The sequence below is a fragment of the Porphyromonas miyakawae genome (assembly GCF_045865415.1).
Classification (GTDB): Bacteria; Bacteroidota; Bacteroidia; order Bacteroidales; family Porphyromonadaceae; genus Porphyromonas; species Porphyromonas miyakawae.
On sequence record NZ_BAAFSF010000001.1, the window covers coordinates 57,672 to 173,014 of the forward strand.

Genomic DNA, 115,343 nt, shown 5'->3' on the forward strand with positions numbered 1-115,343 from the left:
TTGTCTGCCAAGCCTAAATAGTTATTGGCGCAGAAGTTAATCACGTCTTTTCCTGGTTTAACCTTAATGGCAGCACGCTGGGGCGTAGTGATAATGCGCTCCTCCTTATACAGGCCGTCTTGCTTAATTTGATTCAATTCCTTTGCAAGGAATGTCTTCATCGATTTGAACATAATCTGTATGATCTTTTAAAAGTGAATGATACGTAAGTTACTTGTCGTTATTACCCGCTTCCTCAGCATCGGGCTTCTCTTCTTTAGACTCCTCTATACGGGCAAACTTAGTAAACCCATTATCCAAGAGCAGATTATACCAAGTGAAAAGCTTCTTTATATCGGTCGGGTACACACGACTTCTGTCGTAAACAGGAAGTATTTCTTCCATCAGAGCGTACAGCTCCTCTTTTTTCCCTTTGATAAAGCGTTCATCGCTCATCTTTTGCCCCTCTAAATGTGCGTAAACCTTATCCAAAACTTCCCCTAACGGCATCTCTCCCTCCTTCGTGTAGAGTGCTATCTCTTGAAGGCTCATGGCCTTATCGGATGCATAAATGGGCATGCGTTTCTTGTCCACTAGGGACTCCACGATAAAAGCGTTGTTACTCTGTGATAAGAGGCGGAAGAGCCCGGGTTTACCTGATACGGATAGTATCTTTCTTAGCATGATACGAAATAGTAGTCTTCTTTGTGTATTACCAAACAAATCGCAGACCTACGGTACAAAGATGTACTCTTAGCCAGCGCAACTACAAATATAGCTATTTTTACTGCCTATCGTGTAATCAATCGGTTTAATAGGGCTAAGCGCATTAAAAATAGACCCTTGAAGATAGTTTGACTTTTCCAAACTCCTCTTCAAGGGTCTATAGAAATAAGGTTATGAGGGCTATTTCAAAAGATACGGATCTTTCAAACGAAAGGTTCTGATGTCTCGTTTGAAACTTTCTGATCTTTTGATGAAAAGATATAGATGAATGGGCAACGCCCACACGATTCCCCTAAAAACGAGATAGGGGGCGGTAGATCAGTCAACCTCCGGTATGGATAGCTCCTTTCCGGGGATTAGCTTAACCGTGACGCTCTTTATGTCGTTTATACGCATGAGTGCCTCAATCGTTACATTGTGCCGTCGAGCTATCGAATAAAGCGAGTCTCCGCGCTTTACAGTGTAGCTACGATTGGGGTTCGTATTGATGGTTACTTCTTGTACGATGATCTTATCCCTTTTGATAGGATCTTGCTTGCCGGGCGCAGAGAGCATTAAATCGGATTGCTCCAATCGGGTAATAGCAGCAATAGGCAGCTTGATCGCATAAGGATGGATATCTCCGGGTATATAGCTCGCTTTGAACTGCGGATTGATCATCTTAAATAGCGATTCACTTATACTGGAGGCATTTGCCAATGAGGATATAGAGTAGCGATCACGGATATAAATCGTATCTACATCACAGGGTAGTGCCGCCTCATCTTCGTGCAAATCGTACTCGTTATGGTAATGCATGGTGTAATAAGCACCTACAAAGAGAGGTACATAGTCACGTGTTTGATGAGGTAGATAATTGTATATCCCCCAGAAGGAGCTCTTACCGCCACTCTTTCGAATGGCCTTATTCACATTCCCTATACCGCAGTTATAGGCGGCAATAACCATCAGCCAGTCACCATACACTTGATACAAATCCTTCAGGTGCTTGGCCGCTGCTTCGGTACTTTTCTGCGGATCCATACGCTCATCCACCAGCCCATTGACCTCCAACCCATAGGCCTTGGCTGTGGGTAACATAAACTGCCACAACCCCTTAGCTCCGGAGCGTGATGTAGCGCTCGGATCGAGTCCGGATTCAATGAGTGCAAGATACTTCAGCTCTGTGGGTATTTCATACTTATCAAAGATAGTTTCGATAAGTGGGAAGTAGTAGTTACCTAAGGAGAGCATGGAGGGGATCATACGTCTCTTTTTCTTGAGGAAGAGATCAATCCCCTTTTGTACAGAAGAATTGTAAGTTACGTCTATCTCAGTGGGTAGCTTACTAAGCCATGTGGATACATCCGCATCATTGAATTGAGTGCGGGGAGTGGATCCTGCTTTTTGATCATTATTGGTATTGATATTGAGAGGCTGCGCCGAGTAGCTTCTATGCCATTTCCTTAGCAGCTCTACTGCATCCGCCTCTAACTGAGAGGGAACAACTATTTCGCAACTTGAAGTAATAGGCTTGTGTGTTTGGCTTATCAGCGGAGACACAATCACAAGGGTAAGCGAAAAAAAGACTATTGCATGTCTTATAAGACGATGAAATTGCATTAAAAATTAAACTTACAAGTAAGCCCGAACGTCGTGTACGGTACCATTGGTGAGGCGACACGCCCTCCATTGGCCATAGAAAGATCAGGCGAAACATCAAAGGTAAATAGCTCTGCATCTACATAAGTATCTATAAAAGAGAATATGTACACAACAGCTGCTATTATTATGCTGAGGTCTCTACTGCGTTGAAATTGCTCAGTCCCACGCTTCAGTCTATTTTGTATATTACTATCTCCTACGTAATTAGCAGGATCTTGTCCGGGAGGAACAAAGCTCTTCCATGAATCATGATCCAAAGGATTGGGATTCATAAAATCGCGGTAGGCCGTTCGATACTCATTGAATTGGCTTGCATTCCATCCAATGAGATAGGTAAGTCCGCAAGCAGCTGACAAGACGATAGGCACTTTCCAGTACTTTCGATTATACAACTGCCCTCCACCCGGTATAATAGCACATAGAAGTGCCACAGTGGAGTTAGGAACAAAAGGCTTGCGAAGTGCCACTTTTTCAATATCTGCCGGTAGCTCTGCCGGCGGCAAGGTATCGACAGCCGCAGTGGTCGCAAGAGTGTCGGTATAAGTTACTTCAGGTACAACAGAGACATAATGCATAGGGGTGCGCTCAAATGAATATACTTCTTGAGCAAACAATACGCTCGAAGTAAAAAATAGCAGCATGCCTATTAATATTCTACTGTATATGCTGTGAAGCAACTTCATATAGATTCGTTAGAAAAGAGGCTATCAGCGGTGGCTCTCTTCTATTTGTTGTATTATATACATCAACTCCTCTTCTGAGTTGAAGCGTATGGTCAGTTTTCCTTTGCCGGTAGCTGTAGCAGATAGCGATACAGGGGCATTAAAGTGCTTACTCAGCTGCTTACTCAGTGCATCGTACTCATCGTTGCTATAAAAGCGATTCTTTGTTTTGGCTCGCTTCTTCTGATCAGTAGTACCTTCCAAGTATGCCTTGCAGCGTCTCTCCAACTCACGTACACTGAGGTGCTCATTCAGTGTCTCTGCATAAAGCGAAAGTTGCTCCTCCGGTTCGGGTAGAGAGAGTAGTGTACGGGCATGACCCATATCAATTTTCTTTTCGGTTAAGCCAAGCTGTATTTCTGCAGGAAGCCTGAGTAGGCGCAAATAGTTACTAATGGTAGCCCTATTTTTACCGATGCGTGCACTAAGTGTTTCTTGTGTCATCTCTGCCATATCCAACAGCTTGCGGTAAGCAAGTGCTATTTCAATGGCATTTAGGTCCTCACGTTGTATATTTTCGATAAGGGCCATTTCCATCATCTCATCATCGGCAGCTGTTTTTATATAGGCCGGAATGGTAGCTAATCCGGCTTCTTGCGAAGCACGCCAGCGTCTTTCGCCGGAGATGATCATGTAGTCGTTATCGGCAATCTTACGCACTGTAATGGGTTGTACAAGCCCTATTGACTTAATAGAGGCTGCCAGCTCGGAGAGAGCCTCCGGATCAAATGTGCGGCGGGGCTGCTCCGGATTAGGACGTACGAAGTCTATCGGCAGATCATTGATGGATGAACTCCCGGTTGCATCGCTCATAAGTGCACCTAAGCCGCGTCCTAATACATTATGTTCTCGTTTACTCATTTGGTTCTTTACTCAGCAAGTCCTCTCCCATACTCAGAGAGGGACTTCTATGATTGTTTATTCCGCTTAATGAGTTCCTCAGCAAGCTCTAAGTGATTTACAGCTCCCTTACTCTCTACATCATAGAGAATAACGGGAAGTCCATGTGAAGGCGCTTCACTTAGCTTTACATTGCGCTGAATAACAGTATCGAATACCAACTCACGGAAGTGACTCTTTACCTCATCATATATCTGTCGTGCAAGGCGCAATCTACTATCGTACATGGTCATTAAGAAGCCTTCAATCTCCAATTGTGGATTTAGTTTGCTCTTAATAATGCGAATCGTAGAGAGAAGTTTGCTAATACCTTCCAAGGCAAAGAACTCGCACTGCACAGGTATCAGTACAGAGTCGGCAGCAACTAATGAATTAACCGTAATAAGCCCCAAAGATGGGGAGCAGTCGATCAGTATATAGTCGTAGAGAGGTTTTAGAGGATGCAGCAAACGCTTCATGATGCTCTCGCGATTGGGTAGCTCGAGCATCTCTATCTCCGCACCTACGAGGTCAATATGGCTGGGGATTAAGTCCAACCCCTCTATCTTGGTATGACAAATAGCCTCCTTAGCATCAATCTCCTCTATGAGTGCTTCGTAGATAGTTAGCTTACCCTCTTCGGGAGAAACTCCGAGACCGCTTGTGGCATTAGCTTGAGGATCTGCATCAATTACCAGCAATTTCTTCTCTAAGGTAGCCAGAGAAGCAGCCAGATTGATCGTAGTAGTAGTCTTACCTACACCACCTTTTTGATTAGCTAAAGCGATTATTTTTCCCATACAATTGTCCTTACCAACAGCAAAATTACGCATAAAAATGATAGCGCACTTACTTGTTGATAACTCTACCGGATAAGAAACATTATCTAATAGGAGCTATAAACAAACCGGAGCACTGTACCCGACAGCCTCCAAAGATGAGTTTTGGATCGTGAAGAAAGGAGGGTTTGATTCCCCCTCCCAATTAATAAATTAAGCTATTCGCCCCGCTCGTTGCGCTTGTTAAGCACAATATGCAGTACGTATCCCAAGATTACAAGTATGATGCCGATGTAGAGCGTCACATTGCTTGTCGTGTGCATAAATGCGGGTACAGCCAGTACTAATACGCCGATCAACAGCACGATAGCACCAAGGTATGTAAGAAACTTTCTCATATCGTTTTACTCTTTTCTTGTTTTTTCCCTTTTGCAAAGAAACACATAAATATTGACTTACGTACTTTTTTGCCTCTTTGTGTTGTCCTCAAATCATAGTTCAAAGCCCGGTGGAAGCATTCCGGATACATCATATCCGTAGCTAATCAGCTCGCGTACCGAGCCACTGCTGATGTGGGATAAGTTCTGCTGTGTAAAGAGGAGTACCGTATCCACACCACTTAGTTGGTGATTGATATCTGCCAATGTACGCTCGTACTCGTAATCCACGCCACTGCGAATACCGCGAACCAAAGCAGAGGCTTTGTACTGAGCTACTAAGTCTGCCGTTAAGCCACTGAAAGTAATTACTTCTATGCGCTGGTTATCCTTGTAGTAATCGCCTATTTGGCGGTGGCGTACTTGTGCAGAAAACATGGGCTTCTTCTTCCCATTCACGCCAATGGCTATGATCACTTTGTCGAAGAGACGAAGAGCGCGCTCTACTATATCGTTATGACCGATGGTAAAGGGGTCAAAGCTTCCGGCAAAAATAGCCACTTTCTCGCTTGTCTCTGTATTACTCATCTTCTTCTACCAGGTTATCCATAATGAAGTCTTGCCGCTCAGGTGTATTCTTGCCCATATAAAAGGTAAGTAGCTTTTGCGGTTCATCTACCCGACGCATAGATACTTGTCGCAAGCGGATATTGGTTTCGGAAATTAAATCGCGAAACTCATCGGCAGATATTTCTCCAAGACCCTTGAAGCGTGTTACTTGAGCGGAAGAGCCTATTGTTTTCATCGCCTGCTGCTTTTCCTCTTCCGAATAGCAGTAGTAGGTATGCTCCTCTTCTTCTACCTCTGCACCCTTTGCTTTCTTTTTGAGGTTTTTCTTACGCTTGGCTTCTACTTCGTGTCGAGGTAACGAAACACGAAACAGCGGAGTCTCTAAGATAAAAAGGTGACCTCGTCGGATCAGCTCAGGGAAGAACTGCAAGAAGAAGGTAATCATCAGCAGACGTATATGCATACCGTCATTATCCGCATCCGTTGCGATAATTACCCGATTATAACGAAGCCCGTCTAAGCCATCCTCTATATTAAGGGCAGCTTGAAGTAGATTAAACTCTTCGTTCTCATATACGACCTTCTTCGTTTGTCCGAACGTATTAAGGGGCTTGCCTCTCAAACTGAATACGGCTTGATAACCGGGGTCACGTGCCGTTGTAATAGAGCCGCTTGCAGAATTGCCCTCAGTAATGAATATAGACGTTTTTTCGGGATCTTTCGCCTTACCATCATTGAAGTGGTGGCTACAGTCGCGAAGCTTCTTGTTGTGTAGATTGCTCTTCTTTGCCCGTTCTCGCGCCAGCTTAGTTACACCGGACATTGCCTTGCGCTCACGCTCACTGGCTTGTACCTTAGTGAGAATTGCCTCTGCGCTTTCGGCATGCATGTGCAGGTAGTCGTCCAATTCGGCTTTAAGGAAATCACCCACAAAGCGTTGTATTGTGGTCCCGTAAAGAGGTTCATTCTTGTACTGGGGTTCCTCCGGCACCATATCCTTACTGCCGAGCTTGGTCTTAGTTTGGCTCTCGAAAGTAGGTTCAATTACTTTAATACTGATAGCAGCAGCCATGCCACTTCGTATGTCGGCATAATCAAAGTTTTTACCAAAAAACTCTTTGATTACCCTTGCCACAGCTTCTCTAAAAGCACTCAAATGAGTACCACCTTGGGTCGTATTCTGCCCATTTACAAAGCTGTAGAACTCTTCTCCATACTGGTCTACATGAGTGATGGCAACCTCTATATCATTACCCTTTAGGTGTATGATGGGGTAAAGAGGCTCGCCTGTCAAGTCCTCCGAAAGAAGGTCTTGCAGCCCATTGTCGCTATGGAGCTTTTCGTCTTTGTAAAGGATGGTAAGGCCGGCATTGAGAAAGCAATAATTGCGTAGCATGGTACGCACATAATCGTCTCGATACTTATATTGCTTGAATAGTCTTTCATCAGGAGTAAAGCATACCGAGGTACCTTGCTTCTCTTTGGAGGGAACTATTTCACCCTCTTCCAGCAGTTTGGCATTGCTATAAACAACTTTCTTCTCCTGTCCTTCTCGGTGGCTGACTACAACAAAGGAGCTACTCAACGCATTGACTGCCTTTAGCCCGACTCCATTCAATCCCACAGACTTCTTGAACGCTTGCGAGTCTATCTTAGCGCCGGTATTCATTTTGCTTACCGCATCTACCAGCTTACGCAAGGGAATACCGCGCCCATAGTCGCGCACGGTCACTTGTCCCTCATCAGATATAGCAACCTCTATCGTAGAGCCTTGTCCCATGACAAACTCGTCTATAGAGTTGTCAATAACCTCTTTTAGAAGTACATAAATACCATCATCCGGCGAGGATCCATTGCCCAACTTGCCAATGTACATCCCCGGGCGACGGCGTATGTGCTCGTCCCACGAAAGAGTGGAAATATCCTCTTCTGTATAGTCTACCCGCTGTTCGTTCATCCCTGCAAAATTACGGATATTTGGATTAATAGCCAACGACAACGTTTACAATCCCTTTAACACAAGACGCAGAGGAAGATAGGGTAGAGCAAGATAGACGCTTCGCACCTCTTCGTCTATGTAAATAGGCTATTACTTAGTAGGAATATGTAGATCAGCGGCTCCCATTACTTCGGTAGATGTCTCCCCGATCCATCCGCATACTTGTTGCATGCCACATACGACCTTGATAAAGTCTATTCGGTCAAGTGATACCTTATTTCCCTCGTTGTCTACAGCCCAATCGATGTCCATACGGGCCCGTTCGCTACTATTCGGATAGTTATCCACGTAACCATACTCAAAGTTGGGAAGTAGGTAGGTACCATTGTTGTTTATCGCATTATCGGGTAGTCTTGTACCGCTTAGCGTGTAGCTTTTTTCTTTGATCCATGTAGGATAGTAGAACTGGGCGTGGTATTTGTTTTTGGGGATAAAGCCCGTATTACCCTGATTATCCTCCCAACGGATGTATTGAAGACTGTCGGCACTTGTCACAGGCTCCTTGTCCGGACGGAAATAGGTAACGGAGTAGTTGTGAATAGTTTTAGGGTTGTGATGTTCACTTCCGGCTAATTGATACCATTCCTCATGATCGGGTTTTCCATTTTTATTTAAGTCTTTTGCCACCCATACACAGCCCGGCTCTGCATCGTTGGCGCCCTCTTTTTTGTAAATCTCAACCGCATTACCAAAAACGATGAAGTCCATACCCGCTCTATTGACTACAGGGTGATCAAAAGTAAATATCACATAGCCCCCAAATGCCCCTAAGGAGATCAAAGCATTTTGCTTCAGGCTCTTTTCTGCCTCTGTGCGCATGTCTTCTTCTGTAGATGCGCTTTTGGAGGAGGGGAGTACATTAACAAATTGTCCCGGCGCAGGGCAGAATGTAAGCACATGAGCCAAATATCTACTGTAGGGCGTTTTCTCCGGTATTACCTCTATGGTAATGGGCAGCTCTGTGGTGTGCTCCTTTTCTGTAACGGACAGGGCAAGCTTATAGCTTCCGCGATCTCGGGCAAAGAACTGATAAGTGGGTAGTTCACTGCTCTCTTGTGCCACTCCGTCGGGTGTAGTAAGCTGCCATCGAATGGCTTGAAAGGCACCTTTAGGAGCAATATTGAGCTCATGGAGCCATTCAACGGTATAGACTTTCTGTATGCCGAAGGCACTATAATCAACGGAAGTAGGCTCCTCGCCCTGCTGCTCATTGTGTGGGGGTTGTGGTGTGCTGTGACTACAGGCTGCCAGAAAGTATAAAAGGAGGCACGCTGTACAAGCGGCAGCGTGTCTCGTTAGATGGTTAAGTAGTTTTTTCATAGTACGCCAAAGCAAGATTACTTCTTAGGACGGAAGGCGAAGCAGGCAGGTATAAAGCCGGTTTTCACTTCCCAAAGCAGCTTGCCGTCTTGAGAGAACGTGTAGAGCTTACCCTGCACTTCATAGTTATCCGCATCGGTAATGTATATATCGCCTGTTACAGGATGAATGGTCAATCCGTAAGGCGTCTTTATTTTAGCTACATACTCAGCAGGAATAAAGCTGTCAGAAATCTTTTCCTTGGTATTGGTATCGATTACCCCATAGCTAACCTTCGATACATTATTGATCCACTCACTTGCTATATAGTAAATGAAGTGTTTGTAGCGTACCATATTGGTGCAGGGGATATCGAGCTTGCTTACGTTATCCGAGGCATCAATTATGTAAAGGGAGGAGTGTATTTCGTTGTAATCGCCTCGTGAGGTAACCCATATATTGTTGCTTTCATCTAATAGCATACGATCCAGATTGATGGCAACGGGGATCTTCTTCATCTCGGTGAAAGAGCTTAGGTCAACAACAGATACGGTATTGTCGTAGTGTGGAGCCATATAACCTCCGGAATTGGCTACATAGAGCAAGCCGTTACGCACGACCATTTGCTCGGGCTGATACCCCACTTCAAGCTCTCCTGTGATTTGAAGGCTGGCGGTATCTATTCGGTACACTTTGCCAAGGGCCTCCTTACCAAATTCGGCTATACCATAGCTGGATACATATACATTGCCATTATATGAAGCAACGTAACGGCAGTTCGGTATATCGATCTGTTGGATACGACGTGTACCATTTATATTGATCACTTCTACTTTATTGGACGTATTAAGCACGGCAAACAGCTTAGAGCCATAGATATGCAGGTCGTTGCCTACATCGCCCAACTCCTTTACGACATTGGGGTTACGCGCTCCATAAATGTCATGAATGTAATAGCCTTTTTCGAAGCAGATGAAGTCCAATGAGGCATTGTTCTTCCCCATCCCTCCCTGATTCAAAATGTACACACCACCAAAGACATCCTTCGGACGGTGAGCCTCGGCTATTTTCTCATAATAATCCGGCATCTCTGGTTCATTCGTACAAGATGCAAAGCCGATCAATACGGCTAACAAGAGTGGAATAATAAAATAACTTCTTTTCATATTTTTGTTTTTAGGGTTATTCTAAAGTTTCTGCCCGGCATAGGATAATTAATAATCACTTCATATTGTCGGTTAAAGAGATTATTGCACTCTGCCAGTAGCTGCATATGGCATTTCCAAAGGGTAAAGTCATAGCTAAGCGACAGGTCGTGTGTATTCCAGCGCGGTACGTAGTTGACAAATATATTCTCCGATGCACTAAAGCGGGCGCCTGTGTACTGCATGTTGTAGGCAAGGAGCCACTGCTTATAGCCTAAGGCAAGGTTCACAGAACCACTATGCAGCGGTATATAGGGTATCTGGTGCTTATAATAGCTATTTTCCGGATTCGTTACGTCAATTGCCTTCTGGTAAGTGTATTGACTTCGTAACTCAAGGGAAGTACTTCGGGTAGGCCTTGTCTGAAAAGAGAGTGACGCATCTATCCCTCTAATGGACACTCGACCTAAGTTGAGCATGGTCCAGCGAAATTGCTGCCCCTTGGGATAAGCAACGATCTTGTTGTGCACTCGGTTGTAATAGGCATCACATCGCACGGCTAATGAGGTCACTTTACTAAAGTGGTGGGTATAGTCTATGCCGGCACTTACTTGTTGCGTTGTCTCCGGGAGTAGCTGTGGATTGCCAAAATCCGTGTAATAGAGATCATTGAAAGAGGGCATTCTAAAGGAATGCTTGTAGAAAGCATTGATATGTAGCAGCGGTAAATTGCGTAAGGGCTGCCAGGCTATAGTGACCGATGGGCTATACCGATTGAATCGCGGATGAGTATCCTTCTGCTTTGTCTTATCAATGATCCAAGTAGTAAGCAGTGCGCCTTGCACCTTTACTTGTGCTCCGGAGTAGGTAGTAGAAAGCGCAACAAAGTGACTCTGCCTACGCGGCCATACAAAGCCATATCGATCACCGGATAGGTGGTTCCAAAGAAAGTCATACGCCAGGGCCGCATACCACCCTTTGTGTAATTCGTAGGAGGCGGCTAATGAGGTGTACAGCTCTAATTGGCGGAAGCGGGTATCTATAGGTACCGGGGCATCGGAGCCGTTCTTGTAGCGCGTGCCGTAATGTGCCCATTTGGCAATAGCCGATAGGCGTAGCTTAGGGGTGAGGAATGTGTTGGCATAGGCTTGTGCAAAATTGTTATTGTCCCACATACGCTCACTACGGTACCATACATTGTTTACGATGGCTCCCGGTATTCCACGCTCACTGCCAAAATGATACACCTTGAATGTGTAGCGTCCTTTTGAAGTAGAGCCAAAGAGCGTCCCCTCTAAGCGTAGTGAGGTAATATCCCCATTCTCTCGTACCGCCGTTGTATCATAGGCTACTACATCCGTGCCGGGAATCATTTTGCGGTATCGGAAGCGATATCTACCATGGGCAGCCACAGGCTCCGCACTAAGCGAAAAGGCGAGGTGAGGCGAGAGCTTATACTCGTAGTAAAGAGAGGGATTGAATAGCCCGAAAGACCCGGTTCTTATTTTTGCCGTGAAGTGCTGCTTCTCATTGCCTTGAAAAGAGGGCGTGCGGGTTGTCAGATAGACCGTACCGGATGAGGCAAAGTCTTTAGCCGTCTGTAAGTAAGTGCTCTTTTGACCATGATATACCTCAACTCGTTCAATATTATCTAACGAGTATTGTCCTAAGTCAATTTGTCCGTTCTGTGCATTGCCCAACTCCACTCCATCGTAGAAGAACCCCACATGATGGCTTCCCATACTTCGTATATTGATTGTCTTCACCCCTCCGATACCTCCGTAATCACGTACTTGTACCCCACTAAAAGTGCGGAGTGCATCAGCTACGCTAAAGGAGGCTACCTGCTCCAACTGTTGGCCGCTAAGTACTTTAGGCTGTACTACTTCATAACGTGACCTTAGTGCCGTTACCATTACCCCTTGTAGGTGATAGGTAGAATCGACAGGAATAGGCTCTTGAGCACGAGAAAAGTACGAGATACCAAGCATGCAAATCGTCATTAGAGCGGATCTATGCGACATAAACTAAAAGGGGGAGTGTATCTCTATCTCCGAAACTACGCCTCATTTTCAGCGCGGCGTCGTTTCAGTTCTTTTTGGATGAGCGAACGTTGATATCGTATTTGTGTGCATCCGGATGCACACTCTTCGATGCGACGCATCAAATAGGGCGCCACCTTGCGTACCGTCCCATAGGGCGCATACTTTGTTACATTGTAGCCTGTATCAGCGAGGTTGAAGGATACATGGTCGCTCATCCCATATAGTTGGGCAAAGACAATGCGTGGGTCTCCCGGCGCAATCTCATTTTGCTCCATCAGCTGCGCAAGTAATTGGCAACTTTGTTCATTGTGTGTACCACAGACCAGAGAAAAACGATCCAAATGCGCTACAATAAATCTCAAGGCTTCGTTGTATTGCTGATCGGTATCCTCTTTCGTATCGCAAATGGGGGAGGAATAGCCCTTCTCTCTTGCTCGCTTTCGCTCTGCTTGCAGATAGGCTCCGCGCACTAACTTAATCCCTATTTTAAGATCCTCCTTCTCGGCTTTATCAAGTAAATGCTTTAGGTACTCCAGGCGATCCTTTTTGTACATCTGCAGAGTAGTGTATACGATCGTACGATGCTGGTTAAAGTGCTGCATAGCCTCTTCCGTAAAGCGATCTATAACAGCTTGATAGGCATGATATTGGGCATCTACAAGGATTGGCATGTCCAAGTCGTAAGCAAGCCGGCAAAGCTCCATAAAGCGATTGTAAAAGAGTGTAATCTCCTCTTTTTCGTCTTCCGAAAGGCTGTCGGGTTGCTCGGCATAGCGAACTAACGTATTGAGCGGCACTAATCCGCCGGGCTTGAAGATAGCATGGCTAATCAAATTACGATGGTCGGAAGCAAATCGCACACTATTAACCATTTCGCTATAGATAAGCACTCTCTCTTCCTCGTTGCGGCTTGCTTCTGCCGAATAGTACATAGTCGCTTTTACATCTTGCTCCCTCAGTTCATTTAGACGTGGGATGGAGTCGTCTAAAGTTTTACCGGGTACAAAGTGACTATATAAGGTCGGGTTTACGATCCATGCAATGGGAAGGTGTAGCTTATGGGCAAAGCGTATCAGCCGATTGCTCATAATACGAAAGCGCCATGCAGCTCGCCGAAGATCGCAATTAGTGCGTAACTCAAACGCAGTGGCTGTATCATTGAAATCAATCAATTGCATAGATCTTTATCGTGTTCCTCTTTTATAAGAGAATAGCTGAAAATTTCCTCTTTCAGCAAAGATAAATCATTATTCTCGTACAAGAGCAAAAAAAATCTCTCAACCTTGATAGAGTAGCCCCCTCAGGTTGTAAAAAAACATTGTCAAATGATAGTCCGACAATAGATATAGATCTTTTGGCTAAAAGATCTATATCTTTCAAAGGAAAGATCTGTAAGTTTTGTTTGAAAGATTAGAAACTTTTGTGAGGTGGATCTTTCCGTTGAAAAGCGTAACTTCGCATGAAAGGTGTAGAGCATGAGTAAAGAAGCGGATAAGAAAGCACAATCACTCGCCTATCGCCCTATAGAGGTGAAGGGGTGTCGGGTAAATAATTTGAAAAATATCTCCGTGGAGATACCCCGCGGCAAGTTGACCGTGGTGACAGGTGTAAGTGGTTCGGGCAAGAGTAGTTTGGCTTTTGACACCCTTTACGCAGAGGGACAACGCCGGTATGTGGAGAGTCTGTCGAGCTATGCCCGTCAGTTCTTGGATCGTATGCCGAAGCCCGATTGCGACTCCATAAAGTATATTCCCCCGGCTGTGGCTATTCGCCAGGGAGTAATTAGCCGAAATCCGCGCAGTACCGTAGCGACAGCCACAGAGCTATACGACTATCTGAAGTTGCTTTTTGCGCGTTTTGGTACGACCCTATCACCGATCAGTGGACAAGAGGTAAAAAGGCACACCGTACAAGACGTAGTAAAGCGCGCACTAGAGTATGAAGAGGGTACTCACCTCTTAGTAGTGGCCCCCCTAAAGCGAGACAGCACGCTATCGGTAGAGCGACAGCTCAGCGTATTACAAGCAGCAGGCTATAGCCGTTTGCTGGTGAATGATTCCCTTTGCCGGATGAGTGAAGTAGTCGATTGGCAGCCGGATGATGAGGTATGGCTGGTGATAGATCGACTCTCCGTAAGGCATGACAACGAGGAGTTCACAAGTCGTTTGGCGGATTCTGCCGAATTAGCCTTTTACGAAGGAAAATCTGCGTTGCAGCTCGTCGTGGAGAAAGAGAAAAAGGCTGTACGGCGTGACGACTTTAGCAATCGTTTTGAGGCGGATGGTATTACCTTTGAGGAGCCTACCACAGCCCTCTTTGACTTCAATAACCCAATGGGTGCCTGCCCTACCTGTGAGGGCTTTGGCAAGACCATCGGACTCTCGGAGGAGCTCATTGTACCCTATCCGTCCCTCTCTGTGTATGACGATGCCGTGGCCTGTTGGATAGGCCCTAAGTCTGCTGAATGGAAACGCTATTTCATCGCCTCCGTGGCCTCTTTGGGCTTCAGAGTTCACACCCCTTATCAAGAGCTTAATGAGCGAGAAAAAGAGCTTTTGTGGAATGGGAAAGAGGGCATAGGCGAGCGAAAAGAGGTTTATGGAATAAACGATTACTTCGCCATGCTCCGTAAGGAGTATTACAAGATACAGAATAGGGTTCGCTTAGCGCATTTTAGTGGTAGGTGCATTTGTCCAACGTGCAAAGGGCGTCGCCTCAAAAAAGAGGCTTACTACGTAAAAATAGGAGGAAAGGATATTGGCGAAGTGGTGGATATGACCATCGCAGAAGCAAAGCTTTTCTTTGATACGCTTACGTTGCCGGAGGGGCTTGAGCAGGCCGCAGACCGCATTTTAACCGAGATTAGAACACGCTTGAGCGTTGTCGCTGAGATAGGACTTTCCTACTTGCAACTATCGCGTGCCGCCAATACACTTTCCGGAGGAGAGAGCCAACGTATTAACCTTGCTACACGCTTAGGCAATAATCTTTATGGGGCTATGTACGTATTGGATGAGCCTACAATTGGTCTACACGATCGCGATACGGAGCAGTTGGTACACGTAATAGAGGAGCTTCGCGAGGCGGGTAATACACTTATCGTAGTAGAGCACGATGAAATGGTAATGCGTGCCGCCGACTACATCGTGGATATAGGTCCCAATGCAGGTCGCTACGGAGGAGAGGTCGTTTTTGCCGGTTCGCCCAATCAGATTACTTCGACTACCCCCGGCTATACAGCCGCATTTCTAACCGGTAAAGAGAAAATACCGGTACCCCCGATACGACGTAAATGGCGCAACGCCATTCAGATCTCCGGAGCCTGCAAACATAATCTGAAGAATGTATCCGTGAAGTTTCCTTTAGACGTGATTACCGTGGTGACAGGAGTGAGCGGATCGGGGAAGAGTACACTTGTGCGGGATGTGCTTTATCAAGAGACACTTCGCTATTTGGATAGAAAAGAAGGTGCTCCCTTAGGAAGAGAAGAGTTGCAGCAGGGAGCTAAGCAGAAGATACTTGGAGGAGATATAAGCCATATCCAGGCTGCTATATACGTAGATCAGAATAATGCAGGCAGGACTACCCGTAGCAACCCGGTTACTTATATGGGTGCTTATGATGCTATCCGTGAGCTTTATGCCGAGCAACCCCTTTCTAAGCAGATGGGTTATCAGCCCTATTTCTTTAGCTTTAACCGACCCGGTGGACGATGCGAAGAGTGCAAGGGAGAAGGTACCGTGACCATAGAAATGCAATTTATGGCAGACCTTACGCTGATATGCTCGGAGTGTGACGGCAAGCGCTTCAAGAAAGAGATATTGGACGTGACTTATGCCGGCGTTAATATATTTGAGCTATTAGAGATGAGTGTCAATCAGGCGGTAGACTTCTTTACAAAGCATTCGTCTGCACCTCAGTCAGGCTCCATTGTAGCTATCCTAAAGGTTTTGCAAAGGGTAGGCTTGGGGTATATTAAGTTAGGACAAAGCACCTCTACGCTCTCCGGTGGTGAGAATCAGCGCCTTAAGCTCGCTTATTACTTATCAAAGACGCGCAGCGAACCTACGCTTTTCTTCTTTGATGAGCCTACTACAGGGCTGCACTTTCACGATATCAGTAGACTTATGGAGTGCTTTGATGCATTGGTTGAGGCAGGACACACAGTGGTGATTATAGAGCATAATATGGAGGTAATCAAGTGTGCTGACTGGATCATTGACCTTGGCCCTGAAGGCGGTGCAGAAGGCGGCTATATAGTAGCAGAGGGAACGCCCGAAGCAGTTGCACTCTGCCCCGACTCCTATACAGCCCGCTTCCTAAAAGAAAAGCTCTCAGAAGCCAATTAATACGTATCAATACAGTGTGACAAGTATGGCAGAGAAGGATTTCAAATTGTACTATAGTGCCACTGAGGTTGCTGAGTTACTCAATGAATCTATTGCAACAATTAGCTATTGGGAGAAAACCTATAAGATCAATGCACCTCATTCACAAAAGGGGGTAAAGCGTTATCGACAGAAAGAGGTTGATAAGCTTAAGCAAATACACTACCTGATACGCAATAAGCATCTAAGCCGGCGAGGCGTAATAGCGGCTCTTCAATCCGGTCAAGAGGAGAATATCGACCGTCGGGCAGAAGTACTACGCCTGCTTGAGAACGCTTCGAAAGAGATAGAGGAGATACTTCAAATGATGGATGAGTATCGTATGGCAGAGGTTAAGGGACACCTTGGCTCAAAAAAATGAAATGCAGATAAAGCGTAGTCGTGCTTACTGACGAATAGAGACAGCATCATTAGGCGACACACTTGGAACAATAGTTGATTCATTTACCTTTATGCGTTCCTTTCTTCGGACAATATTTTTCAAAAGAGTACCTACTTATGGAAGTCCTATGGGGGTAAAACTTGTAGCACTCCGGCATTTCGTTAGGATCTAATAAGAAATAAAAGAAGGTTGGAGAGCCTATACGCTTCCCCAACCTTCTCAGTTTGTAGTGTTACAGCAGTTGATCAGCGACCTAGCAGGCGAGCTATTGCCTGACTGTTGCGAATATTGCGAAACTCTGCATCACTGCGTGCTTTGCTTCGAAGCGAGGGGTTCAGTAGAATGGCTTCAGACAAAGCGGTAGCTGCTTGAGCGGCACTGTTCTGCCGTGCATAACAAACAGCCTTGAGGTAGTGAGTAAGAGCTGTAGCCGGTACGGCATTATCCAATAGGTCAATGGCTCGTGCATAGTTATGCGTCATAATTTGTGCAATGGCTGCTGTAGTGCTGTGGCTCTCTTTGAGCGTAGAGGCAGCTTCGTTGTGCTTGCCCTGCTTGAGTTGGAGTAGACCCAGCACTTCCTGTTTAGCTGCAGAAGCTTCTGCTTTGTCTACCTCTTCTGCTGCATCCTCCAGCCGTCCTTCATGGATGAGAAGCAGTGCACGATTTAAGCGTACTTGGCTTTCTGCGCCTGTACCTTTTATACTATTGAGCAGTCGGTCAGCTTCCGATAAATTGCCCTGTTGGATAGCTATTGCAGCTAAGTTATTAGTAGCGCGAGAATCTTCCGGATAGAGCTGTGCGGCACGCTGATAGTATGCTACCCTATCCTTTTCACTACGCTCCAACGAAATAGCATAAAGTAGCTCTTCCACATTGAGGGAAGCGGGATTGCTGCGTAACAAATCAGTAAGCTCTTCATCACTCTTGCCCGTGGTCTCTATGATAGCCGTAATGCGAGAGCGACGCAGCTGTGGCAAAATCTCTTTACTTATACGATCATACACCACACTGATATTACGGATTTCCCGTTCACGCTCTTCCGGATCACTATACATGCTTAATACACGCAAAACGAGCTCTTTGTCGGGCAAATCACTTGCTTCTACATAAGCACGGAATCCATCCCAGTCCTGAGCCGTATAGGTTGCTCTAATAGGAAGGTCTGTATTCCCTTTTCCCAACTCTTTTTCAATGAGGCGGGTTGTACTCTCTTCACGATGCTTAGAGAGCTTTTCATTAAGCTTAACACCACCTTCGGGAGATGCATAGGAGGATACTTCTACCGATACACTTTGATTGGGAGCCGCTTTTGCTTCCTCTACTCGTTTCTTCCAAGCTATTAACTCAGGCTTACGCTTCTCTGAAGGGCGGATTACGCTACTTTCAAGTAGAAATTTGATATCCTCATCTATGCGCTCCGTTACTACACGTTGGAAGCGATCTTCAGCAAAAGCCGCCGGGGTGGTCTGAATGCCGGCAAGTGTAGCTGTAGTAATAATACCGGAAGAGAGCTTAACCGGCTTCAAAGGTAACTGCTTGCCATCACGTGATGCTCGGAAAGTAATGTACAGATCACTCTCTGCTGCCTTGGGATCGTAAAGAAAAGACCCGCTAATGGTGCGCATTCCCCCTGTGGAATAAGCAATTACAGGATTATTATCTCTTACAGCTTCGCCCTGAAGCATAGCCGAAGACCCCCAAATCTCTCCCGTTGAATAACGCAGGACGGGGGTGATACGCAGTGATACATCCTTATGCATCCACTTAGCAGGTATGCTTACCGCTACACTGTAGGGTACTTCTTTACCTACAACCTCAGGCGGATTGGGTGTTAGGGAGAATAGCCCGCTGCTGAGCGGCTTAAGCTTTGGGCTGCAGGCTGAGAGCATAGTCAGCGCAAAGATCGCTGCAGCATACTGCAAGATTCGTTTCATGCTGTCGTTTGATTATCTAATTGTTTTGTTCTTTTCTGAAGAAGTGGCACAGTAATAGCAGCCACAAAAAGCAATATCAGTAGTGCAAAAGCTATAAAGGCTACAAGCTCTGTGCGATGCAAAGAGGGTGGATCGAAGCGGAATGTAATAGTATGTGCTCCCGAAGGGATAACCGCTGCTCTAAGTATCCAGTCTGCTCTCAGCATATTTACCGATTGCTTCGGATCTCCATCTAAATATACTTTCCACCCTTTCGGATAATACACTTCACTAAAAAGAGCCAGCTGAGGTGTGGTGCTATTGGTTTCATAGACCGCTTCGTTGGGTTGGTAATGTTTTAGGGATATAGTAGCTGTGGAATCCTTAATGGTCGGCAATGCCTTTAGTTCATCGGAAGCAAAGCGTCGGTCTATAATTGCGGTAGCACCCAAATGCTCCGTAGACAAAGCCGCCATTTCTTCATCCGGAGTAGGTACTATTTTGTATTCTGATACAAACCAAGCCGGGCCGTATGCATCCGGATTGCGCTGCACGATCTGCTTTGTTTTGTCTTCCGAGGGAACAATGAAAAAGCGGGTATTGAGCATATTGAGCACCTCCGGGTTCATATTAGCCAATTGTCGGTCAATAAGATCCTGGTAGCGCTGTAGCTTTGCCGCATGGTATCCACCTACACTGAGGTGCCAAAGAGAGGTTGTGGCATCGTTGAAGGTATTGACTGTCAGATTGAGTACCCTATCTGCCGGCTTAGCCTCACTAAGTATCTCTTTATCGGCAGCGGTAAGAGGGTGCGCAGCAGCAGTTATATGCTCGTTGTGAAGAAACATATCGTCATTCAAGTAACGCTTTGCAATAGGCCACATATCAATGAGCAGCGCAATAGTCATAAGCCCTGTCATTATCGTGGTTGAATTTTTCCGGTTTCTGAAGGCACCCTTCGTGAAAACAATAAGCAGCAAAGCGCCGATCGCTATTACAAAGAAGCTCCGCCAAGCATCACTGACTAGCATACTCTTGCGTGCCGTTACCAAGGCATCACGTAGGGAGCCGTAAATGGGATCTTGTGCGATCAGCGGACGGAGCTGTTCGGCTTCAAATTGTGATATAAAGTTTCCGGCAACAGAGGGGAAGAGTGCCAGTACAAGTGTAATGAGTAGGGGCAATCCAAAAGAGATAGCAGTCGCTACTTTGCGCTCTTTCAGTATATTCTTATTGTGCACTATTTCCACAAAAGCGAGTGCCGCCATAATGGGTAGGGTAAACTCAGCGACCACCAAAAAGGAGGATACCGAGCGAAACTTGTCGTACAGTGGAAAGTATTGTATGAAAAAGTCCGTCAGTGGCATAAAGTTCTTCCCCCACGAGAGCATAACGGAGAGAATAGTCACTATAAGCAATCCCCATTTAATAGGTCCTCTTACCACAAAGAACCCAAATATAGCCATACAAAGCAGGAAGGCACCTACGTACACAGGGCCACTTGTAAAAGGTTGTTCGCCCCAATAAGATGGACTCTGAGCGACAGTTTGACGCAGCTCGGGTTGTATCTTTTCCAATCTCTTAGGGTTGACTCCGATAGGTTCGGAAGCACCCCCGCGAATATTAGGTACCAGCAGCGAAAGCGTCTCGCCTACTCCGTAACTCCATTGGGTGATATACTCCTTACTCAGTCCTGAGGCATTCACTCCATCTGCATTGCTTTCAGAAGATGCCGTAAGCTCACTGCCCCCACGCATAGTCTCTTTGCTGTATTGATAGGTATGGTATAGATTGCTGCTATTCACTGCTACACCGATCAATCCGGCACCTAATGCCACACAAGTAGAGATTATAAAATGCTTAAATGTTTTCTTTTGGATCGCCTCCACAAGGAATGCTATGACAAGGGCTGCCATCACAAAGAGAAAGTAATAAGTCATCTGTACATGGTTGCTTAGTACTTGCAGTGCTGTGAATAGAGCTAAAAGGAACGCCCCCCACCATCTTTTTCCGCGATAGATCAATATCATGCCGGCTATGGTAGGCGGTATGTACATAAGAGTCATAAGCTTCCAAATATGCCCTGCGGAAATAAGGATCACAAAGTAGGAAGAAAAGCACCAAGCTATACTACCGAAGAGGGCAATCCAATCGTTAACTCGGAGTACCTTCATTAGAATAAAGAAGCCGATCAATAGTCCGAAGAGTAGCCACGGATAGTCTCCCAACAAGTTTAATGGCCTCGATAGTGTATAGGCGCCTTGAATAGTACTCAATGCATTGGTAGAGGGATACTCGGGTGCTATCTGGTACATGGGCATTCCTCCAAACATACTGTTGGTCCAGTAGGAGCGTTCGCCTGTTTTCTCATAAAACTTGCGCGCATCGGTACCCATACCGACTGCACCCTCCACATCCTGTCGATAGAGGGTACGCCCTTCAAAGGTGGCAGGGGTAAAGTATAGGGTAGCAATGAGTGCAAAGCAAAGCACAATGAGGGCATAGCGTCCTATGCGAAGAAGCTTGGTTCGGTCGGAAAATATTTTCATTGGATGGAGAATGTTATTCGTAAAAGCTATCCTTAAAGGCGTTATATCCGCGCTTCTTATGTATAAGGCTTTGCCAAGCGGCTATTATTAGTCCCGATCCATATCCTGTTACTTGAATAAAGGTAGCCGGTATGGCATAGAGCGAAGCCGAATAACTCCGTGTGCGATAAAAAGAATCAATTCCTACTAATAAAGCAAAGAGTAGCAGCAAAACCCATAATAGGGGATGCCAAAAGCCTACTAATACAAAAAGAACGAACAGCACCGTGGCAAAAGAGGGTAGTAAATGGATCAACTTCAAAGAGCCTTCGTGCCGCTGAGTTAGGTCTATACGAGCTGCACCACTATTGTACACCTGCTTAAAAAACTTACGGAAGTCGGTACGACGCTTATGGTATACCCAGGCGTTGGGTATTAGAGCCACTGCTCCTCCGGCCTCATAAACACGCATGGAGAAGTCTACATCTTCCCCGAAGCGCATAGCTTCATCAAAGCCCTTTAGCTGCTCAAACATACCTCGCTCCACACCCATATTGAAAGTGCGGGGACAATAATGCTTATGTTTCTTACCGCCTCTTATCCCACCTGTAGTAAGGGGTGAGGTCATCGCATAGTTAATACCTTTTTGCAATGCGGTGAAATCGTCAGCCGCACGATCCGGCCCTCCAACCAAAACGGCATTGCTACGAGCTATTCCATCCTGTAGGGCCAACACATAGCCTTCAGGAAGTACGACATCAGAATCTAAGAATACCAACCACTGCCCCTCTGCTGCCAATGCACCTACATTACGTGCTTTGGAGGGACCCCCGTTAGGGGTCTCAATATAGTGTATATGGAGATGCTCTTTGTAGTGTGACACTACCTCTTTACTGGAGCGGGTACTCCCATCCTCAACGATAATAACCTCAAAGTTGCTTACACCCTGCTGCTGCAAGCTGGCAAGCAATTCTTCTACCTCCTCCGGACGGTTATAAACGGGGACGATAAAGGATAGCAGCATACTACTCTTTAAGTTGCCACTCAGTACCCTCTTTGGTATCCTTCAGTACAAAGCCCAAGGCAGAAAGCTTGTCGCGGATTAAATCACTCGTTGTCCAATCTTTCTTGGCTTTTGCCTCTGTACGTACTTCCAAGAGCAACTCTACGGCTCCGTGGTAGGCCTCCAATCCGGCTGCACTACTATCTCGCTCATCCTTTAGCCCTAAAATATCAAACAAATAGGTGCGGAAAAGACTCTTTAAAGCCGATAAGTCGGTCTCGGTAAGTGTTTCGTCACCACTCTTGAGACGATTAATCTGCTTAGCTATTTCAAATAACTGGGCAATAGCAATCGGGGTATTCAAGTCATCCTGCATAGCCTCCTCAAGCGCTTTTTGATAGGGCTCTATGGTAAAGCTACTACTCTCTTTTGGGGCAATTGTATCGAGTACAGCATTAGCATCCATCAAACGCTCGTATCCCTTGTGCGCTGCCTCCAAGGCTTCGTTACTAAAGTCTACCGTACCGCGATAATGAGCACCAAGGATAAAGAAGCGTATAGTCATCGGACTATAGGCAGCGGTTAGCTTCGGGTGGTCGCCTGTAAAAAACTGCTCCAGTGTAATGAAATTACCCAAGCTCTTACCCATCTTTTTTCCCTCAATCGTGATCATGTTGTTGTGCATCCAATAATGGACAATGGCATGTCCTTCGGCTGCTTTAGCTTGCGCTATCTCACACTCATGATGGGGAAACATCAAGTCCATACCCCCTCCGTGAATATCAAACTCGTTACCCAAGTATTTACGTCCCATAGCGGTACACTCCAGATGCCAACCGGGGAATCCTTCGCTCCAGGGAGAGGGCCAATGCATCAGATGCTCCGGCTTAGCTTTCTTCCAAAGTGCAAAATCCAATGGGTTGCGTTTCTCATCCTGACCATCCAGTGTACGTGTTTGGCTCAGCATTTCGTCTAACTGCCGTCCGCTTAGCTCTCCGTATTGATAAGATTTACTGTATTTGGGTAGGTCGAAATAGACAGAACCCTCGCTCACATAAGCGAAGCCGGCATCTAAGATCTCTTGAATGAGGGCTATCTGCTCAATGATATGTCCGGAAGCACGCGGCTCAATGCTAGGCGGCAGTACATTAAGGGCATTCATGGCTGCATGATACCGTAAAGTGAAGTACTGCACCACCTCCATAGGCTCCAACTGCTCTAAGCGTGCCTTCTTCGATACCTTGTCCTCCCCTTCATCAGCATCGCCTTCTAAGTGTCCTACATCGGTTATATTGCGTACATAACGCACCTTATATCCCAAGTGCTGTAAATAACGGAAGAGCACATCAAAAGTAATGGCCGGACGGGCATGACCTAAATGGGCATCGCCATAGACAGTGGGACCACATACGTAAAGGCCTACATGAGGCGGATTAATGGGTATAAACTGCTCCTTTTTGCGGGTTAGCGTATTGTAGAGATAAAGAGGATGATTCATCGCTATAACTTATTCTTAGAGAATGTACTACTCTATGCAAAGGTAGCAAAACCCCTTTACATGTAGAGAGCAGTGGAAGCCTCTTGCCAAAAGATCTGTATCTATCCATCAAAAGATATAGATATTTGAAATGAAACATCAGAAAGTTTTGCCCAAAAGATACAGATCAATTTTCAAGTAAGTACTTAGAGAATTTGCCGATGGTTGTGGAGAAGACGGAAAACGCCCTCTGATTCGTATCACAAAAGCAAACAATAAAAGAAACAACCAGCAATGAGTGTATGCTCAAGTATTTTTGTTTTTAGAGAAAAGTTGACTACCTTTGTAGTCGTTCAGGTGAAGTACTCCTCGTACGTCGGGGATTTTTTATTCTGAATGCGTGTGATTGCGAGGTGGAGCAGTGGTAGCTTGCCGGGCTCATAACCCGGAGGTCAGGGGTTCGAATCCTCTCCTCGCTACTCAGTAAAGCGGCGGTGCATCGGTGGGTGTGCTGCCTTTTTTATTTCTACTCTATAGAATCCACTTTTTATCTCCTCCTTATTGCCCTTTATTGTATATTACTTTATAGGATAATATAGATACTAATCATAATAATAATGCCGTTGAAGCTGTTGATACCGCTCGATACCCGCATCAGTAGCGCAATGTGTATGTTCATATCTCTGTTGATAAATAGTTGAAAAGTTTTGCTTCTTTTCCTTGGTTATTTCATTTCTACTTTGGATAGAAAAGAAAAGGACAAAAGCAAGTTATTTAACAAAAACTTATCTACACGTTACGAACAACTTTTCGAGTAGTTATCAACGTATTATCAACAGTTGTTTTTTATTTGTATCCACTTCTTTTTGTACCTTCGTCATAGAAATTGTTATCTGTAATTAAAGAAGTAAATGACTGAATTGCTACTACCTTCTCTGCTACTTATCATTTGCATTGTAGTAATTGGCTATGGTGCTAATTTGCTCACGCGGGGAGCTGCTGCCATAGCCTTGAAACTGAATGTATCTACACTGGTAATCGGGCTAACCGTAGTCGCTATGGGGACGTCCATGCCGGAGTTAACCGTTAGTTTGTCAGCGGCAATACAGGGAAGCGGAGATATATCCATTGGAAACATATTAGGCAGCAATATCCTTAATATATTCCTCATTTTAGGAATTACTGCCTTACTTCGTCCACTTCGAGTGGCCAAGAGCACTGCATGGTATGAATTGCCCTTCTTACTCTTTGTTTCACTTCTGCTTTGGTTTTTCTGTTCGGATAAAGAATTGGGATTCGCTGATTCATCAACTTTATCTTGGTGGGAGGGAACTATACTTTTCATTCTCTTTATCCTATTTCTTATCTATACGATTTGGTTGGGTAAAAGACGCGAAGAACGTGTAGTAGAGAAAATTAAGGAGGACCGGATTGAACCGGAAGTATTACCTATACCTTTATGGAAGTCCTCTCTCCTTGTTTTGATCGGTTTAGGGTTGCTCGTAGTAGGCGGAAAGTATTTTACTGAACAAGCTGTACAGATTGCCAAATTACTGGGTGTGAGTGAGGCATTTATAGGACTTACCATCGTAGCATTGGGTACCAGTATTCCTGAGTTGGCTACCTCTATTGCTGCAGCACTCAAAGGCGATGCCGATATGGCTGTGGGTAATATAGTGGGTAGCTGTATTTTCAATATTCTCCTGATATTGGGGCTTGTCTCTATGATCAATCCTCTACCTGTAAGCGGTATTACAAGGCTCGACTTCATAATGGTAGTGGCCGCTCCACTTTTGCTCCTTTTCTGTGCCTTCTTCTTTGGCAAACGAAAAATAATGCGCTATGAAGGGGCTATTTTGCTTCTTTGCTACGTAGCTTATACGGTTCTATTACTGAATAATACGGGAGTTTTCTAATAAAGCATCTCTAAAGCAAGACGAGACCATAAAAAAAGGCACGAGCGAAATAGTTCACTCGTGCCTTTCTGTTTTTAGTCTTGCTTTAGTCTATGACGGATGTATATGGATACACATTCCGGTAAAGGCTATTTAGCCTTCCATTTCGCTAATTGCTTTGCGAAGGTTTCCTTCTAAGCTACTTGCGCCAATACGGAAGAGTTCATTGGTGAGCCACTCTTCTCCAAGTACACTCTTGATGATACAATAGTACTTAACCGCCTCCTGAGGTGTACGGATGCCACCGGATACCTTTATCCCGCAACGTACATCAAACTTATCGTAATACTCTTTGATAACTCTTGCAATAGTATAAGCTGCCTCTAATGTGGCTCCGGGACAGTCCTTTCCGGTAGAAGTCTTTACGAAGTCTGCACCACTGAAGATAGACATAATGGCAGCACGACGGATCAGTTCCGGATCCTCTAAGAGTCCACTTTCGATGATTACTTTAAGCTTTGCGTGCGTGGCGTGTTCCTTTAGCTCCCTAATTTCTAAATCTACATTTTGCCAGTCTTCGTCTAAGAATTCCCCTATATTGAGTACAATGTCGATTTCGTTTGCTCCGTCAGTAACGGCAAAGCTTGTCTCCATCAGCTTTGTTTCCATTAGAGTCTGAGAAGCCGGGAATCCGCCACTTACCGATGCAATACGTACCGAGGGATCCTTTAATTCCGCCTTAACCTGCTTTATATGAGCGGGATAAACACAAATAGCCGCTACTGAAGGTAGGTTATTTTCTTTTGATTCGTACTTTTTATTGACCGCTTCTACAAAGTTGTGAATGCTCGTTTTATTGTCTTTTGGCGATAGTGTAGTGAGGTCTATCGTGCTATAGAGAAAGCGTAGCGTTGCTGCTGTGTAAGCTTTGTCATACTCTTTCTCAATAATATCTGCTACACTGCGTTCAATAGAAGCTTTTGTACCGGCAGGCAGGAAAGAGTTGAATGCTTCCTGGTACTTATTATTGATAGGATGCTCGTGTTTTTTCTCTTTCTTATTCATCTGTTTTATGGGTCAATTTATTATTGTTTATGTGACGCACCTTGTCACGGTTTGTTTTCTTCTCGATATTGGCTTTAAGCGCCTTATCCAAATCAATATGGTAATAGTTGCCTATGCAGGTTGCTACCCACATAAGATCACTCAATTCGTCGGCTAAAAGTTCCTTTGCCCGCTCCGTTTCGTTCTCCGGGGTAATAGCAAAGCGCTCTTTATCTCTTTCACTCCAGCTCTGATCCCCTTCGGCACGTGCCATAATACGCGCTATTTCTCCTGTCTCTTCTGTGAGGATGGCCATGTTAGTCAGTGGGGAAAAATAGCGTACTCCATATTGTTTAATCCATTGATCTACAATATGTTGATACTCGTTTATTGTCATTTGCTTTACTTGATTTGTGTGCTGTCCAAAATAATAGTTACCGGCCCGTCATTAAGTAGCTTGACTTTCATATCAGCCCCGAACTTACCTCTCTGTATACGACCGGGCATGGCTTCCTCCAATTGCTCACAAAATCGTTCATATAGTGGTTCGCTGATATTTCCGGGTGCAGCCGCTATGTAGCTGGGGCGATTTCCTTTTTTGCAATTCGCATACAGCGTAAATTGACTCACTGCTAATATAGAGCCTGACACCTCTTGTACACTTCTATTCATTACCCCTGCTTCATCATCGAAAATACGAAGTGCTACGATCTTTTTGGTGAAGCGTGCAATATCTTCTTCCGTATCGTCGTGTGTGAAGCCAACTAACAGTAAAAGTCCGTTCCCTATTGATGAGATTGTTCTTCCCTCAACCTCTACAGATGCTTCCTTTACTCTCTGTACAACTACTTTCATATGCCAAAGATAAGCATTAATCTTTGATGTTTTTTCCCTCTTTTTGCGTAAAGAATTTTTTTATTGCTTCTGCACTTTTACTGCCTACAAGCTCTTTTATTTCTTCCTCTTCTGCAGCTTTTATCCGGGATACACTGCCAAAGTGCTTGAGCAGTATTTCCTTTCGTTTCGGTCCAATACCCGGAATGCCGTCAAGAGCCGATACTTGCTGTGCCTTTGCTCTAAGTGATCGGTGAAAAGTAATTCCAAAACGGTGTGCTTCATCCCTAATATGCTTCAGTACACGAAGTGTTTCGCTATTGCGTGCTAGTATGATGGATTGGCTATCACCTGGGATATATACCTCTTCTAATCTTTCAGCTAAGCCAATTATATCAATGTTCTTCGTGTCTATTCTTAGTTCTTCTAATGCTTCTAATGCACTTTTTAGCTGACCTTTGCCACCGTCTATCACGATAAGATCAGGAAATTGTCGCCCCTCTTCCTCTAATTTTTGGTATCTTCTTGTGATTACTTCCTTCATTGTAGCGTAATCATCCGGTCCAATTACCTGTTTCACGTGGAACTTTCTATACTCGCTTTTCGATGGTTTGCCATCTCTAAATACTGTGCAAGCAGAAACAGGTTGTGCGCCTAACGTATTGGAGTTGTCGAAGCAATCAATGTGACGTGGTAGCTTATTAAGTTGTAAGTCCGCTTGCATCTGTTTCATCAAACGGAGTTTTCTTTGTTCCGGATTTAGTTTATCCTGTTGCTTCTCTTTTTCCTTTATGTAAGCATCTACATTTGCTTCAGAGAGCTTGAGGAGTTTTAGTTTATCTCCTCTTTGCGGAATCGTTATTTTGTATCGCTCTTGTAGCCAGTCAATGGAAAAAGGAAGGATGATTTCTGTTGATTCAAGGGCAAAGCGCTCCATCATATCCGTAATAATCGTGGCAAAGATTTCCTCTTTTTCCTCTTCCAATGCCTTATGCCACTCCTCAGTTACTAAAAAACGAATGGCACCATTCTGTACGGATAAGAGATTTACGTAGGCACGCTTCTCTATTTCTTTATAGCTAAAGGCAACTATTTTCCCGTAATGGTTGTGGATAACCGTCTCTTGTGCATCGTAACTCTTGAGAAATTCTATAATCTGTCGGGCCTCTTCTGCCTCCTCGTAACGCTCTTCAGCAGCGAGACTTTGCATTCGGGCAAACTCTTCTTTATATACTTTGCTTATGTCTCCCTTTATGAGCTCTTCTGCTTTGCGAATGCTTTCTGCATAATCCTCCTTGCTTATCTTTCCTACACATGGGGCTTTACAGCGTTTAATGTGGTATTGTAGGCAAACGTTGTACTTACCTTGTGCTATACGTTCTTTTGAAAGCGGAAGGCGGCAGGTTCTTATTTTGTAAAGATTTCTAACTAACCAAACTAATCTCCTGGCTTGTGCGACATTAGTATAAGGTCCGTAGTACACCCCTTTGCTCTGATCGATATTTCGTACTACAGCGACTCGCGGAAAGTCGCCTTTGCTGAGCATTATTGAGGGATAGCTCTTATCATCTTTGAGGAGAATATTGTATTTAGGTTGGTAGGTTTTAATGAGATTATTCTCAAGGAGAAGCGCATCACTCTCTGTTTTCACCACAAAGAATCTCATATCCTTGATAGTTTCTACTAATCGTTGCGTTTTTCTATCAAGATGCTCTTTATTGAAATAGCTGCTCACTCTTCGCTTTAGATTCTTCGCTTTCCCGATATATATTATATTTCCCTCTGCATCCAAGTATTGGTATACACCGGGGCTTTCGGGTAGTAGCGAGATTTTTAGCTTGAGAGCATTCCCATCTTCCTTATTTAGTTTCACGTGAAACAAATACTTATTGTTTGAGAAGTACTAAGAGTACCGAAATATCGTGCGGAGAAACGCCCGGGATGCGGGCTGCTTGTGCCAGCGACAATGGTTTAATTCGTTGCAACTTTTGTCTGGCTTCTGTAGAGAGGCTCTCTATTGAGGCGTAGTCTAATCGGTCACCTAAGCGGAGGTTTTCCATGCGTAATAATCTTTCAGCCTCCATTTGCTCACGCTCTATGTAACCTTGATACTTGATAGCTATTTCTGCTGATTCACTTACTTCGGGTGCAACGCTATTAGCTTCTTCCATTTTTTCTCGCAAGGAAGGGAGTGCACTACTCAAATTTTCAAGCGAAAGCTTTGGGCGGAGCAGCAGTTCTCTCAGTTTCACGCCTTGACGTAATTCGGAGTCCTCCACTGTGCGTAGTAAATGATTCATCTCTTCCGGTGTTACGGAGAGTGATGTGATGTATTGGATGAGGGACTTTATTTGCTCTTCTTTGCGACAAAAAGCTTCATATCGGGCACTATTTACCAAGCCTACAGAGTGTCCCGTAGGGGTAAGCCTACTATCTGCATTGTCCTGTCTTAGCAGAATTCTAAACTCTGCCCGCGAGGTAAACATTCTGTAGGGTTCATCTACTCCTTTGGTCACCAGATCATCAATGAGTACTCCTATATAGGCTTCATTTCTCTTTAGAATAAGCTCCTTGTCAGTATACAGTAGGGATAGAGCCGCATTGATTCCTGCCATTAGTCCTTGGCAAGCTGCTTCTTCGTATCCTGTAGTACCATTAACCTGTCCTGCCATGTAGAGTCCGTCTATAAGCAAAGACTCCATCGTTGGCTTTAGTTGTGTAGGATCGAAGAAGTCGTATTCAATCGCATATCCCGGTTTGAAGAAACGTACATTTTGAAAAGCCGGTATGGTGCGTAGCGCAGCTAATTGAACTTCCGGCGGTAGGGAGGAGGAAAATCCGTTTAAATAGTATTCATTGGATTCATGCCCTTCCGGTTCTAAGAAGAGTTGATGATGGTCTCTTCCTGCGAAGGTTACTATTTTTGTCTCAATGCTTGGGCAATAACGTGGTCCAATGGAGTGTATTTGACCATTATAAAGGGGCGATAGACCTTCGTCAATGGCCTGCTGTAGAATGGCATGACACGCTGCATTGGTGTGTAGTACATAGCAAGGTTGTTGTGGGAAAACACTTGCCGTATGCATAAAGGAGAATCCTCTTGCTTCTGAGTCGCCATGCTGTATTTCGGCAAGGGATAGGTCTACAGTACGTATATTAATGCGCGGTGGAGTGCCCGTTTTCATCCTATCGGTTGCTATACCACAGTCAGAGAGCTGCTCTGTCAGTGCATTGACCGGTGGTTCGCCAATCCTTCCTCCCGGGAATTGCTCGGCTCCGAAGTGCATAATCCCGCGAAGAAACGTACCTGCCGAAAGGATTATGCGCGATGCTTGTATTTCTCCCCATAGATCGGTTACAACGCCTTTTACCCTTTTATTCTGTATGATAAGGTTTCTTACGGTATCTTGTATTATTTCTAGCGAATCCGTATGCGTAAGTTCATTGCGCCAGAGGATGGAGAAATAGTCTTTGTCGAGTTGTGCTCGGGGGCTCCACATAGCAGGTCCCTTACTTCGGTTGAGCATACGGAATTGCAGTGTTGCTTTGTCGCTTAATATTCCGGTCATTCCTCCGAGAGCATCTATTTCGCGCACTATTTGCCCTTTGGCAATCCCGCCCATCGCAGGATTGCAGCTCAGGGCAGCTATGCGGCTCATATCGGAAGTAATAAGCAGCGTATGCAAACCCATTTTAGCAGAAGCAGCGGCGGCCTCACAACCGGCATGACCGCCCCCGATCACAATGATATCGTATTTCCTTATTGTAGTCATCCAATTTTATTAGCCCTCTTTTAGAGGGTATACATTGTATTACACAACACTCCATAAGGTAGGAAAGTTCAAATGAGCACTTTTTTTTCAGAGAGGCGCGATGTGTATTTAGTACGTAGAATTGCCAAGTCAATTCTGCAAAAGAAATATTCTGTAACAGATTGATATACTGAATAATACAATGTTTAATAACCTCTATGGGTGCAGATTTAGTTTTCTCAAAAGTGAGAAAATAGAGAGAAAAATATCGGGAAAGAGGTATCTTTTGCGTTTATTTCAAAATAATCTGTTACCTTTGCATTCGCTGTCAGGCAAATATTCTGTTGGCGCGACTCCGTAGCTCAGTTGGTAGAGCAACTGACTCTTAATCAGTGGGTCGAGGGTTCGAATCCCTCCGGGGTCACATACTTTACATAATACTTACTTAATAGAGGAGGAGTGGTCTTGTGATCATTCCTTTTTTCTTTCTCTCATTGGTTAATCCCTTCGTCTCTCGATTCCTGCAAAAAGGGTACGTACTCATCAGCAGAGTGCGTACCCTTTTGTGGCGCGGTTGTGTCCTTATAGCAGGATGTAGCCGCTTAGTAAGTGCTTAATTCTTTACCGCTTGATGGTTAGTTGACGAGTAGTCAGCACACCCATAGCATCACGGAAAGTAACCAAGTAGTTGCCTTCGGGCAGGCCTTCCAGTCGCAATACAGCGTGTCCGCTTTGATCAGCGGTAATGGTTAGGAGGCGTGCTCCATCCGTTCCGTACACGCTTACTTCACCTTGTGGAGCTACTCCGAATAAGTTTGCTTCGCTGTTTGCAGGATTCGGGTAGAGGGCAATATTTTCGCGTGTGACAGTTTCAGCATCATTCTTAAATGTAGCGGTAACTTTTACGTTGCTCTTCACTACAAAACGCTTAGTAGCGGTGATATCCTCATCGTTAGCCATCAGCTTATCCAGCTCATAACCGGCTTCGGGAGCCACTTCTACGGTAAGTTCTGTACCATAAGGTACTGCATTAAGGTCCTTTGTCCCTTTAACTGTTACCAATCCATTGGCATTCTTCGAAACGGTTACTACAAAGGAAAGAGCATTGTTGGTACAGTTCCCATCCCGTCCGGAATAAAGGGTTCCTTTCTCTTCGCCCATCTTAGTTACAGAATATACATTCCATCCTTTGGATTTAGCGATGTCTACAGCATGCTTAGTTATGGTGTTGCCGCTTTGTGTATCGCTATTCTTTTCAGCTTCAGTGACTGCGATAAAATCTCCCGTTAGCCCGGATTTCTTTTGGGGAAGAGCAATGGCTATCTTCTCCATTTCGGAGCATTTGATATTATTTCCATCACAAAATAGGGTACTGAGTAGTGAGCATTTCGATATATCTAAGTTGGTGAGTAAATTCCCGGAACATGCAAGGTTAATTAAGTTAGGTGAATTTGTTACATCTAATGAGGTTAGTTTGTTACCGCTACACTCCAATCCTCTTAGATTTGTGGAATTCTGGATCTTTAAAGCGTTTAGACTATTCGCATAGCACGACAAATGCTTCATTTCTTTACACGCTGTGAGGTCCAAGGAAGTTAATCGATTTGCATAACAGAATAGAGAGGTCAGCTCTGTATTTTTGGATAGGTCTAAGGAGGTAATTTTATTGTTATAGCAATCTAATTCTTTCATCTTTAGGCACTTTGTTACATCAAGAGCAGTCAATTGATTGGCATTACAATACAAGTGAATCAATTCAGGGCAGTTGGATACATCTAATTGAGTTAGGTTGTTGCCATAGCAATCAATCCAAGTTAATGAGGGACATTCAGAGACATCAAGCGTCTTTAGCTGCCCCTTGTTACATCCGAAAGATAGTATTTCACCACTTAATGTAACCGTCTGCGATGTCAGTTTATACTCTCCATAATAAGCGACCGCAATTTTTTCTGCACCACTCAGTCCGGTAACCGATACGTCTCCTTTTGCTGTGAGCATTATTTTAATGGTTTCTCCAACTTTTTTATCAGTTGTAAATGTGATTTTGGAGCTATTGTTTGTACAGGTGACATCGCGTCCGGCATATTCAGTTTTCTTATAGGCACCGGGTGTAGCAGAGGAATATACTTTCCAGTTTTTAGCCTTGGCAACACCTACTGCATGTGTTGTGAGTACGTTGCAAGTTTCTAAATCTGCGTCTTTTTCGGCATCAGTAATAGCATCAAAAGAGGCATTATCTTTAAGGTCTCTTTGAGGAAGGTTTGCTGCGATTTCTTCCATTACTGAGCAATTTAGCAAATTACTACCGCAAGAAACCTTTTTTAGAGAAAGGCAATTCTTTATCTTCAGAGACTTGAGTTTATTGCTATAGCAGAATAATTGTTTCAGAAGAGTGTGATCTGAAAGGTCCAAATCTGTTATGTTGTTGCTGTGGCATTTTAGTATCTTGAGGTTTTTGCAAAGAGAGACATCAAGAGAGGAAATTTGGTTGCTGTAGCAAGCTATTTCAGTAAGTGCCGTAGACTTGATTCCTTTAATGGATGTAAGTTCATTATTGTTACAAGATAGGTACTGAAGCTTAGTACAGTTAGAAACATCCAATGTTGAAACTTTATTACGTTGAAAATCAATATAGCTGAGTTTTGGACATTGAGAAACATCCAAAGAAGTCAATTGATTATTCCAACAAACTAGTGATTCCAGATTTGTACAGTTGATAAGATCTATATTGGTGAGTTTGCTTGAATGGCAGCCGATGTTAGTAATATCTCCCACGAATTTGATCGTCTTATCGGTGATAGGATAGGAATAATATACACTATCGGTTTTTACAGTCCCATTAATTCCTTCGGCAACTACAGGGCCATTTGCCTTTATCAGTAGGCGTATAGTCTCTCCCGGTTGGCTCGTTGTAGTCAGGGTAATGCTTGTTGTATTATTGCTTTGTGCTGATGCGGATAGAGCAAAGACAAAAGCAGCTGCCAAAAGCAGCAATTTATGTATAATATTTGTTTTCATATTGTTTTTTGTACTTACATGTATTATTACTTCGCTTGCATAGTTTATGTACTATTTAGTGTATTCTATAGGATATGCCTAAAAGAAATAGTTTCTTTTCTTCAAATGCTAAGCCGTAAATACACAGCAATAATCTTGATAAACAAAAGAAGTGGATTTTAGAACTATACCAAGTATCTCCACCAAGCATAGCGTATTTACGGCATCAACGGACTCCTCTGATATTCTTTCCTGTAAGTTTTTTCATAATCAATGAGCTTCTTTATACATCAATACTTAGCTCCTTTTCAATAAGAAATGCGCTTTCTCTTACTTTTAATCCTAATTCCTTCGCTACAAATGGGCGGTGGAATAGATAGGAATACGCATTGAAATGGTGTTTATTAAGCAAACACAATATCATAAAATATATTCACTACTATATCAATTCGTAATTATAAAATATATTTTATAGGCATTTTCTCAAGCAACATTCTCTTAAACGCGCGAAATGTAGTAATAAATATTCGTTCTGCCAAAAACCTCTTTCTTTTCAAACAGTTTATGAAGAAAACGAGTATCCGATGCCGCCAATTAACTATTCCTAAAACGCTGTGAAGCCTTATAGAGCCTCTCCCGAAAGTTCTATGTGGACCGGAAATGGAGTATGGGTGACAACTGTTGCAGCTAAGGGGTTGGATTGCTCTGTAGAGGATAAACGAAAGATACGCACCTTCCCATGGAAAGGTGCGTACCCTTTTGTGGAGCGGTTGCGTTTCCTTTGAGGGAAGCAGCCGCTTATTAAGTGCTTAATTCTTTACCGCTTGATGGTTAGTTGACGAGTCGTCAGTACATCCATGGCATCAAGGAAAGTAACCAAGTAGTTGCCTTCGGGAAGTCCCTCTACGAGCAATACAGCGTGTCCGCTTTGATCAGCAGTAACGGTTAGGAGGCGTGCCCCATCCGTTCCGTACACGCTTACTTCACTCTGAGGAGCGACTCCGAATAAGTTTGCTTCATCGCTTGCGGGATTCGGATAGAGGGCAATATTTTCGCGTGTGACAGCTTCAGCACCATTCTTAAATGTAGCGGTAACTTTTACATTGCTCTTCACTACAAAACGCTTGGTTGCGGTGATATCCTCCTCGTTAGCCATCAGCTTATCCAGTTCATAACCGGCTTCTGGAGCTACTTCCACGGTAAGCTCTGTGCCATAAGGCACTGCGTTAAGGTCCTTGGTCCCTTTGACCGTTACCAATCCATTGGCATTCTTCGAAACGGTTACTACAAAGGAAAATGCATTATCGGTACAGTTTCCGCCTCGTCCATCATAGTCAGTGGCATTATCAGAGCCGGCAGCTTCAAGATAATGCACATACCAATTCTTCTCTTTTGCTACCTGGGCTGCATGCTGTGTCAATACATTGCCGCTACCCGGAGCTATGTCTCTTTCATCTGCTGTTACGGCATCCAGTGCGCCTGTGGCTAGTGATGTCCTATCGGGTAATGCATCAGCTATAGCCTCTAAAGCGGAGCATCCTAAGAGGTTCTCTTCGCATGAGATAAAGGAAAATTTCTCACATCCGGCTAGGTTTACGGAGGTCAAGCGGTTTTTATACGCAATGAGCCATTCCAGATTGCTGCATTTAGACATATCAAGGGAGGCTATTTGGTTGTCATAGCACCATACTTGAAATAGTTTAGTACATTGGGACACATCCAAAGCCGTTAACTTATTTTCTGCGCAGGTTAGCTTTTCCAAATTGGCACAAGTAGTCAAGTCTAATTCAGTCAGTTTATTTTGATGGCATCTCAGTTCTTTTAGTTTGGGACACTGACTCAAATCCAGCTTGGTTAATGCGTTGCCATGGCAATACAGCACTCTGAGCACGCCACATGAAGAGATATCCAAAGAAGATAGTTGGTTCTTCGAGCAGTTGATGTAATCGAGCTTGCTGCATCCCGATACATTTAGCTTGGTTAACTGATTCTTATAGCACCAAAAATCGCTCAGATTAGGGCATTTAGATACATCGAGTTCCTTTAGTTCGTTGTTTTCGCAAGAGAATGTACTTAGGTTGGCGCAGTCGAGGCTCAGAGAGGATACTTGTGCGGTGTGGCAGTCGAAAAATGTTATATCGCCACTAAGCGTTACAGTTTGTGCGGTAAGGGTATAGTCGTTAGCCATATCAAAGACAATATCTTCCTTGATCCCTTGCGCTGTGACAGCTCCATTTGCTTTTATTTTCAGCTTAATCGTTGTACCCACCTCCTTAGTGGTTGTGAGTGTAATATTTGCTTTGGGTTGGTAATCGGCACAGGTGCCTTCCAGCCCTTCAAAGGCTGTGTGGGTATAAGAACCTGCTGTAGGAACGGAAAAGACATCCCAGTTTTTGCTAACGGCCACTTGAACGTTGTCTTTGGTTAGGATGTTTCTTTCTCCCTCAGTAGCATTCTTTTCCGCATCGGTAAGAGCATTGAAGGAGCCCATGAAGTAGGAGGTTCTTTGGGGAAGCTCTTGCACTACTTTTTCCATCTTCTCACAGCTCAAATGGTTGTCTTCACAAGCAAGCCATAAGAGGCCATTACAAGAAGCAAGGGATAGATCGGTTAATTTATTGCTGTAGCAGTTGAATTCGCTTAATTTACCGTGTCCGGATACATCCAACGAGGTGAGTAGGTTCGTGTAGCAGGAGAACTCGGTAAGCTCAGTGCAGGAAGATACATCCAGGGTGGTTAATTTATTTTTAAAGCAAAAGAGTTCGCCCAGCTTGGTACATCCCGAGATGTTCAATTCTGTCAAAGCATTATTGCCACAATATAGTCCCCATAGCTTGGCGCAAGCCGAAACATCTAATTTAGTTATTTCATTATCAAAGCAGTATAACGAACTTAGGTTATCGCATTTAGATAATTCAAGAGCATTTATATTGTTACCGGAACAATCAAATTCCTGAATACCCGCCCCTTCAATCTTTATAGTTTGCGAAGTGAGGGTGTAGGTTTGTGTTTCCCCATCAGCGATTATCTTTTCCGTAAGTCCCGTAGCGGTAACCGCCCCATTTGCTGTGATGGCCAGTTTTACTTTATCGCCTACGTTTTTTGTGGTGGTAAAGGTAATGCTCTGTGCCGAAGCGGGCAGAGCAAAGAGCAGTAGGAGTGCTACAGACAGAAGTCTGTTTCTCATTTTAGTTTCCATGTTGTTTGTCTTTTCCTCTCTTAACCAATATATTTTATTTGTAATATGTTTCGAAATAATGCTATTTTCTTGCGTTGAGACAAATGTAAGAAATAAATCTTGATAATGTGCTTAAAATGAAAAAATAATTCTTTTCAGAAGTAAAAATAGATCAATTGTTCACTGTCTTTTTGTCAACATATCCTGCGCTTCATACAATCTGAGGGGCAAAATGGCATTTCTACGCCTAAAAAAATATCTGGATCTTTTGCTAAAAAGATCCAGATGTTTCAAACGAAAGATACGTACCTTTCGATTGAAAGATACGTATCTTTTTGTAGAGGGAGCGTTACCGCTTAGTAATGGGGTTTACTTGTTATTGTGCACGAAAAAGTCGGATTGACATACCCTTTTTTCCATATTCTGCGTACACATCGGCCATAGTAGCACGGAAGTTCATTGCCCATCCGTAGCCGGGACCATCATCGGAATAAGACCAATAATATCCATAGGACCCAACGCTTCTTTTTTCTCCCTTCAAGGTAAAACCACAAGCCGGGAATAGGCGTACCGCAATCATTTCTGTTTTGGCTTCCTCGAAGGGGAGTTTCATAACATCCTCAATCTTTATAGAGCTATCCACGGGGCGGGCGGTTATTTTAAGTACCTGTACGCCATCCACCTTTGTGAATTCATATCTCCACGCAGAGAGCCACTCAGTGCCTTTGAAACGCAGTGCATACGCAATGCCGTTCACATTGCCTCTGTAATCATTTGTAGAGGTTACGGTCTCGCCATTGATGACTACGGTTTCAGAAACATTGTCAAATGTTACGTTCAAATCAAAATTGACATAATCCTGCCTTGCGTATTCCGGTACAATGGATAGCCACTCTTGCTTGGAGGGCAGATGGTACTTCGTACCGTCAATGGTGATACCTTCCTTAAACTGCGCAACGGCTTCATCGAAGGTAAAGAATCCACTCCCCTCCGTGGAAAGCGTGGTTACGAATGCTGTACCGTCTGTATCCAGGTTGTATTCGGTAACAAACATCAAGGGAGTTTTGACTTCAGGTTTCTTTTCTTCCTTGTCGCGTTTGATGGTAAGTTCCTGAGTCAGGTTCTCCGGCACGGTAACCTTAGCTTCCAAAGTAAAGAGTGCTTCGTCTTTTCCTGCAGTTACCTTAAACGTTTTGGCAGCATCGTCAATGGTGATTTGGGTAGCATCTCCGGCTTTGAGCGCGATGGTAAATTGCTCTTTCTTGAGCGGTTTTTCTGAAATCATCTTTCCCTCGGGAGAGAACTCTTGCAGGGTGCCCTCTACAACTCCATCACCGCCTTGTGCGCTAAACGTGGATGGGTTTGCCGTAAATATGGCTTTAAAGCTATTCTTCGGCGTTGGATTGGGTACCGGTGTCGGAGTAGGGGTTGGCGTAGGCTCGGGTACCGGCTTCGGATCTTGACAGGCCACTGCGAAGAGCAGCATAAATAGTAAAGGAATAATCTTTTTCATACTAGCAGTGATTTCTTAAATGGTTGCGTTATGTATAATGTTCTTTGTATCGTAAGGCGTAGCGACAGAAAAGCAGGCACAGAGCGTGCGACCCACGTTGCTAAAGAGGAAGAGATCCCGGGCGAGTTGTTTATAAAACTATGTGTCCCATTCTTTCGTGCAGAGATAGTCATTAGTCAACTTATGTCTTCCACTACTAGACAAAGATAGCCATTTTCCCCTTTAGACAAAACTAAAAATGAAGAAAAGATATATAAGATTGGAAATATGTGTCTATTAGTTAGTAATTATCTCGCTACAATGCCAAACACTGTCTCTTTATGCAGTCAAATTGTTCCTCTCTGCTGCGGTATGAGTGGGGAGGTCAAAACGAAAGATACGCACCTTTCGTTTGAAAGATACGTATCTTTATGTGGAGCGGTTACTTCCCTTTAAGGAAGTGCAACCGCTTAGTAAGTGCTTAATTCTTTACCGCTTGATGGTTAGTTGACGGGTAGTCAGCTCACCCATAGCATCACGGAAAGTAACCAAGTAGTTGCCTTCGGTCAGTCCTTCCAGTCGCAATACAGCGTGTCCGCTTTGATCAGCAGTAACGGTTAGGAGGCGTGCTCCATCCGTTCCGTATATGCTTACTTCACTTTGCGGAGCTACTCCGAATAAGTTTGCTTCGCTGCTGGCCGGATTCGGGTAGAGGGCAATGCCTTCGCGTGCAACAGCTTCGGCACCGGTCTTAAATGTAGCAGTAACTTTTACGTTGCTCTTTACTACAAAACGCTTGGTAGCAGTGATATCCTCCTCGTTGGCCATTAGCTTATCCAGCTCATAACCGGCTTCCGGAGCTACTTCTACGGTAAGCTCTGTACCATAAGGCACTGCTTCAAGGTTGGCAGCCCCCTTAACCGTTACCCGTCCGTTGGCATTTTCTGATACGGTTACTGCAAAGGAAAGAGCATTGTCGGTACAATTGCCGTCTCGACCTTCGTAAGGCGTTACTTCATCATCCCCGGCATTGATCACAGAGAATACAGCCCAATTCTTGGATTTGGCCATTCCTACCACATGTTTAGTGATCACATTCCCGGTATTGGGATTCTGATCTTCATTAGCGGTAACGGCAATGAATGTAGCATCATCGTCAAGCTGTCGTTGAGGAAGTGAGGTTACGATTGCTTCCATTTGTGTACAGCCGATCCGGTTATCTTCACAATAAACGAAACAGATCTGGGGACACTTAGAGAAGTCTAATGTCTTAATTTGATTCTTATAGCATTCCAGCGAAATAAGATTCGGGCATTTAGACAGATCGATGGCAGTGAGTTTGTTGTCGTAGCAGTACAACTGCTTTAGACTCGGGCACTGAGAAATATCTAATGTAGTTAGTTCATTGTTGCTACACCATAGATGAGTCAGTTTAGGGCATTGTGATGCTTTTATGGAAACCAATTTATTTGTATAGCAATACACTTGGGTTAAGCTTTCACACCCTGAAATATTCAGATCGGTCAGCATATTAGCACTACACCACAGATGAATTAATTTGGTAGAATTAGAAACATCCAATTTGGTTAGTTGGTTGCCTTCGCAAAACAAATCAGTAAGTGCTTCGCATGAGGTGATATCTAAAGTAGATAGCTTATTGTCACCACACTTAAGCTTTTGCAGATTCTTACAATTAGAAAGATCCAAGGAGGCAATTTGATTGCGTTGACACCAAACGAATTGTAGGCTGGGACATGCCGATAGATTAAGCTCGGTCAGTTGATTGGCGTGACATAAAACCTTTATAAGCTTATTACATGCAGAAAGGTCAAGAGCAGTAATCTGGTTAGTTGCGCAGGTCAAGTTTTCTAAGTTCGGACAGCCTTTGACATCCAAGGTAGTTAACTTATTGCCGGAGCAGCTTATCTCTTTAAGCATTTCGGCACCAAAGAACTCGAGGGAGGTCAACGCATTGTAGTTGCACTTAAATACTTCCACGTCTCCCTGCAACGTAACCGTCTGTGCAGTCAGTGTGTAAGTTTGATTTTTGCCATCGGCAACAATCTTTTCCTTTATACCGGTAGCAATAACTTCTCCTCCGGACTTTACTGCCAAGCTTATAGTTTCGCCGACAGCCTTCTCGGTTGTGAATGAGATCTTATTTTTGTCTGTAGTACCACCTCCACATGAACCTTCTCGTCCGGCGTAGGGGAGGTATTCGTACGTTGCCGACATATAAGTCACAAGCCAATTTTTATTTTGTGCCTTCTCTACTGCATCTTTGTAGATGATATTATTCTCATCACTATTCAATTCGCTCTCAGAGAGTACTACAAAGCTTCCTTTCTTTTCGGCAGTCATTTGTGGCAACCCTTCTACAATAGCAGCAGTAGCAGAGCAATTCAGCAGATTCTTCTGGCAAGACAAGTAGTTGAGCGTGGAGGAGGGAGAAATAGTAAGCTGTGACAACTTATTCTCCGAGCAATTCAGCTCTTGTATGCCGAAACAGTTCGATACATCTAAGTCCGTCAAACTATTGGACTGGCAATATACGTTCTTAATGCTTTCGCACTGAGATAGATCCAAAGAAGTCAGGTTGTTTCTATAACATAGAAGAGCCTGCAAGGCCATACACTTCGATACATTCAATGATGCCAGCTTATTGCTGTAGCAATACAATTGCATCAGGCTGGGACAAGAAGAAAGATCCAGTGCGGTTAGCTCATTCTCTTGGCAATATAGGAATCCTAGACTCTTGCAGGAGGATAAATCCAAAGCAGTCAGTTCATTTTTATAGCAAGTAAGGCGTATTAATGCATTGCATTGCGATAGATTTAGTGAAGTCAGGTTGTTTTTGGTGCATCTGACGTTTTCTATTTTACTGTTCTTAGACAAGTCTAAAGTGGTTAAGTCATTGTTGTCACAGTCCAGTACTTGAAGGTTGGTACAATTTGATAGATCCAATGCACTCAAGTTATTTGACGTACAACTAAACTCTGTTATGTCGCCTTTAAGGGTTACCGTCTGTGCTGTAAGCTTATATGATTTCTTTCCTCCGGGTGTAATAGCTCCTTCCAAGCCTGTGGCTGTTACGGGGCCGTTCGCTACGATGAGTAAATCTACTTCTCCGCCTATTGCAGTGGTAGTAGTAAATGTCAGCTGAGGCTCTACCTTATCGGCACTCCCTTCGTAGACCTTATAGTTAGAGTCATATACCTGCCAGCCCTTTGCTCTTGCCTTGGCTACATTGGTTTTAGTACAAACATTCTCTTCCTTAGGATCCTTAAGGTTAATCACAAAGATATTGCCACCTTGTACGGTAGGAAGAGCGGCAATCAGAGAGGTCATACCCTCTGCCTTTATACAGTTGACACTACACCCAAGCTCCTGCAATACATTATTGTCAGCCAAGCCAATTGTTGTGAGTCGGTTCCCCATGCAATTGAGGGTTTTCAGAGCGGGGCAAGACGACACGTCTAAAGAAGTTAACTGATTGTCGATACAGGATATAGTATTCAGCTTAGTATTCTTTGATAGATCTAAGGCGGTTAGTTTATTCCGATCACATACTACCCTATTGAGCAAAAGGTTGTTGGAGATATTCAGCGTAGAAAGTAAATTGTCGGAACAGGTAAGCACCTTCAGTTGCTTATTGGCAGTTACATCTAATTGCTCCAATTTATTACCGTGACTGAAAAGTCTTTCAAGATTACTGCATTGGGATATATCCAAAGAGCTTATTTCATTGTTTAAGCAGTATATGGTTTGCAGAGAGTTGCCACTGGCCGATAGACCGGTGATCTTGTTGTTTGTGCAGTCGAAGTGAGTGATATCCCCACTTATCTTTACGGTGCTGCTGGTTAACTTGTAGTCGTGGGAATCCCCATCAGTATAGAATTTCCCATCAATACCTTCTACCGTAACAGTTCCATTGGCCCGTACTTCTAACGTGACCATGTCCCCGGGTTTTTTTGCTGTGGTGAAGGTTATGCTCTGTGCCGATGCGGACAGGGCAAAGAGCAGTAGGCCCCCCACCAGTAGCAGTTTGTTTGTAAAATGACTTCTCATTTATTTTTATTTTGTTCCTAATACGTTGTTCTTATAGGTATATGCTGATGACCTCTATTTGAAGTTCAATTTTGTATAGCGCCTTATTGTACGTTTGGGGTTTCAAACAACCGAATGGTAAATCCATAGTTGCTGTCATTCCTACGTACTCTGGCGGCTGACAGGTTGAAGTTTACGAACCATCCTCGTATTGAATCATATACTGTTGAGGACCAGAAGCGGCCCAAAGCATCTCTGTCTGACAACGAGCCATATGACATGAAGCCGGAAGCCGGGAATATGCGCACTACATCCTTTTCTGCGTCTGACTCCCAGAAGTCGGGTTTCATAATATCCTCAACCGTTACAGAGCTGCCAACAGGACGGGTTGTTATTTTAAGTACTTGGAATCCATCCACTTTTGTGTACTCATACTTCCAAGCAGAGAGCCACTCAGTGCATTTGAAACGAAGTGCATACGCAGTGCCTTTGGCATTTCCTCTATAATCATTAGTTGAGGTTACGCTTTCGCCATTGACCATAGTAGTCTCAGAGATATCGTTAAATGTTACGTAAACACCAAAATTCACATAATCAGTTTCTGCGTACATCGGGAAGAGGGCTAGCCATTCATCCTTGGAAGGCAGATGGTACTTCTTCCCGTTAATGGTGATATCCTTAAACTTTGTACAGGCCTCTTCAAAGGTAAAGTATCCACTCACATCCGTAGCATGCGTTGTAACGAATGCCGTTCCCTCCGGGTTCATATTGTACTCGGCCACATATTCCAAAGGGGTTTTGCCGTTGGGTTTCGCTTCTTTCTCTTTGTCGCGTTTGATAGTAAGTTCCTGAGTTAGGTTCTCCGGTACGGTAACCTTAGCTTCCAAAGTAAAGAGCGCTTCGGCCTTACCTGCAGCTACTTTAAACGTTTTGGCGGCATCGTCAATGATGATTTGGGTAGCATCTCCGGCTTTGAGTGCGATGGTAAATTGCTCTTTCTTGAGTTGTTTTTCTGAAATCATCTTTCCCTCGGGGGAGAACTCTTGCAGGGTACCCTCTACAACCCCATCACCGCCTTGTGCGCTAAACGTGGATGGGTTTGCCGTAAATATGGCTTTAAAGCTATTCTTCGGCGTTGGATTGGGTACCGGTGTCGGAGTAGGGGTTGGCGTAGGCTCTGGGGTTGGCTCCGGCTTTGGATCTTGACAGGCCACTGCGAAGAGCAGCATAAATAGTAAAGGAATAATCTTTTTCATACTACAAGTGATTTCTTAAAATGATTGCGTTATGTATAATGTTCTTTGTATCGTAAGGCGTAGCGAGAGATAAGCAGGCACAGAGCGTGCGACTCGCTTTCCCGAGAGCATATGTTGCCAAAGAGAAAGCGGACCATGTTACGTTGTTTGTAAAACAATTTGTCCAATTCTTTTGTGCAGAGATAGTCATTAGTCAACTTATATTCTCTACTACCGGACAAAAGTAGTTATTGTTTTCTTATAGACCAAACTAAAAATAAAGATATGTGTCTATTAGTTGGTATTGTGCTAAGGTACAATGTCAACACTATCTCTTTATGCAGTCATGTTGTTCCTCTCTGTTGCGGTATGTGTGGAGGGGTTAAACGAAAGATACGTACCTTTCGATTGAAAGGTACGTATCTTTTTGTGAGGCGGTTGCGTCTCCTTGAGGGAAGCAGCCGTTTAGTAAGTGCTTAATTCTTTACCGCTTGATGGTTAGTTGACGGGTAGTCAGAACTCCCATAGCATCGCGGAAAGTAACCAAGTAGTTGCCTTCGGGAAGTCCTTCCAGGCGCAATACAGCGTGTCCGCTTTGATCAGCGGTAATGGCTAGGAGACGAGCCCCATCCGTTCCGTACACGCTTACTTCACCTTGTGGAGCTACTCCGAATAAGTTTGCTTCGCTGCTGGCGGGATTCGGGTAGAGGGCAATGCCTTCGCGTGCAACAGCTTCGGCACCGGTCTTAAACGTAGCGGTAACTTGTACATTGCTCTTTACTACAAAACGCTTAGTAGCAATGATATCCTCCTCGTTGGCCATCAGCTTATCCAGCTCATAACCGGCTTCCGGAGCCACTTCCACGGTAAGCTCTGTACCATAAGGCACAGCTTCAAGGTTGGCAGCACCTTTAACCGTTACACGTCCGTTGGCATTTTCTGATACGGTTACTGCAAAGGAAAGAGCATTGTCGGTACAATTGCCCTCCCGTCCTTCGTACATTGTCTTGATTTCTGTCGCCGGATCAATAGAGTATGTGTTCCAACTTTTCTCTTTAGCCAGGTTAACGGCATGGGCCGTCACAACATTACCTGCACCGGGTTCTGCCTCTATTTCCGCTTCGGTAAGGGCAATGAAGGTGCCGGTTATTCCCATTGTCTTTTGAGGAAGTTTTTCTGCGATTGATTCAATAGCAGAACAACCCAAAAGATTGTTTTGAATCTTCAAATCCACCAGATTATCACAATGAGATATATCCAAGGCCGTCATTTGATTGGAGAAGCACCAGAGCCACTCCAATTTGGAGCATGGAGAAACATCCAACGTAGAAAGCTTATTATCAAAGCAAAGTATTTGCATGAGGTTCGCATTATTCAACAGGCCCAAAGCAGTCAGTTGGTTGCTGAATACACTGATAACCAGCAATTCCGTATTCTTTGAAATATCTATTGAGGAGAGCTGATTTTTGTAGCAATGCAGCTCTTTCAGATTAATGCAAGCTGATACGTCAAGTGTACTAAGATTGTTTTCTCCGCAGTCTAATTCTTCCAACTTAGAAGCTGAAGAGAGGTCTAAAGAGGTCAATGAATTACGTTGACAAAACAGTTTGGATATATTAGGACACCCGGTTATATCGAGCAATGATAAACTATTGATACCGCAAGCGAGGAATTCCAGTTTAGCGCATTCTGCCAAGTTTATTAGACTCAACTTATTGTTGTAGCATTGAAGCCCCATAAGCTCCTTGTTCTTGGAAAAATCCAAAAATGCTAATTCGTTGGTATTACAATCAAGGGCGCTGAGTGCGGTACAATTGGCAAGGTCTATCTCTGTTAACTTATTCTGCTGACAATCCAAATAAGACACGGATGAATTTTTAGGAATGGTCAGAGTGGCTATTTTATTTCTCTGACAATCCACATAAGATAGTGCAGGGCACCAAGATAAGTCTAATGCAGTTAATTCATTACCACCGCATTTCAGCGAGGTGAGGTGGGCACAGTTATTAAGAGCAATTTCGCTCATCTTATTGGACTTACAAGTCAATTCAAGTATATCGCCGGTAAGCTCTATCTTTTGTGCGGTAAGTGTGTAAGTAGTAGTTTTACCCAACTTTATAGCTTCTTTCAGTCCGGTTGCGGTTACCTCTCCATTGGCCTTTATGGTCATCCTTATCTTTTCGCCGACAGCCTTCTCGGTTGTAAGTATAATATTTGCTTTAGGTTTGTAATCTGCACAGGTGCCGTCTCTACCTGCATATTCCTCACGTGGAGGCCAGCTATAAGAAGCTACACAATATACGCTCCATTTTTTTGATTTCGCAATATCCACTGAGCTTTTCAGTATTACATTGCCACTCCCGTTCATTGCCATTTTTTCAGTCTCCAGGATGCATTCAAAAGCTGCATAGTCTGATTGACCTCGTTGTGGTAATGCAATAGCTAAGTTCTCCATCTGGGTACAATTGAGTAGATTACCCTGACAAGAAACCCTCACAAGGTTAGGACATTCAGCTACATTCAGTGAAGTTAATTTATTCTCTTGGCACCATAAATGAGTGAGATTATCGTGCTTTGATACATCCAAAGTGGTTATTTTATTGCTTTCGCAAGAGAGTTTTTTCAAACCCAAACACTTCGATACGTCTAATGAAGTTATGTTATTTCCGGAGCATAATAGGTCTTTTAGATTTAAGCAATCTGAGACATCTAATGCCGAAAGCTTATTGTTGAAGCACCATAGAACCTCTAACTTGGGACAATTGGCAAAAGTGAATGAGGTTAAGTTATTATCCTGACACTCCAAACGGATCATGTCGGCACCTTTAGCTATGTCCAAATTAGTTAACTTATTATGGTCGCATTTAAATACCTCGATTGGACCATCAAGTGTAATAGTTTGTGAAGTGAGGGTATAGGTCTGTTCGCTCGCATCGGCAACTATCTTTTCAGTAAGTCCTGTCGCAGTGACCGGCCCATTGGTGGCCTTTATGGTTAGCGTTACTTTTTCGCCCACCTTTTTTGCTGTGGTGAAGGTAATGCTCTGTGCCGAAGCGGGCAGAGCAAAGAGCAGTAGGAATGCTACAGACAGAAGTCTGTTTCTCAGTTTAGTTTCCATGTTGTTTGTCTTTTCTTCTCTTAACCAATATATTTTATTTGTATTATGTTTCGAAATAACAGTATTTTCTTGCATTGAGACAAATATAAGAAATAACTCTTGAGAATGTGCTCAAAATAAAAAAATAATTCTTTTCAGAAGTAAAATTGGAACGGTTGTTATCTGTCTTTCTGTCAGCATATCCTGCGCTTCATACAAGCTAAAGGACTAAATGGCATTCCTACCCCTCGAGAATAGGCCTATCTATTCCTAAAAAACATCTGTATCTTTTGCTAAAAAGATACAGATGTTTCAAACGAAAGATACGTACCTTTCGATTGAAAGATACGTATCTTTTTGTGGAGCGGTTGTGTCTCCTTGAGGGACGCAGCCGCTTAGTAGGTGCTTAATTCTTTACCGCTTGATGGTTAGTTGACGAGTAGTCAGTACACCCATAGCATCACGGAAAGTAACCAAGTAGTTGCCTTCGGGAAGTCCCTCTACGAGCAATACAGCGTGTCCGCTTTGATCAGCGGTAATGGTTAGGAGACGTGCTCCATCCGTTCCGTACACGTTTACTTCACCTTGTGGAGCTACTCCGAATAAGTTTGCTTCGCTGCTGGCGGGATTCGGGTAGAGGGCAATGCCTTCGCGTGCAACTGCTTCGGTACCGACCTTGAATGTAGCGGTAACTTTTACATTACTCTTCACTATAAAGCGCTTGGTTGCGGTGATATCCTCCTCGTTAGCCATCAGCTTATCCAGTTCATAACCGGCTTCGGGAGCTACTTCTACAGTAAGCTCTGTACCATAAGGCACAGCATTAAGGTCATTGGCACCTTTGACTGTTACCAATCCGTTAACATCCTTCGAAACTGTTACTGCAAAGGAAATAGCATTGTCGGTACAGAACCCATCTAGTCCTGCGTACTCTATCTCATCTTCCGTTTCAGTTTCTATGTAGTAGGAAATCCAATTTTTCGCCTTCGCTATTTCAACCGCATGCTTTGTCATTACGTTTCCATTCCCCGGAGCTGCATTCATTTCCTCTTCAGTAACAGCGAATAGAGCCGCATCATCATCGATAGTTCTCATAGGTAACTGTATGGCAATTGCTTCCATTGCGCTACAACCCATACGGTTATCTTCACACGAGAGTGACAATAACTTGGGGCAATTAGAGATATCTAAGGCGCTTATCTCATTGTTACTGCACTCCAATCTCTTCAAATTCGGACACTGGGTCACATCTAATGCAGTTAATTGGTTGTTGTAGCAGTATAATTGCTCCATTTTCTTACATGCGGATATATCTAAGGAGGAAATAGGATTGTCGCTACACCACAAATGCTTAAGTGCTTTGTTTTTGGTCACATCCAATCCGGCTAATTGATTTTCTTCACAATAGAGATTCCACAAATTGGGACACTTGGATACATCCAGTGAAGATAGCTTGTTGCCACCGCATTGCAAGCCTAACAGAAGGGGACAGTGCGTAACATCAAGCGATGAAATCTGGTTTACTTGGCACCACAAGTAGGTCAGCTTCGTATTTTTTGTTACATCTAATGAAGTCAGTTTATTTTGCTGACAATACAATTTCTGAAGTTCGGTACAATTACTTAAGTCCAAGTTTGTAAACTGATTCAGCCACGCTCTCAATAACTGTAGTTGCCCTGACTTTGAAAGATCAAGCTCGGTTAGTTTATTGTTGAAGCACTCAAGCATCTTCAGGTTAGGACAATGAGAAATATCCAAAGCCGTCAGCTTATTCTGATTACAATACAATAGGACTATATCTCCATTAAGGGTGATGGATGGATCGGTAATCGTATAGGTATTAAATGATCCATCTGCTTTAATGGCCTCTTTGAGTCCGGTAGCCGTAACCTCTCCGTTAGCCATTACGGCAATCTTTACAGTTTCGCCAATTGCTTTCTCGGTCGTAAATGTAAGGAAGTTTGATACCGGTACAGCGGCAGGTACATAGTCTACATATTGCGCTTTGGTGGGGTCCCAGGCTTTTACGCTCCAACCCTTTAGTTTTGCCTTGTCTACATGCTCTTTTGTGCAGATATTCTTTTCCAAAGTTTGGTCAAGATGCATGGCATAAAGAAGTCCGTCATTTGAAGCACTTCTGTCGGGCAGAGACTCGATTAGCTTTGTCATTGATAGGGCAGAGATGCTATTTTGCAGGCAGTAAAGCTCTTTTAATTGGGGAGCTTGTGATAGATCCAAAGCCGTAAGGCTCCCTCCTTGTACTTGTAGGGAGCTTAAGTCGCTACAATGGTAGAGTTCAATTTCCGACAAATTAGCTTTGGAAAAATCGAGCTTCGTAGCCTTGCTCTCCAAGCAGTATGATTGTTGATCCTGCACAGTAACCTCTTTGAGTGTGGTAGTAGCACTCTCCGCCTTAACTGTTTTTTGTTCATTACCCCAGAATTGAATGTCACTCCCTGTGGGGGCTGTAACAGAGATCTCTATATCAGCGTCTTTAGACTGCTGCGTAGTGAACGACAGATAGGGATAGCTTTCATTAGGCTGAACATCGAGTACCCAACCCTTGTCCTGTGCAGGCTTTAGGTTTACTTTATCCGTAGAAGGATTGTAGCGAATAGAGAGATGCTTTAGATAATCAGCTTGATAGGAAGGAACTGTTACACCCGAGATATTTGGAAGCGTCTTTATAATGCTCTCTATTGATTCGGGGGTAAGTTTATTCCCTGCTAATTGAAGGCAAAGTAGTCTCTCATTGTTGGGCGCAAGTTTCACCTCTGAGAGTGCGTTTTGCGTGAGCCATACCTCGATCAATTCCAAGCATGGGGAGAGATCGATAGCGGTAAGCTTCCCATTCATGGCCTCAATATTTTTCAATTTAACGGTATGCGAAAGGTCAAGCTCCTTAAGCGAGGTGTGGTGAATAGAAAGGGATGTAAGCTCTTTACAGGGAGAAAGATCGATTTTTTTGATTGGGTTGTACGAGAGGGTTAGTCCGCGAAGCTCCGTACATTGTGTCAGATCGATATGGGTAATTTGGTTTTTCCCCAAATTGAGGGAGACCAGCTCTTGCAGTTTGCCCTGTAGGCTAACAGAGGTGAGCTTATTCTTGAAAAGATCAAGCATACGCAGATGAGGCACTCCCGAGATGGAAAAGCTACTCAACCGGTTGTTGCGAATAGAGAGATCAGTCATCTGACTTTCGGGAGCAAGCTGTACTTCCGTAAGGTTGTTATCCGACAAGTCGGCACTGGTAATAGCTGCACCTAATGAGATAGTACCCGATAGTTGATTTTGAGAGATATCAATATTTTGAAGACTACTGCACCCACTCAAATCTATGGTTGATAGTTGATTTCCCTGAGCCCATAAATAGGTAAGTTTACTCTTCTTGCCGAGAGTCAGCTCCTTTAGCTTACAGGAGGACACATTAAGCGAATTTAGAAGGGCTGCTTCCGAAAGATCGATTTGGGCAAGAGAACTATTGCTCAGGTCGATATTCAGTAGTTTTAGCGACAGTCCGACTGTGGCTTTTGTCCATCCACCTGAAGGCGCAAGGATGTGCGAAATAGATTCTCCATAAATCTTGATGTTGCTACCCGATACTTTATCATAGATCGGATTTTCTTCGCCGTAGCTCCCTTTGGTATAGCGTTTGGGAACACCGCTCCCCCAGTCTATCCAGAAGTAATCGGTTGATGAAATCTGAATGGCTAAGTACTCTCCTTGCTGTTTTTCGGTAGTGGCATCCAAGAGTGGCGTCGTCGGACGTACTTGTGCCCTCATTACCGGTGGAAAGAGAAGCAAAACCAAAGATGCAAATAGTAATGCTCTTTTCATAATAAGCTTGTTCTGTATATCTGTGAATTTATAATTGCTTGTTAGCGATTTTTATTAGTGAGTATACGAACTCCGGTAGTAAAGGTACTGAATCTTTCTCAAAGTGGGGAAATAGGATTGGGAAGGGATGAAGCGCAGCAACGATATGGCTAAGTACGCTCTCCTATCCGTAGAAAATAAGCGTGCAATACCCCTCAAAAAAAGATCTGTATCTTTCAAATGAAAGGTACAGATGTTTCAAATAAAAGATATAGATGTTCCAAGCAAAACATCTATATCTTTTTGTTAATCTTGTTTTATCAGAATTGAAAGTAGATAAAAGGCTGTACGTCGGCACTCTTTACTTGCGATACGAGTATTACCAGTGCGACAAAGAGGAGCAACTGAACCGCAAAAGGCGCACGTGTAACAGCCCGCTCGGATATACGGTGTACTTTGCGGGGAAGGAAGTGTAGTACAAAGCCTAAAATAATGAGTGTGGCGACCGGTAAATACCCCTCAAAGAAAGGTATGATCAGCTCCGGATGGAAATTGGTGAATATCTGATTTACCATGAGCCATACGGCATTCACATCCTTGGCTCTGAAGAAGAGAAACGCAAATGTAACGAAGTGGAAGGTGAGAAGTACACTGAGTATGCGCCACCATGGCTTCATCTCGGCGGCAGTAGCCTTTGAGCGGGGAAATAGCTTAAAGCGCGATTTGTCGAAAGCCAACACTACGCCATGCATAGTGCCCCATAAGATAAAGCGCGAAGCGGCACCATGCCAAAGTCCCCCAAGGAACATAGTGATCAGGAGATTCAGGTAGGTGCGGAAGCGTCCCTTTCGGTTCCCGCCGAGCGGTATATATAGATAGTCCTTAAGCCACGTAGAAAGGGATATGTGCCAGCGTCGCCAAAACTCCGTTATAGAGCCTGAATTAAAGGGCAGATCAAAGTTTTTGCGAAAGCGGAAGCCCAAGAATAGAGCGATACCAATAGCCATGTCGGAGTAGCCTGAGAAGTCGCAATAGATTTGTAGCGTATAGCCATAGGCAGCAATGAGATTTTCTACTCCGGAGTATAGTGTGGGCGCATCGAAGACCCTATCCACGAAGTTGATGCTTATATAGTCGGAGATAACGGCTTTCTTGAAGAGTCCGATGAGTACTAAGTATAGTCCTTTGCCCAATTCCCCTTTTGTGAGCTGTGGGGTACGGTGTATTTGGGGAATAAAGTCGCGGGCACGCACAATAGGTCCCGCAACGAGCTGAGGAAAGAAGGAAACGTAGAAAAGATAATCAATCCACCGCTTAAGAGGGGTTAGCTTGCCGCGCCCTATGTCAATGATATAGCTCATTGTTTGGAAAGTGAAGAAGGATATTCCCACAGGTAAGAAGATGGGTAGCTCCTGCCATTCAATACCGCTGAGAGCCGCTACGCCCAATTGGTTCCCCAAGAGAGAGAGCAAGTTGCTGCCCAAGGCTCCGAGAAAATTAAAGTACTTAAAGAACCCTAGTATCGTTAAATTGATTGTGATGCTGAGGGCCACGAGTAGCTTCCTATGGTGTGGGCGGTCAGTGCGATAGATGGCTTTCCCAATGAAGAAGTCACTGGTGACCATAGCGATGAGGAGTAATACGTACCACCCACTGCTCATATAGTAGAAGTAGAGAGAGAAAAGCACTACATAGACAATACGTAGCGTCTTGGTGTTCCTTAGGAAGCAGTAGAGGGTAAAGAAAACAAGGAAGAGCAGCAAGAAAAGAGCCGAGGAGAAGATCAGAGGCCTCTCCGGCTGATAGGTGAGGATCTCCGGTAAACGAGAGAAATCCAACGAATAAAACCAGTCTGTAAGTGCCGAAATCATTGATTGAGTAAAGCAGCTATGGCATGTCCTACATAAGCACCCATCACTTGATACCCGTGAATGGAAAAGTGTATTCTGTCGAAAGCAAAGAAATTTCCCGCCTTATATCTTTCTGTGGCCTTTTGGTCTTGCTCCATGGCTTGGTACAAGTCAAAGTAATCTATTCGGAGCTCTCTTGCCTCTTCAGCGAGAGCCTCTCGCACAAGACGTGTATTAGGGTTTACTTGTCCGTTTTTTAGAAGTGTGGGGGGCGGGCTAACCAATAGAATGCGACTTTGTGGTGATAGTTTGGACTTAATAGAGCGAATAAAATGATCTACTTCACTCTTAAAGGTATCCTTTCGGAAGCGTTTGGCCAAAATCTCGTTTGTGCCTAATGAGATCACTACTAAGTCGGGATTTAACCGGCTAAAGGCATTGATGAAGTCAGGTTGATCATAGGTGGCATACATGGCTCCATTAAGAGCAATGGGACTGTAAAGAAAGCCCTTTAGAATAAGGTTGTTGGTGAGTAGAAAGTTACCATACAACGCTTTCTGAGAAGTGGGTTTATTGGGGTGCAGGCTAATGGAGGATACCAGACGGGGCAGAAGAATCGTATCAGACACAAAGCCCGACACAACCTCTTCGCCGAGGCGAAGAGTGGCACCTTTCGTGGTGAGGGGTGGGGTCTCATTCCCTCTGAAAACGACTATTTGATCAAAAGGTGTTGACTTGCTACGTATATGAAACGTGTATTTTCCTCCCTGACAGGCGATGCAGATACCCCCCGGTGGCGTATTGTCGCAGCATTTATTGTAGGAAATCTTACAAGCTCTCCAGCGTACATTGGAAGTGATTTGGTAATACTCGGGAGCATTTGTACCGGCCAATCGGTAAGGGGTGATCAGACCTAACCCGGCAAGGGGTCGCTCCTTAGCAAGCTCTTTGCGAATAGCCGCTGACATGTAGCCGGATTGGAGGTGGCTGTCGCCGATATGTACAATATGTATGATCTCTTGTCCGTGTGCCATATTTACATAGAAGGGAAGTAACAGACATAATTCCCAAAGAAGTCGCTTTTTCATATACCTAATTGCCTGTAGTACTCCTCTTCGAAGAGGAAGCTTTTCACAAACTGCTCCGCCAGGAATCTGCCTCCTCGAAAGCTAATATGCGTATAGTCCTTAGCTGCCCAGCCTTTAGCTGCCCAGTTGAGTATGCTGTTTGTGCCACCCATAGCGGTAAAAGTGTCCCAAAAGAGTACACCACACCGCTGAGCTGCATTGCGCTGTGCTTTCCTAAGAGCGATCAACTCGGGCATAGTTTCCATTCCTCCTTCCCCTTTTTGGGCTCGATCTGAAACGCCCATAATAAGTATATCCGCATGGGGGTAATCCTTTTGTAGTTTTTGTATTACCCGAACTAGTTTTTCTTCGTATGAAGTGTACTTGTAGACCCCTTTGGATACTACGTTCATCCCATATTGGAGGACAATAAGTCCATATGGACGCAGTCGGTTAAGAGCTTCTGCCGATTGGTCGTTTATACCCAATAGGTTAGTACCCGAGGAGCTTCTCAGTGAAAAGTTATCTACCATTATACCCTGCTCGGCACCATCTATGCACACCCCATAGAAGGTTGCTGCATCGGCATCAGTGAATTGCAACTTAACCCTCCGTCCCGTGTAGTGAATGGTATGACACTGTGGGAGCGCAGAAGGCGTGAGTGTCTCATATAGTACACTGTCGCCCACTTGTGCTGTAAAAGGTATCTCTGCTTCGCTCTTATAGTATATGGAAATCTTATGGAAGGGTGCCGACTCAGCCGGGAGGCAATACTCAACCCAGGGGTTAGTTCCTTGATAGATGTGCTGATTGAGCAGGTAATCGCTTCTATGATGAGTCAGTGGACTAAGCTCTTTCCATCCACCAAATCGGTGTGAAATACCGCGTCGATAACCGGCTACTCCACTGCTTAAAGGCATCCATCCCACACCGGTACCGCTAAAATGGTGTTGAAGAAGCCGCCGTACATCCAAAGTAAATATATCCGCTTCAATAAAGGAGTCGCCAAGAAAGGCCATGTAGAGCGGTCCGGAGTGGTGGATCAGCTTACTAAAGCTATGTGCAAGACCTTTTCTGTCGGGATTAAAGTCCTCAAAATAGACCTCTTTGGTCTCTGTGAGGGAGTCTGTGGCAGCTGCATTTATTTGGCTTAAGGCGTGTCGTATGGAGTCGGCTTCTTCTCTTTTTTGCTGGATAGAGTCTATGGGAGAGACTTCCTTCGCTACAGGTATAGGCTCCTCCTCCGATATAATAAGCGTGGAATCAGTCTGCTGTATACGTAAGGCACTGAGGAGATCGATTTGCCTCATACTGAAGCCTCCCCACTCCATTGGTACAAAGTATAAGGCTAGGATGAGTACGACAGCGGAGAGGATGAGCAGAAAGAGCCGCCCAAACTTATTCTTTCGACGCATTCGTTGTGTAGGGTGCGATTATACGTTCTTGGCTTTCTGCTCTTCCAGTATGTCGTGGTGATTCTTGAAATAGTGATTCAGGAAAAGATAGCCGAATATGCCCGAGAAAATACTTCCTACAAAGATACCGAGTTTAGCCTCATTGAGCATTAATTGGCTCTCGGGTCCCACATAAGAAAGAGAAGCGATAAAGAGTGAAACTGTAAATCCGAATCCTCCAAGCAAGCCCAATCCCAAGAGAGATTTATTGTGCATCCCCACAGGCATTGGTGTACGGGTGATCCATAGGTATAGCTTGGAGAAAAGGAATATCCCGAGCGGTTTGCCTATTATTAAGCCTAAAGCCACAGCCGAAGTAATACCCCCCAGATCTTCCCAGCTTACATTGCCCAGCTTGACGCCTGCATTTACGAATGCAAAGAGCGGTAAAATGAGCCAGTTCACTATGGGCGTGAGCTGCGTTTCTAATCGTTGCATGGGGCTTAGAGAGTGATAAGAGTAATGCGAGATGCTGTTAAGTACGTTGATTTGCTCTTCAGGCAGCAAAATAGTCCCTTTGCTAATGGTCTGATCATCCCGATGTAAGAGCGACATAAGGGTGCGTACGTGCGCTGTACTGGTAGTGGTGTCGTAGCGCGGTTTGGAAGGTACTGTAAGCGCTACCAATACTCCGGCAATAGTAGTATGTACTCCGCTGGAGAGGAAGAATATCCAAACAAAAAGCAGCCCTAAGTAGTACACCCATAGCTGTCGTACGTTAGCGTAGCGTCCCAGTAAATAAAGCAAAATGATCACGCCGATACCATAGAGGAGCATCGTCAGGTTGATGTTAGAGGTATAGAAGACAGCAATTACGATAATACCGCCCAAGTCATCGGCAACGGCAAGAGCCGTTAGAAATGTCTTCAGTGAAGTAGGTACTCCCTTCACCAGCAAAAGTACCGCCAGAGAGAAGGCTATGTCAGTTGCCATAGGGATGGCGGCTCCGTTTGACTCAGGATGTGTATGGCAGAAGGCGAAGAAAACCAAAATAGGAAAGATCATCCCACCTACGGCAGCCGTAACCGGGAATAAAGCCTTTCGTACGGTGGAGAGCTCGCCCACAAGTCCCTCCCGCTTAATCTCCAAGCCAACGTTGAGGAAGAAGAGTACCATCAGTACATCGTTGGCGAAAGTAAGCAGATTCATTGTCTCTCCATGGTAGGAGAATACATTGAAGGCTCCGATTTGTAATGTAATGGGTAAGTTGAGAAATTTCTCATAATCGTCAACGAGAGGGGTATTGGCAATGATTGCAGCCAGTACGGCCATGACGAAAAGTAGCACCGTCGCATTTGTTTTGCGTGATACGAAGTGCTGAATTGGTACAATGAAGCTGCGCGGTCTCATGCTCTTTGGCTTGACACTTATTTGTTCTTATTCCGTTGCCAAAGTTACTCTTTTCATTTAATAACTATCTCGGTAGCTTCACAGAATTGTGTATTTTCTCCGGACTGCTGTCGGAGAGAAATAGAGCAGCTCCCGTAGAGCGAAAAAAGATCAGGATGTTTCAATCGAAAGATATAGATCTTTTGGCGAAAAGGTATAGATGTTTTATATGAAAGTTACTGATGTTTTTTTAGAGACCATCTTTGCGGATGTTTTTCTCATCTTGAAGCGTGTTTCCCTTCGGTTCAAATTATTCTCGTTTACACGCTTTCATTTGGCCAGAAGAGCAAAGAAACTTGTTCGTTTTCCGAAACTTATATCCGTAATATAATGCTAATAGTAAGGAAATAAGTAACTTTGTATGAACAGGATTACGCAAGCGGCGTACCTATTTTATGTTGGATTTATCCGTAGGCATTTAGGTGCTTACGCCCTTTATTTTTTATGAGAGATAGAACCATTATCAACAGAATTATTAGTGCCATAGAGCACATGAGCGACAAACAGGGATGGGTATCGACTGAGAATGAGGACTTCGTAAAGGAAGTGTATGCGGGTATATTTGATGAAAATAACATCAAGGAATTAAAGCGATTCATAGCGGCCTCCAAGCAAATATTTGACACGCACGAAGAGGATGGGGTACAATGGGTCGCACTCAAGGGAAAGCATAAGGCTTTTAATAATAAACCTTCATTTTGGCAGCGCGTAAAGAATTTCTTCACTCAGGAGGAGGAAGAGGCGCAAGAGAAGGCACCTGCAGCAACGCCACGGCACGAAGAGCAAAAAAATACTCCGGTACCGCCTGCCCACAGAGCTCAACCCAAGGAAAAAACAGCGCAAAAGCCACTACGCAAGCAGACGGAAAGAAAGCCCTCACAGGAGCGCAATAAAGAGCGACCTCGCCAAGTGCAGAATGCGCGCAAAGAGCAAGGCGCACAGGCAGCATCGGACGTGACCATTAGTCAGCAAGCTATTGAGCGGGGAACGCTGAGGATTGACATGAAAGCCAAGCAGAGTGCCGAGTTGCTCAAGCTCTGCAATGAAGAGTGCTTTACTTCCGGTGAAAGACGTCACGGAGCGTATGTGAATATAAAGCGCTTCATCAATGAGATGCTGATCATTCAGCTGCGACAAAAGAATGGAGTTGTTCACGGCGAGGAAGAGCTCTTTGACAGCTCGCTTCGTACAGAAGCCGGAGAACCTATTTATATAGTTGTAGGCATTAAGGATGTGCGTAAGTTGAATGTATTGCGCTTTGTGGTAGGTGCTGAGCAGGTAACGGCCCAAGGATTTCCCCGGGTGCCTGTGTATCGCGCTATATTTAGTCCCAAGCAACTGGCTCCCGAGCAACTATTGCCGCCGCAGGATTTGAATACCATTAGGCTGAATAGCCGAGAACTAATAAAGCGTCATTCGGGACTATTCCCCGATAGCCTGAGGGCACAGATACCTGTATTGGATGAGATAGGGCAGATATCAGAGGATCTTTCGTTCCGTGAGCGACGGGATAAAGAGCATGCCCTTCGGAGTAAGCTACTAAGCGACAAAGAGGCCATGGTACTGATGGAAGAGTCTTTGAATAAGGCCTTGCTGATCTCTTTTGCCGCATGGAAAGACAGTCCGTACTCCGTTTGCTACGGATACAATAGCAAGTGGCAAAAGGTGGTTGCATTAATTCCCTTCTATTTTGAAGAAACGGAGGCTCCTACCGCTGTCTTGGTGCTCTCCATAGAGGATAATTTTGCGCAGCTCTATACATTGAGTGAAGCACAGTTGATGATTCGCTTACTAGGGCATTCGAAGAATACTTCCCGTCTTTGATATTCGGTGGTAAGATTAGAAAAGAAATTGAGAAATGAACATGAATGATGAAACAATACGCTCTCAAAAGAGCGAACACGATGATAATCGCCTCGACGAGTATGTAGATTTTGTAAGAAGTACAATTAAGCGTTTGGCCCCAACGGGTCAGAAGCGTTGGACAACGCCCGAGGCTGTTGAAGAGGCTCTTAGGGAGAGCTATTTTGCTACTACCTATAAGGATCTGGGGTACGACACGTTTGATCACTTCCTACGTGATGTGCGGTTTGAAGATTTTTGGGTAGTGGAGAAGGACGCAGAGGGTAAGGATGCCGTGCGCATACGCCTTCGTCGGGAGATTGCACAATACCTGAAGGGAGTGACCGATACCATTACGACTCTGTACAGGGGAAATCATAACGAGCCTATTACCATTGATTGCTTAAATGAGGCTTTGCGCGGTACTAATTATGCCGTAACATACACCGATTTGGGATACTCCTCTTTTGAGGTTTTCCTGACAGATTCTAAGCGTTTTAGCAAGTTTTGGAATAGCGAGAAGACATCGGATTATAGTATTCTCTTAGCTCCTGCAGGCGTAAACATTCCCTACGAAGCAAAGGGAAAGCCTATTGAGCAACCGCAAGCAGCACCTTCCCACAAAAAAAATGAAGAAGTTACAGCCTCAACCAATCAAACAGCTTTAAGTGAGGATGCCGTGCGTATAGCCCAGCGAGTTGAGGGTGCGGGACGTCTTCTCTTTGACGCAGAAGGATGGGTAGAGATCTCCAAATTAGAAACACGTGTGCCTGCTGCACAGCTACAGCGTGTAGGCTTTGATACCGTACAAGCCTTCGTAGAAGCCTATGCGGATCGCTTGGGATGGGAAGTGCAGCTGAGAGGAGAAGAAAAGATACCTTCCCTTCGAATTAAAGAGGAAAATCTTAAAGCTACTCCCTTGGGGTTGATAGCGCATAAAGAGACTCCGCGCACAAAGCGAACTAAAGCATGTAACGAAGAGCAACCTGAAATGCACCGAACTCAGAGAGAGTCTGTGCGACAGAGTGAGCCGGTACAAACCGAGTCTGCCTCTGAACCCAAGCAAATGATGGGATGCGGAGAAACTAAGTGTGGGGCTATTCCTGATCATGATGCTCTATTGATTAAGTCGGAGACCCTACAGAGCTTAATGGATATCTTAGCTCCTCAATATGCAGCTCAGTTTGCCGATGATACATTAGAACTATACCTGCGGTACCACTTGACACTCTATTTCTATCGTTTATACAGAGCCGATGCGTTGGTAATAGACAATAATAACCTGCTCTTTAATACGGGGTTGTTGGACAATACCAAACGCGAGATTGTGGCTATTTTGAGAGATGTACGCCATTTAGAGGGAAGTGAACCCTATGAGTTGGTTAGTTTTAGAGGACGGAAGGATGCGCTCCACCACGATGAGGGAGAGGATGTAGTGCCTGAAGGGGGAAAGCGTTTCTTTATGTTGGTGGATCAATCGCTAATACGTGAGCAAATGCTCTTGAGTGGTCTTCAGCCAATGGAAAAGAGTGCCTTTAAAGATATACTGCCTTCGCAGATAGAAGCCTTGGCAACCTCAAAGCGGGTGGATGAGCTATGCACTTGTGTGCCACCTCGTGACCGACAGAACAATGAGGCACTTTGTGAAGCCGTAGCAGCTGCATATGAAGCAAAGCGCATGTTGATGATAGGTGAGGCACCGAGACTCTATCCTCTGATGTACGATGTGAAGGCAAGGGAATTCTATTCCTTACTGTCGGTTGAACTAAATGGGGCAAATTATTGTTTAGCTATTGCCTACAAAGACGGACAGTACCGCCCGGTTACTTTGTGCACCTTTGAGGAGGCCTTAATGCGCACAGCTCCTCTTTCGTGGCCACGCAGCAAATAATTAAAGGATGGCTCCTAAGGAAATACTTTGGATAGACGATGAGATAGAGATGCTTAAACCCCATCTCATGCTCTTGGAGCGTCGTGGCTATCATGTGGATCAAGCTCTAAGCGGTAGTGATGGATTGGCTATGCTTGAGGAAAAGCGCTATGACGTTGTATTCCTTGATGAAAATATGCCCGGCCTCTCCGGTGTAGAAACTTTGCATCGAATACGGCAGGCTTGGCCGATGCAACACGTGGTAATGGTTACAAAGAGTGATGAGGAAGACTTGATGAACCAAGCCATTGCGGGACAAATAGCTGATTATCTCATTAAGCCGGTCAATCCGAATCAGATTCTCTTAGTGCTAAAGAAGCTTTTCGATAGTGATCAAATCATAGGCGAAGCTACGCTAACCGGCTATAGAGAGGCATATCCCTCCATAGCGCAACGCTTGAATGGACGCCTTAGTTATGAGGAGTGGGTAGCATTGTACAAAGAGTTGGTCCACTGGAGCCTTAAAATAGAGTCCTATAGCCCTGATCTAAAGGAGCTTTTAGAGCTACAGCAGCGCGAAGCAGAGCAACTCTTTTCGCGCTTTGTAATGGAGCATTATGCGCATTGGATGAGGAATGCCGACGAGCGACCCACGATGAGTCCTGACCTACTAAAGCGCTTTCTTTTCCCTTTACTCGATAAGGGTGAGAAGGTATTTCTATTGATCATTGACAACTTTCGTTATGATCAGTGGTTGTCAGTAAAGGATTTAGTCGCAGATCGCTTTACGGTGGACGAGACGCTCTATATGTCCATATTGCCTACGGCGACCCAATATGCGCGTAATGCCTTATTCTCCGGTATGATGCCCTCAGAAATTGCAAAGCACTATCCTGCTTTGTGGGTCAATGAGGATAGAGAAGAGGGAAAGAACGATCATGAGGAGGAGCTATTGCGTGAGTTGCTTGCCCGCCATAAAAAGGGATGTCCCCTCTCATACAACAAGGTACTTGAGGCGGATTTCGGAGAGAAGCTTGTTCAGCAATTGGATCAGTTGAAAAAAAATCGCCTGAATGTGGTAGTGATTAACTTCGTAGATATGCTCTCCCATGCCCGTACAGAGAGCAAAATGATACGTGAGTTGGCACCCGATGAAGCAGCTTATCGCTCGCTTACACGCAGTTGGTTTAGTCATTCTACTATGATGCCTATGCTGCATAAGATAGCGGATATGGGCTACAAGATACTGCTCTCTACAGACCATGGTACAGTGCGCGTTACAAAACCGGTGAAGGTGGTCGGAGATAAGCACCTATCTACTAACCTGCGTTACAAGTGGGGCAAAAATATGAGCTATAACGAAAAAGAGGTTTTTGAGATCTCTAAGCCGGAAGCCTTTGGATTGCCTCGCCGAGCCGTTACGGATCGCTATATTTTTTGTAGAGAGAGTGATTTCTTTGCTTACCCCAATAATTTCAATTACTACGTTAGCTACTACCGAAATACATTTCAACATGGAGGTATCTCATTTGAAGAAATGCTTGTCCCGATAGTGCAATTAACCCCTAAAGCATGATAAGTAAAGCACAAAACTTTGACCCGATTATAATACCCTCTGAGCAGACTATCGATGAGGCGGCTCGTCTATTTCTTCGCCGGACGAGTCCTTTCAGGGTATTTGCTTTTTATGCCCCGATGGGTGCCGGTAAGACAACCTTTATAAAGGCACTCTGTCGCTGCCTGCATATCAGTGATGTAGTAAATAGTCCCACCTTTGCCATTATCAATCGCTACGGGCTTGAAGAGGCGAAGGGTCAAATGGTGACGCACATAGATTGCTATCGCCTCAAGACGCTTGAGGAAGCTCTTTCTATAGGGATGCAGGACTATCTCAGCGGTGAGGAGTATTGCTTCATTGAGTGGCCCGAGTTAATTGAGCCCATCTTAGATGATGAGCTAACGCTTAGGATAGCTATTGAGGAGCAACCTGACGGTAGCCGAATTGTAAAACCTTATTTAGGAGCAGCATGCAAGAAAGAAGATTAAGTAAGATAGCTCGGCTAATTCAGAAAGAACTGGCTGAGATGTTTCGTTTAGAGACTCAGCAGATGCGCGGCGTTATTGTATCGGTAACCAATGTGCGACCTACGAGCGACATGTCGCTTTGCCGTGTGTATCTTAGCATTTTCCCCACAGATCGCACGGAAGCTATTATGGAGCATCTCAATACTCATGCAGCTACTGTACGTTATGGCTTAGGACAGCGGTTAAAGAATCAGTTGCGTACAATACCCGAACTCCAGTTCTACGTAGATGATAGCTTAGATTATATTGAGCATATCGATAAGCTCTTAGGCAAATAAGCCGTATGTATGCCTCATTCATTGCTCGGCGATATGCTTTCTCAAGGAGGCATTTTGATGCGGTACATATAGTAGCGCTCATATCGTCTTTGGTAATGGGCGTGGTAATGGCGGCTGCGATCATCATTTTATCTGTTTTTAATGGTTACGAGCGTCTCATTTTAGAGAGCACGTCTCCTTTTGATGCGCCTCTTCTGCTCAATCGGCGTGATGGTAAAGTCTTTGACGCTACCACTCCGGAGCTGGCCGATTTGTTGGCTTCTCTTGAAGTGGCTGCCCATAGTCTTACGATGCGTAGCGAGGGAATGCTCTTTGCCGGCAGAGAGAGTACACCGGTACTGCTCATGGGTTTGGATACAGGCTTTGAAAAGGTGTGTGACGTAACCTCTACAATTGCGATAGGAGCCTATCCACATAGTAAAGGCGATTTTTTGTTGGGTGCAGACAGCTACACGTCTTTAGGGATGCCTCTTCCGGAGGATTCGGTAAAAATGTCGCTTTTCGTGCCGCGAAGGAAAGGAAGTATCAATCCGCTTATCCCACAGTCCGCCTTTATGCAGAGTGAAGGCTATATAACCGGAGTGGTAAATGCGGGGCAGGCAGAATATAATAACACTCTATTTCTCCCTATCTCTCAGTTGGCTGATCTGTTGGATTACTCGGGAGATATGTGTGAAGCAATTGCTTTGAAGCCATCCCAAATGCAATCGGATGTAACGTTTCGTAAAGCACTGTCGCACAACCTGCCTGCTGAGTATCAGTTACTGACGCGACGCGAGCAGCAGCCTATGCTAATGCGTTTAGTTGCTATGGAGAAGTGGCTCTCCTTTAGCATCATCCTCTTTGTTGTTATCCTCTCTTCCTTTAATATAGTCTGTTCTTCTGCTATGCTCATCGTAGAGAAAAAGAGGGACATCCGTATTTTTAAGGCTATAGGTATGCCTCGGCACACCATTCCAAAGATTTTCTTTTTACGAAGCCTTATTACCACGCTAATCGGTATTTTGGGTGGCTTACTGGTGGGGAGCATACTTCTTATTTTGCAGCAAAGGATAGGTTTTGTTACTTATGTGGAAGGGTATATACCGGTACCCTATCCGGTGGACTTTAAGTGGGGGGACTTTGTAATAGCGCCTTTGGCACTGCTTGTCATTGGGGTTATATCGGCTTGGCTGCCACCGCGTATTTTAATTAGAGCATAATATTATCGGTTCGCTTATGAATACGGAATCTTATTTAGCCCGATTAGAACATGAGTATCCGGCGGAGTACCTCGTATTGCTACTTGTGGCGGAGGAGGCTCTTGAGCTCAATCCACAAGCTGTGTCAGATGATCTCTTCGGTGTGCTCTTTGAGCGTATTCGTTCTGACTATAAACAGCATAAGCCGGCTAGCTCTTCGCCTCGCTCCCATGTGGCAAGGGAGCTTTTGGCGCATTTGGAGGAGCAACATAAACACTTCAGTGATGAAGAAAAGGGCAATCCCTACTACCGGGGCATTTACTTGCAGTGTTTGCCTGCTATTGTGGAGCTGAGGGCAAAGAATACATCCCTACAAGATATGGAGTCAAAAGGGGAAATAGCTACGGCAATTAGTGCTGTCGTGGGAGTGGCTTTGCTTAAAAGTAGCGGACAGCATGTAGAGAAAGCTACGGAGGAGGCGGTGCGCTTATTCACACTTCTATTTAAGGTATTGGGCGAGTTGATGATGAAGTCAGAGCCCACTGCTGAGGAGGAGCGGTAAGCTTCTTTTTACAGTCTCTTTTTATCCTTTTTTCAAGGCTGAAAAAAGATCTATATCTTTCAAACAGAACATCTATACCTTTCAAATGAAACATCAAAACATTTCGTTTGAAAGATCTATACCTTTTATTTGGACGAGCTCTCGCCTGTTACTGATTCGTGCGTGACTTGTATTTCTGCCGAGAGGCTCATCCTCTTTGCATCACTTAAAGAGTTTTGGTGTCGCTTAAAGCTGCTTAATAGCTATATTTGCAACACTTTAGCACTTTATGATGGCTTCTGTAGAGCGGGGAGCAAGTAGCCATGTACAAAAACAATAACCCCCCACTGTGAAAATATGATCAAAAAGTTATTTACGCTTTCAGCGGTTAAGGCCGCTATACTGTTGCTCTTGGGTTTTTCCTACCAACAAGTGAGCAGTGCGCAAACTATTTCAATAGGGACTGTCCGTATTGATGCAACCAAAGACAATGCAGATGTATTGGGTAATGGTACCGTGAGCTATGAGGCTGCCAACTTACTTCTCAAGCTCAAAGGCGCCTCTATAGAGGGGAGCATTGTGATAAACGGGGTAAAAGGTCTTACGCTGCAGGTAGAGGGAGATAATAGTGTGGTGTCGACCAAGGCTGCTTTAGAAGTTACCAATAATAGTCAAGTCACGGTTACCGGAGACCGTCTCTCTCTTACGAGTAGTAAGAATAGCGCTGCAATGGTAGATATGCAGTGCAAACTCACCCTTAAAGAGGTCAGCGTGGTGGCTACGGGTTCGTTTGCTGCACTCGCCGGTTCTACCGGCTTTATGGGCGAGGTGCTGGAAATAGACAATACTAACCTCACGGCGCAAGGTACTGCTTATGCGATCGGTGACCTTCAAATCTTCTCTGCTACCAATGTAAAAGTAATCGAGCCTGCCGATGGAGCTTGGAATCCGGCTAACAGTCGCTATTGCGATGGTAATCAAAAGGTCGCTACAAAGGTTGTATTCAAGGCTGATAAGCAGAACGTGCAACCTCAACCCTTAATCCGGATTGGGGAGGAGGAGCTAAACTTAAAAATTAGCAACGATGATATATTGGGCGATGGTAAGCTTACCTATAGCTCAAAGACAAAGGAGATTACTTTTAATGAATATTCGGGCAATTTGCCGATTAAGGTAGAGCGAGCACAAGGGTATAGCTTCGTATTTAAAGGTAATAACTATATCGAGACACCGGCAGAGACGTTTGCCATTGACCAGAGTAGCGATATTACGCTTAAGGGAGAGGGCGAATTGACGTTGGTAAGCAAGGAAGCAACAGCTGTTTCTATTGGCGAATTGAGCAAACTCCTCATCTCAGACCTAAAACTGTCGGTAAAGGGGAAAAAAGGAATCAGCGGAGTAGACAGTAAGAAAGGTGAGGCGCTTGTAGTAGATAGTGCTGCGGTGACTATTATGGCAGAAGATTATGCCCTCGCTAACGTATCCTCATTCTCTCTTTTACATGCTCGTATTGTCAAGCCGGTAGAGGCTTATTGGAATTACGATACGCATCAGTTGGTGGACGTTGAAGGGCATCCCGTAACGCACCTTGTGATAGAGACGAAAAGCGACAATGAGGGCAAGAATCTCGGTATGCTTGCTATTGGCAGTACCTACTTGGATTTGAATAAGACTTATCGGGATATACTTGGGGATGGAAAGGTAAGCTACGATGCGGAAAGGCATACCCTTACGCTGGACAATGCAACCATTTCGTTCGAACAAAATGCGTTGTACATGCAAGAGGCAAACGACCTTATCATTAAGGTGGTAGGCGACTGTCAAATTACGAGTAGCAAGAAAGCCGCTATTATGATGTTTTATGATAGCAAACTTACGATTACCGGACCGGGTAAATTGACCATCAATAGCCCTGAGAACTGTGGAATCTACCTCTTGTATCGTAATGACCTGCTTATAAAGGAAGCGGATGTAACAATTAATGGCCGCTGGGCAATTGCCGGCCTGAATGGAAGCAGTGGCGAAAAGGTTGAGCTGGACAATACGCGCCTTTCTGCAAAAGGATGGGAGAGTGGCATTAGCTCTTTGGAGGAAATCAAGCTGACGCAGACGAAGCTCTCTTCTCCGGAAAATGCAGCATGGGATAAGCAGGAGCGATGCTATATGGTTGGCAAGGAGCGCGTGAAGGAGCTTCTGTTCCTACCCGAGAAGCCGGCAAATAGTAATGAGTCTATAGGTGGCGAATTACTTCCTAAGGTATTGCTTGATGGAGACAAAATGATCATTCAGGGCGAGCCGAATGTGTCCGTAGCACTCTACAACATGGAAGGGCGAATGATGCTTTGCCATACAATGACAAATAGGGGTGTGTGCGAGATACAAACAGAGGGTCTTCAGGCAGGGGTATATCTGATTCAAATAGGAAGCAGAAATGTTAAAATACTACTGAAGTAGCCGCGCAAGCAATTTATCTTTTACCCTATAACGGAGTCTGGCAGCAAGAGGCGTCAGGCTCCGTATTCTTTAATAAATGCTGTGAAATAACGGCTTAATAAAGGTGCTTTAAGGAGTGGTTAACTATATGAAAAGCACGAAGTATGCTTCTTCTTTTGACATAGTGACGCATTTCTTGTGGATTGATTTGTTATACTCTCTATTCAATTAGTACCGTAATAGAATAAATGACTATATTTGTCTCGGTTCTTACCGCTTGGTAATGAATACCGCTTGATAAAAAGCAAAAAAAGAAAATAAATAATATTTAGAGTCTTAGGTATGAGGAAATTATTACTATTCATTAGTGCACTCATTGCGAGTGTAACTATGTTACTTTCCGAATCACTGACGCCTGTCTACGATATAGGGGGAGTAGTGAGGGAGAGTAAGAGTATGCTCTCCGTTGGAGAGACGACACGCCCTGCCACGGCTATGGATTTTGGAGCAGCGATAGAAGCTACTGCCCTAACTCTAGCCAAGCCTATGATGGCACCTGAAGGGGCTACGATGCACAAGATTACGGTTATACAGCCGGAAAATGGTGTGATCACTATCTATGGAGCGGATAAGAAGACGGTACTCCAGCCCGATGCCGGTGGGGTGTATTCAATAGCAGACGATGCAGACTTCTATGTAAAAGTAGTACCCAATGCAGGATGTCGGATAGAGAGCGTCAAAGTGGGTGATGATACCTACAGTAGAGCTAATGGTAACTTAGAACCAAAAGAAGATGGCTCTTATTGGGGTTATAATTATGCACAGAAAGATATTACTATTTCGGCAGTGATTATAGAGTTCCTTGAGAGTGCTGTCACATTTGAGACCTCTTATGAAGAAGGTAAGGTCCTTTTTGCAGTAGCTGTATGGAATGAAGCCTATAGCGACTACGCCGGAATCTATTCAGGCGATAAAGTTCAAAAGGGAACGAAATTGAAGCTTGCTGCTTATTCGTCTGATAAAGCAACCTATCAAATCAAGGCAATTGTAGTAACTCCCGAAGGGGAAGAGCCTATTCGCTTAGCCGTTACGGATGCTGATTTAGATCAGGATGGTAATTATGTGAAGTATTATACCATGCCCGGTAAGGCTATTACGGTAAGTCCGGAATATACGGGCGGTACTGTCGTGGTTAACCCGAAGCTTACTTTCCAAGAGTCTTATGAAGGTGGCAAGATATTGGTATTGGCTGAGTATGACAGCAAGAACAATAATACTATTGCTATTCATAGTGGCGAAGAAGTGCCCGCAGGCACTCTGGTAACCATGACCGTAAGGGTTACCCAGCCGAGGGTCTACAAGCCAAAGAGCATCACCTTTGAAGTTGAGGGAAAAATTCCTTTCACAAGAAAGCTTTCTGATGATGGAGATGGAGATTACTCTTGCATGTATACCATCAAAGAGGATGCTAAGGCTACACTTAATTATGTGATTAATGCTCCGCAGAAGGTAACGATCACTCTGACGGCACCGGCTCCTGCAGAAGGTACGCTTGCCGTATCGGTTGGTGGTACAGATATAGCACCTGTAAATGGAGTGGTATCGGTTGAAAAGGGCAAGACAGTTCGTATTACAGCTACGCCTACTGCTCAGTATCAAGTTGAGGCTATTACGATTGATGGTGTCGCTTATTCAATAGCTAATGGTAAGGCTGTAGCAGATGCTGATGCTATCTACGCTGAAGTAGTAGCAAGTGCCAATATTGCATCTTGTACGGCTACCTTCAAAAGTAAGAAAACGATGCGCCACCTTACGGTTATCCAACCTGAGAATGGCGTAATCACTATCTATGGAGAGGATAAGAAGACGGCGCTTCAGCCTGATGGCTCCGGTGTGTATTCGGTTGAAGATAATGGAGACTTCTATGTGAAGATTGTGCCCAATACCGGATGTCAAATTGAGAGTGTTACCATAGGTGGCAATACTTATAGTAAGGCGAACGGCCAGCTATACCTGATGAGCGATGGCTCTTACTGGGGGTATAATTATGCACAGAGTGATATTACCATTTCAGCTGTGATCGTAGAGTCCCTCGAGAGTGCTGTTACGTTTGAGTCTTCTTATGAAGATGGTAAGGTCCTTTTGGCAGTAGCCGCATGGAATGATACCTATAGCGACTATGTGAATATCTATTCCGGCTATAACGTTCAGAAGGGAAGAAAACTGAAGCTTGGTGCCTATTCGTCTGATAAAGCAACCTATCAAATCAAGGCAATTGTAGTAACTCCCGAAGGGGAAGATCCTATTCGCTTAGAGGTTGCGGACGCTGATTTAGCTCAGGATGGTAGTTATGTGAAGTATTATACCATGCCCGGGAAGGCCATTACGGTAAGTCTTGAGTACACAGGTGCAACGGTTGTAGTAAATCCGAAGCTTACCTTCCAAGAGTCTTACGAAGGTGGCAAAATATTGGTAACGGCCGAGTATGACGATAAGGATAACAATCCCGTTGCGATTCATAGTGGCGATGAAGTACCTGTAGGTGCTATGGTTACTATGTCAGCCAAGGCTACAGAGCAGGGTGTCTATAAGCTGAAGAGCTTCACCTTTGAAGTTGAAGGAAAAGATCCTTATACAAAGAAGCTTTCCAATGATGGGGATGATATATATTACTGCTTCTACTTCATTGAAGAGGATGCCAAGGCAACGCTTAATTATGAAAATGCTCCGGAGAAGGTAAAGATCACGCTTACAGCTCCGGCTGCTGAAGAAGGTACGCTTACTGTATCCGTTGGAAGTAAGAAGCTAACCCCTGTAGATGGAGTGGTATCGGTTGAAAAGGGTAAGACAGTTCGCATTACGGCTACACCTACTGCTAAATATGAAGCTGAGTCTATTACCATTGATGGAGTTGCTTATACGGTAGCTAATGGTAAGGCAGTTGCGGATGCTGCTACGGGAGCTATCTACGCTGAAGTAGTAGCCAATGCCGACATAGCCTCTTGTACGGCTACTTTCAAGCTAAAGAAGGTGATTGTACATATTACCGTCACACAACCGGAAAATGGTACCATTACGCTCTTGGGCGCAGATAAGACAACCGTCTTGCAGCCCGCAGCAAATGGCACTTATGACCTTGATGAGAATGCAGCATACTATGTAAAAGTAGAGCCTAAGGCTGAATATCTAATCAAGAGCATTACGGTAGGTGATGAGGTCTTTAGTAAGGATAAAGGCAACCTCACCCTTAACGAAGATGGCTCTTATCTGGGCAACTTTACAGCTACTAAGGATATAAGCATTAGTGCATTGATGGAAAAAGTGCCGGTGGTTGAAAAGCATGCTGTGAATTACTCACCCACTCAGGCCAATGGTGATATCTTCTTAGTGGTAAGAATGAAGGGTGACGATGGCCAGTATAAGTACTTGCGCTCCGGAGCAGAGGTACCTGTCGGTACTAATCTTCTGCTTGTGGCTGCCCCGATGAAGGGCAAGAGTATAGTCAAGGCCTTCGTGGTTACTCCTGAGGGAGAAGATCCTATTAAACTGCCTGTAACAGATGCCGATAAGGACAATCTCGGAGCCTATACGAAGGAGTATGTGATGCCCGCTAAGGCAATTACGGTTACTCTGGATATAGAGCAGCCCGCACCCGATCCTGTGGTTAAGTTCAAGGAGTCCTATGAGAATGGAGATATTATGATATCTGCCTCCTATGTCAACAAGAATAATAAGACGGTAAAGGTATATAATGGTGATGCCGTGCCGATGAATGCCAAGTTGAAGATAGGGGCTATGTTCTCCGAAACGGCTAAAAAGAAATACCAGTTATTTAGCATTACATTAAATACGAAGGGCGGATCCATTACGCTACCTTTGAAGAGTGATGGTAAGGGATACTATTACTGTGAGTATGTAGTTAAGTCCGACGTAGAGGCTGAACTGGATTATAAGGAAGCCGTTGCTTACTACAAGATAATGATCATCCAGCCTACAGAAGGTACTATCTCTGCTAAGGTGGGGAACGAAACGTATTCGAGCAACACACCGGTTAAGGAGGGTTCTGTAATTGACTTTACCTTTACCCCGAGCAATGAAAAGTACAATGTAAAGAGCTGGTTGTTAGATGGCAATGCAGTAGAGAATACGAAGGATAAGAACACCTATCGTCTGACGGTAACGAAGGATGCCAGTGTGGGAGTAGCTGTGTATTCACCTATTGAAAATGTAGCTGCACAAAAGTTAGTTGTGCGTCTCGCCGGTAACGAACTATTAGTTTCCGGTTGTGCAGACAATGCCGTAGTACGCATTTACGATATTACAGGTCGTAACTTGATCGAAACTGTTGAAAAGCGAATAGATATGAGTGGCTATGCAGCAGGTATCTATTTCGTAAAAGTAGATGGTGCCGTTGTCAAGGTTGTACGCTAAGATCAGGTCGTAATTACTGAATATATAGCTTGGCCACCCTTCCCGATTAGTCGGGAGGGGTGGTCTTTTTTTTACTAATTGGTGGACCTTTAGATGGGTAGCATTGGGTACGGAGGTGCCCGCTCTAAGTAGACTTACGCAAAAGGTATAGATATTTCAAACGAAAGGTTCTGATGTTTCATTTGAAAGGTATGGATGTTTTGTTTGAAAGATACAGATCTTTTTTTCAGCCTGATGGGAGAGAGCTTAGTTTGAAATAGGCTCACAGTCTTAGAGCTATTTATTTATTTGTATCTTTGGAGTCGCAATTTTGATGATGGGGAGAAGGAAAAAAGTTGTATATATATGGACGCACAGCGGAAATTTATAGGCCCTCATGTAAGTGCTTCGGGCGGAGTCGAGCAGGCAGTTGTGAATGCCCATGAGCTGGGAGCAACAGCCTTTGCTCTTTTTACGCGTAATCAACGTCAATGGAAGGCAAAACCACTGAGCGACACCTCTGTCGAGACCTTTAAGCAGTTACTGGGTGAGTATGGGTATGCGCCTAAGCATGTACTTCCGCATGCAGGTTATTTGATAAACTTGGGTAATCCGGATGCCGAAATGCGGCAAAAGAGTGCAGATGCCTTTTTGGACGAGATGCAGCGCTGTATGCAATTGGGGCTTCCTATGCTCAACTTTCATCCCGGTAGCCACTTGAATAAGATCTCTATTGATGATTGCTTAAAGCTAATTGCTGAGGAAATCAATATAGCACTCTCGAAAACGGAGGGCGTAGTGGCTGTTCTGGAGAATACAGCCGGACAAGGGACCAATCTCGGCAACCGCTTTGAAGAGCTTGCCACCATTATAGAGCTCATTGATGATAAGTCTCGGGTGGGGGTCTGTATAGATACCGCACACACGCTCTCTGCCGGTTACGAGATACGTACAAGGGAGGGATATGAAGCGATGTGGCATCAATTTGATACGATTATTGGTAAACAGTACCTCAGGGCGATGCATCTGAATGACTCTAAAAAGGAATTAGGCAGTCGGGTGGATCGGCATGAAAGTATTGGCTTGGGAACAATGTCACCCCTCTTCTTCGATATGATAATGAACGATCCGCGCTTGAACGATATGCCGCTTATTTTGGAGACTCCTGACGAGAGCCGCTGGGCAGAGGAGATCAAGCTACTCTATGCATTGGCGAAGCATTGAGGCGCGAAGCAGCTATTCTTTTGCTGAAGTATACTAATATTTCTATTCAAATACAGAACACAGATATACGATGAGAAAACAATTACTTTATCTCCTGCTTGCGGCATGGGCTACCCTGTCGCTCCAAGCACAGACTCCACAACCCCCGAAGCCATACTATAAAACGGGTTTTGAGGATGTGCCGACCCAAACGCTCACCAACGATACCATTACGATCAATGGGGTTAGGTGGCATATCGTAAACGGCCGAATTATAGACGATAATAAAGCCGGAATAACTTTTGGCAACCGTGCTTTGGAGCTTACAGCCGGCTTTGTAGATGGTGTGCCTGCCATGATGGAAACAGTAGATCCCATTGAGGCTACTCAGGTAACTTTTTCCTATATACAGAGTGGTCTTGACGGGTTGATCTTCAACGGAGCCTCAAGTTGGTTTGTGAAAGAGCTTTTCAATCGCGGCAAAACGTGGGCTGAAACGGATCTGAAGTTTGATGCTACACAAGAGACTACGGGGCGTTATGAGCGGGTCGAAGAGCAGGCTGCTTCTTACCACTTTAGATTATATTTTAAGGATCTGGATAGGAAGAACGGCAGCGGATGGCGTATCATAGTGGATGATGTGGCCTTCTACAACCTAAAAAAGCCCGATGGCAGTATCGCCATGCGACAGCCATGGACCATCTATCCGGCGAGTATATTCAATCGCTTCGAAACGGCACAGACTACACTGAGCTTCCATCCGGTGGCAAATGGCGATGAGTGGATTATGGGCCCCCCTGATCAAGGTGGTGCTTCCTCCTCCTCTTATATAGAGATTCAGTTGGATGATAATACGCCTACACGTCACTGGCGTCTCCAATCTGTCGATTCGCTTATTACCTATGAGAATTTAGCGCTGGGGGATCACTCCATACGGCTTCGCTTTATGGATGGCAGCACCGGTAAGCCTTATGAGGGTTTAGAGGATCATGTGACAAAATTCACGGTAAAGCCTATCTCTACGCTGCATTCATTGGAAGAGCTGTTAGCAGCACCGGTGGGGGGCTTTTACGAAGTGATTTTAGATAAGCGGACTACCTTTGTAAACTTCCCTGTGATCATCACACCGGAAAAGTGGCTTTGGGATGGGGAGAAGGGAATCATGCTGTTTGATCCGAGACTGCACGATAAATTATTCGGTAGCCTGCCTGAGCATGCACTCATTGCTAAGCGCATTGTAGGGCAGTTGGTAGAGCGTGACCATAACCTCTACTTTGTATTAGATACTCCTGGGGAATATGAGGTTACCGACAAGCCCTTCCAATTCATTAATCGCACCACAAATAATATCAGCAAGCTGCTCGATAACCAAGCATACAATATGTATGCACCTATCTCAATACAAAACGTGAAACTAATGCCTAAGCAGGATGGCACGGTGCCTTATCGCTTTGGCCCGATGGAGGACATGACTATTACCGATAGTCAGGGAAATACCCTAAAGATGCAAAACTTCTTCCCCTTCCTCTTTCTGACTAATCCGAATGTAATACCGTCCGGTGCTTTGACCGTATTCGGTATGCTGGCACACCATCGGGTTACCGGAGAAGCTGTGCTACTGCCTATTATGGCACAAAACTATACTCCGGACAATGCCGAGCTCCTCACCGCTCCGCATGATGCAGTGCGCCTCTCTGTAAGCGAGCAAGTAGCTCGTTTTGATGCCAATGAGCCTTTTGAGCTTACGCTTCGAAGCTTGGATGGACGCTGCTTGCAGGCTTCACCGCTTGCCTTGGAGCACACCACGAATCTAAAGGGAGCTATGGTGGCCATTGCTCGCTTTGCCGATGGACGCATTTGGGTAGATAAAGTAGTATTGTGAAAGATAGAATGAAGCGAGTATTATTTTTTTCTGTTGCCCTACTGGCATGCTGTGCTCTATGCACGGGCAGGTCGTTTGCTCAGAATGAAGCAAGAAATGGGAAGTTAGATAAATCCTTTTCTCCTAAGCCCGATTCCAATCCGCAAAATGTGATTCTCTTAGAGCAGGGAAAGTTACTCGTGGATGGAAACTTTAAGGAAGTGGGTGGTCGAAAGATATCCGGTATCGCACGCTTAAACGGGGATGGTACCGCAGATCCCACATTTAATCCCGATGGAAAAGGTACCAATGGAATGGTTGCCTGTATAGCACGCCAATCAAATGGCAAAATACTGGCTATAGGCTCCTTTACAACCTATAACGATACACCTGTGGGGATGCTGATCCGACTCAATGAAGATGGTACACTGGACAAGAGCTTTAAGAATGATAATCTCTTTGTATTAGATGCCTCTTCCTATAACGGAAAGTATGAATGGGAGTTACAGCTAAATAAAATATTGGTTCGTCCCGATGATTCTTTTTATGTATTGGGAGGCTACAACCGACTAAATGGTAAGCTGGCTCCGTTGATTGCACGCTTTACAGCTGAGGGAGTGCATGATGAATCTTTCTTGCCTACCGATAAGGATATTTACTTCAAAAGCTCTCCCTATGTGGATGCCGCCCTTTTGCTTCCCTCCGGGGATATATACTTTGGAGGTATGTTTGGGGGATATAATGGTTCGTCATTGAACAAAAAGTTGATTCATATCACCGCTGAGGGTAAGTTTGATGAGTCTTTTGCCCGTCCTATGTTTGACTATGGTGCGCCTCGTGCATTAGCACTGAAGGGTAAGGATACAATCATAGTGGCAGGCTCTTTCTATAGAGCGTTCGGCAAGTTTGTCAATCTGATGACGGCGATTCATTTGGATGGTACTCCGGTAGAGGATTTTAATGCATACGACTTCTCGGATAAAAATGTAGAGGAGAATGAGGATATGATCAACGGCCTTGTAGTCACAGATAAATACCTATATATAGGTGGAGGAGCTTTGTGGAATGCGGCTCGTAGCTTTGTTTATCCCCTACTCCCCGATGCATCGCAGCCTTCGGAGGACGTGAGCTTTGGTACCGGCCCGAATGCTATTGTGAGCGGACTGACCTATGATCCTCAAGGATGGCTCTACATAAGTGGCTTCTTCACTTCTTTCAGTGGAGAGAGCAAGCCCTACTTTGTGCGTTGCGAAGTGCCTGCTACGAATACATCGGGTATAAAGTACTTGGAGCCTACTCGGAAAGCTTTGCGTATTGCAGTCGGGGAGGGCACCTTTTCCCTTAAGGGAGGCCAACAGACTACTACGCTCTGCATCTATGCACAGAATGGTCGTATGGCGGCTCGCTATGAGCATGTAAACACCGACGAAGTAATACAGCATCAATTGCCTGCCGGAGGCTATGTGCTGGTAGCCGACATGCAGGGAGCAAGCTACGCAACTAAAGTCTACCTCAAGTAGCTTTTCTTGCCGTAAGAAGAGAAGAAGCAAAAGTAACACTCTGTATACAGAACGAAATATCTTAGCGGCATTAACGTGTACAATCTTAGAAAGAGCCGATCGAGTGGCTTAAATAAGGGGGTATTGTGGTGATAATGTCTCTATTTTGTAGCTATTTCGAAACTTATCGTTACCTTTGTCTCTCAAAGGTACGCGTAACTAATCCTTTGGAGCTTTCTCCGTGGGGTTGGGTTTGTAGCGGATAAAAGCCGAAGAATGTGTATCTTTGGGCGAGAAGGTGAAGAGGGAAATAGCTTAGAAACGCTTTAGAAGCTGCCTAATAGGTGACGTGGAAGCGCGCCTTCAGGCATAAAGAAGAATATAAAAATAGAAAGAATAACACCAGTAAAGAAACGGAAAAGAATGTCTATGAGAAGATTATCTCTATTCTTCCTGACCCTATTTATGGGGTTGGGTTGGGCATCAGCCCAAACGCGGACAGTAACCGGTACCGTTATCTCCAGTGAAGATAATGAGCCGATCATTGGTGTGAACGTAGTTGTAGTTGGTCAGACCCGTATTGGTGCTCCTACCGACATCGACGGTAAGTTTACACTTTCTGTGCCGACCAATGCTAAGCAGCTGCAGTTTAGTGCAGTGGGCTTCAAAACGATTACATTGGATATCAAACCTGTGATGAACGTCACGATGACTCTTGACTCAGAAGTATTGGACGCAGTAGTTGTCGTTGGATACGGTACGGGGCAGAAGCTCAGTACGGTATCAGGGTCTGTAGCTCGTGTATCCGGTGAAAAATTGGAAAACAGACCTGTAGCTAACGTGATGGACGCTTTGCAAGGTCAGGTCAGCGGTATGCAGGTTTCTACGGGATCAGGTGACCCTAATGCAGTAGCTTCTGTACAAATTCACGGTCAGGCCTCCTTGGGAGCCGGTGGAGAACCCCTCTACATTGTGGATGGTGTACAAACTTCTGCAGGTATCGTAATGGCAATGAACTCGAGCGACTTTGAGAGCTACACTGTATTGAAGGACGCTTCGTCTACTTCTATTTATGGTGCGCGTGCTGCTAACGGTGTAATTGTAATTACTACCAAGAAGGGTAAGCACAATCAGGATGGTGTGGTTAATGCATCCATCATGTATGGTGTTTCTCAGCTGATCACCAGCAGCCCGATGAATCAATTGATGACCGGTCAGGAATTATTTGATTATCAAGCAAGACACATAAAATCAGATAAATTCGGCAACTTCGTAAAAGGTTTCCAAGGAACTAACTTCCGCGGTACGTTTGATAAGACCGGTAAGTATGCTATCATAGATAAGGACTACAACTGGTTGGACGTATATATGGGTCGTACGGCTCCTGTACTCCAAGCCGACCTCTCTGTTTCAGGAGGTAGCGAAAACATTACCTATTATCTATCCGGTGGTTACTTTAAGCAGGATGGTATTTCCGTAGACCCCTCTCACTACCAGAAGCTAAACTTCCGTGCTAATGTAGACGCTCGTGTAAAAGAGTGGATGCGCATAGGTGTAAATGTATCCGGTGGTTTGGTTAAGCAGACTGCTGCCGGTGGTTTCGGTGGTCCATATTTGGATGGTGGTACGTTTGGCTCCATGATTATGCCTAAGTACTACAGCCCCTACTGGACCGGTAGAGATGGAAGAGACTCTTTGAGTAGCAGTTATCGTGGTTATGCTAACTATATCCGTGTACACAGAAGTGTACCTGTATTTGAAAATGCACGTATGTACATGCCGAACTTCCTTCGCGACTTCGTGGATGATGAAACGAATACAACGCGTTTGAATGCAAGCGGATATGCACAGTTCACTCCGATTCAAGGTCTTACTTTGAAGACTCAATATGGTATGGATTGGTCTATGGGCCGCACCAGCTATAAGCTCTATCCTGATCATCCTCAGTTAACCGGTTTGGGTTCTAATCAGCAGGCATTTGATCAGGGCTATGTAGCTACTTGGACCAATACGGCTGAATACAAGTGGCGCGCAAATGACGACAATAGCTTTACCTTCCTTTTGGGACATGAGTTTGTAGATGCTAAGGGTGAGTCCTTCAGTGCTGCAGCACGTGGACTACTGAGTCGTGACTTTATGTACCTCAGCCATGGTCAGAGAGGTGACTATTTGGTTCTCCCGAGCCAGAGCAGTTACTCCTATGCATTCCTCTCTTTCTTCGGTCGTGTTAACTACACTTATAAAGATTGGATGGCATTCGACGTAACTATTCGTCATGACCGTAGTAGCCGCTTCGGTAAGAATCACCAAGGTGCTACCTTCTTCTCAGTCGGTGGTATGTATGATATCTATCGTACACACTTCAAGGATATTGATTGGATGAGTACCTTCCGCTTCAAGGCTAACTATGGTACGCAGGGTAACTCCTCAATTCCTCTCTATGCAGCAGAGCCTATGACGGGTATTATCAACTATACCGACGAACTTGCTTTCGGTGTAACGTCTATCGGTAATGAAGACCTTACTTGGGAAAACCAGGGTATGCTCAGTGTAGGTATCGACTACGGTATGTGGGATGACCGCTTATTGATAGGCTTGAGCTACTATAATCGTAAGACGCGCGACATGCTTATGAGTGTGCCTATTCCTTATGCAACCGGTTATTCTTCTCGTTGGCAGAACGTAGGGGCTATGACCAATCAGGGTATTGACCTTGATATTACCTATAAGTTTATCGAGACCAAGGATTGGGAAGCATTCTTCAGCACAACGTTCAACTACAATGCTGAGCGCATCGATAAGCTCTTCAGTGAGCAAACCAACCAGTACGGTTATCGTCTCGGTGACTTGGCTCACTATGATGTAGGTAAACCTATTGTAATGTATGCTGTACGCTTTGCAGGTATCAATCCTGTAAATGGTAAGCAGATGTGGTATACGAAAGAAGGTACGAAGACCGAAGAGTATAGTGACGAACTGCTCCAGCGTATTGAGTATGCTAAGGTTACACCTCCCTTCAGTGGTGGTTTCTCTTTAGGCGTTACTTGGAAGAAGCAGCTCTCTCTTGTAGCAGACTTCTCTTATATGGCAGGGGGTTACTGTATGAACAATGACCGTTACTTCCTCGAAAATAACGTTAGAGGTTTTATGTACTTGAACCGTAGCAAGAAGTTGCTCAACGAGTGGACTCCCAAGAATCCTTACACAGATGTCCCCAAGTTTGGTGAATCTATGAACTTCGACGATCGTCTTCTCGAAAATGCATCTTTCCTTCGTTTGAAGAACTTGCAGCTGAGCTATACGTTGCCGAATTCTATCTTCAAGAATACGAAGGTGATCCATGGCGTACGGGTTTACTTCTCAGCTCGTAACCTCTTTACTATTACCAGCAAGAGCTATAACGGATTTGACCCCGAAGTAAGTAGCGGTGGCTTCTCAATGAATAAGTTCCCCTCTACCCGTCAGTTCGTAGGTGGTCTTCAATTACAGTTCTAACCTATTAAGCGAACACTAAAAGACAATGAAAAAGATAGTTTATATTTTCTCCGCGCTGCTTTTACTGCTTGTAGGTACTGCAAGCTGTGATGTAACGCGTGATCCTGAGGGGACTCCCAAGCAGAAGCCTTTTGAGACACTTAAGGAAGCACAAATGAATAGGGATGCCGTGTACGCTTTGTTGCGTGGTGTGGAATCTCCCAATGCGTTGGATGGTATCGAAGTTCAGGGTGACCTGTATCACCTTACTTTCTTAGACAACAACAGCCTTTATGGTCTGTATCGTTGGCAAAGACAATCGGTACAAGATCACGCTATTGTAGCAGGATACTATGCTAACTACTACTCTGTATTGATGCAGGCTAACTACTTTATCCATCGTGCCAATGAATTAAAGGAGAATCCTGAAGTGAAGCTTACAGCTGACGACAAGGCTCTTCTTGAACAGTATATCGGCGAGATGAAGGTGATTCGTGCCTTGGGTCACTGGCGCTTGATTCAGCGCTTCTCAAAGCCTTGGAATGGTGTAGATGACGATGCTGAATTTAACGGCATCCTCCTTCAGACAGAGTATGCTCCTTTGGAAAATGCTCAGGCTAAGAAGGCAAGCCGTAAGGCTGTCTATGACCAAATCATGAAGGATTTGGATGAAGCTATTGCAGCCATTAAACCCAAAGCAAATAAGGAAGTAGTGCCTGCTATCTATATTACTCAGGACTATGCATACGCCCTAAAGGCTCGTGCATGCTTGACCAAACATGACTGGGAAGGAGCTTATGCAGCTGCTAAGCATGTAATGGATAACTATCCTTTGAAGGATATCTCCAACATGCAGCCGGCTGATAAGGTTACTGAGCTTGAGCGTCTGTGGGTAACTGAAGATAGCCCTGAAATATTGGTACGCTTCAAGACAACCCCTCAGTATGGTGCTTTCTCAAGCTGGATCTATGCGGCTTCTTTCGGGAGAGATTACGCCACCGATAATCCTCAAGACCTTACTATGGTAGATGTTATTTACTTCACACCAAGCTTGGTTCTTGAACAGTGGGTGGTTGACCTCTATGAAGAGAGCGATCCTCGTAAGACGGTTTACATTGGCCAGGAAACGTTCTATTTAGATGGTTCTATTTTGCCCAAGTTCAATACCCTCACCAAGTTCAAGGGTAATAAGTCTTTGAACCGTGATCAGAAGAAGCCTGAGTTTAAGTTAGGCGTACACCTCTTCAATGCCGCAGAAGCTTACTTAATAGCAGCCGAAGCAGCCGTAGAAGCTGGTCATACGACTGAAGCAATCGATGCTATCCGTATGCTGCGTAATGCACGCGGTGCATCCTTCGATGCCGATATATTCCAGTCTCCAGAGGACGTGCGTAACTTCGTTCGCGACGAGCGTGTACGTGAGTTGGTGGGTGAAGGTTTCCACTTCAATGACTTAGTACGCTGGGGAGTGCCCGTTAAGCGTGGTAAATCCCAAGAGCAACTTGAAAAAGCTGCCGGTCCACTGGGCGTGGAATTTGTTGTACATCCGGAAGATATGGATCTTACCGTTCCGCTTGATAATCCTATGTACATATGGGAATTCCCCACTCGCGACTTGGAAAATAACAAGAATTTGAGCGAACACCGCAACTGGTAATCATCAGATTCTGATTCAAATTACGATTGAGAGGCGTGCCTATGGGTGCGCCTCTCTCTTTTATAGGCCAATGATAGCACACAACTGTTTCTCAAAGGGACACCCATTCCGGAGCTTCTGCTTGTGCAGCGCTGAGAAAGTAAATAGCGGTTAAGTGCGTGATTATTGCTACCTTAGCAGTATATTTATACCTAAGTGTATGATAAGTAAGTAAAGGGGTGAAAGTTAGAATACAAATAGTTAACCGCAAGCAGGGAGACGGAGCGGTCTCCTTACCGCAATATGCCTCTTTAGGAGCTGCCGGTATGGATCTATCAGCAGCTATCCCTGAAGCAATCTCCTTACAGCCGGGTGAGCGCTGCTTAGTCCCCACCGGCCTATCCATTGCACTCCCCGTGGGGTATGAAGCGCAGATAAGGCCTCGTAGCGGACTGGCACTGAAGCGCGGAATAACGGTACTCAATGCCCCCGGTACGATTGATTCGGATTATAGGGGCGAGATAGGTGTCGTTCTGATTAATCTTTCATCCGAGCAGGTATGGATAGAGCCGGGAGAGCGTATTGCTCAAATGGTCGTAGCTCGTTATGAGCAGGTGGAGTGGGAGCCGGTCGATCAGTTGGATGCCACGGAGCGTGGCGAAGGAGGGTTTGGTCATACAGGGCGCACGAAATTAGTATGATAAGGCATTCTATTTCTACTCTTTTTGCGTTGTTGCTTTTCCTGCCGTCCATCGGATTGTGGGCAGCGCCTCCTCCTCTTCAAGCGGAGCCTTCTGTTCGTAGGGCGTCGGCACTTATTGAGCAGGCCTCTATATTGTCGCAAATACCTTCATCACGGGCAGAGGCCTTTCATCTATACCATATGGCTTATACCCTATCGCCAAACGGAACTGCCGCACGTGAAATGGCGCTTTTGGCAAAGGAGCGTACTGCATTTCTTTATTGGATGCAAGAGGCTCTCCGGCTAAATCCTAATGATGAGCGTGCCGTGATTTTACTGGCTGAGGACTACCTCGATCGCAATAGTTTTAGTGAAGCTGCAGAAACCTATGAGGCCTACTTGCAGCGTAACCCGAGTGCTATACGTCTCTATCCCCGTATGGCTTATGCGTATGCCAATAGCGGCAATTTGGATAAGGCTGTAGAGGCTCTTTCGCAGTATTTGCAGCAGAATAGCAATGAGGCGGAACGTATTCCGGCAGAGGATCTGCTCTTTCGCATTCTCTCTGAGCAGGGAAAGCGTGCGGAAGCTGTTGACCTGATTATGCGTAGCTACCGAAGCAGAACGACAGTTTCTCCGGAGCTTCTCTATACAACGGTTAACCGGCTATTGACATCCGGCTATTACAAAGATGCCTTAAGCTTGATACAGGATAACGTGGCATTGGTGCATGGAGATTTAGACCTGATGAGCCTTGCCACTACCCTGTTGATCATGAATGGCAAGCGTAACGAAGCGCGGCAGATGATGCTGGATATGGTCTCCAATAAAGGATTTGCAGAGGATGAGCTAATCGCCACAATAGTAAATCACATCTCCGCAGATCGCACGGATAACGGAGTGATTAATGAGTTGTATCTGCCGATAGGCGCCGCCTTGCAAGAGCGTTTCCCTAATTCATACAAAGTATCCGGTTTCTATTACGAAATGCTCGCCATGTTGAAGCAAGAGGAGCCGCTCTCTCGGCAATTGGAGTATATGGTGCGTACCTATCCGGATAGTACCAATGTATATCTGACGCTTGCTCAGCATAGGATAGATAAAAAGGAATTCGATGAAGCCGATAGTGTGCTGGATCATCTGATCGCTCGCGATGGTAAAGAAGCTACCCCCTATTTGATTAAGTCAATGATTGAAGGTACACACCGGAGTAATAATGCAAACGCAATACGCGTGATTGATCAAGGCTTGCATGGTGTACCAACTACCGATAGTACAGGCAGAGCCTCTCTTTATGTGGCTAAGGGAGATTGGCTGTATGCTTCCGGCAAAGTGGACGAGGCTTTTGTTTGCTACGATGAGGCACTTAGCTTGGAGCCTAATAACGTGTATGCATTAAATAATTATGCGTACTATCTCTCTCAAGTGGGGAGAGATATGGAAAAGGCGCTCTCTATGGCGCAAAAGGCGGCTATGCTCGCTCCCGAAGATGCTAATATATTAGACTCGTATGCCTATCTGCTCTATAGAAATGGAGACTATCTGATGGCAGGTATTTATATGCGTAAGGCAATTGATTTGAGCGAAAAGGAGCATGCAACTTTTTTTGAGCATTATGCGGAGATCCTTATAGCAGAGGAGCATTATGACGAGGCCTTGGAGTACCTTGAAAAGGCAAATGCAATAGAGCCATCCACCAAGCTTAAGGATTTGATAGAGGAGATGAAGCAGAAATTATGATAAGCAGGAGGAACATACTCGCAGTTATTAGTTTGTTGTGCTTCTTGTGGACTATGGCCGGATGCTCGGTCCGTAAAGCAACAAGAGAGACACATGGTGCTGCATTAGGTCTCTTAACCAAAGCAGAGGTACTGCGTTTTGTAGACGAACAAAGCGTGCCTACAGAGCCTTTTGCTATGGTAGGTACCATGTCAGTTGCTACCAATGGAGGAAAGAACCTGACCGCCCGTATGGAGCTGCGTTATATACCCGATAAAGGTATGACTATCTCTATACGACCTATTGTATTCTATGAGGCGCTTCGTGCGGGAATACGGCCTGATGGAATCACCGTAATAGACAATTACGGCAAGGGATATCTACAGATAGGCTGGACGGAACTGGCAGAGGCATTGGGTATGCCCATTAGCTACGAACTATGGTTGCGCTTTTTCTTCGGCAAGGCCCTGAATGGTGCTGCGGGTAATGTGGAGCTTCTTCCTGAGTATAGCTTTCAATCCTACTATAAGCCATTGCGCCTCAATGCGCTTTATCAGCTTACGGAGAGCAAACAGACTTTGCGCAAAGTGCGCTATACCTCCGGCAAGCAAGAGGCTGATTATGCGCTTACTGTGTATTACCCTGAGGCATTTGTGCCTTATGCGGGAGGAAAGGTGCCGACTTCGGTACAGTTTGATTTAGAGGGGAGCAATACGCTCCGGGGTACGCTGCAGCTTACTATGGAAGCGCCTAAGCGATGCAAACCTACCCTGCCTACACTTAGTAAACCCAACGGATATACAACCATTAAATTGACAGACTTGATAAAACTCTTGTCTTAAATACATTAGATACGCTTATGAAACGATTCTTTTTGCTTTCCTTGATTTTAATGCTGGTTACGTCTGCCGGTTTTGCTCAGAGTAAGAGTAAAGAGGTACAGCGATTGGAGAAAGAGCGTCAGGAAGCTCTCAAGGAGGTAGAGAAGACCGACCGCCAGCTCAAAAAGGTGAGCAACGACCGTTACAAAAAGCAGAAGGAGGTTAATCTACTCAAAAAGCAGGCCAATCAGCGCAAAAAGGCGGTTAATATATTAGACAAAGAGATAAAGGTACTGGATAAGGATATCGAAACCCTCTCCGCAGAAGCTGTCCGGCTGAAGGGTGAAGAGCTACGCAGACAAAAGTCTTATGAAGAAAGTGTAATTGCTTTGCGTCGCCGTGCGAAAAGTAACGATAGAATGCTCTTCTTGCTCTCTTCCTCAACCTTTGATGAGGGATTGCGTCGTATGCGTTTTCTGAGCCAGTATGCTGCTGCCCATCGGGAGGCGGCTAAGCAACTGCACGATACCCGCACACAAATTGAGAGTAATAAAGATGCCATAACAAGCAACAAAGAGAAGAAGTCTGCTTTGATGGAGACCCGCTCGCAAGAGATGAAAAAGCTCTTAGCACAGCAGAAAAAGGGTAGCGGAGAGGTTAGCCAACTCCGAGGTGAGGAAAAGAAGCTACAGCAGCAGAAAAAGAAGTACCAGCAGCGTGCAAATGCACTGAATAAGAAGATAGAGCAACGGATTGCCTATGAGATAGCAGAAGCCGAGCGTAAGGCACGTGAGGCAGCCGCTAAGGAGAAGGGATCTCCCGGGGCAGAAGAGCGTAAGGCGGTTACCAAAGGTGGATATGCCATGACCGCTGAAGAGAGACGATTGAGTGGTAGTTTTGCCCAAAATAAGGGTAATCTGCTGATGCCGGTATCCGGTAGTTATACGATAGTGGCCTCCTATGGGGTGCAACAGCATAAAACAGCGAGTCGGGTTCAAACCAATAAGAGCGGTATTGATATAGCCGTTCCTAAAGGCACCGGTGCAAGAGCCGTATTTGATGGTACTGTTTCCTCTATTTTTATGGTGGATGGCTACAATTCTTCCGTAATAATCCGACATGGTAACTATCTTACAGTCTATGCAAACCTACAGTCTGTAAGCGTACGAACCGGACAAAAGGTAAAGACCGGACAGAAAATAGGAACCGTAGCTGCGGGTGACGATGGGCGCGGGTTGTTGCACTTCCAGCTCTGGCACGAAAGAACAAAGCAAAACCCAATGTTATGGATACGATAAAGGTCGTGAGGGATGCATGCGGAGCCCTTCGCTTGGAGCATCCTTATGTATTTCCTAATGCTACGGCAGTGACCGTAGGTACTTTTGATGGAGTGCACCTTGGGCATTTGGCCCTGTTAACCCAATTGAAGCGAGAAGCTGCGTTGCGTCATCTTCCCTCTATGGTGGTTACCTTTGATCGAAGTCCTCTTGCTACGGTGCGTCCCGGGCATCCTTATACCCGTCTAAATGATGGAGCAGAACAGCTGACCCGCCTGGAGGCAGTCGGAGTCGATATCACTGTGGTACTTCCATTTGATGGTCCACTCTCTTTGTTGGATGCGGACCAGTTTTTGGAGCAAGTGGTAGTGAAAATGTTACATGCCCACTATATGCTTTTGGGCTATGATCACTCCTTTGGGCATGCCTCTCATTATGGTAATCAACTTAACATAGATCAATTGGCGGCTCGTCATGGCCTTACGATACAGCGTGCTGATATGGCTTGTGATACAGAGGGTAATCCATTCAGCTCAACCCGTATTAAGCAGCTATTGGGTAGAGGAGAAGTAGTCGCTGCCAATAAGTTGTTAGGCTATCCCTATCCTTTGAGCGGTATCGTGGTGTCCGGTCAGCATATAGGACGTACTTTAGGATATCCGACTGCCAATATAGTGCTGGCAGAGCCGCATAAGTTAGTGCCGCCCAATGGGGTGTATGCCGTGTATGTTCGTGTGGGCGAAAGGGTTTTCCCCGGAATGCTATATATTGGTAATCGCCCAACGATAAGCAGTGAGCAGGAGCGTTCTATTGAGGTACATTTGTTCGATTTGGATGAGGAGCTATATAACAAGTCTATTTGTATTGAATTAGAAAAGTTTGTGCGCAGGGATCAACGTTTCTCCGGACGAGAAGAATTGATTCGGGCTATTCAAGAGGATGAAAGGGTTATTCGGGAGTTATTAGGCTGTAGTAAAGTCTGATAGAAGTAACCTCTCTTATACGCTAAAAGAAGGGGAATCCGACTGTGAAAGTGCTCAATCGGATTCACCCTTCTTGTTTTTATTAAGGCACTGTTTTATCCCCTTGGTGTGCGATTGGACGAAAGTGGTGTTGCCAAGTCGGGTGTGCAAAATTACAGTTTTTGAAAAGCGTGGGCTTCTGTTTTGCAAAGTGTATGTGGCAATAGCGATTTGGGGGCTGTGTGAATTGCTTCTTGAGGATTGCAATAGTGAATAAAATACAAACGTTCTTGCAAGGTTATGTGAAATGCTTACTGCCTGATACAGTTTGAGTTAGGTATAAGAAAATGGCTTTAAAAGAGTCAAAATATGCATGCTATTCTATATAAAATAATTATCTTTGTAGCGAAGGGAAAAACTACTTTCTCGGATGGGCGAGTATAGCCTCGTGCAGATGAAAAACAAAGATAAGTGAGTATAAATTAAACTAGGCGCAAATCCGGTATAGAGGAACGGCTGAGTGCGCATAAATAGAATAATCATTAAGAGAGAAAGGAAACACAATTATGATGACGAGAGATGAGTATATCGAGAGTCTAAGGAAGTTAGATCTGAAGGTGTACTTTATGGGTGAAAGGATTAAGAATCCTGTAGACCATCCAATGATTCGCCCCTCATTGAACTCTTTGGCTATGAGCTATAAGCTCGCTGAAATGCCTGAACACAAGGAACTGATGACGGCAAAGAGCCATCTGACAGGGCACACGATTAACCGCTTCTGCCACATTCACCAAAGTGCTCAAGACCTCGTGAATAAGGTTAAGATGCAGCGTTTGCTGGGGCAGGAAACGGCAAGCTGCTTCCAACGTTGCGTAGGTATGGATGCCTTTAATGCTATCTATTCTACTACCTATGAAATGGATAAGGCACTGGGAACGGATTATTTCGAACGTTTCAAAAAGTGGCTCATCATGGTTCAGGACAAGGACCTTGTTGTGGATGGAGCTATGACCGACCCGAAGGGTGACCGCAGTAAGGGCCCGAGCGATCAGGCTGATCCCGATATGTATCTGCATGTAGTTGAAAAACGTGCTGATGGTATTGTGGTATGCGGTGCTAAGGCTCACCAGACCGGTGCTGTTAACTCTCACGAACACCTCATCATGCCTACTTGTAGCATGAGAGAAGCTGATAAGGATTATGCAGTTTGCTTCGCTATTCAAGGTGATGCCCCCGGTGTAAGCATGATCTATGGCCGTCAGAGCTGTGACACCCGTAAGATGGAAGCAGGAGCTGATATAGACTTGGGTAATAGTCAATTCGGTGGTCACGAAGCTTTGGTTATCTTCGACCACGTATTTGTACCCAACGAGCGCGTATTCATGTGCCAAGAATATCAATTCGCCGGTATGTTGGTAGAGCGCTTTGCAGGATATCACCGTCAGTCTTATGGTGGCTGTAAAGTAGGTGTGGGTGACGTATTGATCGGCGCTGCTGCATTGGCTGCTGATTACAATGGTGTCCCCAAGGCTTCTCATATCAAGGATAAGCTCATTGAAATGATCCACTTGAATGAAACCTTGTACGCTTGCGGTATTGCTTGCTCGGCAGAAGGAAAGGCAACCGAAAGTGGCGCTTATCTGATTGACCTGTTGTTGGCGAACGTCTGCAAACAGAATGTAACGCGTCTGCCGTACGAAATTGCTCGTTTGGCTGAAGATATAGCCGGTGGTTTGATGGTTACTATGCCGGCAGAACAAGATCTTCGTCATCCGGAGCTTGGCCCAATTGTACGCAAGTACTTGCAGGGTGCTACCGGTGCTGACACGGAAAACCGTATGCGTGTACTTCGCTTGATTGAAAATATCACGTTAGGTACTGCTGCAGTAGGTTATCGTACAGAGTCACTTCACGGAGCAGGCTCTCCTCAGGCACAGCGTATTATGATTTCTCGTCAGGGAAATATCGCTGCTAAGAAGGAGTTGGCCCGTAAGATTGCTAAGATAGATACTTCAAAGGATCACTTCGAAGTACCTGCAAAGAAGTAATATTCTGTGAAGCAACTAACTTATGAAAAGGTAGAGGAGCTACTTAAAGACAAAGTGGCTCCCTATCTTGCTTCTCATGGGGGCTCTGTCGAGTTGTTGAAGGTGACACCAGAGGGCGAGGTGCATATAAGTTTTCATGGAGCATGCGCCAATTGCCCTTCAATGGGGGATACTATTTCGCAAAGCGTGGAGAGTCGTCTTGAAGAGGCTTTCCCCGGAGAGTATGTCAAGGTTGTGGTAGAGAATAATATAGATGACGAATTGTGGGACTTTGCGAAAAAGATATTGCGTAAGTAAATAAAAAAGGAATAGGACGAAAACAATGATAGACTACACGAAGAAGATAGTAACGGCCGACGAGGCTGTGCGTCAAGCCGTACACGATGGCGAGACGATTGTTGTGGCACATGCAGCAGGAGCACCAAAACCACTTGTAGATGCATTAGCAAGTAATTATGAACGCTTTCACAACGTGAAGCTCTTTCACCTGATTACATTGGGGGATGCACCTTATTGCGATCCTAAGATGGAGGGGCATTTTCATTTGATGGCCGGCTTCTTGGGAGGAAATACCAGAGCTTGTGTGGCAGAGCATAGAGGTGACTTTATACCTGTCTTCTTCCATCGCCTCCCTTACTATTTTCGCGAAGGGCTGATCCCATGTGATGTGGCTTTTATTCAGGTGTCAAAGCCTAATGAAGCCGGTATGTGTAGCTTTGGTGTATCTTGTGACTATACAAAGCCGGCAGCAGAAAAAGCTCGTGTAGTGGTTGCTGAGATGAATGAGCAGATGCCCTTTATTGAGGGAGATAACTTCATCAATGTAAAGGATATCGATTATATCGTTGAAACAAATCGTCCGTTGTATGAATTGCCTCTACCTAAAATCGGAGATGTAGAGCGTGCTATTGGAAAGAATGTAGCTGATTTGGTGGATGATGGCGCTACGTTGCAGTTGGGTATTGGTTCTATTCCCGATGCTGTGCTTAGCTTCTTAGGTGAGAAAAATGATCTCGGTCTGCATACGGAAATGTTCTCCGATGGAGCTATTCCCCTAATTGAAAAGGGAGTGATGAATGGTAAGCGTAAGCAGATAGACAATGGTCTACATACTTCTACTTTCCTAATGGGTTCAAAGAAGCTATATGACTTCGCTAACCATAACGATAGCATCAAGATTGCTCCCGTTGACTATGTGAATGATCCTATGGTGATCGGTCAGTTGGACAATATGATTAGCATCAATAGCTGTATCGAGGTTGACTTACAGGGGCAGGTCAATAGTGAATCTATGGGGCTGACTCAATTCAGCGGAGTAGGAGGTCAAGTAGACTATGTACGTGGTGCTGCTATTTCCAAGGGAGGTAAGAGTATTATGGCTATCCCCTCTACGGCACGTAAGGGTACTGTATCTCGTATAGTAGCTAACTTTGCTCCCGGCTCTGCGATTACAACCAGCCGTAATGATGTAGATTATATTGTTACTGAATATGGTACGGCCCGCTTGGCAGGTTTGAGTCTGCGCGATCGTGCTAAGGCACTAATTGCCATTGCCCATCCTAATTTCAGAGATGAGCTGGAAGAAGAAATGAAGCGCCGTTTCTGCTAATACTACGAAAAAGACAAAACAAAACTAAGACACAATATACATACATATGCAACTGTTTAAGTTATCTACAAAGCTACACAGCTTTGATACTTTTGCTGAGTTCGCAAAGGAGTTTGAGCTTGGTAAAGACGACTTGGTAATTACCAACGATTTCCTTTATCAGCCCTTTATGAAAGCACTCAATTTGCCCTGTAAGTTTATCATGCAGGAGCATTATGGTAAGGGCGAGCCGAGTGACGAGATGATTAACCAAATATTGCGCGACATCGCCGGAACTCCCTATAAGCGTGTAATCGGTGTGGGCGGCGGTACGGTAATCGATATATCCAAGATCTTTGCTTTGGAAGGATTGAAGGACGATGTTCTTCCCGCTTTCGATAAAAAAATACCCATCGTAAAGGGCAAGCAGATTATCATTCTGCCTACTACCAGCGGAACCGGTAGCGAAGTAACCAACATTTCCATTGCCGAAATAAAGAGTCGTGGTACCAAAATGGGTCTGGCAGACGATGCCATCGCTCCCGATGATGCCGTATTTATTCCGGAACTGCTTAAGGGTTTACCCTTCCCCTTCTATGCGGCCAGTTCCATCGATGCGCTCATTCATGCTGTTGAGTCTTATGTATCTCCTAAGAGCAATGAATACACGCGCATATTTAGCTTGAAGGCTATTAGCACGATTATCCCCGTATTTAAGGCTATTGCCGAAAAGGGAGAGGATGAGCGCCACAAGCATCATGCCGTTATGTTGGAAGCAGCCAATATGGCGGGTATTGCCTTTGGTAATGCAGGTGTAGGTGCCGTACATGCTCTTTCTTATCCCTTGGGTGGTAACTATCATGTGCCTCACGGAGAGTCTAACTATCAGTTCTTTACTGAGGTATTTAAGCATTACCACGCTAAGAATCCAAATGGTTCAATTAAGGAGATTGAAGCCTATTTGGCAAAGGAATTGGGCTGCGATACGGCTAATGTATATGATGCATTAGATGCTCTTCTCGGTCAGCTGATAAGCCGTAAGCCTCTTCACGAATATGGTATGAAGGAAGAGGAAATCAAGGGCTTTGCAAAGGCTGTGATAGAAACACAACAGCGTCTCCTAAAGAATAATTATGTTCCTTTCTCTGAAGAGGAGATCACAGAAATATATCGTACTTTATACTGATTAGCGTATAAATAATTAGCACCTTTTTCTTATTGTGTAGCAGTTTGGGTGTAATACTGAGACTGCTACACAATACCCTTATGTCGTTTCATTACTCAAAAATATAGTTCACAACTTATAAAAATATGGAAATAAAAGAGATGGTGGCCCTTGCACGCAAGGCCCAATTAGAGTACCAAGCTACTCATAACCAAGAAAGTGTAGATAATATTTGCCGTGCAGCTGCAAAGGTTATCTATGACAATGCTGAAATGCTGGCTCGCGAAGCTGTCGATGAGACCGGTATGGGTGTTTATGAAGATAAAGTATCTAAGAATCGCGGTAAATCGAAAGGTGTTTGGTACAATCTTCACGATAAGAAATCTGTAGGTATCCTCAATATTGATGAGCGTACAGGTATGATTGAGATTGCTAAGCCTATGGGTGTGGTCGGTGCTGTAACTCCTACTACCAATCCGATTGTAACTCCTATGAGTAACATTGTATTTGCCCTTAAAACGTGTAATGCAATCATTATCTCTCCGCACCCCCGTTCCAAGAAGTGCTCTAAGCATGCAGTAGACCTCATCAAGGAAGCTATTAAGCCGTTTAATGTACCTGAGTATATGGTACAGGTAATTGAAGAGCCTTCTATTGAAGCTACACAGCAGTTGATGGCTGCCGTAGATGTAGTAGTAGCTACTGGTGGTATGGGTATGGTTAAGAGTGCATACTCCTCTGGTAAGCCTTCATATGGAGTAGGTGCAGGTAACGTACAGGTAATCTTCGACTCTGACATCAATTTTGAAGATGCTGCTGAAAAGGCTATTTATGGTCGCTCATACGACAATGGTATTATCTGTACCGGTGAGCAGAGCATTATCTATAACAAGAAGGATCACGACGCTGTGTACGATGCTATTCGTAAGCGCGGTGGTTACATTTGTACCGCAGAAGAAGGTGAAAAGATCCGTGAAGTCCTCTTCCCCAACAATGGTCCTATCAATAAGGATGTAGTAGGTCAGAGCGTTCAAAAGATTGCTAAGGCTGCCGGTATCAATGTACCCGAAGGCTCACGTGTGATCTTGGTAGAAGCTAAGGGCCCGGGTAAGGAAGATTGCATCTGCAGAGAAAAAATGTGTCCTGTAATGTGCTTGCTCTCTTACAACCACTTCGAAGAAGGTGTTGAGCTCGCTTGTACGAACCTTGCTGTTGAAGGTAATGGCCACTCTTGTGCTATTCACTCCAATAACCAGGCTCACATCATCCTTACCGGTTCTCGTGTAACGGTATCTCGTATCGTTGTAAATGCACCCAGTGCAACTACAGCCGGTGGACATATCCAGAATGGTCTCAATGTAACCAATACACTTGGTTGCGGTTCTTGGGGTAATAACTCTATTTCAGAGAACTTTACTTACAAGCATTTGATGAACATTTCTCGTATCGCTCCGCTGAATCCTGCTATCAAGGTGCCCAACGATAAAGAAATCTGGGAGCTTTAATAGAGTAAGCGAAGAAGCTTTTATATAATAGACACTGTCGGGTTACAATGGCTCGACAGTGTTTTTTTTCGCTTAATAATGAGATATTAGCTATAATGGCCACCTCTATATTGAATGGATCTATTGTAATGAGGAGGGGTGAAGAATGTACGGATTTAGTTTGTATATTAGTAGCGAAAATAAAACTCAATTTAGTTAGGAGGGCTTATTTATGATCTCAAAGAAAATGCAAGCAGCATTTAATGAACAAATTACAGAAGAGTTGTACTCGTCTAACATTTATATGTCAATGGCTTACCACATGGAAGGTCTTGGTTACGAAGGTTGTGCTCATTGGTTGATAAAGCAATCTGATGAAGAGCTTCAGCATGCTCGTGAAATGGCTTCATTCGTAGTCAGCCGTGGTGGAAAAGTTGAGATGCGTGCTATACAGGCAGTTAAAGATGAGTGGAAGAATCCGTTGCAGTTATTTCAAGCTGTTTATGAGCACGAGTGTCATATTAGTCAGTGCATCAACGACTTGTTAGATAAGGCTCGCGAAGAGGGCGATAAGGCAGCAGAAGAATTTTGCTGGCACTTTGTACGTGAGCAGGTTGAAGAAGAGGCTACTTCGGGCGGTATTGTCGACAAACTTAAGAATAATGGCGAAGGAGCAATTATCTTGTTAGACCACGTTATGGCGAGTCGTTGAGAAAGCATTGTTTTTTCTTAGTCATTAATTAAATAGTAATGGGGAGCACTTGCAAAAGTGTCCCCCAAATTTTTTGGGGGTGTGGACTATCTATCTGAGAAATAAGAGGTTACCGTTTGGAGAAGTGTGGATAGGTGACGATTTAGAAATGAACGAAGTGCTTTGAAGTACATTGTTTTGATGATTAGCTCTTTTTCGAGAGCTAAAGCCATGTTAGAAGAGTTCTTTCGCAAGACGCATAAGGACAGTTTTCTTGCTTCTGAGTGCATCGAGGAGCTGACAAAGAGTTTCAATGAACATTTTGCGCCACCAGCTCAATTCCCTGACTTATTACACAATGGGGATGTATGCCGAATACTGAACATCAGCAAGCGAACATTGCAACACTATCGAAACTCGTCCGTGCTGCCTTTTATCCAAATCGGACATAAGTGCTATTACAAGCGAGAAGATGTGGAAGCTTTCCTCGCTAACTCTAATACTCGTAAAGGCTAACAACTATGGAGTACGAAACTATTAATAAAGAAACAACAGAGATGAAACAACTCATCTCTGGCATTAAAGGTTTGACGAATCGAGTGAGAAGCATAGCTCAAACTCATCGTCCTCTTTTTGAAGGTGAAATCTACCTCACAGGACGGGAGGTTTGCGAGAGATTGTTCCTTTCCCCTCGCACCCTGCAAGACTATCGGGATAAAAACATTATCCCTTACACCCAAATTGCAGGGAAAATCCTCTATCGGCTCTCAGACATAAACAGAATACTGAGTGAGAACTATGTCAACAGAAACCTTCATCGGTAATGATGTAGGTCTTTGTTTTTATCCATTGTTTTGGTCAGAGTATCGCAAAAAAAACTCTATCTTTGCCATTGAGTATCTGTGTATGCTCTTGCCTCTTGATAAAAGAGGCAGGATATTTTCTCATATGCTCGAGAGCAGAGAAACTTAAAGCAACAAAGGACAAAGGAAGCGAAGCACATAGTTTCACGTTTATTAAACAGTCAATGAAGCAAAAGTAACCAATTAAATAATTGGGCATTCTACTATAATATGAATCGATATATTCTCTTTTTCTTCTCGCTGTTGCTGAGCCTTTCGGTATCGGCTCAAAAGGTTATTCTAAGCGATGAACTCTTACCCCTATCGGGCGAAAACAATACGACAGTTTATTTCGAAAAGGACAGCCGAAAACCCTTGCAGGGAGAGTGGCGTATCAAGCGGGAGCTTGACGAAGAGACTATTTCCTTTTCTAACGGACTGATGGATGGCAAGTACCACCGCTATCGGGATGGTGTACTGAGAGAAACGGGAGCGTATGACCAGGGGAAAAGAAATGGGGTGTTCACGGAGTACTACCAAGACGGCAAAACTGTCAGCAAGATTACCCCTATGAAGAAGGGCAAAATCGATGGCTGTGTAAAAACCTATTTCAAAGACGGTCGTTTGGATTTGGAGAAGGAATACCAGGAAAGTGTGGAAAACGGCTTTGAAAAGCGGTATGACAGCCAAAACGGTGCTCAAATACTTGAGACCCATTGGGTGAATGGGAAGAAAGACGGGGTCGAATGGAAACTCACGAAACAGGGAGATGGCGTTGAAAGCAAAGTTACACGAACTTATCGCATGGGCGTGCTACATGGGGCGTACAAAGAAGAAGTTTTGCGCAACGGAAATCCGATTTTGGTTGTAGAGGGACAGTATGCCGATGGAGAACGTTCGGGGGTATGGAAAGAGTACGACGCCACTATGAAGACGACAAGAGTACTAAGAAATAATCATTGAGACAAGCGAATTTGTATGACTGCATCAATAATTGCCGGAAGTGTCCTTGTCGCAATAGCTGTGCTTATACTGATTTGGGGTATAATCACCTCTAATAATCTCATTGCCAAGAAAAACAGGGTGGAACAATGCCGGAGTGGCATTTGTGTGGCACTCAAGCAGAGAAATGACCTTATACCCAATTTGGTGGCATCTCTTAAAGCGTATATGGGACACGAAAATGAAATCCTTACCCGCATAGCCGAACTAAGGTCTCGAGCAGACGGAGCCCCCGAAGCAGAACAAATCAAGGACGGGACAGAAATCTCCGCTCTTCTCAAACAAGTTAAGGCCGTTGTTGAGAGTAATCCGGATCTCAAAGCCAATGAGCAGTTTGTCTATCTCCAATATCAGATAACGGATATGGAGAAAGAATTGCAGGCTATACGCCGAACTTATAACGCAACCGTAACGGATTACAACAATGCCGTAGAAATGTTCCCGTCTTCATACATCGCTTCAAGAAAACATCTTGGGAAAGAAGCATTGATACGAATTCCTGAAAGTGAGTTGGGCGACATTCATATCAAGGAGATTTTCGGATAATTGATGAAAGAAGACCACTTGATTGACTTCAAGATTGTCGCTCAACAAATGAGAGGGCAACTAACCCACATAGCTATGTGGCGTAAGATTGTTAGGCTTCTCATTTATTCCGTTTACCCTTTGGCTCTGCTTTGGCTTGCATTCACTATATTCGGAAGGTATATCGTCGATGCTGGCAATTATGAAACCTCACAAATAACGGCAACGTATGTCGTCATATTCTTTGTCGCCTTTGTGGTCCTCAATACGCTGTTCTCTTTATGCCTAAATGTACTGAAGCAGAAAGAGGAAAAAGTAATGGGGCAAATTATCAACCAGCTATTTCCGGATGCAAATTATTCTCCGACAAAAGAAGTAAAGGTGTCCGATATTCGGGCAAGCAGACTATTCGGACCCACAAATAGGTCGGAGGGTACTCTGCAAGTGGCAAGTTACGGTGCATTGAGTTTCCCAACTCAGCATCAAGCATTGACAATAGCCGATATAGGAGTAACCGCAACAAATGAACAGAATACTAAACCATGGAGATCCTTTAGGCTCCTCTATCGGGCGATTTTCAGTCCGATGTGGGGCGCACAAGTAGAGAGCACGATGTTCAGCTTTAGGGGAATGTTTGGTTACTGCCGTCTTCCAAGAACTTGCAGGGGATTTGTTATGCTGCTTCCCGACCATTTGGAGGATAAGTTGGGCTACTTCGCTCTGACGATACAAAAACTGAGGGAGAGACATAAAGCAAAGTTTGTTTATTTGGAAGACCCCGAGTTTGAACGTCTCTTTACCGTATATGCCGATGACGAGGTAGAAGCCCGTATGATTTTGACCCCGGCAATGATGAAGGAACTTACCGCTCTTCGTTGTTCCTTTACTCATGACTTGATGCTCTCCTTTAGCGGAGATACATTTTATTATGCCTCCAATATGCCAAAAGGATTTCTTCGCCTTAGCGGGAAAACATCTTTAAACGAAGACCTATTGCTTGAAATCTACCAAGAGATCGGATTCTGTCTTTCTGTAGAGGAAATGATGGGGAAGCATGTGGATAAGTAGGAAATATGATATAATAGACTTATGTTTAACTTCAGAATAATACTTGTATGATCTGGAAAATCATCGTGGCAATAGTCGCTGTCTTGATTATTGCTTTTATCGTGTTTGAAATCGTGTCTCGCATCTTTGCTAAGAAAAACCTGAAAGCCTTTTTGGCTTCTCATCCTCAAACACCGCTCACCGAGGAAAAGAAAAGGTTACTGGTATTTGGAGCCATCTTGTCTTGTTATCGCAATGAGGACATCCTTAGTATTATCACCGATGATAATATGAATGTATACAAGACCGGGCTTCAAAAACAATGGAGCATTAATGGTCGGGAAGATGCTCTAGAGACGCTAAACGCTCTGCTTAATTTAGAGCGGAGTACGGAATTGGACGAAGTCCTTGCTCAAAGAGGTTCTTCCGAGGAACTTATTGAGCTGCAGACTTTGATAGCAGACGGGCTAAAAACGGATTTGGCTCAAGTCCGGACCACAACCTCCACGTATGCTTGGGACGTATGCCGACTGGTGAGCTTGGCAAAATGGTGTTATTGGTTGCAATACATCAGTGAAGCGGAAATGTGGAAGTACCTCAATGAAGGAGCGGTGAAAGCATCGTCATTAGGCAAAGACTGGAACGACTATACGGTCTCGTTCTTAATGGGCCGAGCCATTCAAGGATTTGGTACAGAGGATATCATAGACGATTGTAAGGCTCTATATCATAGAGAGTCTGACACGGATGTGTATTCCAAATACAGCTTTAAATAACTTTTCAAAGCTGACCGAGACCTCTGTGCAAAGGTCTCCCAATGATGGTATAATCAATGGTCCTTTACAAAAAGGATCATTGACTATATTATTATCTATGTCTATCTTTCTTGTGAGAAAGAGGAAGTCTTTGACAGCTGTTTTTTGTCAATCTGTCCATATCGTTTGCAATCTTCTGGTCGGTGATTTGGGCGTAGATTTGCGTGCTGGCAATAGACGAATGCCCCATCATCTTAGCGATGCTTTCTATCGGAATGCCTGCCTCCAAGGTCAGTGTGCCGAACGTGTGTCTTGCACAGTGCCAAGTCAACGGAGTACGGATGCCACATGCCAACCCCACGGCTTTGAGATGACGGAGTAGCTTCCAGTCGCTCATTGTATCGGGGAATATCTTGTAGTCCCCCCTTGCTATTCTCTTTCGTGTAAAGCGAAAGTATCTGCTCCGCTATCGGATGCAGGGGTATCAAACTCTCCACCTCCGTTTTCTGTCTTGCTTTGCGGATATACCGTTTTCCCTCGCTGTTCGTCTCGATTTGCGAAGCTCCTAGCCCTCGTAAATCAACAAATGCCAAGCCCGTAAAGACGGAGAAAAGAAACATTCTTCGGCTTAGTTCTGCCCCTTCATCCTGCAACGGGAATGCCAAGAGCTTTGCCACATTGCCCTTGCTCAGGAAACGAGGTCTGCGAGAGATTGTTCCTTTCCCCTCGCACTCTGCAAGATTATCGGGATAAGAACATTATCCCTTACACCCAAATCGCAGGGAAGATTCTCTATCGGCTCTCAGACATAAACAGACTGCTCCAAGAAAACTACAAAGGAATAATCAAGTAGATTGAGAGCAGAGAGACTTCTCTTTTGAGAGGATTGTTATAGTGATATTTTGCAGACGGTTTTTCCTATATGTACAACATACAATCCATTGGGTAGGGAGATTGTTGCTTGATTGGTTATCTGCCCTTTCCAAACAAGAGTTCCGCTGATGTTATATACATTGACAGATGCAGGCTCATAGTTCACGTTGCCGTTTGCCTCGATATGTAGCGTGCCATCCTTTCCGTACACTTTGTATGCATCGGTCGGCATGGTTGGCGTACTGATGGAAGTGGGCCATTGCCAAGCCTCCAACTCTACAATATTCTTGAACTCCGAAAACACCATGGATGTGCGGTAGGCATCGGCAGAACCCTTTGGAACATAAAGAATAGCAGTTTCCATCGGACAAGATTCGAATGGCAGATATGGGCCATCGCCATTTGTCCATTCTGTAGTCACTGGTGGAATTATAGGCCGTGCGTAAACCTTTTGCAATTTACTATTATTCCAAAATGCGTTCCTGCCTATAAAAGTCACACCTGCCGGTATATCAATGGAATCCAAGGGTGCGCTGTCAAAGGCATATTTCTCGATACGCGTGACCGTGGAAGGAATGTTTATTTTACGGAGCCTGAGGTTCCAGAAGAAAGCTCCTTCGCCAATTCGCGTAATTCCGTCCGGGATATTGACCTCCTCCAAAGCACTGCACCAATTAAAGGCATCATCTCCAATCTCCGTCAATTTATCGGTGAGGATCGTTACTTTGCGCAATCCTGCCATTCCCGAAAAGGTTTGTCTTAAAACTCTTACATTCTTAGGGACAACCGTTTCTTCAATCGTACTAATCCCATAATACGGAGAGCCATCCAATATCTCAACCGTTTCGGGTAAGATTGCCACAGAAGGAGAAACTTCACAACAGTTTATAAAAATGTTATCATACATTTCCCGAAGTTTGGATGGGATATTCACCTCTTTGAGTTTCCAGCATTCTGCAAATAACATATCATTCATTACTTCAAGATTGTCCGGAAGTCTCACTTTTTCTATTTTTATGCTATAAAAAAGTAAATTCTCACCTATTTCCTCCACACTTTCGGGGATAATCAACTCTTTGAGGAGAACATTATAACCAAAAGCATTCTTACCGATCTTTTTTAGTGTCTTAGGCAACTTATAGTCTTTTATGTAACTTCCGTAAAAAGCCTTGTCGGGTAGAGCATCATTCACCAAGCGTGCATCCTCCATGTCCAGATGCCTCAAGCATGTCTTGAGGGTATCCTCTTTCTCCATCGCTATTTTCAGATAACTCTCATCTTTCATGTCTGTGGGCTTTGGAGCAATGGGCCAACACAGGTAATGAAGGAATGCGATGTCTCTGTCGTTAAGTGTTCCCGTCACCCGAATGCGGGTGAGTTCTTCGGCTCCCGGTCCAATGACTTCCTGTAACGTTCCCGGAGTTTCCACGTGATATTCCTGCGCTTGGGCGGTTAGTGTGAATATCAGCAACAATAGTATTGAGTAAAGTCTTGATGTCATGGTTGTTCTCGTTAATTAAACGTTATAATGAAACCTTGTAGCTTCTTTTTCCTATTCGCACGACGTAGAACCCTTGGGGCAAGGGAACTTCCATGCGATTAGTCACCTGACCTTTCCAAACAACCTGTCCATTGATGCTATATACATTGACGAATACAGGTCCTTGGGCACCACCTGTTGTCTCGATATGCAGCGTGCCAGCCTTTCCGTACACTTTGTATGCATCGGTCGGCATGGTCGGCGTGCTGATGGAAGTCGGCCATTGCCAAGCCTCCAACTCTACAATATTCTTGAACTCCGAAAACACCATGGATGTGCGGTAGGCATCGGCAGAACCCTTTGGAACATAAAGAATAGCAGTTTCCATCGGACAAGAGTGGAATGGCAGATATGGGCCATCGCCATTTGTCCATTCTGTAGTCACTGGTGGAATTATAGGCCGTGCGTAAACCTTTTGCAATTTACTATTATTCCAAAATGCATTTCTGCCTATAAATGTCACACCTGCCGGAATGTCGATGGAATCCAAGGGGGCACTATCGAAAGCGTGTTTCTCAATACGCGTAACCGTGGAAGGAATGTTTATTTTACGGAGCCTGAGGTTCCAAAAGAAAGCTCCTACGCCAATTCGTGTAATTTTGCCCGGAATATTCACCTCTTCTAGAGCACTGCACCAATAAAAAGCATCATCTCCTATCTCCGTCAATTTGTCGGTAAGTATCGTTGCCTTGCGCAATCCTGCCATACCGTTGAAAGCACTTCTTAATACTCTCACATTCTTGGGTATTACCACTTTCTCAATCGCACGTATCCCGTAATACGCTGCACCATCCAAGATTTCAACAGTTTCAGGCAAGATGGCGACAGAAGGAGATATTTCACGACAGTTATGAAAAACGCCACCATACATTTCTCGAAGTTGGGAAGGGATATTCACTTCTCTAAGGTTACAACATTCCGCAAATAAGTCTTTATTGAGAATTTTAAGATTGTCCGGAAGTCTCACTTTTTCTATTTCTGTGCTATAAGTAAGTAAATCTCTACCTATTTCTTCCACGCTTTCGGGAATAATCAATTCTTTAAGAAGTACATTATAGTCAAAGGCATTCTTGCCTATTTTCTTGAGCGTTTTGGGCAACTTATAGTCTTTGATGTAACTTCCTGAAAAAGCATAGTCAGGCAGAGCATCGTTTACCATGTGTGCCTCCTCCAAATCCAGATGACGTAGGTTCGTTTTGAAGTCATCTTCTTTTTCCTGCATTATTTTCAAAAACTTCTCAACTTTCATTCCTGTAGGCTTTGGAACACCAGGCCAACACAGGTAGTGAAGGAAGGCGATGTCTCTGTCATTAAGTGTTCCCGTCACCCGAATGTGGGTGAGTTCTTCGGCTTCCGGTCCTATCACATCCTGTAACGTCCCCGGAGTTTCCACATGATATTCCTGCGCTTGGGCGGTTAGTGTGAATATCAGCAACAATAGTATTGAGTTAAGCTTTGATTTCATCAGTCATCGAGCTTATGATTAATATAAAGGAAGAAAGGAAGTGTCATCAAACACTCCTCTCCTTCGAAAGAATTTATTCCTTGATGAACTTTACGTCTCCACTCGCAAGGATGCCAGATATGTTCCTCGACTCGTCTGTGCTGAATGAGAGGACTGTCTCGTCCTGTGACAAAACCTTCATAATATTTGTCTCAAGGTTCTGTGCCTGCATCTTCAAAACACAGACAAAGACAAAAGCTAAGGTTAAAAACACGTATTTCTTTTTCATAATGACATTAATTTAAATGTGAAACAATCAAGTTAACCATAATGATATATCCTCCTTTCCTGAATCATAGTTTTGAGATGAAACGTTCGTAACCTATATGTACTACGAGTTTATTTGCTTCAATAATTCCCATCTAGATACGTGAAGTTTCTTCGGCTTCTGCAATCGACCAAATGTTCGTTTCTATCTTTACATTACGCAAATGACAGAATGACTACCAAATGACATCAACATAGTGCAAATGTACACATTTGAAAGCATTCCTGCAATAACTATAAATAAGCGTTTTGCATTGCTATATGTCATAATAAATCATTGTCTTTCTATACTCATTGACATTTCCTACTTAATTCGCCTTTTTCTCTTTCTCTTTTCTTTTTCAGTATCTCTCCATCAATCTCTCTATATCCCGTGCAATCTTCTGGTCGGTGACTTGGGCGTAGATTTGCGTGCTGGCAATAGACGAATGCCCCATCATCTTAGCGATGCTCTCAATAGGCACACCAGCCTCTAGCGTTAGCGTGCCGAACGTATGTCTTGCACAGTGCCAAGTCAACGGAGTACGGATGCCACATGCCAACCCCACGGCTTTGAGATGACGGAGTAGCTTCCAGTCGCTCATTGTATCGGGAAATATCTTGTAGTCTCCTCTGCTCTTCGCCTTCGTGTAAAGAGCGAGTATCTGCTCCGCTATCGGATGCAAGGGGATCAAACTCTCCTCCTCCGTTTTCTGTCTTGCCTTGCGAATATACCGCTTCCCCTCGCTGTTTGTCTCGATTTGCGAAGCTCGTAGCCCTCGTAAATCAACAAATGCCAAGCCCGTAAAGACAGAGAAAAGGAACATCCTTCGGCTTAGTTCTGCCCCCTCATCCTGCAACGGGAAATACCAAGAGCTTTGACACATCGCCCTTACTCAGAAAACGAGGTTTGTGAGAGATTGTTCCTTTCCCCTCGCACCCTGCAAGACTATCGGGATTAAAACATTATCCCTTACACCCAAATCGCAGGGAAGATTCTCTATCGGCTCTCAGACATAAACGGAATACTGAGTGAGAACTATAGGAAGCGTCTTAACTTGTAGTCGCCACGATTCTTTTATATTTAATTGAGTAGGTCGGGAAACGAAAGTTTTCTGACCTACTTTCGTTTGTATGATGGGGCTGCCATACTGAGAGGCGACTCTGCTCCGAAGAGCAGGGTCGCCTCTCAATAAATATGTGAGACCAAGTCTCAGAACCAGATTAGTTCTCTATGGTTGGAGTACCTGTTCTAGAGGATCCGTAAAGAGGATCTGTAGGAGCATAGTCAGAATTCTTTGTTCCGTCATACTTGAGGAATTCGACATTGTCGACTTTACATTTTTCGAACTTCACTCCGGTAGCATCAGCTATGTCTCCAACAAGCCCTGCAATGTTTGTTGTCTCCGAGCCATTGACACGTAGGCTGACGTAGTTAGCTGTACACTCGGTTAATGTATGGTTTTTGTTTAGAGATCCAACCATACCTCCGATTTGATTGCCTTTTGCCTGAATTGTGATATTTGTCACACTACACTTCTTGAATACGAAAGGCTTTTCGGGATTCGTATATCCGATGAGTCCTCCTACATTCTGGGTCTTGAGGAAGCTGTTAGCCCCCTTAATGAAAACGTTTTTAGCATGTACGTTCTCTAGATTTCCAGAGAAGTATCCAACACATCCGGCAAAGTAAGCCGATTCATTGTGAGTCTTTCCGGGTTCTACCTTTACGCCTTCGAGACCATTGATCGTGATGTTTTCGAAGGTTAGATTCTTGATATCTCCATACCAAACCCCAAAGACCCCTGTTTGTTGCTCTCTCGAGAAGAACCCACTGCTCTTGTATAGGAATTTTTGAACACTGAAGTTACGTAGGGCATGGCCGTTCCCATCGAATGTTCCGCAGGGACCACCAAAAGCACCGTCGCGAGGCCCGATGGGGTACCAGTCAATACCATTCATGTCAATGTCCGACTCGAGCTTGAAGACTTTATTAGCACCTAGCTCTTTAGGGTTATCAGCGACCCACATCAGCTCTTCACGATTGGTGATGTGATAGGTCTTGATTGTTTTACCACCCACCTCACTGGTAGTAATTGCGGGCTTCTTGGGAGTTACTCCTTGAGGAGCAAACCAAGACTGGTGATTGTTGTACTCCTCAATAAAGTTCTCTTCGATAAGCACCTTGATACTAGTTCCAGTAGTTAGGAGGTTACCCATGAGCGTAGTTAGGTAGTTACGTTGGATAGGTACATTGACAGCGAAGTCGTAAGTTGAGACAATCTGACCTGTTGCGCCACCCTTTTTAGCCGTGAAGACTACGTGAAGAGGTGTTTGCTCAGACTGGTCAGTCATTAGGTAGTCTACAGTCATGGTGCGGTTGTGCTCATCAGAGTCATAACCGAGCATGTAGTCTTTCTTGTCCTTGTCTATATTGACATCGTAGGTGATGATGCCTGCATCATCTTTCGCCGTGAGAGGAGTTCCCGTAGAGGCGCCCGTCAGGAGGTTCATAGAGTTGAATCTCTTACAATCTGTCCCATAGTACTGGATGGAGAAGTAGTCAGGCTTGTCATCTGGAACTAACCCCCAGTCTGTAGCAACGACACGGATCTTAGAGAATGGACGGCGTAGCACGAGCGTCTCGTTAAGAGCCGTCGTACCAACATTTATCTCCTTCGCAATCCAATAAGCATCGCGAGACTCGTCGTTTAGTTGCTTGTTAGCGTCATCGATGCAAGTGATGTTTGCGAAGTCGGAGGTGTTGTAGTGAAGGTCGTCGGTCTCACCTTGCTTTACGAAGTCCGCCCAGACCACGAACTTGTATTTTCTATTGGGTGTTAGTCGTAGCTCATAAGTGATTTCCTCGTAGGAGTCTACGGTCTTGACTAAAGGCTCAATGACACTCTTGCCGTTATCGTTGTAGACAGCGAGCTTGTATCGGATGTCGTATTGCGACATGTCTACGTTAGTGATACCACCCTTGGCACTAGAGCTATTGGCGGAGGCACGGAGGGCCTGCATCCCTTCGGGGAGAGATAGCTTGATAACTACTTTACCCGGATCATTACTGTCTAGCTGGTCATTCCTCTGGCATGAAGCTCCGATAAGGAGGATCACCAGAGAAGCCAGGAAAAACTTGATTCTTTGATTCATACTGATATTGTTATTATTGGTTTATGATATGTGATTTGGATCTTCCTTTGTGTCTTCAGAGAAAGGACACCCTTGTATTTCTGATTACCTATATCTTGATAACAAATTCGCCATCGAAATCTTCATCAATCTGGATACCATCGTCTTTTCCGAGGCTCTTGGTCAAGAAGTACCCCTCAAGGAGCGTCTCATGATTCCTTAAGAGAGGGATATGTACGCCGTTTATGTGGCTGATTTCCTTGTCGTGGTCATAAATATGGAAGTCTGCGACAACGACATTCTCTTCGTTCCAAGAGGTGAATATATAGTCTAGAGCTAGAGACACCGTTTTATGGTCAGAAGAGACGTATATATCTGGCTTGACATTCACGCTGTAGTTTACCCCAAACTTATTCGGTCTGCGCTCGGGTACATTATATCCGACAGCTGCGAATTGGGTATAGATAATCTTTACGGTGATATCCTCGATATTACTGCCCGAGAGTAGGTAGTCTCCGTAGTCAATAGCTCTAAGCCAATAGCGAGCGTTGGGTCTCTCCATATGTATGGGTATCTTACGATCTCTAATCACCTTATGGGCATCGGCTGCAGAGGCTGGGTATCCCTCTGGTGTCAGAGTATAGTCTATGATGAAGTCTTCGGTCCCGACGGAGCAACTCCTCAAGTGCGCATTCTGTGGATAGGTCGAAAGGTCTGTGCCAATGTGCGTGAGATCTGATGTGATGTAGTGCCAGTCCTTGATCTCATTCGCCTTAATGTAATCGGCAAAGGCTGCAACCTTGTACTTCCCCTGAGGTAGATACACATGTATCGTGTCCTGTGGGGGGAGGGCGTTGTGAGGCTGAGTGACCACTCTTCGCTCCACTACGTGTCCAGCTTCGTCATAGATCTCGGCTGTAATTCTCATCTGATACCCATCCCCTAGCTCGTAAGGTAGTGAGGGAGTCTCGTTAAGCTTAATTACTTTCGAGTTGTATTTCTCATCGAAAACCACCTTTTTGTAGTAAGGCGGAGGAGTCCTATCTGCATTAAACTCTAGGATTACTAGAGATTTGTTAGGCGTAGGGTACTCGTGTATGGTCCTATCACAAGAAATAAAAGAGAGGGTGGATAGGACTATTACTATGGCTATGGATAATCTGTACTTCATCGGTTATATTTCATTTGCGTGGGGTATACCACTTGTACATGATGGTTAGTCCAGCTCTAGTTATACCCCAGTAGCTTTCGTGAGTATTGCTCTTGAATTTGGCGCCGTTGGACCAGTTTCGGTATGAGTCGTAAATATAATCTGCGTACCCGATACCGATGTTCGCTTCTAGAGCCCATCTCTTGTCTTTGCCGAAGTTCCAAGAGTATCCGTATCCAACGCCCACATTCCATAGTGCATGGTTGGGGTCTTGGTAGCGGCCCTTATCGTTGAGGGCAATATTGAATCCGAGTAGAGCTCCATGTAAACCTACGAAATGTCCCTCTCCGGCTTTTTGCCCGAGCCAGTATCTAAATTCTGGTTGCGAGCCAAGAAGTCTGATCTTCCTATCTGGGACTCGGATGTCGTAGGGTGAGTATACAAAGGGGATGTCTAGAGAGGTCTTTCTCCACAGCTCGACCTCTACGCCAAGGTTCGCTACGAGAATCCCATCGAAGAGGAGATTGTTTTTAAGGGCGAAGAAACGTGTCTCAGGAGCGGGAAGAAAAGAGGCGTCTAACTTTGGTAGCATATTTGCCTCGGGGCTCGGAAGGAGTGTCGGGGGCATAGGCGGGATCTTAGGGAGCTCTACATTATAAGCCTTGCATACGATGACCATGCGGGCATTTCTAAAGGGAGTAAAGAGTCCGTAGATCCGTAGATGAGGTTATGCCAAGTCTTGCCGTGATCAATAGCATGGATCTTCCTTTTTCTCAACTCCCAGTCAGGTGTATTATCAATGATCTCCAATAAGCGGTCTCTGTAGGGATAGTCCTTATCCTTGATTAGGGCTCTACGAAAGCCCTCCCAGTCCTCTGCAAGGTTTTGAGTGCGTACCAAAGCCGGGTTCACAGAGGTGTTGTTGAGAATAAAGTTCTTGAGGATTTCAGACCTCCAGAAGCCTAGATCGTAATTGTGCGCTACTGGTCCCTCGGGAGAAGCACTACCTCCGATCCATAGATACTGGAAGTCCACTCTTTTGTCTTGCAGTACTTGGTTGACGAGAGCAGCCACACTGTCTAGTTTAGGAGACGGGATGTATGTATGCTTGTCAATCTCAAAGATTATAGGAACTAGCCCTGTTTCGCTGTATGCGATGGTGGAGTCGGGCTTGTTATTGGGGAGGAACACTACGTGCTTAGGATACACCATATGCCCGATGATAGGACTTAGCTTATCATCTTGAGCATAGATAGATACCGCTAGAGCTAGTGTAGATACTATTGTCAGTATAAATCTTCTCATGAGGAAAGGTTGCTTATAGAGGTTTGACCGATATCTAGGAGGTAATCATAAAGGCTCCTTATTTACCTTTGGGAATAGCGAAAAGATAAGGGTAGAACCCTCAGTCTGTTTGTGCGAGATAATGCCATGTCCTTAAAATACAACAGCTCTTTGGTGAATGCTGAGAGTTAAAATGATTGATCTTCTGGGACAAAGATAGTTTTTTTTTTTACAAAAAAAATTAGCCGAAAAATTACGCAATTTCCATCAATACCTCTCTTAATTGAATATACGACGTACACCACACACTTTCTGTTTATATCGCCCTTCACGATATGCCAAACGGCAGACCTTCTTCACCGCTAATGCCATCTTACGATAATGACCTTGCGAATGCCCCAGCTTTCCGACAGAGTAGTGTTGTAAGCAATCCAATAAGTCTTCTTCTATCAGTCCGAAAGCAATATCCGAAGTGTGGAACTTCTCTTGGATAAAGGCGTGCAAGTGCTTGCGAACTGTGTAATAACTTCTCATAGTCGTAGCCTTTATTTCAACACCCACCTTTTGCTTCATCTCTTCAAGCAGTTGATCATATCGCTCCAAAAGGGAGATTTGGCTTTGCATACTACCTTGTAGCAACATCCTTGATGTCAGTCGCTGTAAAGACAATCCCTCGCTCACAAAGGGCTTGATAAGCCGACTGCGCTGAAAGAAGCAAGTGCTCCAACTTGCCATTCGTTGTCTCAGCTTCACGGCTCTTGCCGTTCAGCCTGCTCTCACGAGCATTCCACAGCTTGGGGTCGTACGACAGCTTGCAACTGAACTGAGCAATCGTTCGCCCATAGGTTCCCCACAATCCTCTCCCTAATGCTCTTCCCCCTAATAGTTTCTCCGTAATTTTTTGGTCGCAGACTATCTAGCTGAGAAGTAAGAGGTTACCGTTTGGGGAGATGCGGATAGGTAACGATTTAGAAATGAGCGAAGAGCTTTGAAGTACATCGTTTTGGATAGCCAAAGAACGCTCACTATTATCACTTGCAAAGGTAGTGATTCGTGGGAGAAAGTGAGCGTTCTTATGTGATTTTCGTCTTAAAAGTTTAGTCGGAGCCCAAACATTACAATGAAAGGGGAAGAAGATGTCTTATCTCTACAGCCGTTGCGAGCGATTACGATTGACAAGCTGTTTCCATTTCTGTTCGCACCAATCTGGAACAGATAGTCCATTGATGATAAGAATAGGCTGACGCTTCTTGTTGGTTGTAATGCGTAGCTCCGCATTTTCCTCCGTGAAGTTTCGCTTGTACATTCCCGAATATGCCGTAGCCGTACCACAAGTTCTCCCGAAAGTCTACCTTCATACTAGCATTGAAGTCTTCTCGGTAGGGTGCATGATAAAGGGCATACCCGTTGTACCGCTTGGCAGGTTCGACACCATAGGTAGTATGCAGATATTCGGCTATTGGTATTGCCTTAAGATGTTGTAGATCGTAATATTCGTTGTTCATTGCTATTGTCTTTGGATTGTTCGTATTCATTGTTCACGTGTTCTTCGTATTCATTGTTCACGTGTTCTTCGTATTCTTTGTTTGCTGTCTCATTGTATGTTCTGTTCTCTCTATTTTCTCTTTTTGGAGTTTTCCCCTTTTTATCTTACTACCTTTCTACACTGGGGTAAGTGATTGACAGTGAAAGAGAAAAGTGTAACACTTCGTCGGGGTTTATCCTACTACACCATCTGTCTACACCACTTGTCCTCTATTAAGCTGTAGAAGCGTAGAAGGATTGTAGTAACATCTGTCGTAAGATGAATGTCTTCTGTAATCCTTTCTCTTTCACTGTATTATCCTTAGTTGTAGTAACGTAGTAAGGAGAATAGGAAAGAAAAGAGAAAGGGGTATTACAAAGGGAGTGCAACAACAGAGTGCTATGGTGGTTGCTCGGGGTAAATCTTACGGACGGCATAGACATATACGGGATTGCCATTTATCCTGCGACACTCCCTCGTATAGCCAGCCCTGCGCAGGGCTTCGCCCATCCGTTTGGGAGAGAGGGGTTGTCGGGTATAGCAGGAGAGATACCCCACAATCTCCGAATTGGTCATATAGAAGCGTTTCGTAGCTATTTCAGCTTCCGAGGGAAATGTGAAGTAGCGGAGCAACAGCTCCATCTCTGCGGTATAGACTTGGAAGACTTCGCTGTTTCTATGCAACTCGACAATCTCTTCATCGTTGAACCAATAGCGAAAGCCGTCATTCAATAGGGTCTTGGCTTCGCTGTAAACAGCATCTATCAGGATTGATTTAGCACTATCTATATCTATTGCCAATACTTCAAAGGGGAGGAAACGTCTGCTCCCTGTAGGGTCTGTGAGGAAGTCGTTGCCATTGACCGATGCCACGAAGCTTGCCAAGTGGGGTGGCTCCTCAATGTGCTTCTCGTAAGGCATACGATACTTCACCTGCGGACAGGTAATAAGAGACTGTTGCAAAAGCCCACGAGCTGACTTAGGACGACCAGATTGAGTTTTTTACCATAAAATCGTCCGCTTGTTGGTGTAGTTAGACTGCCCTTAAGCTTCATTTTATCCTCTCTAGAAGGTCTAGAGACCTCCTAGAGGGGCTTCCTTTAGCTTTGTTGCATAATCAACTGGGGCGCACGTTTGAGATTGAACGCCAACGATTCGATAAGATTTTGATAATGGGTCTTGCGAAGCCCTCGGTAACGACATCGTCCGCCATGAAACCAACGAATGATACTGCCAAAGGTGCGCTCAATAACCCATCTAGTGCCACTGATCAAGCTGTTCAAGGACTTTTGACTCTCTGTAAGGGGCTTACCTCGTGTAGCCTTGTGCATAATACCATCTTCTCGTTTGAGATCCTTCAAAGCTGTGCGATTCTTTTGGGAGGTATAGCCCTTGTCGGCTAATATCATGTTTCTTCTGGAAGTCCGGCCTTTTCAACTAGTGGAATGATTTGGGTCGTGTCGGAAGTGTTTGCCGAAGTGGTGATGACCTCTAGGACGAGTCCTTGAGAATCTGTCAAGGTGTGCTTCTTGTAACCATAGCGATACTCTTTGCCCTTCTTGACCCAACGGGCTTCTTAGTCTACTCCTCGTTTGGTTGAGACTACCGTTTGTTGTTATACCTCTTCAGCTTTTTTCTCCTCATCGGTGCGATTATCTTCGCGATCGTCGGCGATAACTATTTGACGCCCTCCAGTGGGCTTATTAGGGCTGTCAACGATGCTGGCATCCACTATAGCATCCTCTTTGATCGTCATAATTCCATGTTTCTGAAGTTGCTTATTGAAGAGCTTAAAGAGCTTTTCTATAAGCCCTTTGTCAACAAGCTCTATACGAAAACGACATATCGTACTATGTCTGGAGAAGCTTTTGTGAGGTCTAACTCTAGGAAGTCACTCCACGAGATGGAGTCGTTGATGCGCTCTTCGACCTCTCTGTCGGAAAGCCCATACCATGTCTCTAGAAGTAGAATTTTGAAAAGTAAGAGAGGTGGATAACTGGGAGCTCCCATGGGGGTGGTCGCCTGCTTGAGGCAGTGTTTGTTGAGCAAGTTGGAAATGGGACGCCAATCAACCAGTTGATTGATTTGACTCAAAAAGGGATTTCTCATCTTGTTGCGTCTATCGATAACTGCGATGTCTGCAAAGGAGGGTGCTTTGGTCTGTTTAATCTTGCTCATAGAGATAACTAGTGTGCCTTCTAATACAATACAAACATACTAATAATCAACTAGATATGCAATAATTCAGCCCTATTATACGTGCAACAATCTCCTTGGGGAATTTCTCCGTGGAGGCGATCGCGCTCTCAAGTTCCCAAACACTTTCCAACGTTGGAAACATCTAGACTCTGGGAAGTGGGGGCTACGCCTTTACCGCCGAACATATAGAATGAGGGAGGAGATACACCAAATACGGTATCTCCTCCCTCGCATTGTAGAGACTACTATGAGAGCAGTCTCAGGGGCTTAGACAAGGTGCCTATGAGGCATCATTACTCTTTGATCAGTAGCTGTGACTGACTACCTACTCGTAGCAGATAGGTGCCATGGCTGAGAGCATCGGTGTATATGACGTTCTCAGTCTGCTCTAGAGTCATCTGCAGGACGACCGCTCCCTGCATAGAGGTTAGATAGGCTGTCTGACCGATAAGCTCTGCTGGTATCGTGATGACGATACGCTCTGCAAAGGGGTTAGGATAGACAGCTAGCTCTGCCTCGGAGATCTGAGTGATGGCATTCACCTTGCGGAAGGTCACCTCGACCGTGAGGTCCCGACCGCCCAGTGTGACGATGAGCTTATTGCCCTCGATCTTCGTATCGGCACCAGCGATGGCAGGCTTGCCATTGACCATCCATTGGTCTAGCTCATAGCCCTCCTTAGCCGTAGCGGTAAAGGTGATGATCGCACCCTGCTCTACCTGATCCTTGCTCTGGATAGCCTTAGCATCGGCACCAACCGTCGCAGCGATAGTACCACCCTCACCAGCAGTAAAGGTGACGACATGCTTGACGATGAGCTTCTTGAAGGTCACCTTGACCGTAAGATCCTGGTTGCCCAGAGTGATGATGAGCTTATTGCCCTCGATCTTCGTATCGGCACCAGCGACGGCAGGCTTGCCATTGACCATCCATTGGTCTAGCTCATAGTCCTCCTGAGGCGTAGCGGTAAAGGTAATGACAGTGCCCTGCTCTACCTGATCCTTGCTCTCGATAGCCTTAGCCTCGGCACCGGCCGTTGCAGCGATAGTACCACCCTCACCTGCGGTAAAGGTGACGGCATGCTTGACGATGAGCTTCTTGAAGGTCACCTCGACCGTGAGATCCAGATTGCCTAGAGTGACGATGAGCTTATTGCCCTCGATCTTCGTATCGGCTCCAGCAACGGCGGGCTTGCCATTGACCATCCATTGGTCTAGTTCATAGCCTTCCTTAGCCGTAGCGGTAAAGGTGATGACAGCACCCTGCTCTACCTGATCCTTGCTCTGGATAGCCTTAGCCTCGGCACCAACCGTTGCAGCGATAGTACCACCCTCACCAGCGGTAAAGGTGACGACATGCTTGACAACTAGCTTATGGTACTTGACATCAATAACGGCATCAGCTCGCAGTGTGAGGCTGGCCTTGAGGGTCTCAATATCAGCTACTGGAATTTCTTGACCATTGTTGGTCCATCCATCTAGGACATAGCCATCCTTGACAGTAGCTTGAAATTCTACGAAGGTCCCCTCTTTGACCTTGGCTTTGGGCTCTACAGTTACCTTGCGACCACCATCGTAATAGTAGGCTTCGATAGTTCCCCACTCGTTGTCTGGCTTGTAGTCGACCTCATACATCTGCTCCTTCCTGAAGGTGACTTTGACGTTGGTCTTTGTCTTAATCTGCCAGTTTATAAAAGGTCTTCCAGTGAGCTGGCTCTGTACCTGACCATTGACAATCCATTGATCGACCTTATAGTCCTGCGCTGTGTTTGGCTTCGCCGTAAAGCGCATGTAGTCATTCTCATTTACTTTTGAGCCGCTAGGTATGATCGTACGACCATTGTAATTAGCTCCGATGATATCTCCACCCTCACCAGCAGAGTAGGTAACCTCGTAGGTGACGATGACCTTCTTGAAGGTCACCTCGACCGTGAGGTCCTGGTTGCCCAGGGTGACGATGAGCTTATTGCCCTCGATTTTCGTATCGGCACCAGCGACGGCGGGCTTGCCATTGACCTTCCATTGGTCTAGCTCATAGCCCTCCTGAGCCGTAGCGGTAAAGGTGATGACCGCGCCCTGCTCTACCTGATCCTTGCTCTGGATAGCCTTAGCCTCGGTACCAACTGTTGCAGCGATAGCACCACCCTCACCAGCGGTAAAGGTGACGGCATGCTTGACGATGAGCTTGTGGTACTGAACCTCAATGCGAGAGTCAGTTTTCAGAGTTATCTTGGCTCCCTTAGGAGTTGAGTCTTTGATTGGGTTGCCATTACAAGTCCAAGAGTCGATTTCGTACCCGTCCTTGACAGAAGCGCTAAAGTATACGATGGTGCCTTCTTTGAGTTCTTGACCAGACTCTACATCAATGAAGCCTCGTTGTGAATACTTAGCGGTCAGCTTACCCCACTCATTGTCTGAGGTGAAGAAGACCTTGTACTTATTCTGCTTCTTGAAGGAAACAGAGATCTTGGTATCAGTATTGATAGGTATGATGATGAAGACTTTACCAGTATACTCTGGTTTGACCTCTCCATTGATAGTCCACTGGTCTATCATGTAGCCTTTATCTGTGTCAGCTATAGCTATCAGGCGAACCATTGTTCCCTTGTCCACTTTAGATCCACTATCCACCTTAGACTTAGCATCTCCAGATAGTCCCACAATGCGACCACCCTCACCAGCGGTGTAGGTGACGGAATACTGAGGCTTCTGAGGAGCCTTATAGACGGCCTTAACCTCTGTATCTTCGTTGATCACAAGCTCTCGTAGGCGGAGCGGATTGTATCTGTCACACTCCTTTTTCGTGTTGTTTACGAGCCAATACTCCAGCGTGTAGCCCTCTGTGAGTGTCACGACAAAGGTCACTTCAGTACCTGCAGGCACCTGCTCGCCAGACGTGATGTAGACATCCTTGTAGCCGTTGAACCCTTCGTCCTTGAGGTAAGAGGCAGTCATCTTGCCACCCTCATTTACGGCATCAAAGGTTACGGTACATAGCTTTGCCTTGTTGCATACCACGGCGACCGTCATATCTTCCTTTGCCGTAACGGTCAGCATCTCGGGCTTGACGGTAGGAGTCTTGGTGCCATTGTATGTCCAGTGATCAATGGTGTAGCCCTCCTTAGGAGTAGCTAGGAAGGTGATCATATATCCCTCCTCTACCTTATCTCCAGGCTTGACGTTGATACGTCCAGAGGATTGCGTGTCATAATAAGCGACGAGCGTACCCCACTCATTCTCCTTGGTATAGTTGATCGTGCATAGCTTAGCCGGCTTGTCCTCCTTAAAGGTTACATGTACCTTGAGAGCCTCACGAACAGAGCGAGTGAGTTCTGGCTTACCAGCAAAGAACTGCTGAGGCTGATCATTGACAGTCCACTGATCAACAAGATAGCCACTCTTTGGCTTTGCGGTGAATGTAACCCGGCTGTACTGAACGATGGCATCACCACTCGAGATGCTCTTCTGAGCCGATCCCTCAGCCACAGTAGCTACAATAGTACCACCCTCACCAGCAGTGAAGACAACGGGGAAAGTGACAGGAAGCTTCTTGAAGGAGACCTCCACCTTTAGAGGCTTATTGCCAAGACGCTCCTGTATCTCCTTCTTGCCAGCATAGCGCGTGATTATCTCGCCATCTATGCGCCACTGATCGACCTCATACCCCTCATCAGGAGTAGCTGTAAATATAATGTACGAGCCTTCATCGAGCTTAGATCCAGAGTCAAAGGCGGTACCTAGCAGAGTACCTTGGATGGTACCACCAGTGCTAGCAGTGTACGTTACGGTCTGCTTTGGCTTAGTAGTAAAGGTGATGCGTATCTTGCTATTCTCACGGATCGTGATGGTCTGGCTAGTTTTGCCCTTGGAGGCATCAATAGGCTGATCATTGAGATACCAGAGGTCTACGACATAGCCCGCCTTTGGCTCGACCTCAATGTTAATCTCGGAGTCCTTAGGTA

75 protein-coding genes, 2 tRNA genes and 9 pseudogenes (2 of these 86 cut by a window edge) are annotated in these 115,343 nt (G+C 44.9%); 39 read left to right on the forward strand and 47 right to left on the reverse strand.

Translation table 11 applies throughout. The annotated features are described in order from the left end of the window. The 13 genes from kbl to ACLWMH_RS00265 form a co-directional block, all read right to left on the reverse strand. Positions 1-173, reverse strand: partial view of a glycine C-acetyltransferase gene (gene kbl / locus ACLWMH_RS00205; RefSeq protein WP_411914764.1) — the 5' end (the start) only. It extends 1,018 nt beyond the left edge of the window; the window shows 173 of its 1,191 coding nt (coding positions 1-173); its start codon is at positions 171-173; its stop codon lies off the left edge, out of view. Positions 174-210: 37 nt separating this feature from the next. After that, positions 211-663: a DUF5606 family protein gene (locus tag ACLWMH_RS00210; RefSeq protein ID WP_411914765.1), complete on the reverse strand. Its 453-nt coding sequence runs from the start codon at positions 661-663 to the stop codon at positions 211-213. Between the two features lie 360 nt (positions 664-1,023). Then, positions 1,024-2,247: a lytic transglycosylase domain-containing protein gene (locus ACLWMH_RS00215; protein ID WP_411914766.1), complete on the reverse strand. Its 1,224-nt coding sequence runs from the start codon at positions 2,245-2,247 to the stop codon at positions 1,024-1,026. A gap of 59 nt (positions 2,248-2,306) precedes the next feature. After that, a complete protein-coding gene (locus tag ACLWMH_RS00220; protein WP_411914767.1) occupies positions 2,307-2,990 on the reverse strand; it encodes a DUF5683 domain-containing protein in 684 nt (227 codons plus the stop codon). A gap of 66 nt (positions 2,991-3,056) precedes the next feature. Beyond that, the gene (locus ACLWMH_RS00225) at positions 3,057-3,932 is read right to left on the reverse strand and encodes a ParB/RepB/Spo0J family partition protein (protein ID WP_411914768.1); all 876 of its coding nucleotides are present in this window, start codon (positions 3,930-3,932) and stop codon (positions 3,057-3,059) included. A gap of 47 nt (positions 3,933-3,979) precedes the next feature. After that, positions 3,980-4,750, reverse strand: coding sequence for a ParA family protein (locus ACLWMH_RS00230; RefSeq protein WP_411914769.1), 771 nt, complete (start codon positions 4,748-4,750; stop codon positions 3,980-3,982). Between the two features lie 197 nt (positions 4,751-4,947). Beyond that, positions 4,948-5,127: a hypothetical protein gene (locus tag ACLWMH_RS00235; protein WP_411914770.1), complete on the reverse strand. Its 180-nt coding sequence runs from the start codon at positions 5,125-5,127 to the stop codon at positions 4,948-4,950. Positions 5,128-5,220: 93 nt separating this feature from the next. Beyond that, positions 5,221-5,694 (reverse strand): pantetheine-phosphate adenylyltransferase, encoded by a 474-nt coding sequence (gene coaD, locus ACLWMH_RS00240; protein ID WP_411914771.1) that lies wholly within the window; start codon positions 5,692-5,694, stop codon positions 5,221-5,223. After that, a complete protein-coding gene (locus ACLWMH_RS00245; protein WP_411914772.1) occupies positions 5,687-7,633 on the reverse strand; it encodes a DNA topoisomerase IV subunit B in 1,947 nt (648 codons plus the stop codon). Before ACLWMH_RS00245 ends, coaD begins: the two co-directional genes overlap by 8 nt. Positions 7,634-7,765: 132 nt before the next feature. Next, the gene (locus tag ACLWMH_RS00250) at positions 7,766-8,995 is read right to left on the reverse strand and encodes a cell surface protein (protein WP_411914773.1); all 1,230 of its coding nucleotides are present in this window, start codon (positions 8,993-8,995) and stop codon (positions 7,766-7,768) included. A 17-nt stretch (positions 8,996-9,012) separates the two neighbouring features. After that, the gene (locus tag ACLWMH_RS00255) at positions 9,013-10,140 is read right to left on the reverse strand and encodes a YncE family protein (RefSeq protein ID WP_411914774.1); all 1,128 of its coding nucleotides are present in this window, start codon (positions 10,138-10,140) and stop codon (positions 9,013-9,015) included. Further along, positions 10,137-12,143 carry a TonB-dependent receptor gene (locus ACLWMH_RS00260; RefSeq protein WP_411914775.1) on the reverse strand — a complete coding sequence of 669 codons (2,007 nt, stop codon included), beginning with the start codon at positions 12,141-12,143 and terminating at the stop codon, positions 10,137-10,139. Before ACLWMH_RS00260 ends, ACLWMH_RS00255 begins: the two co-directional genes overlap by 4 nt. Positions 12,144-12,178: 35 nt before the next feature. Continuing rightward, complete coding sequence (locus ACLWMH_RS00265) at positions 12,179-13,342, reverse strand: proline dehydrogenase family protein (protein ID WP_411914776.1); 1,164 nt, start codon at positions 13,340-13,342, stop codon at positions 12,179-12,181. Positions 13,343-13,639: 297 nt separating this feature from the next. On the opposite strand from ACLWMH_RS00265, the gene uvrA reads away from it, so the two are divergent. Next, complete coding sequence (gene uvrA / locus ACLWMH_RS00270) at positions 13,640-16,513, forward strand: excinuclease ABC subunit UvrA (RefSeq protein ID WP_411914777.1); 2,874 nt, start codon at positions 13,640-13,642, stop codon at positions 16,511-16,513. Between the two features lie 25 nt (positions 16,514-16,538). Continuing rightward, positions 16,539-16,913 carry a MerR family transcriptional regulator gene (locus tag ACLWMH_RS00275; protein WP_411914778.1) on the forward strand — a complete coding sequence of 125 codons (375 nt, stop codon included), beginning with the start codon at positions 16,539-16,541 and terminating at the stop codon, positions 16,911-16,913. A gap of 266 nt (positions 16,914-17,179) precedes the next feature. On the opposite strand, the gene ACLWMH_RS00280 is transcribed toward ACLWMH_RS00275, so the two are convergent. The 4 genes from ACLWMH_RS00280 to cysS are packed head-to-tail and all read right to left on the reverse strand — an operon-like array spanning position 17,180 to position 23,879. Then, positions 17,180-18,871, reverse strand: coding sequence for a tetratricopeptide repeat protein (locus ACLWMH_RS00280; RefSeq protein WP_411914779.1), 1,692 nt, complete (start codon positions 18,869-18,871; stop codon positions 17,180-17,182). Next, complete coding sequence (locus ACLWMH_RS00285) at positions 18,868-21,399, reverse strand: hypothetical protein (RefSeq protein ID WP_411914780.1); 2,532 nt, start codon at positions 21,397-21,399, stop codon at positions 18,868-18,870. The genes ACLWMH_RS00280 and ACLWMH_RS00285 overlap by 4 nt, the downstream gene beginning before the upstream one ends. Before the next feature lie 13 nt (positions 21,400-21,412). Next, positions 21,413-22,402, reverse strand: a complete 990-nt coding sequence (locus ACLWMH_RS00290; protein ID WP_411914781.1) for a glycosyltransferase — start codon at positions 22,400-22,402, stop codon at positions 21,413-21,415. Between the two features lies 1 nt (position 22,403). Further along, positions 22,404-23,879 carry a cysteine--tRNA ligase gene (gene cysS / locus ACLWMH_RS00295; RefSeq protein ID WP_411914782.1) on the reverse strand — a complete coding sequence of 492 codons (1,476 nt, stop codon included), beginning with the start codon at positions 23,877-23,879 and terminating at the stop codon, positions 22,404-22,406. Between the two features lie 386 nt (positions 23,880-24,265). Here cysS and ACLWMH_RS00300 point away from each other — a divergent pair. Continuing rightward, a tRNA-Met gene (locus ACLWMH_RS00300) sits at positions 24,266-24,337 on the forward strand. A gap of 432 nt (positions 24,338-24,769) precedes the next feature. After that, entirely contained in the window at positions 24,770-25,774 is a 1,005-nt protein-coding gene (locus ACLWMH_RS00305; RefSeq protein ID WP_411914783.1) for a calcium/sodium antiporter, read from the forward strand. Between the two features lie 132 nt (positions 25,775-25,906). Here the strand turns inward: ACLWMH_RS00305 and deoC are convergent, their stop codons facing one another. Genes deoC through mnmG form a run of 5 tightly spaced genes read right to left on the reverse strand, consistent with a single transcriptional unit; the run spans position 25,907 to position 31,404 of the window. Continuing rightward, on the reverse strand, positions 25,907-26,818 hold the full coding sequence (gene deoC, locus ACLWMH_RS00310; protein ID WP_411914784.1) for a deoxyribose-phosphate aldolase: 912 nt from the start codon (positions 26,816-26,818) through the stop codon (positions 25,907-25,909). Further along, positions 26,811-27,194: a nucleotide pyrophosphohydrolase gene (locus ACLWMH_RS00315; RefSeq protein WP_411914785.1), complete on the reverse strand. Its 384-nt coding sequence runs from the start codon at positions 27,192-27,194 to the stop codon at positions 26,811-26,813. Before ACLWMH_RS00315 ends, deoC begins: the two co-directional genes overlap by 8 nt. Positions 27,195-27,199: 5 nt before the next feature. Then, positions 27,200-27,652, reverse strand: coding sequence for a D-aminoacyl-tRNA deacylase (dtd, locus tag ACLWMH_RS00320; RefSeq protein ID WP_411914786.1), 453 nt, complete (start codon positions 27,650-27,652; stop codon positions 27,200-27,202). Between the two features lie 16 nt (positions 27,653-27,668). Further along, positions 27,669-29,504, reverse strand: a complete 1,836-nt coding sequence (gene uvrC / locus ACLWMH_RS00325; RefSeq protein WP_411914787.1) for an excinuclease ABC subunit UvrC — start codon at positions 29,502-29,504, stop codon at positions 27,669-27,671. Positions 29,505-29,517: 13 nt separating this feature from the next. Further along, the gene (gene mnmG / locus ACLWMH_RS00330; protein ID WP_411914788.1) at positions 29,518-31,404 is read right to left on the reverse strand and encodes a tRNA uridine-5-carboxymethylaminomethyl(34) synthesis enzyme MnmG; all 1,887 of its coding nucleotides are present in this window, start codon (positions 31,402-31,404) and stop codon (positions 29,518-29,520) included. A gap of 330 nt (positions 31,405-31,734) precedes the next feature. Between mnmG and ACLWMH_RS00335 the strand changes: the two genes are divergently transcribed. Then, positions 31,735-31,807, forward strand: a tRNA-Lys gene (locus ACLWMH_RS00335). A gap of 197 nt (positions 31,808-32,004) precedes the next feature. Here ACLWMH_RS00335 and ACLWMH_RS00340 read toward each other — a convergent pair. After that, positions 32,005-34,401 (reverse strand): leucine-rich repeat domain-containing protein, encoded by a 2,397-nt coding sequence (locus ACLWMH_RS00340; protein WP_411914789.1) that lies wholly within the window; start codon positions 34,399-34,401, stop codon positions 32,005-32,007. Between the two features lie 593 nt (positions 34,402-34,994). Between ACLWMH_RS00340 and ACLWMH_RS00345 the strand changes: the two genes are divergently transcribed. Then, positions 34,995-35,165 carry a hypothetical protein gene (locus ACLWMH_RS00345; protein WP_411914790.1) on the forward strand — a complete coding sequence of 57 codons (171 nt, stop codon included), beginning with the start codon at positions 34,995-34,997 and terminating at the stop codon, positions 35,163-35,165. Between the two features lie 32 nt (positions 35,166-35,197). On the opposite strand, the gene ACLWMH_RS00350 is transcribed toward ACLWMH_RS00345, so the two are convergent. The 10 genes from ACLWMH_RS00350 to nhaA form a co-directional block, all read right to left on the reverse strand. Then, complete coding sequence (locus tag ACLWMH_RS00350; RefSeq protein ID WP_411914791.1) at positions 35,198-37,567, reverse strand: leucine-rich repeat domain-containing protein; 2,370 nt, start codon at positions 37,565-37,567, stop codon at positions 35,198-35,200. A gap of 367 nt (positions 37,568-37,934) precedes the next feature. After that, the gene (locus tag ACLWMH_RS00355; RefSeq protein WP_411914792.1) at positions 37,935-39,071 is read right to left on the reverse strand and encodes a hypothetical protein; all 1,137 of its coding nucleotides are present in this window, start codon (positions 39,069-39,071) and stop codon (positions 37,935-37,937) included. A 468-nt stretch (positions 39,072-39,539) separates the two neighbouring features. Continuing rightward, positions 39,540-43,118 carry a leucine-rich repeat domain-containing protein gene (locus ACLWMH_RS00360; protein ID WP_411914793.1) on the reverse strand — a complete coding sequence of 1,193 codons (3,579 nt, stop codon included), beginning with the start codon at positions 43,116-43,118 and terminating at the stop codon, positions 39,540-39,542. 83 nt (positions 43,119-43,201) lie between these two features. Further along, entirely contained in the window at positions 43,202-44,353 is a 1,152-nt protein-coding gene (locus ACLWMH_RS00365) for a hypothetical protein (protein WP_411914794.1), read from the reverse strand. Between the two features lie 463 nt (positions 44,354-44,816). Next, the gene (locus tag ACLWMH_RS00370) at positions 44,817-47,450 is read right to left on the reverse strand and encodes an InlB B-repeat-containing protein (protein WP_411914795.1); all 2,634 of its coding nucleotides are present in this window, start codon (positions 47,448-47,450) and stop codon (positions 44,817-44,819) included. Between the two features lie 393 nt (positions 47,451-47,843). Further along, positions 47,844-51,266 carry a leucine-rich repeat domain-containing protein gene (locus ACLWMH_RS00375; protein WP_411914796.1) on the reverse strand — a complete coding sequence of 1,141 codons (3,423 nt, stop codon included), beginning with the start codon at positions 51,264-51,266 and terminating at the stop codon, positions 47,844-47,846. 299 nt (positions 51,267-51,565) lie between these two features. After that, positions 51,566-53,116, reverse strand: a complete 1,551-nt coding sequence (locus ACLWMH_RS00380; protein WP_411914797.1) for an MBOAT family O-acyltransferase — start codon at positions 53,114-53,116, stop codon at positions 51,566-51,568. Continuing rightward, positions 53,113-54,183 carry a GDSL-type esterase/lipase family protein gene (locus ACLWMH_RS00385; protein WP_411914798.1) on the reverse strand — a complete coding sequence of 357 codons (1,071 nt, stop codon included), beginning with the start codon at positions 54,181-54,183 and terminating at the stop codon, positions 53,113-53,115. Before ACLWMH_RS00385 ends, ACLWMH_RS00380 begins: the two co-directional genes overlap by 4 nt. Continuing rightward, positions 54,180-55,577: an SGNH/GDSL hydrolase family protein gene (locus ACLWMH_RS00390; protein ID WP_411914799.1), complete on the reverse strand. Its 1,398-nt coding sequence runs from the start codon at positions 55,575-55,577 to the stop codon at positions 54,180-54,182. The genes ACLWMH_RS00385 and ACLWMH_RS00390 overlap by 4 nt, the downstream gene beginning before the upstream one ends. Positions 55,578-55,595: 18 nt before the next feature. Next, positions 55,596-56,966, reverse strand: a complete 1,371-nt coding sequence (gene nhaA, locus ACLWMH_RS00395) for a Na+/H+ antiporter NhaA (RefSeq protein WP_411914800.1) — start codon at positions 56,964-56,966, stop codon at positions 55,596-55,598. Positions 56,967-57,449: 483 nt separating this feature from the next. Here nhaA and ACLWMH_RS00400 point away from each other — a divergent pair, with 483 nt between their 5' ends. The 31 genes from ACLWMH_RS00400 to ACLWMH_RS00550 all read left to right on the forward strand — a co-directional run bounded on the left by ACLWMH_RS00400 (position 57,450) and on the right by ACLWMH_RS00550 (position 97,947). Beyond that, positions 57,450-58,829, forward strand: coding sequence for a hypothetical protein (locus tag ACLWMH_RS00400; protein ID WP_411914801.1), 1,380 nt, complete (start codon positions 57,450-57,452; stop codon positions 58,827-58,829). Between the two features lie 34 nt (positions 58,830-58,863). After that, the gene (locus ACLWMH_RS00405) at positions 58,864-60,738 is read left to right on the forward strand and encodes a hypothetical protein (RefSeq protein WP_411914802.1); all 1,875 of its coding nucleotides are present in this window, start codon (positions 58,864-58,866) and stop codon (positions 60,736-60,738) included. Positions 60,739-60,745: 7 nt separating this feature from the next. Then, the gene (gene porX, locus ACLWMH_RS00410) at positions 60,746-62,293 is read left to right on the forward strand and encodes a T9SS response regulator signal transducer PorX (protein WP_411914803.1); all 1,548 of its coding nucleotides are present in this window, start codon (positions 60,746-60,748) and stop codon (positions 62,291-62,293) included. Continuing rightward, positions 62,290-62,763 carry a tRNA (adenosine(37)-N6)-threonylcarbamoyltransferase complex ATPase subunit type 1 TsaE gene (tsaE, locus tag ACLWMH_RS00415; RefSeq protein ID WP_411914804.1) on the forward strand — a complete coding sequence of 158 codons (474 nt, stop codon included), beginning with the start codon at positions 62,290-62,292 and terminating at the stop codon, positions 62,761-62,763. The genes porX and tsaE overlap by 4 nt, the downstream gene beginning before the upstream one ends. After that, positions 62,745-63,080, forward strand: a complete 336-nt coding sequence (rbfA, locus tag ACLWMH_RS00420) for a 30S ribosome-binding factor RbfA (RefSeq protein WP_411914805.1) — start codon at positions 62,745-62,747, stop codon at positions 63,078-63,080. Before tsaE ends, rbfA begins: the two co-directional genes overlap by 19 nt. Before the next feature lie 5 nt (positions 63,081-63,085). Beyond that, positions 63,086-64,282 (forward strand): ABC transporter permease, encoded by a 1,197-nt coding sequence (locus ACLWMH_RS00425; protein ID WP_411914806.1) that lies wholly within the window; start codon positions 63,086-63,088, stop codon positions 64,280-64,282. 16 nt (positions 64,283-64,298) lie between these two features. Then, on the forward strand, positions 64,299-64,823 hold the full coding sequence (locus tag ACLWMH_RS00430) for a DUF4924 family protein (protein ID WP_411914807.1): 525 nt from the start codon (positions 64,299-64,301) through the stop codon (positions 64,821-64,823). A gap of 336 nt (positions 64,824-65,159) precedes the next feature. Further along, complete coding sequence (locus ACLWMH_RS00435) at positions 65,160-67,256, forward strand: T9SS type A sorting domain-containing protein (protein WP_411914808.1); 2,097 nt, start codon at positions 65,160-65,162, stop codon at positions 67,254-67,256. 321 nt (positions 67,257-67,577) lie between these two features. After that, entirely contained in the window at positions 67,578-71,666 is a 4,089-nt protein-coding gene (locus tag ACLWMH_RS00440; protein ID WP_411914809.1) for a hypothetical protein, read from the forward strand. Between the two features lie 345 nt (positions 71,667-72,011). Beyond that, on the forward strand, positions 72,012-72,869 hold the full coding sequence (gene nfo, locus ACLWMH_RS00445; RefSeq protein WP_411914810.1) for a deoxyribonuclease IV: 858 nt from the start codon (positions 72,012-72,014) through the stop codon (positions 72,867-72,869). A 70-nt stretch (positions 72,870-72,939) separates the two neighbouring features. After that, positions 72,940-74,730: a hypothetical protein gene (locus ACLWMH_RS00450; RefSeq protein ID WP_411914811.1), complete on the forward strand. Its 1,791-nt coding sequence runs from the start codon at positions 72,940-72,942 to the stop codon at positions 74,728-74,730. A gap of 8 nt (positions 74,731-74,738) precedes the next feature. Further along, positions 74,739-76,229 carry a delta-60 repeat domain-containing protein gene (locus ACLWMH_RS00455; protein WP_411914812.1) on the forward strand — a complete coding sequence of 497 codons (1,491 nt, stop codon included), beginning with the start codon at positions 74,739-74,741 and terminating at the stop codon, positions 76,227-76,229. Positions 76,230-76,637: 408 nt separating this feature from the next. Continuing rightward, complete coding sequence (locus ACLWMH_RS00460) at positions 76,638-79,703, forward strand: SusC/RagA family TonB-linked outer membrane protein (protein ID WP_411914813.1); 3,066 nt, start codon at positions 76,638-76,640, stop codon at positions 79,701-79,703. A 25-nt stretch (positions 79,704-79,728) separates the two neighbouring features. Continuing rightward, on the forward strand, positions 79,729-81,339 hold the full coding sequence (locus ACLWMH_RS00465) for a RagB/SusD family nutrient uptake outer membrane protein (RefSeq protein WP_411914814.1): 1,611 nt from the start codon (positions 79,729-79,731) through the stop codon (positions 81,337-81,339). 218 nt (positions 81,340-81,557) lie between these two features. Beyond that, positions 81,558-82,019 (forward strand): dUTP diphosphatase, encoded by a 462-nt coding sequence (gene dut, locus ACLWMH_RS00470; protein WP_411914815.1) that lies wholly within the window; start codon positions 81,558-81,560, stop codon positions 82,017-82,019. After that, the gene (locus ACLWMH_RS00475; RefSeq protein ID WP_411914816.1) at positions 82,016-83,740 is read left to right on the forward strand and encodes a tetratricopeptide repeat protein; all 1,725 of its coding nucleotides are present in this window, start codon (positions 82,016-82,018) and stop codon (positions 83,738-83,740) included. Before dut ends, ACLWMH_RS00475 begins: the two co-directional genes overlap by 4 nt. 53 nt (positions 83,741-83,793) lie before the next feature. Further along, positions 83,794-84,561 (forward strand): DUF4292 domain-containing protein, encoded by a 768-nt coding sequence (locus ACLWMH_RS00480; RefSeq protein WP_411914817.1) that lies wholly within the window; start codon positions 83,794-83,796, stop codon positions 84,559-84,561. A gap of 17 nt (positions 84,562-84,578) precedes the next feature. Further along, positions 84,579-85,838 carry a murein hydrolase activator EnvC family protein gene (locus ACLWMH_RS00485; RefSeq protein WP_411914818.1) on the forward strand — a complete coding sequence of 420 codons (1,260 nt, stop codon included), beginning with the start codon at positions 84,579-84,581 and terminating at the stop codon, positions 85,836-85,838. Continuing rightward, positions 85,826-86,800, forward strand: a complete 975-nt coding sequence (ribF, locus tag ACLWMH_RS00490; protein WP_411914819.1) for a riboflavin biosynthesis protein RibF — start codon at positions 85,826-85,828, stop codon at positions 86,798-86,800. Before ACLWMH_RS00485 ends, ribF begins: the two co-directional genes overlap by 13 nt. Positions 86,801-87,345: 545 nt before the next feature. Then, positions 87,346-88,827 (forward strand): 4-hydroxyphenylacetate 3-hydroxylase family protein, encoded by a 1,482-nt coding sequence (locus tag ACLWMH_RS00495; protein WP_411914820.1) that lies wholly within the window; start codon positions 87,346-87,348, stop codon positions 88,825-88,827. Positions 88,828-88,833: 6 nt separating this feature from the next. Further along, complete coding sequence (locus ACLWMH_RS00500) at positions 88,834-89,124, forward strand: NifU family protein (protein WP_411914821.1); 291 nt, start codon at positions 88,834-88,836, stop codon at positions 89,122-89,124. A 25-nt stretch (positions 89,125-89,149) separates the two neighbouring features. Beyond that, positions 89,150-90,436 carry an acetyl-CoA hydrolase/transferase family protein gene (locus ACLWMH_RS00505; RefSeq protein WP_411914822.1) on the forward strand — a complete coding sequence of 429 codons (1,287 nt, stop codon included), beginning with the start codon at positions 89,150-89,152 and terminating at the stop codon, positions 90,434-90,436. A 46-nt stretch (positions 90,437-90,482) separates the two neighbouring features. Beyond that, the gene (locus ACLWMH_RS00510; protein WP_411914823.1) at positions 90,483-91,601 is read left to right on the forward strand and encodes a 4-hydroxybutyrate dehydrogenase; all 1,119 of its coding nucleotides are present in this window, start codon (positions 90,483-90,485) and stop codon (positions 91,599-91,601) included. Between the two features lie 125 nt (positions 91,602-91,726). Beyond that, positions 91,727-93,085 (forward strand): aldehyde dehydrogenase family protein, encoded by a 1,359-nt coding sequence (locus ACLWMH_RS00515; protein ID WP_411914824.1) that lies wholly within the window; start codon positions 91,727-91,729, stop codon positions 93,083-93,085. A 211-nt stretch (positions 93,086-93,296) separates the two neighbouring features. After that, on the forward strand, positions 93,297-93,776 hold the full coding sequence (locus tag ACLWMH_RS00520; protein WP_411914825.1) for a ferritin: 480 nt from the start codon (positions 93,297-93,299) through the stop codon (positions 93,774-93,776). 210 nt (positions 93,777-93,986) lie between these two features. Next, positions 93,987-94,271 (forward strand): helix-turn-helix domain-containing protein, encoded by a 285-nt coding sequence (locus ACLWMH_RS00525; protein WP_411914826.1) that lies wholly within the window; start codon positions 93,987-93,989, stop codon positions 94,269-94,271. A gap of 5 nt (positions 94,272-94,276) precedes the next feature. Then, positions 94,277-94,579, forward strand: coding sequence for a helix-turn-helix domain-containing protein (locus ACLWMH_RS00530; protein ID WP_411914827.1), 303 nt, complete (start codon positions 94,277-94,279; stop codon positions 94,577-94,579). Positions 94,580-94,828: 249 nt separating this feature from the next. Next, positions 94,829-95,560, forward strand: coding sequence for a toxin-antitoxin system YwqK family antitoxin (locus tag ACLWMH_RS00535; RefSeq protein WP_297115116.1), 732 nt, complete (start codon positions 94,829-94,831; stop codon positions 95,558-95,560). Between the two features lie 15 nt (positions 95,561-95,575). Then, positions 95,576-96,145: a LemA family protein gene (locus ACLWMH_RS00540; RefSeq protein WP_411914828.1), complete on the forward strand. Its 570-nt coding sequence runs from the start codon at positions 95,576-95,578 to the stop codon at positions 96,143-96,145. Between the two features lie 3 nt (positions 96,146-96,148). Then, positions 96,149-97,192: a DUF3137 domain-containing protein gene (locus ACLWMH_RS00545; RefSeq protein ID WP_411914829.1), complete on the forward strand. Its 1,044-nt coding sequence runs from the start codon at positions 96,149-96,151 to the stop codon at positions 97,190-97,192. A 47-nt stretch (positions 97,193-97,239) separates the two neighbouring features. Beyond that, on the forward strand, positions 97,240-97,947 hold the full coding sequence (locus tag ACLWMH_RS00550; protein WP_411914830.1) for a DUF1266 domain-containing protein: 708 nt from the start codon (positions 97,240-97,242) through the stop codon (positions 97,945-97,947). 91 nt (positions 97,948-98,038) lie between these two features. On the opposite strand, the pseudogene ACLWMH_RS00555 reads toward ACLWMH_RS00550, so the two are convergent. Then, positions 98,039-98,639: pseudogene (locus ACLWMH_RS00555) on the reverse strand (site-specific integrase); the annotation flags it as partial. On the opposite strand from ACLWMH_RS00555, the pseudogene ACLWMH_RS00560 reads away from it, so the two are divergent. After that, positions 98,615-98,779, forward strand: a pseudogene (locus ACLWMH_RS00560) (helix-turn-helix domain-containing protein); the annotation flags it as partial. The pseudogenes ACLWMH_RS00555 and ACLWMH_RS00560 overlap by 25 nt on opposite strands. A gap of 36 nt (positions 98,780-98,815) precedes the next feature. Here the strand turns inward: ACLWMH_RS00560 and ACLWMH_RS00565 are convergent. The 3 genes and pseudogenes from ACLWMH_RS00565 to ACLWMH_RS00575 all read right to left on the reverse strand — a co-directional run. Then, on the reverse strand, positions 98,816-100,300 hold the full coding sequence (locus ACLWMH_RS00565; RefSeq protein ID WP_411914831.1) for a leucine-rich repeat domain-containing protein: 1,485 nt from the start codon (positions 100,298-100,300) through the stop codon (positions 98,816-98,818). 22 nt (positions 100,301-100,322) lie between these two features. Beyond that, positions 100,323-101,804: a leucine-rich repeat domain-containing protein gene (locus ACLWMH_RS00570; protein ID WP_411914832.1), complete on the reverse strand. Its 1,482-nt coding sequence runs from the start codon at positions 101,802-101,804 to the stop codon at positions 100,323-100,325. 647 nt (positions 101,805-102,451) lie between these two features. Then, positions 102,452-103,010: pseudogene (locus ACLWMH_RS00575) on the reverse strand (site-specific integrase); the annotation flags it as partial. On the opposite strand from ACLWMH_RS00575, the pseudogene ACLWMH_RS00580 reads away from it, so the two are divergent. Further along, positions 102,965-103,153 (forward strand): annotated as a pseudogene (locus tag ACLWMH_RS00580) (helix-turn-helix domain-containing protein); the annotation flags it as partial. The pseudogenes ACLWMH_RS00575 and ACLWMH_RS00580 overlap by 46 nt on opposite strands. Positions 103,154-103,313: 160 nt before the next feature. Here the strand turns inward: ACLWMH_RS00580 and ACLWMH_RS00585 are convergent. From ACLWMH_RS00585 to ACLWMH_RS00630, 10 genes and pseudogenes are all read right to left on the reverse strand, one after another. After that, on the reverse strand, positions 103,314-105,245 hold the full coding sequence (locus tag ACLWMH_RS00585) for a DUF6562 domain-containing protein (protein WP_411914833.1): 1,932 nt from the start codon (positions 105,243-105,245) through the stop codon (positions 103,314-103,316). An 88-nt stretch (positions 105,246-105,333) separates the two neighbouring features. Continuing rightward, the gene (locus ACLWMH_RS00590) at positions 105,334-106,395 is read right to left on the reverse strand and encodes a DUF6562 domain-containing protein (RefSeq protein ID WP_411914834.1); all 1,062 of its coding nucleotides are present in this window, start codon (positions 106,393-106,395) and stop codon (positions 105,334-105,336) included. A 10-nt stretch (positions 106,396-106,405) separates the two neighbouring features. Further along, positions 106,406-106,966 carry a DUF3575 domain-containing protein gene (locus ACLWMH_RS00595; protein ID WP_411914835.1) on the reverse strand — a complete coding sequence of 187 codons (561 nt, stop codon included), beginning with the start codon at positions 106,964-106,966 and terminating at the stop codon, positions 106,406-106,408. Positions 106,967-107,022: 56 nt separating this feature from the next. Beyond that, entirely contained in the window at positions 107,023-107,679 is a 657-nt protein-coding gene (locus ACLWMH_RS00600; RefSeq protein WP_411914836.1) for a hypothetical protein, read from the reverse strand. 303 nt (positions 107,680-107,982) lie between these two features. Continuing rightward, a pseudogene (locus tag ACLWMH_RS00605) lies at positions 107,983-108,556 on the reverse strand (phage integrase SAM-like domain-containing protein); the annotation flags it as partial. 249 nt (positions 108,557-108,805) lie between these two features. Then, positions 108,806-108,988, reverse strand: a pseudogene (locus tag ACLWMH_RS00610) (MobV family relaxase); the annotation flags it as partial. Beyond that, positions 108,975-109,163, reverse strand: a pseudogene (locus ACLWMH_RS00615) (toprim domain-containing protein); the annotation flags it as partial. The pseudogenes ACLWMH_RS00615 and ACLWMH_RS00610, both read right to left, overlap by 14 nt. Positions 109,164-109,582: 419 nt before the next feature. Next, a pseudogene (locus ACLWMH_RS00620) lies at positions 109,583-110,140 on the reverse strand (VapE domain-containing protein); the annotation flags it as partial. A gap of 143 nt (positions 110,141-110,283) precedes the next feature. After that, a pseudogene (locus ACLWMH_RS00625) lies at positions 110,284-111,361 on the reverse strand (IS5 family transposase). Positions 111,362-111,675: 314 nt separating this feature from the next. Beyond that, positions 111,676-115,343, reverse strand: partial view of an InlB B-repeat-containing protein gene (locus ACLWMH_RS00630; protein ID WP_411914837.1) — the 3' portion only. The gene runs 1,339 nt beyond the window's last position; the window shows 3,668 of its 5,007 coding nt (coding positions 1,340-5,007); its start codon lies off the right edge, out of view; it ends in the stop codon at positions 111,676-111,678.

What these genes read in the sequence shown, in the direction of transcription:
- dtd (WP_411914786.1), bottom strand. Translation starts at nt 27,652, where the DNA reads ATGAAAGTAGTTGTACAGAGAGTAAAGGAAGCATCTGTAGAGGTTGAG.
- ACLWMH_RS00505 (WP_411914822.1), top strand. Translation starts at nt 89,150, where the DNA reads ATGATAGACTACACGAAGAAGATAGTAACGGCCGACGAGGCTGTGCGT.
- ACLWMH_RS00375 (WP_411914796.1), bottom strand. Translation starts at nt 51,266, where the DNA reads ATGAAAAGAGCATTACTATTTGCATCTTTGGTTTTGCTTCTCTTTCCA.
- ACLWMH_RS00260 (WP_411914775.1), bottom strand. Translation starts at nt 12,143, where the DNA reads ATGTCGCATAGATCCGCTCTAATGACGATTTGCATGCTTGGTATCTCG.
- ACLWMH_RS00390 (WP_411914799.1), bottom strand. Translation starts at nt 55,577, where the DNA reads ATGCGTCGAAAGAATAAGTTTGGGCGGCTCTTTCTGCTCATCCTCTCC.
- ACLWMH_RS00275 (WP_411914778.1), top strand. Translation starts at nt 16,539, where the DNA reads ATGGCAGAGAAGGATTTCAAATTGTACTATAGTGCCACTGAGGTTGCT.
- ACLWMH_RS00305 (WP_411914783.1), top strand. Translation starts at nt 24,770, where the DNA reads ATGACTGAATTGCTACTACCTTCTCTGCTACTTATCATTTGCATTGTA.
- ACLWMH_RS00220 (WP_411914767.1), bottom strand. Translation starts at nt 2,990, where the DNA reads ATGCTGCTATTTTTTACTTCGAGCGTATTGTTTGCTCAAGAAGTATAT.
- nhaA (WP_411914800.1), bottom strand. Translation starts at nt 56,966, where the DNA reads ATGAGACCGCGCAGCTTCATTGTACCAATTCAGCACTTCGTATCACGC.
- ACLWMH_RS00250 (WP_411914773.1), bottom strand. Translation starts at nt 8,995, where the DNA reads ATGAAAAAACTACTTAACCATCTAACGAGACACGCTGCCGCTTGTACA.
- ACLWMH_RS00590 (WP_411914834.1), bottom strand. Translation starts at nt 106,395, where the DNA reads ATGAAGTACAGATTATCCATAGCCATAGTAATAGTCCTATCCACCCTC.
- ACLWMH_RS00460 (WP_411914813.1), top strand. Translation starts at nt 76,638, where the DNA reads ATGAGAAGATTATCTCTATTCTTCCTGACCCTATTTATGGGGTTGGGT.
- ACLWMH_RS00430 (WP_411914807.1), top strand. Translation starts at nt 64,299, where the DNA reads ATGAATACGGAATCTTATTTAGCCCGATTAGAACATGAGTATCCGGCG.
- ACLWMH_RS00350 (WP_411914791.1), bottom strand. Translation starts at nt 37,567, where the DNA reads ATGAGAAACAGACTTCTGTCTGTAGCACTCCTACTGCTCTTTGCTCTG.
- ACLWMH_RS00570 (WP_411914832.1), bottom strand. Translation starts at nt 101,804, where the DNA reads ATGAAATCAAAGCTTAACTCAATACTATTGTTGCTGATATTCACACTA.
- nfo (WP_411914810.1), top strand. Translation starts at nt 72,012, where the DNA reads ATGGACGCACAGCGGAAATTTATAGGCCCTCATGTAAGTGCTTCGGGC.
- ACLWMH_RS00360 (WP_411914793.1), bottom strand. Translation starts at nt 43,118, where the DNA reads ATGAGAAGTCATTTTACAAACAAACTGCTACTGGTGGGGGGCCTACTG.
- ACLWMH_RS00525 (WP_411914826.1), top strand. Translation starts at nt 93,987, where the DNA reads ATGTTAGAAGAGTTCTTTCGCAAGACGCATAAGGACAGTTTTCTTGCT.
- ACLWMH_RS00385 (WP_411914798.1), bottom strand. Translation starts at nt 54,183, where the DNA reads ATGAAAAAGCGACTTCTTTGGGAATTATGTCTGTTACTTCCCTTCTAT.
- ACLWMH_RS00455 (WP_411914812.1), top strand. Translation starts at nt 74,739, where the DNA reads ATGAAGCGAGTATTATTTTTTTCTGTTGCCCTACTGGCATGCTGTGCT.
- ACLWMH_RS00405 (WP_411914802.1), top strand. Translation starts at nt 58,864, where the DNA reads ATGAACATGAATGATGAAACAATACGCTCTCAAAAGAGCGAACACGAT.
- uvrA (WP_411914777.1), top strand. Translation starts at nt 13,640, where the DNA reads ATGAGTAAAGAAGCGGATAAGAAAGCACAATCACTCGCCTATCGCCCT.
- ACLWMH_RS00425 (WP_411914806.1), top strand. Translation starts at nt 63,086, where the DNA reads ATGTATGCCTCATTCATTGCTCGGCGATATGCTTTCTCAAGGAGGCAT.
- ACLWMH_RS00480 (WP_411914817.1), top strand. Translation starts at nt 83,794, where the DNA reads ATGGCCGGATGCTCGGTCCGTAAAGCAACAAGAGAGACACATGGTGCT.
- ACLWMH_RS00530 (WP_411914827.1), top strand. Translation starts at nt 94,277, where the DNA reads ATGGAGTACGAAACTATTAATAAAGAAACAACAGAGATGAAACAACTC.
- ACLWMH_RS00355 (WP_411914792.1), bottom strand. Translation starts at nt 39,071, where the DNA reads ATGAAAAAGATTATTCCTTTACTATTTATGCTGCTCTTCGCAGTGGCC.
- ACLWMH_RS00475 (WP_411914816.1), top strand. Translation starts at nt 82,016, where the DNA reads ATGATAAGGCATTCTATTTCTACTCTTTTTGCGTTGTTGCTTTTCCTG.
- ACLWMH_RS00380 (WP_411914797.1), bottom strand. Translation starts at nt 53,116, where the DNA reads ATGATTTCGGCACTTACAGACTGGTTTTATTCGTTGGATTTCTCTCGT.
- ACLWMH_RS00510 (WP_411914823.1), top strand. Translation starts at nt 90,483, where the DNA reads ATGCAACTGTTTAAGTTATCTACAAAGCTACACAGCTTTGATACTTTT.
- ACLWMH_RS00535 (WP_297115116.1), top strand. Translation starts at nt 94,829, where the DNA reads ATGAATCGATATATTCTCTTTTTCTTCTCGCTGTTGCTGAGCCTTTCG.
- deoC (WP_411914784.1), bottom strand. Translation starts at nt 26,818, where the DNA reads ATGAATAAGAAAGAGAAAAAACACGAGCATCCTATCAATAATAAGTAC.
- ACLWMH_RS00545 (WP_411914829.1), top strand. Translation starts at nt 96,149, where the DNA reads ATGAAAGAAGACCACTTGATTGACTTCAAGATTGTCGCTCAACAAATG.
- ACLWMH_RS00515 (WP_411914824.1), top strand. Translation starts at nt 91,727, where the DNA reads ATGGAAATAAAAGAGATGGTGGCCCTTGCACGCAAGGCCCAATTAGAG.
- ACLWMH_RS00365 (WP_411914794.1), bottom strand. Translation starts at nt 44,353, where the DNA reads ATGAAAAAGATTATTCCTTTACTATTTATGCTGCTCTTCGCAGTGGCC.
- ACLWMH_RS00595 (WP_411914835.1), bottom strand. Translation starts at nt 106,966, where the DNA reads ATGCTACCAAAGTTAGACGCCTCTTTTCTTCCCGCTCCTGAGACACGT.
- mnmG (WP_411914788.1), bottom strand. Translation starts at nt 31,404, where the DNA reads ATGACTACAATAAGGAAATACGATATCATTGTGATCGGGGGCGGTCAT.
- ACLWMH_RS00585 (WP_411914833.1), bottom strand. Translation starts at nt 105,245, where the DNA reads ATGAATCAAAGAATCAAGTTTTTCCTGGCTTCTCTGGTGATCCTCCTT.
- ACLWMH_RS00280 (WP_411914779.1), bottom strand. Translation starts at nt 18,871, where the DNA reads ATGAAACGAATCTTGCAGTATGCTGCAGCGATCTTTGCGCTGACTATG.
- ACLWMH_RS00485 (WP_411914818.1), top strand. Translation starts at nt 84,579, where the DNA reads ATGAAACGATTCTTTTTGCTTTCCTTGATTTTAATGCTGGTTACGTCT.
- ACLWMH_RS00255 (WP_411914774.1), bottom strand. Translation starts at nt 10,140, where the DNA reads ATGAAAAGAAGTTATTTTATTATTCCACTCTTGTTAGCCGTATTGATC.
- ACLWMH_RS00210 (WP_411914765.1), bottom strand. Translation starts at nt 663, where the DNA reads ATGCTAAGAAAGATACTATCCGTATCAGGTAAACCCGGGCTCTTCCGC.
- ACLWMH_RS00565 (WP_411914831.1), bottom strand. Translation starts at nt 100,300, where the DNA reads ATGACATCAAGACTTTACTCAATACTATTGTTGCTGATATTCACACTA.
- ACLWMH_RS00540 (WP_411914828.1), top strand. Translation starts at nt 95,576, where the DNA reads ATGACTGCATCAATAATTGCCGGAAGTGTCCTTGTCGCAATAGCTGTG.
- ACLWMH_RS00225 (WP_411914768.1), bottom strand. Translation starts at nt 3,932, where the DNA reads ATGAGTAAACGAGAACATAATGTATTAGGACGCGGCTTAGGTGCACTT.
- ACLWMH_RS00495 (WP_411914820.1), top strand. Translation starts at nt 87,346, where the DNA reads ATGATGACGAGAGATGAGTATATCGAGAGTCTAAGGAAGTTAGATCTG.
- rbfA (WP_411914805.1), top strand. Translation starts at nt 62,745, where the DNA reads ATGCAAGAAAGAAGATTAAGTAAGATAGCTCGGCTAATTCAGAAAGAA.
- ACLWMH_RS00600 (WP_411914836.1), bottom strand. Translation starts at nt 107,679, where the DNA reads ATGAGAAGATTTATACTGACAATAGTATCTACACTAGCTCTAGCGGTA.
- porX (WP_411914803.1), top strand. Translation starts at nt 60,746, where the DNA reads ATGGCTCCTAAGGAAATACTTTGGATAGACGATGAGATAGAGATGCTT.
- ACLWMH_RS00440 (WP_411914809.1), top strand. Translation starts at nt 67,578, where the DNA reads ATGAGGAAATTATTACTATTCATTAGTGCACTCATTGCGAGTGTAACT.
- ACLWMH_RS00265 (WP_411914776.1), bottom strand. Translation starts at nt 13,342, where the DNA reads ATGCAATTGATTGATTTCAATGATACAGCCACTGCGTTTGAGTTACGC.
- ACLWMH_RS00315 (WP_411914785.1), bottom strand. Translation starts at nt 27,194, where the DNA reads ATGACAATAAACGAGTATCAACATATTGTAGATCAATGGATTAAACAA.
- ACLWMH_RS00370 (WP_411914795.1), bottom strand. Translation starts at nt 47,450, where the DNA reads ATGGAAACTAAACTGAGAAACAGACTTCTGTCTGTAGCATTCCTACTG.
- ACLWMH_RS00550 (WP_411914830.1), top strand. Translation starts at nt 97,240, where the DNA reads ATGATCTGGAAAATCATCGTGGCAATAGTCGCTGTCTTGATTATTGCT.
- ACLWMH_RS00285 (WP_411914780.1), bottom strand. Translation starts at nt 21,399, where the DNA reads ATGAAAATATTTTCCGACCGAACCAAGCTTCTTCGCATAGGACGCTAT.
- ACLWMH_RS00520 (WP_411914825.1), top strand. Translation starts at nt 93,297, where the DNA reads ATGATCTCAAAGAAAATGCAAGCAGCATTTAATGAACAAATTACAGAA.
- ACLWMH_RS00290 (WP_411914781.1), bottom strand. Translation starts at nt 22,402, where the DNA reads ATGCTGCTATCCTTTATCGTCCCCGTTTATAACCGTCCGGAGGAGGTA.
- cysS (WP_411914782.1), bottom strand. Translation starts at nt 23,879, where the DNA reads ATGAATCATCCTCTTTATCTCTACAATACGCTAACCCGCAAAAAGGAG.
- ACLWMH_RS00235 (WP_411914770.1), bottom strand. Translation starts at nt 5,127, where the DNA reads ATGAGAAAGTTTCTTACATACCTTGGTGCTATCGTGCTGTTGATCGGC.
- ACLWMH_RS00465 (WP_411914814.1), top strand. Translation starts at nt 79,729, where the DNA reads ATGAAAAAGATAGTTTATATTTTCTCCGCGCTGCTTTTACTGCTTGTA.
- tsaE (WP_411914804.1), top strand. Translation starts at nt 62,290, where the DNA reads ATGATAAGTAAAGCACAAAACTTTGACCCGATTATAATACCCTCTGAG.
- ACLWMH_RS00450 (WP_411914811.1), top strand. Translation starts at nt 72,940, where the DNA reads ATGAGAAAACAATTACTTTATCTCCTGCTTGCGGCATGGGCTACCCTG.
- ACLWMH_RS00340 (WP_411914789.1), bottom strand. Translation starts at nt 34,401, where the DNA reads ATGAAAACAAATATTATACATAAATTGCTGCTTTTGGCAGCTGCTTTT.
- ACLWMH_RS00230 (WP_411914769.1), bottom strand. Translation starts at nt 4,750, where the DNA reads ATGGGAAAAATAATCGCTTTAGCTAATCAAAAAGGTGGTGTAGGTAAG.
- ACLWMH_RS00400 (WP_411914801.1), top strand. Translation starts at nt 57,450, where the DNA reads ATGAGAGATAGAACCATTATCAACAGAATTATTAGTGCCATAGAGCAC.
- coaD (WP_411914771.1), bottom strand. Translation starts at nt 5,694, where the DNA reads ATGAGTAATACAGAGACAAGCGAGAAAGTGGCTATTTTTGCCGGAAGC.
- ribF (WP_411914819.1), top strand. Translation starts at nt 85,826, where the DNA reads ATGGATACGATAAAGGTCGTGAGGGATGCATGCGGAGCCCTTCGCTTG.
- ACLWMH_RS00435 (WP_411914808.1), top strand. Translation starts at nt 65,160, where the DNA reads ATGATCAAAAAGTTATTTACGCTTTCAGCGGTTAAGGCCGCTATACTG.
- ACLWMH_RS00245 (WP_411914772.1), bottom strand. Translation starts at nt 7,633, where the DNA reads ATGAACGAACAGCGGGTAGACTATACAGAAGAGGATATTTCCACTCTT.